Raw genomic sequence first — 115343 nt, 5'->3', positions numbered from 1 at the left:
GCCACATCGATCTCGGCCACCTTGGCCGTCTGGAGTTGAGTCTGCGCCTGAGTCACGTCAGAGAGCGGAGAGGCCCCGCCGTCATAGCGGTCCTGCGTCAGTTGCAACGCCTCCTGGTACGCCTGGACGGTATCCGACAACAGTCGCTTTTGCGCGTCCGCGCTGCGAAGCTCAAAGTAGTCGACGGCGAGCTCGGCGTGCAGGCTCAGGCGGGCGGTTTCCAAATCCGCGGCGCTTGCCTGCGCCAGTTCAGCGGCGCTGGTGATTTGCCTCCGGATCCGGCCCCAGAGATCGATTTCATAGTTCAGGTCGAAGGGCAGTGAGAACGCACCCACGCCATTGTTGGCCTGCGATCTATTGAAATACGGTTGATTCGCTGACAGGCGCTCGGCTCCTGTGGATGCGCCGACAGAGACGGTTGGAGCCATTTCCGACCTGCGCGCACGGATGGCGGCTCGGGCGCCCTGGAAGGTTGCCTCGGCCTCTTTCAATGTCTGATTCGCGCCGTCAACCTGCTCCTCCAGTTCATTGAGTTGGGCGTCATTGAACAACTCCCACCATTTGCCCCGCAGCAGCCCGTCTCCGGGTTGCGCCGTTTTCCAGCCGTCCATCTCTTTGAACGAGTCCGCGCCAGCCTCCTTGAACTGGGGTGTGGCGGGCACGTCCGGTTTTACATATCGCGGACCGACCATGCAACCCGTCAGCAGCGACAGCGCCGTGAATAACAGTGCGAATGGTGCGCGTCTCATTTCCGGGCCGCCTTTGCGATCTGCACAGGAGTGCCCGTGACGAGTGAATCGGAGGGTGACAGGATGACTTCATCGTCCGGGCGCAAACCCGAGTTGACCTCCACCCTGGCTCCGAAGTCCCGGCCGATGGAGATGGGAACCAGTTCGGCCTGGGCTCCTCGAACGACCGCGACCCGCAGCCCTTCAGCTCGGAACAGCAGCGCGCTCGACGGAATCTCCCAAGCCTTGGTCGAACCTGGCACACGCAGGTGTACAAACGCATAGGAGCCCGGCAGCAGTTCGCCCGCGGAGTTGTCGATGTCCACTTCGACGTTCAACGTGCGCGAAGCCGGATCGATCGAGTTTGAGTTCCTCACCAGCACACCCTGAAAGGTCTTGTTCGGAAACTGGTCGGAAGTCAGCTTGACCGGCGCGCCATTTCGAACGGAGCCGGCCGAGACTTCCGGCACGGCCACAAAGACGCGCAGTTTCCTGGTGGTTGCCAGGTGGAACAGTTCGCGCGGTGAGGATCCGGCATCAATCAGCGCGCCGACATCGGTCTGCCGCGCCGTGATGACACCCTCGAACGGAGCGTAGACCTTCTCGTACCCCTGCAACTCCTCCAGGCGCCTCACATTCGCCATGCTCGCGTCGACGGCGGCTTGTTTGGCCGAGAAATCGCTCACCGCCTGGTCCGTCTCCTGTTTCGACACCGCGTGCCGGGCGAGCAGTCCGTTCCAGCGGTCCGCAGTGGTGCGTGCCAGTTCGAGGTTGGCTTGCAGGCTTTTCAGATCGGCGCGAGCCTGGGCGAGTTGCTGATCCACCTCGGGTGTTTCGATCTCCGCCAACAGGTCACCTTTGCCCACGTGCGATCCGATGTCGAAGTACCAGCGCTTCAGGTAGCCATGGGTACGGGCGTAGATGGGCGTTTCCGCGTAGGCCTGGATGTTGGCCGGCAACACCAGATCCTCCTGGTCACCGGCAAGCATGGGGTGGACCACCGATACGCGCAGGGCCGCGCCATCCTGCGCTGAGCGCGCCAGGGTCTCCACCGCCGCGCTGCGTGCGCGCACGCCTGTGACGACAAGGCCTGCGAGTCCGGCCAGGACAACCAGCGAGATGACGCCTAGCGTGTGCAGAGCCGTTTTTGTGGGTCGCGCGCCGGTGGTAGGGGCGCTGTCAGTTGGAGGTGTTTCCACTTCTGAAGTCATTTGAGTTCTCCTCATTTAAGCCTCCGCGGGCTTCCGATCGATTTCCGCGGCGTTGTTTTGATCCGGGGTGTTTTCGCCGCCGTGCAGCCAGGCAAAGACCGCGGGTACGAAGGCCAGAGTGGCCAGGGTGGCCAGCAGCAAACCGCCGATGACTGCGCGGCCAAGCGGGGCGTTCTGCTCACCGCCGTCACCGGCGCCCAGGGCCATCGGCACCATGCCGATGATCATGGCGGCGGCCGTCATCAGCACAGGCCGGAAGCGTGCTGACCCGGCTTCGATCGCGGCCCGGACCGAATTCCCATGAATGGCAAGCTGATCCTTCGCGAACGACACGACCAGGATGCTGTTGGCGGTGGCCACACCCATGCACATAATGGCCCCCATCAGAGCCGGCACGCTGAGGGTTGTGTGCGTGAAGAACAGGAAGAGCACAATGCCGGCCAGGGCCGCGGGCAGTGCGGTGATGATGATGAACGGGTCGAGCCAGGACTGAAAGTTCACCACGATCAGCAGGTAGACCAGTACGATGGCGAATCCAAGACCGGCCAGCAAGCCGATGTAGGAAGCGCGCATCGTCTGCAATTGGCCCCGGACATGGATGAAGCTGCCGCGAGGCAGCAGCGGCGCGTTCTGCTGCACAATGCGCTGCACGTCGCGGCCGGTGGCGCCCAGATCGCGGTCCTGCACTGCGCCGTAGATATCCAGCACCCGGCGGATGTTGTAGTGCGAGACCACGGCCTTCTCTTTGTTGCGCGTGATCGAGGCGACATCGGCCAGGATCTCGGGTCGTGTCATCCCCGCGGCGGTGATCGGAATGCCCTTCAACGCCTGCAGTGACTGCATCTGATATTGCGGTGTCTGGGCCACCATGCTGTAGTTCACGCCGTTCTGGTAGTTGAGGAAGAACATCGGCTGCGTCTGGAAGCTGCCGCTCAGCGTATTGAGGAGGCTCACTGCGACGTCGCGCTGGGTATAGCCGCCCTGCAACGCCTTCGTGCGATCCACCGTCACGTCGAACACCGGGTAATCCTCCGGCTGCTGGATACGGAGATCCGTCAAGCCTGGTACCTGGTGCAGTTGCTGCAGGATTCGATTGGCCACCTTGCGATTGCCTGGACCATCAGCGCCTTCGATCTGAATGTCGATGGGCGCGGGTAGCCCGAAGTTCAGGATTTGTGTGACGATGTCCGCCGGCAGGAAGGAAAACGTGGCGCCGGGAAACTCGTCCCTCAGCTGGGTACGCAGCTGCCGCACGTAATCTGCCGTGGGATGGTGGTTCTCCTTCAGCGAGACCATCACATCGGCATCGCCCGCCCCGATGGTGCCCGACACCATCCGTTGCAGGTTGAGCTGACTGTAAGGCAAACCGATGTTGTCGAGGATGGTGCCCAACTCATCGGCCGGAATGACGCCGCGGATCCGATTTTCCACCAGGTCGCACAGGCGCGCCGTCTCCTCAATGCGCAGCCCGCTCTGTGCTCGCACATGCAGAATGAACTGGCCGCTGTCCGTATTGGGGAAGAAGTCCTGCCCCAGGAAGGGAATCAGCGCGAAGGCCGCCAGACACGCGGCCAGGAACGTTGGGACGAACCATTTCCGAGCCGCCACGAGTTGCGCCAGGATCGCCCCATGGAAGCTCCGCAGCCGCTCGAAGGCGCGCTCGAAGGCCCGCTGGAACTGTACCAGTGGATTGCGGGAGGCGGCGCCGTGCTGTTTCCGCTTCAGCAGATACATCGCCAGGGTCGGTACCAGGGTTCTCGAAAGGAGATAGGAAGCCAGCATCGCAAAGACGACGGCCTCAGCCAGGGGGACGAACAGATAGCGCGCCACGCCACCCAGGAAGAACATGGGTAGGAACACGATGCAGATGCACAGCGTCGCGACCAGCGCGGGCAAGGCGATTTGTCCCGCGCCTTCCCGTATTGCGGTGTTCAGGTCGTGACCGTCTTCGAGAAAATGCTCGATATTCTCGATCGTGACGGTGGCATCGTCCACCAGGATCCCGACCGCCAGGGCTAGCCCGCCCAGCGTCATGATGTTGATCGTTTCGCCAAGTAAACCCAACGCTATGACAGAGGTCAGGATCGACAGCGGAATCGAAATCGCAATGATCAATGTGCTGCGCCAACTGCCCAGGAAGAGCAGAATCATCAGGCCCGTCAGCGCTGCCGCAATGACAGCTTCCCGGATCACGCCCGTGACGGCGCCGTGCACGAAGATCGATTGGTCGTTGAGCAGTTGCGTCCGGAACTGAGGGGGTAGGGTGGTCGCCACCTGCGGCAGCATCTTCCTCACACCAGATACAACATCGAGGGTCGACGACTTGCCCGATTTCACGATGGTGACCAGCACGCCGCGCTTTCCGTCCTGGCGGACGACATTCGATTGCGGCGCGAAACCATCCGCCACGTTGGCGACATCCCTCAGATAGACAGTCGAGCCGCCCACCTGCCTGATCGGGATGGTTTCCAGTTCATGGACCTTGCGCGGACTCGTATTCAGGCGGACGTCATACTCCGTCGGGCCGATTTTCGCGGTGCCGGAGGGCAGCACCAGGTTCTGCAGGCTGACGGCGGAGAGCAGGTCCTGCGGCGACAGGCCCTTCGACTGCAGCAGCCCGGCATTCATGTTGATCATCACCTGGCGCTGCTTGCCGCCGAAGGGGTAGGGGACCACCGCGCCCGGAATTGTCACCAGTTGGGTGCGCAGCAGGTTCATGCTCAGGTCGTTGAGCTGATCCTCGGAAAGACCCTCCCCGGAGACGCCCAATTGGAGGATGGGGACACTCGATGCATTGAGGTCGAGGATCATCGGCGGCTGGGTGCCGGGCGGCAACTGGCGCAGCAGGAACTGGGACGCAGACGATACCTGTGAGTTTGCAGTGTCCAGGCTGGCATGGGGCTGCAAGAACAGCTTGACCACCACGATGCCGTTGTAGGTGGTCGATTCCAGGTGTTCTACGTTGTCGACCAGCGCGGTCAGCGCCTTCTCATAGGGAGAGGTCAGGCGTCCTTCCAGTTCTTCGGGATTCAGTCCCGTATAGGTCCAGGCCACCGAGATGACGGGTATATCGATACTCGGGAAGATGTCCGTCGGTGTACGAAGCAGCACCACCGGAGCAATGATCAGAATCAGCAAAGCGAGCACGATAAAGGTGTACGGGCGATTCAGAGCAACATTGATGATCCACACGGGTTCAGTCTTTCCTTCCTGCGAAACTGGCGGATTTCCGGCCTGCGGGCGGGCCGCGCGGAAACCAGCCTCACTTCAGTTCCCTTTTGAGCGCGGAGAGAATGGACTTCATGTATGCGCGGCGGGCCAGCATGCGCGCTCCTTCGGCGGCCATGCGGCGCAGGACATTCTCACCCTCTGCATCCACCGAGATGACGTCTTCCAGGTCCACCACACAGACGCGCCCCGCGCGCGTCGGGCGAGCCTGTTCCCAGCGCCTTCTCAGATCGGCGGCCCACACGCCGCAGAGCCGCCCCTGAAGTGTCCACTTCTGTTGAAGCCGCGCATCCAAGACGATTGTTCGTAGCATCGGGCACTCACTCTGCCCATGCTTAATGCACAGCCGGGGCCAAAGCGGGGCTCTTGCGGGGTGCTGCTAAATAGTGGGGAAGATGGAGGTTTGCCGCATGGGGCAGGCGCCGTGACACGAAATGACAGTGTCACGGGCTGTCATGACACTGTCAGAAATGGTTGATGACAGTTCTCGGCGTGATATCCAGGCGCCGCATATAGGCAATCAGCGTGGTGCGCTTCATCCCGAGACGAGCGGCTGCTCCGTTGGCTCCGCCCACCTGTCCGCGGGCCTCTTTGAGAGCCTGCACTATCTGGTCGCGGTCCGGAGCCGTGGTGCCGTCGCGGGGAGATGGGGATGAGGCGGCCGCGCCGCCTGGTTTGCGCGGCTTGCGCGTTCGCCCGCCGTCGTCGAGGTCCGTCAGCGGAACTCGCAGCACCCCGCCGTTCGACAGGATGACTGCGCGCTCGATCACGTTCTGCAGTTCACGCACATTGCCCGGCCACTGATAACGAACCAGGGCCGCCATCGTTTCGGCGGGAATCGTCCGGATCGGCTTGTTCATTCGACGGCTGAACAACTCGGCAAAATGGCGGACCAGCAGCGGCACGTCCTCCGGCCGCTCCCTCAGCGCAGGCACGCGGATCGGAATCACGTTCAATCGGTAATAGAGATCAGGTCGGAATCGCTGCTCTCCCACCATAATGGCCAGGTCGCGATTCGTGGCCGCTATCAACCGCACGTCCGTGCGCAGCGTGCGCGAACTGCCCAGGCGCTCGAATTCCCGTTCCTGAAGAACCCGCAGCAGCTTCGGTTGCAGCTCGAGCGGGATCTCGCCCACCTCATCCAGGAAGATCGTGCCGCGGTTCGCGAGTTCGAAGCGTCCGATCCTTTGCGCAATCGCCCCGGTAAACGCACCCTTCTCGTGACCGAAGAGTTCGCTCTCCAGCAAGCCCGTCGGAATCGAGGCGCAGTTCAGCTTCGCGAACGCATTGGGGCGACGGGCGCTCAGGTTGTGGATGGCGCGGGCGATCAGTTCCTTGCCCGTGCCGGTCTCTCCCTGGATGAGCACGGTGGAGTCCGTCGGGGCGATGGCCTCTATCTGCCGCAGGACGCTGCGCAGCGCTTCGCTCTTGCCGACGATCTCTTCGAACATGGCGGTCTCGTCGATTTCCCGCCGTAAGGCCACGTTCTCTTCGTAGAGCTGGTCCCGCAGTTCCTTGATCTCTTCCAGTGCCTTTTCCAGGGCAGCTCTCGAGCGGCACTGTTCGGTCACGTCCATGTGGGTTCCGACAAACTCGACAACTTCTCCAGCGGCATTGACCACTGGATGGCCGGTCGCCTGAACTTGCCGGATCGACCCGTCATCGAGAACAATCCGGTACCCGCATTCGAAGTCGCTGCGGCTTTCGAGTGAACGGTGCACTGTGTGCCGCATCAAGTCCTGATCCTCTGGGTGGAGGCGGTTGAGAATGTCTTCCAGGCGGGATCCGCTCCCATTAGGATCGAGGCCGAAGATCCGGATACTCTCCTGGCTGAGAAAGACCTCGCCGGTTGCCACATTCCGTGCCCAACTGCCGGTGTGGCTCAGCCGCTGTCCTTCGGCCAGGTAAGCCTCACTGCGCCGCAGGGCGGCTTCCGCGCGTTTGCGTTCGCTGATATCGCGGTAGATGGCGTAGATGGCTGCCACCTCATCGCCCACCGACACTGGCGCGGCGATCAGCGAAACGTCCAGCAGGGTGCCGTCTTTCCGCTGACGCACCAGTTCCGCGTGTACTCGTTCGCCACGCTTCAGCGACGCGCGCATGGCTTCGGACTCAGCCCACCGGTCTGCCGGTACGATCAGCTCCATGATGCTTCGCCCAATCGCTTCTTCCGGTGCGAATCCGAAGAGCGTAGAGAACTCTTTGTTCACGCGCAGGATCCGATTCTCGATATCGCGCAGCACGATGGCTTCCGGCGCCAGTTCGAACAGCCGCTCGAGATGCGCCTTTTGCTTGCGCAGCTCCGTCTCGGACTGGCGCTGTTCCTCGTCCCGCAGCGCATTGTCCACGGCCAGCGCCACATGATCGGCAACCAGGGACAGGTAACGAACCTCGTCTTCGGAGTATCCGTTCTCCTCCTCAACCGCAAACAGAAGCGCGCCCAGCCTGCGGTGGGCGGTGGCCAGCGGAAGCAGGCAGGCGGACTGGACCCCATAGGTCCGATAGACCTCCATCATTCGGGGGAAGCGTGTCTCCCGATCCCGGGATGGAATCACCACTGGTTCGCCGCACCGGTAGACGTGCCGGGTAATAGTTTCCTCAGCCGGGAAGTCAGGAGGGAGGGCGAAGCCAGGTCCCCGCAGCGTCTCGAGCACCGGATTGTGGACCCGGTTACTCAGCTCGTCGTAAAGGTACAGCCCGAAAATGCTGAAATTGACGGCCGTTCTGAGTTCGTCCGCAAGAACGCGGAATAACTCCTTTGGGTCGCGATAGAAGTGGATGGCTCGCGACACTCTGGCAAGAGCCTCCAGCCGCTGCTGGAATGCCTGCTCAGGTCTTTGTCCAGGTTCCATTCTCGTGAGCCCTGCTTTCTCCCTCCCGCCGTCTTACTCGACGGGACGACGCCCTGGGGTAGAAATCATCCCGCAATTTCTTCCGCGACCGCCGATTGCGCGGACTGCGTTCCTTCCCTGGGGTAAGCCAGCACGGCGCCGGCCACAGCCATGGCCGCGCCGCCCAGGAAGATGGCCGCGTAGCCCGCGTGTGTCGCAACGATGCCCATGATTGGGCCGGTGACGGCGTACGAGACGTCCTGGAACGCAGCGAATGCACCCAGTGCCGCGCCGCGGCTTTCCTCCTTCGCCATGCGGACCACCTCCGTCCCCAGCGCCGGGAACATCAGCGAGCAGCCAAGCCCCGTCACCGCTGCGCCCGTAAGTGCCATCAGGGGTCCCTGCGCCTGCCATAGCAACAACTGCCCGACGGTTTCCACCGCCAGCGACACCCACGCCACGCGGTAGCCGCCCAAGCGGTCCGGCAGATGCCCGAACAACAGACGCACCAGGACAAAGGCGCCGCCAAATGCGCTCAATGCCAGCCCGGCGCCCCACCAGTTCCGCGAAATGAAGTAGAGCGAAATGAAGGCTCCAATGGATCCAAAACCAGCGCCCTGCAGCGCCAGAATGCCGCCGGGACGCAGGACGCTCACCACCACCTGCCGGAAGGGCACGGGTTGCCGCACCGCTCGGGTGGGAGCACGTTCGACATTGCGGATCACCGCCATCGCCAGCAGCGGCAGCAGGGTGACCGTGCAGGCCACCGCGCCAAATCCGAAGCGCGAATGAACAGCTAGGCCGATAGGGGAGCCGAGGGCCAGCGCTCCGTAAACCGCCATGCCGGTCCAAGACATTACGCGTCCTGCTCGCGACTGTCCCGCCAGGCCAATGCCCCATGTCAGGGTGCCAGTGATCATCAGGCTCTCGCCGGCGCCCAGAATGAGCCGGCCCGCGATGAGTACGAGCAGTTTCGTCCAGTTGGAGCCCGGCACGATGACCGCGGCCAGGTAGCATACGCCAGCTAAGCTGGAGATCGCCAACCCGCGCATGACTGCGCCACGCGCACCGTGTAGATCCGATCGCGTCCCGGCGTACTTGCGCGTCAGTACCGTCGCGGCGAACTGAATCCCCACCACCGTGCCGACGGCGAAATCGCCAAACCCCAGCGTGTCGTGCACGTACAAGGACAGCACAGGCAGCGGTATGCCGACAGTGAGGTAACACAGGAAAGCCGATAATGCGAGCCTCGCAAGGAAGGGTGGCAGGACGGCGGATGTGCTTGAATTGACAGGCTCGGCCTTGGTATCAGCGCCGATCAATGGCCCGCTCACCGGGCGCGCTGCCCCTGATTCCTCGATAAACGAATACATCCCATGCTTGGTTAGATGCATCGACCCGCCCGAACGTTGTTCCGAAGGTGGCTGAACTGCCCAGCACGCGCAATTCACCGTCCGGATGGCTCACAGGGGCCATTCGTTTACACACTGTGATCGGACCTGAGGCATACGCGACTCGTGTCCACCTGGATTCCAATTGCATTTCTCTCGATACGTGGCGACTTTGCCAGTCCCGTTGCTCAATCGGACTTATTTCTTGACTTTACCAAAGCGTAAAGTATACTTCGTCTGTTCTCTGCCAATGCCTGACGATCATAAAGAAGAGACGCGTCTCCGCGCGGTTGTCGACACTGCCGTCGATGGGGTGATTCTCATCGGCGCCCGCGGCGACGTCCTCATGTTCAACCCCGCCTGCGAGCGATTGTTTGGATACAGCAGGGATGAGGTGATTGGGCAGAACGTGAAGGTGTTAATGCCCTCACCGTTTCACGAGGAGCACGACGCCTACCTGGAGAACTACAACCGTACCGGCGAGCGCAAGATCATCGGTATCGGACGCAAAGTCGTGGGGCGCCGTAAGGATGGCTCCACCTTTCCGATGGACCTTTCCGTGGGTGAAGCAATCCAGGAAGGGGCTTCGATTTTCGTTGGAATCATTCACGACCTGACTGAGCGGGAGCGCAATGAACGTAAGGTGGCTGAGGCTGCGGCGCGCCTGCGGGCAGTGGTCGACACTGCCGTGGATGGTGTAATCCTCATCGGGTCCAGGGGCGACATCCAGATGTTCAACCCCGCGTGCGAGCGTCTGTTCGGCTACAGCCGCGAGGAGGTCATCGGCCAGAACGTTAAGATCCTGATGCCGGCACCATTCCACGACGAGCACGATCACTACCTCGAAAACTATCACCGCACTCGCGATCCTAAGATCATCGGCATCGGCCGCGAGGTGGTGGGCCGCCGCAAGGACGGTACCACCTTCCCCATGGACCTTTCCGTTGGCGAGGCGGAGCAGCACGGGGAACCCATCTTCGTCGGGATCATTCACGACCTCACAGACCGCAAGCGCACTGAGGAACAACTGGTGCAGGCTCAGAAGATGGAGACCGTCGGCCAGCTATCCGGCGGCATCGCGCACGATTTCAACAACCTGCTCACTGTGATGATCGGCAATGCGGAACTGCTGGCCGAGAAGCTCCGTGCCCGGCCTGATTTGCGCCAGTTCTGTGAGACCGTCATCAATGCCGGGGAGCGCGGTGCCGAACTGACGCGCCGCCTGCTTGCCTTCAGCCGCCGCCAGGCGCTGCAGCCCGTCACCATCGAGTGCGGGAAACTCGTCGAGGGGATGCGCGTCATCCTGCGCCGTACCCTCCGCGAAGACATCGAGATCGAGACCACCATCGACCGCCAATTGGCGCAGGCTTTCGCCGACCCGGCTCAACTGGAATCCGCGATCCTGAATCTGGCGCTCAACGCGCAGGATGCCATGCCGGACGGAGGCACCCTCACCATTTCAGCCACGAATGCCACCCTCGACCCGCGCTACCAGGATGAGCATCCTGAGGTGTTGCCAGGCGGTTACGTGCTGATTCAGGTCACCGACGATGGCACCGGCATGCCGCGCGAGGTCCGCGAGCGGGTCTTCGAGCCGTTCTTCACCACCAAGGAGGTTGGGAAGGGCAGCGGATTGGGGCTCAGCATGGTCTACGGCTTCATCAAGCAGTCCAACGGCCATGTGGCCATCTATAGCGAACCGTCGTTGGGAACGAACGTCAAGCTCTACCTGCCCATCGCAAAGCTCCAATCCCCCGCCGTGGCGCCCGAAGAAACGGAACAGGAAACCCCGCGCGGCTCCGGTACCGTCCTGGTGGTGGAAGACGACCCGTTCGTTCGTGGCTATGCCGTCGGCAGCCTCGAGAGCCTTGGCTTCCGGGTCGTGGTTGCTTCTGATGGCCGCGAGGCCTTGGTCAAGCTCGCCAGCCACGGCGCGGAGATCGACATCCTCTTTTCCGATGTGGTGATGCCCGGCGGCATTAGCGGCTGGGAACTGGCTGAGCGGGCGCAGGAATTGAAACCGGGCCTCCGCATCCTGCTCACGTCGGGCTATCCGTTGGAAACAATGAACAGCCGGGTACCGCACATGACCCGCTGGTCGATCCTCAATAAGCCCTATCGCAAGACCGACTTGGGCCGCCGGTTGAGCCAGATTCTGGAATCCAGCTAGCGCAACTGGGCCATAAAATATCAATCGCACTAGATTCACCGAGAGAGCATTTCCTGATAATGCATGACTCTCCGCCGACTATGGGGCAATCTGTGCGCCATTTTCAGCGGACCACTCTTGAGGCTGGGATCGCGTGCGGGATTCAGGCAAACGCATCCAACGCGATTGCGGCCAGGGCAGCCACAAATATCACCTGAAGTGCCGTGCGCAGCCACAAAGCTGTTGCCGCTTGGCCGCCAATGCTCAAGTGCTCCCGAGCCGCCCGGATGTTGGCCGGGAACATCGCCAGCAGGAGAACGGCCAGGCAGGCGGCCGACAAACGCGCGGTCGTTGGGAGCAGGAGTCCGACAGCCCCCAGAATCTCCAGGTAGCCCGTCAAGGTCACGATCACGTCCGGTCTCGGGAACGCCGGGGGGACCATGCGGATGAGGTCCGGCCTCCGCCTGCCCCAATGCGCCGAAGCCGTCAACAGGAACATTGCTGCCAGTCCTCCCCGCAGGCAAAGGCCCCAATTGGCCAATGCGTCCACGCCTAGAGCGCCCAAACCCCTCAGTAGAAGTGTCACGGAGAGTAAAACGATAAAAATGGTCATGTCGCCCTCCAATGTATCCAGTGGAAACATTACTACAAAGCTGGAATGTTGCGTTTCCCGCGATGCTGGTCCAGCGGTTCACCCGGCAGCCAAAGCCGCGGCCGATCAGGCGTTTCGCCATTTGCTCGCTTTAGCGGAGGATCTGAACCGGGCAGGACTGCTCGCCCTCCGTCAGACGGGGTATACAGGATTTCCCGTCATCTTCTACTCCCTACCCTGTATTCCCGCCACCGGCCCCAACCCCAAAACTGGAGATAGACCAGTTGGGCTCGTGTCCTTGCTTCGCGAGGATGCCTGGGCCTCGTGCTGGTCGAAACGAAGCCATGGCCAAAATCGTAATACCCGATTCCGCGCAGGCCGCGTTGAAGGAGCTCAAAAGCGCCGACATCGTCGTGGGCATCCCCAGTTACAACAACGCGCGCACCATCGGCCATGTTGTGCAGGCGGCCCACGCCGGGTTGCTCAAGTATTTCCCACAATATACGGCTGTCATTGTGAATTCCGACGGTGGTTCCAGCGATGGCACCAGGGACGTGGTTCTCTCCGCCTCCATGCAGGATGCCCGCCTGCTGATGCTCTCCACCCCGGTGAAACCTGTGAACCGCCTCTCCTTGCCGTATCACGGCATTCCGGGGAAAGGCTCTGCGTTTCGCCTGATCTTCCAGATTGCCTCCAATCTCGGCGCGAAGGCGTGTGCGGTAGTCGATTCCGACTTGCGCTCCATTACGCCGGAGTGGATCGACTTATTGCTGCGGCCTGTCGTCCATGCCGAGTACGACTTCGTCGCGCCTTACTATCACAGGCACAAGTACGACGGCACCATCACGAACAGCATCGTTTACCCGTTGACCCGCGCCTTGTATGGCCATCGCCTCCGCCAGCCCATTGGCGGCGATTTCGGGGTTTCGCTCCGGCTGCTGCGCCGCTATCTCGAGCGCGACGACTGGGAGACGGATGTCGCCCGCTACGGCATTGATATCTGGATGACCACCGTGGCCGTGGCCGAGGGCTTCCGCGTCTGCCAGAGCTTCCTCGGCGCGAAGCTACACGATGCCAAGGACCCCGGCTCCGATCTCAGCGCCATGCTCCAGCAGGTGGTCGGTAGTGTCTTTACCTTGATGCAGGAGTACGAGCCCGCCTGGAGCCGCATTTCCGGCAGCCAGGACATCGACCTGTTCGGCTTCCGCTATGACGTCGGCCTGGATCCCATCGAGGTCAACCTCGACCGGATGCTGGTCAGCTTCCGCCGCGGCTGCGAGGAGCTGAAGGAAGTCTGGCAATTGGCGCTGTCCCCCGAAACCCTTGAGCAGATAGACGCGCTGGCCATGGCGACTGCGACCCCGGCTGCCTTCCATATCGAGGATGAGTTGTGGGTTCGCCTGATCTTCGAGTTCGCCTGCGCCCATCATAAGCGCCGCCTGGATCGGGGTACCCTGCTGCGGTCCCTCACCCCGCTGTATCTGGGTCGAGTGGCCTCGTTTGTGATTGAAACACGCGACCTGACCGCGCCCGAGGTGGACCAGCGTGTCGAGAATCTGTGCCTGACCTTTGAAGCTTTGAAGCCGCGGCTGATCGCGCAGTGGTCCGGCGCACCGGGTCCGACGCCGAAATCCGTTCCGGAAACAGTGCTCCCGCAACACGTTGCCGCCGGCCAGAAAGAACTGGAGGTTTAACCCATGATCCGTACTCTACAGGAAGTGCTGGAAAGGGTCATCGCCCGCTTCTACACCCAGATCACCACTTATCTGCCGCCCCTCATTGTGGCCGCGGCCATCCTCGTCCTCGCGTTCCTACTAGCGAAGTTCTGTCAGTGGCTGTTGACTCGCCTGTTCAAAGGCGTCGCGTTCGACCGTTTCCTTCGCGAGACGGGCATCAGTTCGGTGGTCGACGACTCCGGCCATCTCCATGGGGTGTCTATTGCGGCCGAATGCATATTCTGGCTTGTCTTCGCCGGAGGAGTGCTCTCCGCGCTGAGTGTCTTTGACACCAAGCTCACCACTCAATTCGTCGAGACCGCGGTCTTCCTCTTCCCCAAGGTGGTCACCGCCGGGGTGATCGTCCTCGCCGGTATCTGGCTGGGCCGCTACTTCGGCCGGGCCATCCTGGTTTGGGCTCACAACGAGTCACTACCGCACGCGCGCCGGATTGCGGCCGGTGTCCGGGCCCTCGTGGTCTGTATTGCCATCGTGGCAGCCTCAGACACCCTGGGCTTCGCTCCCAACGTGTTCCTGGCCGCTTTCATTATTGTGGTCGGTGGAGCAGCGCTGGCGGCCAGCCTGGCCGTTGGGCTGGGTGGGCGCCAGACGGTGCAGCGCTTCATGGAAGAAGACACGCGCCATGCGGCCGAACCGGAGGAGCCGCTGTGGCGTCATCTCTAACTGCGGTCCGCGAATAGCCCCAGAATGGCCTCGTTCCAGCCGGCCGGTCCGCTCTTTGCGGTCACCTGGCCTGCTGGTACGGCGGCCCGCAGCGTTTCCACGCGGGGTGAGCGAATCAGTACCGGGTGATCGACCATCTTCAGGAACTCCACGTCGTTGAGGCCGTCGCCCAGCCCGATGGTTTCCACGGGGCCGGTTTGAGCCTGGTAGAGCTCCAGCAGGCGGCGTACGGCAGCAGCCTTGTCATTCTCGCCGAGGATATGGTGGAACCGGCCTCCGCGCGTCGTCCGGTAACCTTGCGCGCCGATCGCCTGGATGAGCTGCCGTTCGCGCGACGCATCCCGCAGTATAAAAGGCTCGTCATATTGCCGCTGCTTCGCCAAGGCGGCCCTTTCGACGGGCATCTCACAGATCTCCGCGATCCTCTCGACGCTCCAGTCGGCGAAGCCTTCCACCCGGCAGCCGCTCTCCACACTCGCCGCGCGTAGAGCCGCGACCAGGTCCGGGTATGGTGTCCCGAGAATCATCTCCCGGCCGCCTCCCTGGGTGCCCAATTGACCGGGGGGGATGATGACGGCTCCTCCATTCTCTACGACATAAGGGTGAGGCAGCCCCATCTGTTGCCGCCATTCGTCCGTTTCCGCCGCCGTCTTGCTGGTGCAGAGAATAAGGGGAATGCCCTTTCTTTTCAACAGCTCCAGCGCCTGCTCCGCTTCACTCCAGGCGTAAGTGTCGTGGTCCAGCAGCGTCCCATCCAGGTCGCTGATCACAATCCTCATCTCTTTACAGTAGGAGCCGGAGCCGTCCATTGTCGAATCCCCAGGTGGATTAAGCTTGCGAATCTGCTCCACATTTAGCTATGCTCAGCATGTCCAGAGGATAGGTCCTTTCGATGGATACGGCAAACGGAACTCCAGAGCCCAACCGTGAAGCGCTGCGTCAGCGGCTGCAGGCGGCATTCCCGCGCATCCACCTGGAGTTTAATCTGGAAACGCAGAAGTGGTTTCCAAAGAGCGGTTTGCACGGATCCCGGTTTCTTGGCCACGCGGGATTGAGCGACAGCCAGGCCGTCTGGCTGCTGGAGAACCGCAGCAAGGTGTCGGAAGTGGATGTGCTTCTGGAGCGCTATCCCGAGACCGTCGACGGGCACTCGGCGGATCGTCGTTCAGCTTGAAGCGGCACTACCGTTTCGGCGCCCAACTCTTCAGGAAATCGTTAAACCGTTGTAGGTTGTAACCTTTCCCCTCTTCCAAGACATCCGTCTCCTGGGACCGAAGCAGCTTCCCGTTACAATCCAGAACAATCAAGTGGGGATAGCCCTCGATCTTCGGGTACTGGGCGAGGAACTCCTTGTTCTCGTTCTCGGGGCTGAAGTTCACCTTCAGGAATACGAAACGGCTCTCCCGGAACGCGAGCAACTCGGCATTTGCGGCGAAGAAGCGATCCAGACGATGGCACCAGCTGCACCATTCGCCGCCGACATCCAGCAACACGTGCTTATTCTCCTGGCGGGCCCGCTCCATCGCTCGTTTCAGGTCTGTCGCCGGATTCGCCTTCGGATCATAAGGACCTTCGGCTCCGAACAGACAAGCGGCCAGGAAGATCAGGACTAATCTGCGCTGCATACCCGGCAGTCTATCACCGCCGCTTACGTTGCTTCTTCTGCGTATGGCCCACCTGCTTGGGCCCGGCTTCCGATGTGTCCTTTGTCGTCTCGGAGCTTGCACTGCCGGATGGCGCGGGATTCAGCTTGCTCATTACTCGGTCTTTAATCCAGTGGGCGTCCCACCACTCAATGGGATTCACCTGTACGCCGTCGATTTGCATTGAGAAGTGCAGATGGTCACCGCCCGCGAGACCCGTGGCGCCGCTGCGCCCCAGTTCTCCACCACGCTCCACCATCTGGCCTTTGGTGACCTCGATCTTGCTCAAATGCCCATAAATGGACTGCAGGCCGTACCCGTGGTCCACCACCACGCAATTGCCGTAAATGCCCAACCGGTCGGCCCAAACCACTTTGCCGGAGTTCGAAGCGACCACGGGCGCCTGCTTCACCTTCGACAGATCAAAGCCCAGGTGAACCTGCTCGTCCACCTTCTTCCCGTTGTACTTGTACGTCCGCACGTCGGCGAAGAAAGCCTCGACCTTGGAGTTCGACAACTGCTGGAAGGGCGGGGTCCAGAGCATGCGTTTTTCCGACTGGTTGCGCAGATCGGCGAGTGTTTTGTTGTTCTGTTTACGAAGCTCGCCGTTGATACGCAGGAAGCGGTCCAGCATGCTGCCTGTCCCGCTGGGATCGATCTCGCTGACCGCCTTCTGCAGGAACTCATCGGACAGGTCCAACTCCCTCTTTCTAAACTTCTTCGCGTGCATTTTCACCCGGAACGGCGCGGTCACCTGCTGCCCGCCCGGGTTGCTGGCATACACCAGCGGCCGCGTATCCGCGGGCACATCCCAGGGGAAGCCGAACAGGCAGAACCTGTCGTTTTCGCTCTTGGCACCCGGCATGGGGAAGCTGTGGAACCGGTAGTTCCCCACCATGACACCGGACTCTGTGTAGTAGCCGGAGACCGTGAAGGTTACCAGTTCGGCACCGCCCTGATTGATGATGTGCTCCAGGTCGTCCACGCTGAGCCTGGGCGGTTCCATGCTGATGAAGACGTCGTAGCTTTTCGTGTCACTGGACGATCGCAGGTCGTTGGCGGCCGCCTCCACCACGAGCTTCGCCGGCCCACCCTGGAAGCCCTGCTCCTTCTTCGCGGTCAGGTGCAGTGTCTGTGTCGAGGGAGCCAGGTGCTTCTTCCAGAACATCCAGCGGTCGGCCGGCTGTTCCTGTGTGGCCACGCTGCGCGCCTGGCCCTGTGTGAGGACCATCGTCACAAAACGAACCCCGTGCGGACTCGTCACTTTTACTGCTATCTGGTTGTCTACCCCCAGGCCTTTGGGCGCCGGAGTGAGCTCCAGCGTGGGGGCCGTCGAGAGGAAGAACAACGTCGCTGGCGCGGCCAGCAGCAGAACCACAAGAACAATCAGCAGGACGTATTTCACACTTCCAGCTTACTCATGGCTTGGGGCGCAAGAAATGCGAAGAGATGCGGGGGTGTGCTAGCAGGGCGAAAGATAAGGCGGGAGCGGGCGGTGGAGCCCTTCGCAGACTGGGCGGGAGCTCCACCGGTTGGCGGCCGTCTAGCTGTACAGGCGGTCCCAGCTCCGTTCGTTGTTCCAGTTCTCAGTGGGCTCGAAGTAGCCCGTCCCCGGCGCGAGGTGCTTCTTTACCTCATCCGGATTGGGTTCGACACCCAGCCCAGGCTTGTCCGGCACCACGGCCCAGCCCTTGTCGTAGATAGGCTGTTCGTTGCCGGTGACCAGATTCTTCCACCACGGCACATCCACCGAGTGGTTCTCCAGGGCGATGAAGTTCTCGGTCGCGGCCGCGCAATGGATGTTGGCCATGAAGGAGATGGGCGTGCCCGCGAAGTGCATTGCCATGCCATGACCCAGCTCCATCGCCACGTCGCCGATCTTCTTCGTCTCCAGCAGGCCTCCGGAGGTCGCCAGATCGGGCTGGATCAGATCCACTGCGTGATTCCGGCAGAGTTCGATGAACGGCTCCTTCAGGTAGATGTCCTCACCGGTCAGGATCGGGATATCCACCGCATTGGTGATCTGCTTGAGCAGCTCAGTCTGCGTCCAGGGAACCATGTCTTCCAGCCAGGCCATGTTGTACTTGGTGAGGCCCTTGCCCAGGCGGATGCATGAATTCACACCAAGATGTCCGAAATGATCGGCAGCGAGAGGAATGTCCCACCCGACCATTTCACGGATCTGCCCGACGTAGTCGCACATCAGGCCGATGCCCTTCTCAGTGATCTCCATGCCGGTGAACATGTGTGGCACCAGTGTGGCAGAGCGCTGATTCGTACCCAGCGGAGCCGAGACGCAGCCGGGGATGTTCTCCACCAGATCCACGCCCAGGTCCATTTTGAGGAACGTGAACCCTTCGTCGCGGCGTTTCCTCAGGCGCTCGCCATAGACTTTGGGGTCGTGGGATTCCGTCGTGTCACAGTACAGGCGGATCTTGTCGCGGAACTTGCCGCCCAGCAACTGGTACGCGGGCACGTTGTAGGCCTTGCCCGCCAAGTCCCACAGCGCCATCTCGACGCCGCAGACGCCGCCGGCCTGCCGTGCGTGGAAGCCGAACTGTTTGATCTCGCGGAAGATCTTGTCCACATTGCAGGGATTGCGGCCCAGCAGCCGCGATTTCAGCATCAGGGCGTAGGTGACGCTTGCGCCGTCACGCACCTCGCCATAGCCGGAGATGCCCTGGTTCGTGTCGATCCGGATAATCGGCGCCCGCATGGGCGCGCCAATCACGTGGGCAAAACGGAGGTCCGTGATCTTCAGATCCGACGGCTTGCCAGCGGTTTTGACGTTATTCTGATAGGCCTCGATCGTGTCATTCGCCCAAAACGTGCCCAGGGCGGCCGTTCCGGCGGCGCTCCCCAGGAATCCGCGGCGGCTGAGGCCGCGCCGGTTCTTCCACCATTTTCGAGTCATCTCAATTCCCTCGCGGTTTCATCCGCATCTTCGAACCCTTTGACTCGGCGAATTTGTTGAATTCGTCAACCATCTTCTGCGACCACCCGGCATCCACTTCGCCTGGCGTGTACTTCTGCTCGCGCAGCATCTGGTGGCCCCAGGTGTCGCGCAGTTGGGTCAATTCGCTTTCATCCGCTACCTTCTCGGCCAGCTGCGCGGGGATGAACGTGATGCCATCGGGATCGCTCACCACGATGTCGCCGGGCAGCACCGTCACTTCGCCGATCCGGATGGGTACGTTGATGCCGGTCAACATGGCTTCGGCGATCGCACTGGGATGGAAGTCCCGCGTGTAGACCTGGAATCCCGGAATGTCCAGGATGCCGGTTGGATCGCGGACAGCGCCGTTCACGACGAGACCGGTGCCGGTCTTCGTCATGATGGAGGTGGCCAGGTTGTCGCCGATGATGGTGCCGTCCTTGATTTTGCCGTAGAGGTCGACCACCATTACGTCGTCTTTCACCAGCGTGTCGATTACCCAGGAGTTCTGTCCCCGTCCGACACGCCCTTCCTGCTTGCCGTGATCGTTGATGAAGTTATTCACGTCCGGCCGCAACGGCATGAACTGGGCCGTCACCACGCGCCCCACCAGGCGCTTGCCGGGCGTCACGTTGAGTGTCTTCCAGCCGCCCTCAAACTGCAGATGATAGCCCGCTCCCCGCATGGTGCCCCAGGCTTCTTCCGCGCTCGTCGTCTTCAGCCGCTGGACAACAGCATCCGGCACCTTGGGCCGGCCGTCGGGGAAGCGCTCCCCTTTCCATTCCCGCGTCAGGTCGACGCGTTGTTCCTTGCTGAACATGCCCAACTGCGCGAATAGCGGGCATGCGAGCATAGCCGCAAGCGCTGCGGCAAGCGGTGCGAGTCGTTTCATACTTGCCTGTCTCCTGTTTTCTATATCAGAGAATCAAGGCCGGAGTCCGGCCGATTACCAGAAATGATGATTGTGAGCGACCATGCCGGGCAGGACGTAGGCGTACAACGTCACGATGAGCCCGATTAGCGCCGCCAGGACAAGACCGTGTTTGAAGACGGCCCGGAAGAGGTCGCCCTCCCGGCCTTCGATGCCCGCGGCGACACAGGCGATGATCAGCGACTGCGCGCCCACCATTTTGCCCATCACGCCCCCGGTCGAGTTGGCGGCGGCCATCAGTACGGGGCTCAATCCCAGCTTGTTGGCCGTCACCACCTGAAGATTGCCGAAGAGCGCATTCGAGCCCGCGTCCGTACCGCTGAGCGCCACGCCCATCCAGCCGATGAGTGTCCCGAATATTGGATAGAACACGCCTGTCTTTGTCATGGCCAGTCCCATGACGGCGTCCATGCCGCAGTACCTCACGACATATGCCAGGCAGATCATGGCCATGATGGCCAGGAATCCGGTGCGCATTCGATAGCACGTCTTGCGGAAGACGCGGAACGTCACGGGGATCGACAGGCCGAGTACGGGTCCGGCCACTACGCCTGCCAGAAACGTCGCCGTCCCGACCGAGGCCAGCCAGGCGAAATCGAAGATGGCCTTCTCCTGCACGTCCGTCGTCACCACAGGCGCCGTCCGCGTCACCAGCAGGTGCAAGCCTGGGACCGGCACCTGCACGCTCGTCCCACTGATCGCTTTCTTCACGGGCGGCAGGCCCCAAAGTACAACGAATGCAGCGATGAGCAGGAAGGGCGACCACGCATGGAAGACCTGGCCTGTGGTGTACTTCTTCCAGACGGTTTTGGCTTGGTTCCGCTCCTCCGGAAAGCGGAAGACTTCCTTCGGCTTCCAGATCTTGAAGAAGACCGCGCAGATCAGCAGCGCGCCCATGCCGCTGACGATATCGACGAGGGAAGCGTCGATGAAATTGGACCAGAAGAACTGGAGCCCGGCGAAGCCCACGCCGGCGGCCAGGCAGCCCGGCCAGACCTTCCAGGTGTCTTTCCAGCTCACCTGCGTCTTCACCATCCAGAAGGGAAGGATCAGCGCAATGGGCGGCAGGATGCGGCCCATGGTCGCGCTCAGGTCGGATTCGGGGAGGCCGGTTACGGCGGCCAGGGTGCGTACCGGATTGCCCATGCCGCCCCAGGCCACGGGGGCTGTGTTCGCCATGAGGCAAACGACCGCCGTTTCGAAAGGCCGGAAACCCAGACCAATCATCATGGAGGCTGTTACCGCCACGGGAGCTCCGCCGCCGCCCGCGCCTTCCAGCACCGCACCGAACGCGAAGGCGATCAGCAGGAGTTGCAGACGCCTGTCGTCGGTGAGCCCGCCGATGGAGCCCTTGATGGTCTCGAAATGGCCGCTTTCCACGGTGAGGTCATAGACGAAGACAGCGCCCACCACCACCCAAGCGATCCAGAAAGCGGCGTAGACAGCCCCATGCGCCGTCGCGCCCAGGACCATCGTGGGCGGCATGCGGAAGACTACGAGAGCCACCAGGATCGCGGTCACCAGGCCGGAGATGGCTGCCCAGTGGCCGGCGATTTTTTTGATAGCGAGGAGATAAAAGAGCACCAGGACGGGAAGCGCCGAGACGATCGTGGAGAGCACTTCGTTATTGAGAGGATTATAATTTTGAACCCAAGTCTGCATGGTGGGAGTAGCCAGAACGAAGCGGAATCTTATCACATGCCACCCCTGGGGATAACCGGTGAGCGGCGGTTGTCGTGTTTATTGCGAGAGCACGAGGGACGGGGGGTGTGGCTGGCGGCTTCGTTTCGTCACGTTGCGGCTACGGTTGGGGCGGTGTCGGTTCCACTGAGCTCTTCTATTGAGAGAAGAGAGTCGGCCAGGGGGCCGACTGCGGACGAGGGCCTCCGCCCTCCTTCCGGAGGCCTTGGGCTTTGGGTTGGACGGCGGCTTCGTTTCGCCGGGGTGCCTGTCGCTCAGGCTACGGGTCGCGCTGCTGAACCGAGTGGGGGCTTACGGTGGGTATCCGCGCACTTACGTTTGCGGCTCCGTTTGCGCGCGTGGCCCAGGCTGCGGGTCGCGCTGCTGAACCTAGTGGGAGCTTACGGTGGGTATCCGCACACTTACGTTTGCGGCTCCGTTTGCGCGAGTGGCCCGGGCTCCGGGGCGCGCTGCTGAACCTAGTGGGAGCTTACGGTGGGTATCCGCGCACTTACGTTTGCGGCTCCGTTTGCGCCCGATGCCCGGGCTCCGGGGCGCGCTGCTGAACCTAGTGGGAGCTTACGGTGGGTATCCGCGCACTTACGTTTGCGGCTCCGTTTGCGACCGTGGCCCAGGCTCCGCCGGGGTGGCGGGGTACAGGTTTGATTGTCAAAGAGCGTGGCCGGAGGGGTTCCGGCTGGGGGTGAACGGCGGCGGCGCGCGTCAGCGGCTTCGTTTCGTCCACTTGCCGAACTTCTGTTGGCGTGGTGTTCAGAGGCCGGCAACGTCGTAGTTCATGTTGGGCAGGCCGTCCGGGCCAACCAGATTGGCTTCGTTGCGTGGAACCCGGATCGGCTGGAGGTCGGCGATGGGGTCCTGGTTGTCCGGATGGTTGGAATCGATGCCGGTGGTGAGGTGTTCGAGGGCCCGGCGAGGGCGGCCGTAACCTTCGTAGAAGAAGAGCTCCTCGGTGTTCTTGGTCAGGCGGGTGACTTCGGCCAAGGGGACGTTCTCGCGGATGCCTTTGACGACATCGGGGTGCTGCTGGCCCAAGGCGGCGCGCTCGGTTTGGAGTCTGCTCAGCTCTTTGATGGCGCGATAGAGGCCACGTTCGAGGTCTCGGCGGTAGCAGGCGTAGCGTTCGAGTTCGCCGGCGTGGGTGTTGGTTTCGGCCAATGGGTCCGTTTCGGCAAGAATGATGCATTCGAACGATTCGATGCGGCGCAGGTTCCAGGTGTGGGTGAGGATGCGGTGGAAGATCTCTTCTTCCAGGCAGTTCGCGGGCCTGGTGTCGAGGCGAAGGGCGGCTTCGAGGGTTTGGAATTGAGCACGGTCCTCGGGCGTGATGTTGAGGTGCTGGGCGGTGAAGCCGTGGCTGCGGGCGTTCTGGGATGAACGGGCCTTGCCGTCGATGGTGACGGGGCCGGTGGACCGTTTCGCATTGGCCTGATTGGCGTTGATCTGAGCTGCGGTTGCCATAACTAAAATCTCCTTGTCAATGAAAAATGCCGGCGTAGGTGCCGGCGCGATTCCACTGTAGCTGGTGGGGTCAAGGGATAGTGGCCGTTTTGGAGAGGTGGGTGTTGAATTGAAAGGAAATATAGATTTTCGGCGCCTGTGACTGAAGAAAGCTTAATCCGGGAATTGGGGGAGAAGTGAGGTCGGGGTGAGGGGATTTGCGCGGCTTGGCATCTCCTCAGAAATCTCGGGGTTGACCTTTGCCAGGGGATTCTGGTTGCAGGTGCCCAGTACGGGTGCATCTCTTGGATCTGCTGGTTTAGTAGGGAAAGCTGGGGACAGTCGCATCCGTCACAGCGGGGTTTTCCCCTTGCTGATTGCAGACTGATTCATACTTTTTGTGGGATATGGCGCAGAGTTCGGCCTTCCGGGCGGGTTGGAGGTGGCGGTCGGGGCACCGTGGCTGGCTTGGCGCCGGAAGAGGGGGCGAGAACCGGATGGTTTGGCTGAGTTCCTGGGTGAATACCCCTCAATTGGGGGCGTAGTTTTGGTGTTTCGCGGTGGGATGGGTCAGGCTGCGGGGCTCCCGGCAAAAGAGCATGGAAACGAACTGGGTCCAGCAGGTGAAGCCCTTGGCGGAGCGCCCGGCGCCGTGCTTTTGACGAGAGCGGCGAACTCGTTACGGGGGAAGTGGTGCAGCAGTTGATTGAAGAGACTAGCGGCTTGTAGGATTGTCTTGCCCTCCTTGGGTGTGGTGCGGGCGCGGTCCCGGTGAGAAAACGAAACTGCGCAAATACCTAGTTGTAAGAGGGCACCCCTCTCAGTCATCCAACCGAGCCGGATTCGGGGTTCGCGGACTTATCTTGGACAAGAGTGATCATGGAGGCAGGAACCTGTATGACCATTGATTCTCGATTCTCAAAAGACCAGTTTCGGATGGCGTTCGAAAGTAATCCGAGTTCGCGCCACGTTTCGGATCAGTTGCAGGCCGAGGCCCTACAGCTGCTGCAAGAAGTTGTGGCCCCTAAAGTGAATGAGATTGTTACGCGGTTGAATCAGCTAGGCCACCAGTTGAACGAATACTATCCGCCACAGCCAGGCGATATCGGGTTTCGCGATGATCGGGAAAGGGATGGTAGATATGAATGTGACCTTCGCTTAGGCGTGGATATAGTGGTGTCGGTTGGATACCACGACACAAGAGATGTGCCTGACGATTATTAATGAAGGTGAGCGCTACGCCTGGTCTTCCGACCCCTGCTGGGCCCGCTGATTTCTGAACGGAATCCCGAAACCGGCCATACCACCGCGAGCATCACCATCACGTACGGGAAAGGAGACATCCTGACCCGTTTTTTGAAAGAGGCTGCCCCCTCTCCCTAAAGCGATCCCAGGCGGGGAGCGGAAGAGGCGTTATCGAACCAGCACGACGGGTGCGTTGGCGGAGCCGCTGATGGTGTCGAGGAACTTCTTGAGTTCGGTGTACTGGGCGGAGGGCACGGTTTGGGCGGGCAGTTCCAGCGTGCGGCGGAACTGGATGACCTGGCCTTCCTGGGTCCAGGCGGCCTCGTACTTCCCGTAGGGCGAGTCGATGTGGACGGGCGAAGGAAGTTCGTCGACCTTGAACTCGGCCGGAATCTGGACGCGCACGGTTTCGTTGAGGGCGTCGGTATCGACGACGACGGGGTATTTGCGGGTTTTCGAGACCAGGCGCCAGTCGTCGTACTCAAGGAGGCCGGCCTTGAAGATCAGCATGCGGGGCTGGGGCCGCTGGGCGAAGTGGGGCGAAGTGAAGTGGCCGCGGACCACGAACTGGTCGGCCGTGTCCTCGATTTCGAGGCTGGAGGAGGTGGCGCCCTGGATGCTGCGGCCGATCCAGCGCTCCATGCGCTTCTCGTAGTCGGTTTTGCCGACGGCGCGGAATTCTCCGACGGCTCCGGCGAGGGCCTCACCGGTGCGTTTATCGGTGAACTTGCCGTCGATGGCGCCCTCGGCGGAGAGGACGGCCTCCACCAGGCGATGGTGGGCAGCGGCGACGGGTGGGGCGGAAGGCGCGCGGACGAGGCCGCCATCGCCGGGCGCGCCGACGAGGGCCAGGCTGTCCTGTTCGTGATCGGGCAGGAAGCCTGGTTTGACGTAGGGATTGGTGGGATCGAAGAAGAGGAGGCGGCCGAGTTTGGGGTGATCGAGCACGGCGGGTTCGCGGGTGTCGGGGGCGACGCGAATGGCGGAGATGGCGTGATTGAAGGCGCCGAGGGACGGCCACTCCTGAGTGACGTGGGTGCGATCGCCGGAGTAGATGGCGACGGGGTAGGCAGTGATGCCGACCGCCTTGAGCATGGCGCGGGTGAGGTTCGCTTTGTCCTTGCAGTCGCCGTAGAGCTTGCGGAAGACCTGCTCCGCCGCATGCGGACGGTAGCCGCCGCCCTTGGCGAGGTTGGTCTGGACGGAGACGTAGTTGACCTGCTGGGTGAAGCGGCCGATGGCGCGGATCTTGTCCATTTCGGTGGCGGCGCCCTCGACCAGGCCGCGGGCCTTGGCGGCGATGAGTTCGCCGGGGTCGGAGGAGGAGTCGTTCAACTCGGCCAGGAGTCTGGCGGCATCGGTCCAGGAGAGAACGGGATGTTTGCCGCCGGGGCCGACGAGGTTGGCGCCGACCCAGGGTGCGACGCTGAGAAAGCTGGGGGCGGCGGGTTCCGGTTCCACGGCGGGGAGATTCTCCATCTGCCAGGTGTAGGTGCCGTCGGAGAGGGTCTCGGCCGGCGCACCGTTGAAGGCTTTGGAGCGGACCTCCCAGCCCGCGGGGAGAGTGACGAGGAAGCGGGCCAGGCGGACGGGGGTGCCGTCCTGAAAGTGGAAGGCGAGCTGATTGGCGAAGGACTGGTATTCGATGACGGACTCGTAGGCGAAGATGGCGCCCGGTTCGGCGTCGCGTTTGCCGGAGACGAAGCGGCGCCGGCACTCATTGTAGATGTCGTTGCCGGCGCAGGCGACGTCGAGGATCTCCTCTTTGCCGTACTTCTTGACCTTACCGGAGGGGGGCATCATCCAGGCGCGGAAGTCACGCACCTTACCGGAAACTGAGTCGTAGGAATCGAAGAACGCGACATCGCCGCCCTGGGGGTTGAGGATCTTGATGGCGGTGCGCGTGGTGGTGGTGAGGCGGCCGGTTTCGGCCATGACGGTGTGTTCCTCATTGAGGAGCACGACATTGTTCACCTTGGCCGGATAGCTGGGGAGCGTGACGGCGCTGAGTTCCTTGAGCCAGGGTGGAGTTTCGTCGGCCGCCAGGAGCAGCCAGGGAGCGACGATCGCGAGTGCGCCAAGGCGTAGTGCCCTATTTGGCATCGGCGGCCGCCTTGAGGGCAATTGTGTAGCCATCCTGCTCCTGCACGAAATCGAAAATCTGCTTCAATTGCGGATAGGCCACGACCGGGAAGATGATGTGCTTGTTGGCACCCCATTCGAACTTGCGGTGGTAGATGAGTTTGCGGCCGTCCACGGTTTTCCTAACTTCGACGGAGTAGTTGCCGACATCGGAGATTTTGGAACTGACGGGCTTCACGGGCTGGTCGAATTCCCAGCCTTCGGGCAGGTCGATGTTGATCTCATCGTCCTCGGTCCAGCCGTAGCTGAAGTAGACATCCCATTTGCGGTTGGTCTCGTTGAAGACGGGAGTGGTGTTGCGTTGGAAGTAGGCGGGTTGGAGCAGGATGCGTTTGCCGGTGCGGATGGCGTAGGCGGGGACGGTGACTTTGTGTTCGACGACGAAGGGCGTATAGGGGTCAGACACGCCGGGCATTTTGAAGTCGGCCAGTTCCGCGGTGCTGAAACGGTCCTGAATATCCTTCTTCCAGTCCTCCTCCTGCTGCGAGGGCGTCATGTCCTCGTAGTATGACTTCTGGCCTCGGGCGGCATGACCGGTGTAGGTGTAGCGGACAGTGCCCTCGAGGGAACCGTCGGGGAGGAGTTTGAAGTCGCCGTGGCGCTGACGGAGGGAGAGGGCCGGTTCGGAGTAAGGAGTGTCGACGAAGAAGCCGCCCTTGGGGTCGGAGATGAGCGCGTGGCCGAGTTCTTCCTGCCAGCGAAGCATGCCGTGGGCGAGGTAAGGCGTAGAGGGGTCAAAGAAGGCCCATTGGTCATTGACTTTCACGGCAACGCTGAAGTTGTTGAGGAAGTAGGTGAGCGGCAAGCTCATGTTGAAGAACGTGTCGCCGCGGTCACTGAGCCGGGTGATGCGCGCGTCGAAGCCGGCGGCGTTGGCGAGGGTGGCGAAGAGCAGATTGATATCCATGCCGCTGCCGGCCTTCTGTTCCAGGGTGTCTCCGGGGCCGTTGTTGTCCTTGAGCGCTTTGCGTTCAGCGGCGGTGAGGTGGACGGTGCGGCTGTCGAGATTGCGGATCCGGGTGCGGCAGAACTTCTCGATGACGGCGATTTTCTCTTCGGGTTTCTCGACGCCGGTGACGAGTTCGGCGGCTGTGCGTTTGACCAGCCCATCGGCCTTCATACGCTGTTTGAAGCGGTTATGGTCCTCGCGGCCGACGGATTTCCAGTATTTTTCGGCATCGATCTTCTTGTCTTCCTCGTAATAGACGAGCATCCAGGCGCGGAGCTGATCTTCGGGGGGCGAGTAGCGCTCATCGCGGAAGGCGGGCATATTGCTGAGGCTGACGCCGTAGAATCCGTTTGGTTCCTGCTTAAAGGGGGGCACCTGGCAGTTCATGGGCAAGGTGCGCATGCCGTAGGGGAGCCAGGGAAGGCTCAAGGGTTTCAGGTGGTAGGTGACGCTCCACAATGGCAATTCGCGCTGAAAGTAGAGGCGCAAGTGGGAAGCGATTTCGTTGTCGCGGATCTCGCGGTAGCGGTATTCGATGATGTCGCCGACCTCGACGTTGGGCATGGTGAAGGCTTTGCCTCGGACCTTGAGGCCCTTGGTTTTGGCGAGATCGCGGTCGAAGATGGAGTCCTTTTTCAGCTCGATGATGGTTCCGTTGGCCTTGATGGTGCGGCCGGCGACATCCATGATGCGGCGTTTGCCGGACTGTTCGAGCTCGACGGTGGCGTACTTTTCCTTGCCACGATCCGTGAAGATCTTGATCCGGATGTAGTGGTTCATCGTGAGCTGGAGGTCGGAGCCAGTGAGGCTATCCTCGATTTTGATGTCCCAGAAAATGGCTTCCGCGTCGGCACCGCTCTCGACTTTGGGTGTTTTCTGGGCCAGTTCATTGGGATCAATTTGGCGCCAGTCGGCGGCAGGGAGCAAGGAGGAAAGGAAGAAAACGAGGAGAGATGTTACCGATATGCGAGCGTTCATAGGACCTCAGCGAGTCAACCTGTGTCTACTGTAACCGATCCAGTGGTCGCGCTACCGCATAAACTGGCACGGCAAGAATAATTACACGCACTTAATGGACTGTGATTTCCCGTCGGCTTGCGAGCCAGGACGCCCAGAACGATCCAGGCGCGAAGGTGGGCATGCAAGCCAACCAGTAGAAGATGAAGATAGTTTTACGACCAGGCAAACACTATGTGGCAGGGCACGTAATCTTCACAAGGTTAGTATGAATAGAGCAAGCTTAATGTTGAAATTAGGGGAGAAGTGGGGTGGGGCGAGGGGGCTGGTGAGCGGATAGGCTGTTCGGAGTCGTTGGGAGACGTTCCGGGCCGGTCGTTCGCTGGTTCGCGGTTTGGGAGTGATTGTGGCGGCCGGATTCCGATTGGGGCGGCGGTGCGGACAGTTGGGGATGTTTGGCGAGAGGGAAAGGTCGACGTCCTGGCATGTCACGCTCGTATTTGGATGACGAATAATCATCCTGTAGCGTACTGATTGAGCAGAATGCCTCGACCCGCTCGATTCATTGCGCCAGGTGTAGAGCATCACATTACCCAACGTGGTACTGACCGCCAGTCGGTGTTCCATTCCCGCCGTGACCGGTTGACCTACCTGAGCTTGTTAAGGGAACAGGCGGCCGTCAGCAACCTTCCGATTCAGGCTTATTGCCTGATGGCCAATCACAACAGCCGGATTGCGGTGCTGCTTGAGGTGCCGGTCCTGTCAGCCTGTGGCGGAAGTCGCGGCTAGCGGGACTTCCGCCACAGACTGACAGCCGAAGTGTTGCAGCGGGTGCACGGCCGGTACGCGCAGTATTTGAACGCTCGCCGGGGTCGTTGTGGGCGTCTTTGGCAGAACCGGTTCAATGCATTTCTGTTGGGTGCATCGCATCTTTGGGCGGCGTTGCGCTCTGGGGAAAGGAACCCGGTTCGGGCCGGACTGGTGACAGACCCTCGGTGCTATGAATGGTCCAGCGCTGAGGCTCACCTATCGGGGGAAGATCGGGAGCGGATTGCGGACATGTCGTTGTGGCGCGCAGCGGGTGCCGCTCCCGCTTGGGCGCGCCTGTTGAATGAGCCGGAAGTGGAAATCGGGCTTAAAGCGCTGCGCTGTGCGACACACTCGGGTCAGCCGTTTGGAGATCAGGCGTTCACGAAAGAAATGTGCGCGCAACGGGCTGAGGTTTGGGCAGAGGTGGCCGGAGAGTTGGCTCCAGCGAGAGAGGTTGAGGTACTGAGCGACAGAGGGTGAATGAGGCGGAGATAGTGTAATCGGAAGTGGTCGCACCGAGCCGAATACTGGAGTGTATGGTCTGGAAATAAATGTAGGCAAATCGACAGTGACAGACCAGGACGTCCGTGCGCCGGGATAAACCGGCATGCAGTAGGGAATGAGAGAGTCCCACAGGAAAGGAATAGCGAACCACCTGGCCTCGAGTCTTGCGGGGCGCGTCGTGAGGCGCGAGTCGAAGCGTAGACAGAGGTATCAGTGGGCTGGGTATTGAGCTTCGAGAATGAATTCTGGGATGCCGACCCTGTGGACGTTAGGGGAAGGCTACACGCCGGCAGTCGATAGCGCGAGACCTCCGGTGATCCCACGTAGTCGTAGACCCCAGGCACGCTGAGAAACTGCATGCACGAGAACCGGGAGACCTCGTCGCTGGCTGCACGGAAACGGAGCAGTCCGGCCGGTGAAGGCGGCAGCCGCAAGACCGGCATGAATGGCGATGAGGAGTCGGATTGCGCCGTAGTATCGATGAACCCCTCGAACAAAGCAACGGAGCAACAGGCCGAAGCCGCGGAGAGGGAGGAGAAAAGGGCGCGAACCAAGGAGAACACTGACCCGACCCACACACCACCGGCACAGGACGGGAGAGGGGTGTCACAGGGTTTGGCCGGTGTGCGCAAAGTAGCGAAGGAAAGGAAGCAGGAGCAGTTCACCACGCTGCTGCACCATCTGACGCATGATCTGCTACGGACGAGTTTTTACGCGTTAAAGAAGAACGCGGCGCCGGGAGTGGACGGAGTCACGTGGCAGCAGTACGAGGAAGGGCTGGAAGGTCGGCTTGCCGATCTGAAAGACCGGATTCACCGGGGAGCGTACCGGGCGCAGCCTTCAAGACGGATCTACATACCGAAGGCGGACGGGCGGAAACGCCCGATCGGAATTGCGGCGCTGGAGGACAAGATTGTTCAACAGTCCGTGGTGACCATCCTCAATGAAATATACGAGGTGGACTTTGGGGGATTCAGCTATGGGTTTCGGCCCGGGCGGAGTCCGCACCAGGCGCTGGATGCCTTGAGTGTGGGCATCCGCCGGAAGAAGGTGAACTGGGTTCTGGATGCGGACATTCGCGGGTTCTTCGACCAAATGAGCCACGAATGGACGATCAAATTCATCCAACACCGAGTCGCCGATACGCGCATTCTACGCCTGATCCAAAAATGGTTGAAGGCTGGGGTGAGCGAGGACGGCGAGTGGTCGGAAACGAAGGTAGGCACTCCGCAAGGGGCGGTGATCTCGCCGCTGCTGGCGAACGTGTACCTGCACTACGTGTTCGATCTGTGGGTGGAGGCATGGCGCAAGAAGGAGGCGGAAGGCGACGTTGTCGTTGTCCGCTACGCGGACGATCTTGTGGTGGGGTTTCAGAGTCGGGAGGAAGCCGAGCGATTTCTGGAGGACTTCCAGACAAGGCTGGCCAAATTCGGGCTGGAATTGCACCCGGAAAAGACGCGACTGATCGAGTTTGGCAGATTCGCTCAGAACAACCGGCAGCAGCGCGGTGAAGGCGAACCGGAGAGCTTCACGTTTCTGGGGTTCACGCACCAGTGCGGGAGCAACAGTCTCGGGCGATTCACTATCTGGCGGCGCACGGCGAGGAAACGCTTGGAGGCAAAGCTGCAGCAAGTTAAGCAGACGCTTCGCGAGCGGATGCACGAGCCGGTGCCGAAAGTGGGGGAGTGGCTCGGGCGTGTGCTCAACGGTTTCTACCAATACCATGCAGTGCCGGGCAACTGGGCGAGCCTGGACCGATTCCGCGAGCGCATCGGACGTTATTGGTGGCGCGTATTAAAACGGCGCAGCCAGAAAGCCCGAGTGAGCGCGGCGCGGGCAACTCGACTCTTCGAGCGCTGGCTGCCGCGCCCCCGGCTACTGCATCCACATCCAGCAGTGCGCTTTGACGCCAGATATCCAAGGTAGGAGCCGTATGCGTGAGCAGCGCCAGTACGGATCTGTGCGGGGGGCGACCAGCGATGGCCGTCCCTACCGCGACCCTTTTCCTGTTGGAGTTTTATCAAATAGAACAAAGTTATCCACAACATACCACTTAGCGATATCCTCCCGCGAACCTCTTGCTTTCTAAATCGAACCATGGTATACTAAATTGCCCTATAAGGAGGGGCATCATGAGACAGACAGGCGCAGGCCCGCCGGGCAAGACGAAATTGGATGAGATTTTGGTTGACTCTTTTATAAATTTTTCAATATTGATTCTTTATAGAAGAGAACACCATGGCGAGCCGGAAGCCCAGTCAGGCTAAAACGCCGCCTATAAAACCTAGCAGGACAAAACAGCCAGCTAGGCATAGTAAAACGATCGAAAGAAAGACAAACGCCGGTAAAGAATTTGCAGAAGATAAGTCATGGCGGGAGACTGCAAAGCGAAATCGAGTACAAATAGCGATAGGCATCTGCTCATTGGCGATATCGCTATTGAACTACTTCCATCAGGCACCTGCCAGAGCAAGTCCATCAACAGAAGTTCACATTTACATTGTTTTGCATTCGGATTCGACAATTAGCAATTATAGCTCCTGCAGCGATAAACGCTGAGGCCAATATACAGTAAGAGACAACCCCCAAGGGCAAATGACGCCCGATGGGGGTTTTATTTTTGATACCTACTTTCACCTAAGCGGAGCGAATGACCTACTACGATTTGGCCGCGCTAGACACCCCTAGACCTTTACAACCCGTCAGATTGCAGGGTAGTAGCCTACGCAAACCAGTATTTCCCGCCGCCGAGCGGGTTAGTTGCAAGCAGTCAGGGCGTGCCTATCCGTGTCCTGAATTGTTGTCTGCTCAATTGTGCCGCGTTCTCCCGGCTTAGGTGCAGATGACGGTCCCCCGTTGTCAGGTCGGGACAGAGCGGGGACTGAATCTACATCCAAGACGGTCTCAGCCGAAGTTGTTTGCCCGAATCTGCTGATAGCCAGGTGTTGGCGAACTTACAAACACAAAAGCGCATCCACTCGCACTCCGGACTTGCCGGCGCGAGTGAAGGGGCTCTTGAGTTGGTTTTGGTACTGTCTTGCGAACTGCTCCGCCTCTTGCCGCGTGCTGAAGGAAAACTTCGCACCGCATGCCATACACACACCGGCCTCGATGTCCGAGGGGGTGATGGTGTGGGCATACGCTATGCAGTTGAGATTGGAGGCTGTCATTGAGTTGGGGATTAGTTGATTTCAGGGTGACTCAGGGCTGTTATTCGCCAGAGCTGTCTCCAGCGGCGGAAGCCAACCTAATGCTTTCTGAGCCACCCACTTAACGGCGAAGCCAGCACGCTATTCAGCATGACCTGCCCATCTCGCTATGGCCACTTGCGAAATGTTCCGACGGCCAGGTACCCAATTGAGTTCATTCCCCTGCCGGGGTTTGAATGCGCCGTTCGTACGGACGGTGGCAAGTAGCACTCTCGGCCGTAGCCTGGCGCGGCGTGAATAGTTCCGTGGTAACTACCTGCACAATCGGCAACGGAAGCTACACACGAGCCAAGTGGTTAGCTTGGTCATGGGTGACACCTCCGGGCGAAGAATCGCCGTAAGCATCATAGCACGCTGGATTGGGAAGGCAAACAAAAACCGCTTATGTGGCTTGCAAAGATATCCGGCCTTTGTAAGACCGCACAAACGGTCTTCAGGCTACTGCCGGATAACAATAGCATTAGTATAATAGCAGACCCACAAAAGTTGTCAAGTAGCCTGTCCTAGTGGCGCGACACCCAAATCTCGCTTCGCACATTGTATCAGTTGCGGCCACAGCCTGTGGAGTTTGTCCCTCTCAAAATCCGCCCAGGCATCCAATTTCTCGTTCAGTATGTCAAACTCTACCCAAGAGTCTTTATAATCACTGAGAAGCTGGTTGGATTCGTCACTATTGAAGATTACTGAAAGGGAAAAGGCGTTAATGAACAAGAGTTTAGATTGAGTGGTTTTCTGAAAAGCTGTAGTGACCTTGTCAAATGCTTTGCGCTTATGCTCTGGCGTGAAGGTATTAATATTGGGGCTATTGTTCATGTAGTTTAAAGTCTGTGTGTCTGCACTTAATTCGCTCAGCGAGATTAGAAGCTCCTGGAGAGAATGGATAAGTGCTCCGTAAATTTCCTTCTTCTGATTCCAGCGCATTTGGTGGTGCCATAGATCACCGGACAATTTAGCTTCAACCGCCTTTTGGGCTGCGGTCACAGCACGGACCTCAGACAGGATTTCACTCAGATCCTCCTTGCGGGCGAAGTTTCGACCCTTCTCACCTGCATAGCCACTGCCCCAAGGCTTCCAGATTCCCAGTATGAGGGCGTTGAGCAAAGCTCCCGATGCGATATAGACGAGGTTCAAGTCCATCTTTTGCTCCTAACGACAGCCTACCACATGCCTGTGGATAACTTGCCCGAAGACCGCAGATGCTTAGGATTCCAGGCGGGTTGACGCAATTGGTGGATGTGTCAAACTAAATATATAAAGGTCGCACTTTTATAAACCAACATCCACAACAATGCAAGCTGAAGTTCAGAGGCTTGTAGAGGTTCGCCGGCAGATAGCGGAGTACGATGAGGCCTATGAGAAGGCAGTCGCTCCACTGAAGCTGGAACGGGACGCTCTACAGACCCAAATAACCGAGGAGCTGAAAGTGGCTGGTGTGTTATCCCAGCGCTTCCAGAACGCCACGGTTAGCCGGGCAGTTCGCAAAACTGTCCAGGTGCTAGACGAAACCAAGGCCGTGGCCTACCTAAAAGCAAAAGGCCTCACCGACTACGTTTCCGAAAGCATCAATAAACTCTTCTGGGATAGCGCCGCCAAGCAGATTGCAACCCGGGAGGGGAAATCCAATTAGGCTGTCCTCCTCTCCGTGTTTCCCTCCGTTGAACACCCTGGTGGACACCCTGCCCTGATTCGGCCCACTGCGCCATGGCATCCTGGGCATAGGCAATGATTCAATCTGTGTGTGTCTACTGCGGCTCCAGCGCCCGCGCTTCGGAGGCCTATTTCCACGCTGCCCGTCTCACGGGGCGTGTGCTGGCCGAGCGCGGCCACACTCTTGTCTACGGAGGCGCCCACGTCGGGCTGATGGGCGCGCTGGCCGATACCGCCCTCGCGCTCAACGGGCGGGTGGTTGGCGTGATCCCCCGGTCCCTGGTCGACAAGGAGGTCGCGCACAAGGGACTGACTGAGCAGCACGTGGTGGAATCCATGCACGTGCGGAAGGCGCTGATGAACGAACTGTCGGATGCTTTCCTCGCGCTGCCCGGCGGCTTTGGCACCCTGGACGAGCTGTTCGAGACGCTCACCTGGGCGCAACTCCAGTTCCACTCCAAGCCGGTGGGCCTGCTGAACATCGACGGCTACTTCGACGGCCTGCTCGCCTTCGCGCGCCGCGCTGTTGACGATGGCTTCATCCACCCCGCCCATGTCGAGATGATTCACGTCGGGACGGATCCGGGCGAGCTGCTCGACCGCATGGCCGGGTTCATCCCGCCGGAGGCCGGCAAGTGGTGGCGGCAGCCGTAGCGGCTAGCAGCCACAGACTGCTAGTACCGCACCCAGATGGGTGTTTTGCGGGCCCACTCGCTGTGGGCAAAGTTCAAATGAAGGAACTGAAACGCCGCCCTGGTCACCTTCCAGTCATCGTTGTCCGCACAGCCGTAGCGCGCCGCCCGCACGGTGAGAGCCAGTGCTTCGGGCACCCGCGGGTCTTCCTTGTGGCTCCGGGCCCACTCCACCGCCGTACCGCCCAGCGCCTTCAAGGCGCTGCCGGCCGCTCGCAAACGCGCGCGTTCCTCGGCCGCCTGCTGCAGGTCCGCCGCCGTCAGGAACGCCGGAGCGATCCACCTGCGCTGCACCGCGGCTTGCTGTGGTTCCGGCGCCGCATTCTCCAGGAAGCGGTCCCTTAACGTGAAACTGTCCACTCCGTAGTCCTTGGTATCCGGGCACCACCAGTTGTCGCGGTAATCATCGATCCGCCCCTCTCGCGTCGTACGCTCAGATCCAGCCCGGGCATAGGTCTTCGCCTCCGGAGCATGCAGCAGCAGAAATGCCGCCGCGAATCTCCTCTCCCCCTCATCCCGGGCGGTCTTCACGCCGGAAGCGAGAACCCCCAGGTCTGGCCGGACGGTCTCCAGAAGCGCGGCCGCGGCCTCCAGTTCCTTCCACTGCGAGGCGAACGCGGCCCTGGCGAACATTGTCAGCACCAGCCGCTTCCGCATATCCCTGGGCAGCCTCTGTCCTTGTAGGGCCGCTGCCCAATGGCGCAGAGGAACACCCTCGTTCAGTGCCAGGGCGCCGTCGGGATCGATGAGCGGTTTCCAGCGTTGCGGAGTTTCGCGCGGCCATTCCGCATCATCCATGTTGTCGGTTTCCAGTACGGGGACTCGCGGTAGGAATCGGAGGAACTCGTCCAGGGTTGGCGCCACTGTCATCCTGAGAGGTTGAAACAGGTTCCTGGCGCTGGCCGGCAGTTTCACAGGCCGTCCAGCCAGCAACTCGTCCAACTCCGACCTGCTCTGCGCCTTCCGGCCAGCCGCGACACTCAACCGCAGCCGGTGGTAGGCCACGGTGACAAACGCAGGCGATTTCGGACTCACTTCACGCGCGTCCTGCAGCAACTCGCTGATGCCTGCGTCTCGAGAGTTGGCCTTCTCCAGTGTGGCTACCAGCCACGGCAGCGATTTCCGCTCCCGCCACCGCGTCCACGCGTGCTGTGTCGCCTCCGGTGTGTCCTGTTGGAACGTATGGATCCAATCTGTCAGCTCTTCCTCTGCTGTCTCGGGCATGCCGGCCAGCGTGTCGAACATGCCGGTGTAATCCCACAGGTCTTCCCGCATGCTGCCGTCTTCATTCGGACCCGCCAACGACCGCGCCATCTCACGGAATGTTTCGGGCCGCTTCGCACCCAAATCGGCCCGGCGCAGGAGGGTACGAGTCATTCCGTGAAGCCGCGCCAGCCGCGGATCGCCCAGAATGGCGAGGCTCGCGTCACGCACCTGGGCCAGTTCGTCCTCGTTCCCGGCCCCGCGCAGCCGCGCCCGTATCGCCAGGTAAGCACTAATTTCACTCCACGGCGAAGCCGTATCGGCCGCAATCGACTTGAAGCCCTGGATTGCCTCCTGTGTGTGCCCGGCGTAGAAGTGCGCCGCGGCGATCTGGTAAGCGCGATCCTGCCTGAGTACCGGCGGCAAGTGCGCTTCCGGCTCCGCGGGCATCACGGCGGCGTTCATTTCGCAGTTCTGGAATACCTTCTGCTGCGCCACCATCCAGCTAAGGACGCCCGGATTCCGCGGCCCAAACTGTTTGCTGCGAGCTTCATAGGTATGCACCGCCGTTTTGAACGCATCCTCCGCGCAGTTGATGACCCAGGCATGCAGACGGGGTTGGTAGGCCAGCGGAGCCTCCACGGCCGTCTCCGCGGTTTTGGGCGCCGGTTGCTCGCCGTTTACTTGCGCGGCCATGCCGGTCCACTTTGCATACCAGTCGGTCTCGTCGTGGTCTGCCCGGCCGGTCGCCCGGTCCCTCCAGTAATCGCGGACGCCTTCCCGCTCGCGCTCCGTGAGGCCCACGCCCGAGATATACCGGTAGGCCACCACAAGGTAGGATTGCGCGTAAGTCGGACGGAGGACTCCCAGATCACCCTCGAGAAACCGGGTTCGCGGCAGATCGGGATGCCGTGCGTAAGAAAACACCGCCACGGGCAGAAACGGTCCGCAGTTCCACGCCACGCCCGCCGCGGCCAGCAGTCCGGCCAGTGTACAGATCGCCGCTTTCATCGCTTCTGCTCCAGCTTCTGAGTCAGTTCGTCCAGCCGGGTGTCCGGCTGCTGCCATCCCGTGAAGATGTAGATGCGCTGCCGCGGCGGGATCGCCGGCAGTTTTTCGTCCAGTGTCACGCCCAGGCTGTTTCGGCAGGCCGGGGCCGCGAAATCCCGGCCCGCCGCGAGCATGTTGCGCCACGCCGGATCCTCAGCGCCCATGCGGAACGCCATGGGCACTACCTCGTCTACCGGCAGGTCTTGCAGCCACGAATCCTGGCCGCACCACGACGCCAGCGCGGTGATCGACAGGAACACCTCCGGTCCCAAGCGGGCCCGCAAATCCCGCAGCAGTCCGCGGTAGTTCTTCAGTTCCGAAGCGGGCGCGTCGTAGTCGATTTGGACCGCCCGTGCCTTTGTCGTCTGGACGATCTTCATGACGGCCGCTGCCGCGCTGGCCATGTGACTCGCGCCCAGCCCGTAGGAGGAGAGGCGAACGACCGGCATCTCAAAGGCGCCAAACGCTGTTCGCAGGCTCTGCCGCCGCAGCTCGACACGGACGTGCCCATCCTGGCCCGGCCCCAGCATCGCCGCGTAGAAGGCCACGCCGACACGAGACTGATCCAGCCGCCGCAGGTCCATCGGCTGCTCCCACGCCCACACCATCACGGCGGGTGGCTTGGGTCCTGCCTGAGCGCAGAGTACCCACAGAACCGCGCCTAGAATCAGCGCTCCCGGTTTCTTTCTGGCCAGCATTTCACTCAAATTAGCGCAGATTATTGATCGCATGGAAAGCCGGCCACGGGGCCAAACGCGAACCGGAATCCGTTCGCCGCCACTGCCCGCAGATCCGCCTCTCCAAACCCGAACTCGTCCCGAGCAATCTCATACTCCCTAATCAGCGTCGTATGGAACATGGGCGGATCATCGGTATTCAAAATAATCGGGACCCCCGCGTCGTACAGCCGCCTGACTGGATGTTCCTTCAAGGAACTCACCGCGCCCGTGCAGACATTACTGGAGATCGAGACTTCGAGCGGTATCCGATGGTCGCGCAGATGCGCCAGCAGTACCGGATCCTCAACGGACCGGATGCCGTGTCCAATCCGTTCCGCGCCGCATTCCAGCGCCGCCCACACGCTGGCCGGTCCGACGGTCTCTCCCGCATGCGGAGCCAGATGCAGTCCGCTGGCCCGCGCATACTCGAACACTTCGCGGAACTGCTCCACCGGCCCGCCTGCCTCGTCTCCACCCACTCCGAAGCCCACGACGCCCCTGTCCTTCAACTCGACGGCGGCGCGCGCGACCGACCACACATGATCGAGTCCAAACTGCCGCACTGCGTCGAATATGAACCGGACTGGGATGGGGCCAGCCTGCGCCGCTGAGGCGATGGCGTCGAAGACCGGACCCAGTTCAATGCCGCGCCACAGCAGCACTCCGGCGCTGATGTTTATCTCGGCATAGCGTGCCCCCTGCCGTGCCAAGTCCTCCAACAGGCGCCGTGTGATCAATCCGAAGTGTTCCGGGGCTTTCAGATGCAGATTCACCCACTTGTAGCTCTGCAGGAATCCCAGGAAGTTTTCGTACTGATAGTGAGACTGGATTTCTTCCAGTGAAAGCGCGGGTTCGATCTCCTGCAAAGTCTCCGGTGTCACCGATCCTTCGAGGTGAACGTGCAGCTCGGCTTTATCCAGTGAAGAAAGGTCCATGAACTGACATAATAGCCGCATGAAGCCAGGTGAGTTGGATGCCCTCGTCGGCGGCTACCACGGTGATCCGTTCTCCGTTCTCGGTCCTCATCAGGAAGAGGACGGCTGGATTATCCGGGCTCTCCTGCCCCAGGCGGCCAGTGCTTCCGTACGCCTGCCCGACGATTCCATCATCCCGATGGAACGCATCCACGACAGTGGCCTGTATGCCGCGAGTATGAATGATGACCCGGGCGCCTACCAGATTCACGTCGAGCGGCAGCGCGGCGGTTCCGTCGAGATCGAAGACCCTTACCGGTTCGCCCCGCTGCTGAGCAGTTTCGATCTGCACCTGCATGCCGAGGGGACAAACTACCAGTCCTGGCATAGTATGGGCGCCCACCTCACCGCGGTGGACGGCATCCCCGGCGTGCGCTTCGCCGTCTGGGCGCCTAACGCCGAGATGGTCAGTGTTGCCGGCGATTTCAACCAGTGGGATACGGCCCGCCACCCGATGCGGCGGCGTGACAGCGGGATCTGGGAGCTCTTTCTGCCCAACATTGGCGAAGGGGAGGTGTACAAATACTTCGTCCGCTCGCGTATCTACGGCGTCTCCGGGCTCAAGTGCGATCCCTACGGCTTCGCCAGTGAGAAGCCGCCCAAGCAGGCTTCGATCGTCTGGAACCTGGACCGCTATCAGTGGTCTGACCAGCAGTGGATGGAGCAGCGCTCGCGCACCGATTGGCTGGAGCGCCCCATCAGCGTGTACGAATTACACCTGGAATCCTGGATGCGCAATCCCGACGGGGAGCCGCTGTCTTATAGAGAGTTGGCCGCGCACCTGATTCCTTATGTGAAGCGTATGGGCTTTACCCACCTGGAGCTGATGCCCATTGCGGAACACCCTTATTCCGGCTCCTGGGGCTATCAAGTCGTCGGTTATTTCGCTCCAACGGCCCGCTTCGGCAATCCGGATGATTTTTGCTTCTTTGTCGACCAATGCCACCAGAACGGCATTGCGATCATCGTCGACTGGGTGCCCGCCCACTTCCCCAAAGATGCCCACGGGCTCGCCCGCTTTGACGGCACCGCGTGTTACGAGCATGACGACCCGCGCCTGGGCGAACACAAGGACTGGGGCACTCTGATCTTCAACTTCGGCCGCAATGAGGTCCGAAACTTCCTCATCTCCAACGCGCTGTTCTGGCTGAAGCAGTATCACATCGATGGCCTGCGGGTGGACGCCGTTGCTTCGATGTTGTATCTCGACTACTCCCGCGAAGCCGGTGAGTGGATCCCCAATAAATACGGCGGGCGGGAGAATCTCGAGGCGATCGACTTTCTCCGCAAGTTCAACGAAGAGGCGCACACCGTACCCGGAGCCGTCACCATCGCCGAGGAGTCGACCTCCTATGCCGGCGTTTCCCATCCCGTCTACTCCGGCGGCCTGGGCTTCACGATGAAGTGGAACATGGGCTGGATGCACGACATGTTCGCTTACTTCAAGAGCGACCCGGTCTACCGCCGCTTCAACCACAATCACATCACCTTCAGCCTGCTCTACGCCTTTACGGAAAACTTCGTCCTGCCGATCTCGCACGACGAGGTCGTCCACGGGAAAGCATCGCTGATCGGCAAGATGCCCGGTGACGAATGGCAGCGCTTCGCCAATGTGCGTGTCTTCCTCGCCTACATGTTTGCCCACCCTGGCAAGAAGCTGCTCTTCATGGGCTGCGAACTGGGCCAGTATGAGGAATGGAACTGGCAGAGCCAGGTCCGTTGGGACCTGCTGCAGTACCCGTTGCACCGCGGCCTCAGCGACTTCCTGCGCGAGCTGAACTTCCTTTACCAGAATGAGCCCAGCCTGTACGAAGTCGACTACCACTGGCAGGGCTTTGAGTGGATCGACTTCAGGGACGTCGACAACAGCGTCATCAGCTTTATCCGCCGCGCGAAGAACCACGAGAACTTCCTGGTTGTCGTCTGCAATTTCACGCCGGTGGTTCGGTACAACTACAACGTGGGCGTTCCCACTGGCGGCGTGTACCAGGAAATCATGAATAGCGACTGGCAGCACTTCGGCGGCAGCGGCGTCAGCAACCCGGGTGATCTGCGGGCCAATTCCGGGAAAGTCCAGGGGCGCGAGAACTTCATCAGCCTCACGCTGCCTCCGTTATCCGTGACGATTTATCGCCGCGTTGGCTAAAACACAGCCAGCCGAATTATCTCTACCTGTCGAGGCAGGAACTTCGCGTGAGCGTCCGGCGTCTACCTTCGTGATCAAAACGGAGAGGAGGCCGCATGACTCCGCAGGGGCCGCCGATGGCCTATCGTTTCCTTCTTCGGCTGGCGAGCTTCGTGTGTCCCGACCACGCCCGCGCCGCTTGGCGTCAACAGTGGGAGTCCGGTCTGCGTGACTGGTGGATTTTGGCTGAACGTGGCGAACTTACCAATGAGGCCTCCGCCCTCGCGGCTCGTTTTTGCCGCGGAGCCTGGGCCGACGCCCTCGAACTGCGCTTTCGACGGGAACAACTGCTCCACGCACTGCGCGGACCCTGGTTCCCCATCTTGTGTGCCGTCTCTACCGTCGCCACTGCCGGGCTGCTCTCCCACGGCTTCCAGGTGATTCGCCGCGTGGCCGGCCTGATCCGGCACGCACCGCCCCTGCCGTTGAACCTGCGTCCACACATCCATTACGATCCGCGCGGCGATATTGTCGCGGCCTACCTTGCCCCGCTCGGCCTGGCGCTGCTGATCGCAGTGATGCTCCTGGTGATCAGCCGCCTGCCTGTCCGTGCGTCCGGCTGGCGCACCTGGGTGCACTTTGTCCTCAAGACCCTCGCCGTCCAGGCGGCTGTCATCGTGCTCTGGTTTGAAGGCGGTTCCGCCCTGCGTTCCGTCATCCAGTCCGAAGCGCTTCGCATCCTCGGCGGAGGCCTGGTGCTCGCCATTCTGTTCATTGCGGGATTCGGGGCGGCCACACGCTGGTGCATCAGCGACCAGCGAAGACGTTGCCCGGTGTGCCTGCGCCTGCTGGACATGCCGGTCTCCGTCGGCTCCTGGGGCAGCGTCTTCGAGCCCGCCACTACGGAATTGCTGTGCGCCGTAGGCCACGGCTCCCTCTCGCTTTCCGAACGCGACAACACAGGACCCGATCGCTGGACAGCCCTTGATGCCTCGTGGCGCGAGCTGTTCGAGAACGCGTCCTCCCCCGAAGCCCGCTAGGCCTCCCGTGAAGCCGCTTCCATGCCGCCCACCTCCCCAGCTATCGTAGGGGAGGTAACGCAGAACGGTTGTTGGCATGGTTTATTACGTACGGCATAGTCTGATTTCCTTCGCTCTATTCTTCACGACCTCGCTCGCCCTCAACGCACAGCGCGTCGTCATGGTCTCTCTCGACGGACTCGGGTACCAGGCCCTCACCAGCGACCCGGTTGCCCAGGAACTCACTGTTCTTCGCGACTCGATCGCGCGCGGGGCCTCCGCCACCGGAATGCAGGCCGCTTTCCCCTCCACGACCGCCAATTCCCACGCCGCGCTCTGGACCGGCTGCTACGGTGACGTGAACCACATCACCACAAACAATCCGCCGCTTCTGCCGCGCGCGGCGCATACGATCCTCGAAAGAGGCAACGGCTTCATGGCCACCCAGCTCGATTCTGAGGCCATCTGGGTCACGGCCGCCCGAGAGGGCCGCTCCGCCGTGGCGCATCAACCGACGCAGGGCTACCCATTCACGCCCATGAATTCGGGTCATGGAGCGATCGTCCTGAACGGCTATCAGACGCGCCTGCTGGCTCCGCACGGCCTCTTCACAGTGAAGAACACGGGTGCTCAACCGGACGGCACAATCCAAATCAAGCACGGCCCGCTCTCGCTGCGGGCCGAACGGCGCAATGGCGCGCTTCGCATCTCGGTTTCCGGATCCAAAGAGTTTGTGGACGTTCGCCCAGCTGCGGTTGAGACCGAACTGCCCCGCCAACGGCCGCTTGCCCGCTACTTCAGTGCCGGGCTTGCCATCACCCAGCCCGTCCCCGCCGTTCTCTACTTTCGCCTATTTGAGCTGACGCCTGCCTCGTTCCGCCTCTACATTTCCCCGGTGCAGGAATTGGCGATGACAGAGCCGCTGCCGGCCCTCTTCCGGCAGGCTGGTGGCTTCATCGGAAACGGCCCCGAAGCGCTGATGCAACAGGGCGCCCTGAGTGAGCCCGAATACCTGGAGGCGGTTGAACTCGTCATCCGCCAGATGACTCGCCACGCGGCCTGGCTGCATGCCCATTACCAGCCGCGGTTCTTCCAGGGTTATCTGCCTTTCCCGGATGAGTTCGAACACTCGTGGCTCGCCAATGCCCGCAACGGCCAGAAGTCGATGGAGGAGTTTCGCCGCTGGGGCTATGTGGCCGTCAATCGCGGAGCCGCCGAATTCGCCAAACTCGCCCGTAAATCCGATCACCTGCTGTGGGTCTCCGATCACGGAATGGCTCCCGTTACCCGCTATGTTTCGGTCCACGAAATCCTCCGCCGCGCCGGCCTCGGCGACAAGGCATCCTATCTCTACAATTCGATCCTGGTGAACACGACAGACTGGAAGAACGGTACCGTTTCGCCGGCTGAGCGCGCCAAAGTGGTCGAGCAGGCCCGCCAGGCGATGGCCGCGGTGCAGGAGAACGGCAAGCCCGTCTTCACGGCGTTCTTTACGCCTGAGCGTGACGGAGCGAAATACGGGATCGGCGGCCCTGCCGGAGGGGACCTCTACTTCGATCTGGCGCCCGGCTATGCTGCTTCGGGACGTCCGAATCCGGCCCTGTTCGATGCCAACACCAAACCCAGGGGCGTACATGGGTTCTTCCCCGGCCGGTCCGACATGCAAGCCATCTGTATCCTCCGAAGCCCGCGTGTCAAACCGGCCACCGCCTGGCCACAACTGCGCTCCATCCAGGTCGCTCCGCTGGTGGCCGACCTGTTGGGCATTAGCCCTCCGGTCAATGCAAAAGCGCCCTCGCCGTTGCATTGAGGGGTCCCATCGCCCCGATCGGGCGAACCGGAGATTTCAGCATCTCTATTTCGGCGCAGGGGTAGTTATCCCTTCGCCAGAGCGCACCAGCACGGCTTCGTTGGTATAGACACGAATGCCTTCCGGATGCTCCAGTTTCAGGGTTGCGCTGATGGGGATCGGGCCCTTGCTGCCTCCGGCTAACGCCGAAGTCGCGGCAATCAGCAGCAGTGAACCAAGTGCTACGAAGTCACTGCCCGCATAGAGGCGCCGCAAATGGCTGTGCAGGGCTTTCACCAGGTCCCCGCTATAGCGAGTGAGATTATGGATCGCCACTGCGGGTTTGTAGGTGTAGAGTGCTCGCAACTCGCAGGTCATATCCGCCAGGCGGACCATCTCCTCGATGAAGTAGGTGTCAGCCGCCAGCAGGGCGTTGAAATTGTGACGCTGCACCTGTACCTGGGCGATGATGCGCGCGACGTTCTTAGGGTTGTAGGTGGAAGCCAGATCCTGCATGCCCGCGGCCGCCAGAGCGTTCTGGAGTTCCGGCAAGGCTTGCCTGAGGCCCGGGATGGCCGAATTCAGGGCCTTGATGAGCATCTCCGAGCTCATGAAGTCGTAGGAGAGGCGGTGGGCCTTCACGTCCGTGTAGGGGGCGGAGTACTGGTAAGCCAGCAGCGGAAAGGCCGCGGCGGGCGTGCGGAAGCGCTGGAGGTCGGCGAAGTAGAGCGTGGGCAGCCAATAGCGGACGGCGGACTGCATGGCTCGCGAGATGCGGCACATGGTTGGGATGTACTGCTCGTCGCGGGAGTGGGGGGCCGTCGCCCAGAAGCCAGCGAAGCGTCCGGGCAATGTGAGGGTGAGCGTGGCCTGGGTGGGTTCGTTTGGGAGTTCGGGGCGGCTGATGCCATAAGCCTGAAGGACACGAAACCACGCTTCGTGATGGCCCGCGGCGCTCACCTTGCGGGTGTCCTCAAACGTCAGGTTGAAGTTGTCGTTGATGGGGCCGGAGTCGCGGGAGGAGAAGGCTGTCGCGAAGACCATGTTGCTGTGGAGTTCATTGGACAGCTGATGGAAGTCGCGGGCGGTGGAGTACCAGGTGATCAGGCGGCCGGCAGCGTCGCACAGGACCTCGCCAGTTGCCAAGGCGCTGACGCCGCTGCGCCAGGAACGGGCATCGAGGAAGGGCAGGTGAAGCTCGATGTGCCGGGTGCGCCGGACGTGGTGGGTCAGCAGTCCATGGCGCAATTGAACACCGGGTGCGGCTGTCCCGTAGAGCGCGGCCAGGTCACCGTTGAGTACCCGGTGCAGTTGTTCGAGGCCAGAGGTGGTCATTGAAAAGCTGGCGTCTACCAGGGCGGTGCCTCCGGTTGAGGATTCGAGCAGCAGTGAGAGCTCAGCCGGCAACTGCTTTTGGAGAGCCTCCTTGGCGGCCTGGTAGATGCGGTTACGAAGGGGGAGCCAGTCCACTGCGCGATCGAGCAGGGTTTGGGGGCTGAGGCCGACGCCGAGCAGTTGTTGCAGGCGCGGCAAGGCCCAGGAATCAGGGGTAAGGGGATCGAGTTCCTGCGCGGCCATCACGGGCAGGCGGCGGAGTAGTGCGAGGATGGCCGGGGCATCCCGCATGAGCTTGTCCGTGTTGGTAAGCCGGTCCAGCAGGGCAGCAGCTTTGTGGAGGCGGTCCCAGGTGTCGTCATTGGTGATCTGGACCAGGTTGCAGCCCGCAACGGACTCGATCCACTGCGCGGCTATGGAGCTGGCAAAGGCGGGGTCCCGATCGAGATATTGATGGAGGCGGTCCCGAAACGCGGCCAAGTTCGGGCAGTCGTTGGTGATGGAATAGCTCCAGGAGAGCAGTTCCGAGAGGCTGGCTGGTTCCGCGGCAGCTTTCCAGAGCACTGATTCAGCTCGGGCGCCGAACTGCTGGAATGCTTCGAAGAGGGCCTCCAGGGCGGAACCGGCAGCTCCGCACTCTTCGGCGATCCTTTTCCAGCGGACGCTGCCAATTTGGGCCAGGGTTCCGCGCAACCACTGCAGGGAATGGATGCCGAGGATGGCCTTCAGGAGTTCGTCGCTCGTTGCGGGCAGGACCGTGTCGATGTTGGCGGTAATGCTGGCTTTGGCAGAGCACTGGAGGGTGGATTCCGCGGCTTGGGCCAGGGTCAGGCGAAGCCAGGGTTCAGTGCCATGGTCGTCGCGAGTGAGTGTAGCCGTATAGGTGCCGGATAAGGTGGCGGCGAGAAGTGCGTCGCCGGTGGCGTCCAGGCAGAGTCCTGTGGTGCCCTGGAGAACGCCCCGGACCGCCTCGCGGAGCCAGTGAAAGTGGAATCCGAAGGGGCTCGGCGACTGAAGTTGCAGGTTGATACTGGACGTGGTGGTGAGGATCACGCCGGGCGGGCACTGGCCGGGGGCCGCGATCTGGTTGAGGGGCCGCAGGTAGGCGTGGGGGGCGAGCGGCGCCGGTGCCTGGACGGTGACGATCTGGCCGTTGAGGACGGCGCTGGCGAGAGTGGGGCACGCGGGGGCGGCCCCTTCAGCGCCCTGAGGCGCAAGGGTGGTATTCGGTTCCATGGGATTCTCCTGGTGGGGTTGCGCCTCGCGAGCGGGAGGCGCGTTGTGCTGAGCCGTCTTGAGTCTACGCCCTGAGACCCAAAGAAACGGGCCCTTAGGAGAGCCTGGAGCGCCGTCCGATTGGCAGCTAAAACGGCGGGATAGAAGAAGTTACGGACTTTTTCAGATTTATTTTGAAATGCTGTGACCGGCCTTGGCGGCGGGCGCGTTTTTTGAGCCAGTCGTTCATTTCGCCCAGGGAGGCGAAGAGTCCGGCGAAGCGCGGATCGTAACGATTGGGCGCCTGGCGTCGGCGGTTGAAGTCGCGAGCAGTGAACACGCAGCCGGCGGCGATGACTGCGGCGCCCATGGGCCGGTATTCGTGCGTGCCCTGGGCGACCGCCTGATTCTCTTCGATCCAGAGAGCGAATCCCATGTTAGCGGAGACCCCCAGGATCAAGCAGCCAGGCGGAGTTGTGCTGGGTGAAGCCGATGTGGGGGTAGTACTCGACGGCCTTGGGCGCGGCCAGCAGGACGATGCGGCAGGGAGCGGCCTCGTGGACCTTACGGAGCAGTTCCTTGCCGATGCCCTGGCGCTGGAGGGACTCCCGAACGCACAGGTCGCTGCAATAGGTGACGTAGGCGAAATCAGTGAAGCAGCGGGCGGCGCCCGTCAGGGTGTCTCCCTCCCAGGCGGTGACGAGGAGGTTGGCGTGGTCGAGCATCTGCCGGATGGTGTCGAGGTTGGCGACGGGACGCCGCTCGCCTAAGGTGGAGGCGTTGAGCAACTCAATGTACTCGTCGGGGGTCAGGCGGCGGTCGGTGCGGTACTCCATCCTACGTATTATCGGGCATGAATGGAGGTTCACGTCAGAGGCGGAGTCTCAGGGTGGTCCTGTTTGTAGAGATGTGTGAACAGGAGCATCCGGTCGGGGCCGGCTACTCGGGTGACTGACTCACAATCCTGACTGGGCCGAGCAGTCCGGAGGGGAGCAGCGGTGCGTCGGCGGGATAGAAAACCTGCGTGGTGTAGGTGATCTTCTGTGCGCCGGCCTGCTGGTCGCCGATGAGGCGATTGACCCACAGGTTGGCGACCTTCACTTCGAGGATGTTGGCTCCGGGTTTGAGTGCCGTGGTGATATCGACACGGAAGGGTGTCTTCCAGACGATGCCAAGCGATTTCCCGTTCAGGGTGACTTCGGCGAGATTCTGAACGTTGCCGAGGTCAAGCCAGAGGTGGGCACCCTTCTGTTGCCAGGTGTTCTGGGCCTGGAAAGTCTGGGAGTAGGTAGCCGTGCCGGAGAAGTACTTCACGCCGGGATCGGAATTCTCAGTCCAGGAGGCGAGGCGGTCCAGTGTGAGGTTGGCGGGGGCGCCGCGGCCGGGCTGGAAGGCGATGGTCCAGGGGCCCTCGATGGCGGCGAGGTTTGTTTCGGCCAGCTTGGGCAAGGTCCGGGCCGGGGTGGCCGCGGCTTTGCGGAAGACGATGAAGACGGCGTCGTTGGGCTCCAGGCGGAGGGGGACGGTGGTGCGTCCGGCGGCGATGGTGTAGGAGGCCGGGGTTATAGAGCCGGTCACGGGGTTCCAGATCTCGGCGGCCTTGCCTTCCACGCGGAAACTGGCATCCAGGGTTTCGACACGGTTGTTGCGGTTGTTTATCCAGTAGATTTCGCCGCTCGCCATCCGGCGATGGACGAACAGCAGATTCGTGTCGGCCTGGGGCTTGGTGTACTCGAAGTCGGGGGTAACCTTCAGGGCTTCCAGGGCGGCGGCGACGGACTGGCCACCGTAGACCTTGCCCTTCCCGACTGCGTGTTCTCCTGAGCCCGGCCCCCAGAGCTGTTCCACCAGGTTCTGGAACTCGGCCGCATTGTCGCTGAGGCTTGGGCTGGAGACAGGCTTGGGGCCGACGACGCTGGCTCCGGCATTGACCAGGTCACGGATTCTGCGCAGGACGGGCAGGGACATGTGGGTGCTGTTGGGGTCGAGCGCCAGAACGCGATAGCTCATTCCGCTGGCGGTGGTCAGACGACCGTTGGTGAAGGAGAGTTGGGTGAGCAAGGCATTGGGGCTGAAGTAGTCGAAGTTGAAGCCGCCGGGAATATCGGGAGCCTTGTTGCTGAACAGTGCGGTGATGTTGGAGTCCTCGCCGTAGAAGTAGGCCACGTCCGCGGCGAACTTGCCCTGCTGCAGCATATAGGAACTGCGGGCGAGATAGGTGGTCCAGGGTTTGGCCATCTCGGCCCAGGTTTCGTGACGCGTGAACCATTGGCCAAAGGGACCGAGGCCGAGGCCGGGGATCTTGTCATTGACGGGTTGATGGACGGAGGTGTGGATGACGAAGCGGTTCAAGCCGTTGGCGAGTTCCTTGTCGGCGGTGGGCTTGAGTTTCTCGGGCGACCAGGCCCAGGCGGAGCCTATGGCCGTCAGGGACTCAGCCGCAGCCAAATTCTGGCCGTAGATGTGGGCTACGGAGGCGGACTCGCGGATGTCGGCGTTGTAGCCGAAGGACTCGCCTGTCTGGCCCGGGCGGGGTGTCCACATGGCGCTCATGGGGACGTCGGCATGGCGTTTCATGTCCATGCCGTCTCCGATGAACGCGCGGCCATTTTCGTGTGCTTCCGTGTAGCGGCCCATACCGCGCGCTTTGAGGGAGGCGGTGAACTGGTCGTAGTGGTAGTCGGCCATGAGGTCGCCGATGGTCTTGCGGAAGTCCCACAGGAAGCTGTCCGAGGCGGCTGCGCTCTCCACGATGCGACCGGTGAGGACGGGGAGCCAGGGGTGCGGGTCGTAGCCGCGTCGTTTGGCGAATTCGGCAAGGATCTCGTCGGTCCAGTTCTGGGCGCCGGCTTCGTAGCTGTCAATAATGACGTACTGCAGGCCGCGCTTACCCATGAGGCCGCCGGTGGCGTCCTTGTACTGGTCGAGGTAGTTCTCGGCGTAGGCTTTGACGAAGTTGCGGTTGAGTTTGTCGACCTCGAGACCGGTGGCTTCAGGGGAGGCGGGGTGGTTGTTGACCCCGAGGAGGGAGTAGCCGAGGCGGACCACCATCCAGCGGCCGGCGGGCGGGGTCCAGGTGAGGGTGCCGTCTGCGCTCATTTTGGACGTTAGGTCGACGACATCGGTCTTGGCGATGGCATCCTGTGAGGCGACGGCGGAGGTCGCCAGTTGGTAGAGCGTCGGTACGGTGGAGAAGGCGGCCTTCTCCTGGAAGCGGTTGACGCGGGCTCCGGGGTGGAGGACGAGTTCGGCGATGCGGTGGGCGGTGGGTGCGCGCTGGGCCCGCATGCCGGGGATGTTCATGCCCTGGCCGCGGGGCGCTGGTTTCGGCGTCAGGAAGGTGACGCGGAAGAACTTCGCGGTGGCGGGCTGGAACGAGATGGTATTGGCGACGGAGCGGCTGAGCGGAATGGAGGCGACGCGGGTGAACTGGCGGCCGTCGGAACTGGATTCGAGGTTCAGGCCTGTGTCGGAGGCCATTTCGCCGAACGGGTTGCGGGCGGCGGAGTGGAGGACGAGAGTGAGGGCGCGGACGGCCTGGGGCTGTGCGAACTCGAACTGGACCCAGGCGTGTTCACCGACAGGGGCCAGCGGGAGTTCGACGTCCTTGGCGAGGTCGCCGTCAGTGAGGGTGGTGAGGTCGAACTGGCCGCCGCTGGAGGTGACCTTGGGCTGAAGTTCGGCGAGCAGCACATCGGAGGCCGGCAGGCGGAAGGCGACGACCGCGCTGTCGGCATAGTGCTCGGGCAGCTTGGGGGCTTCGGTATTCAACTGGAGGCCGCCACCTAGGGCACGGGGCATGTTCTGGTAAGGGCCGGAGACCGTCGGCGGGTGGGGGAGTTTTCCGGTAAAGGCGTGGCCGCCCTCGATGATGGTTTCGCTCCAGACGTATTTCTTCATGGCCTGGGCGGGCTGGACCCAGGGTCCGCCGCTTTCGCTCCAGCCGGGGGATCCGGCGATGGCCATTTCGAGGCCGAGTTTGTCGGCCAGGTTTGTGGTGAAGCGGAAGGCGTCCTTCCATTCCGGAGTCATGTAGACGAGGCGCTTGTCGACGATTTGAGGCGTGGAGAAGGCAGCGTCGAAGTTCTGGAAGCCGCCGATGCCACTGCGCTTCATCCACTCGAGGTCGGCCTGGATCCCTGGTTTCGTGATGTTGCCGTTCATCCAGTGCCACCAGACGCGGGGCTTGGCGGAATCGGGTGGTGTCTGGAAGCCCTGCTCCAGGGGATCGGTGATGGACGGGGCCGGACCTTGGGCGAGGCTGGCGGCGACGAGGGAGAGGAAGAGTGGGGTGAGAGCTTTAACCGCACTGGACATGGCGGATACCTCCGGTCGACACGGAACTCAATTGCGGGCTGGAGAGTATATATCACAATCGGATCAGCATGTCCTGTTCGTCCCGGGCGGGCCGCGTTCAGGGCGGATGTTATCATTGCCTGAGATGGCGCAGTCCCCCACGGCCCGGAAGGCCCACAATAACTACCTGCTGATTATTCTGGATAGCTGCCGCTACGACTCGTTCGTCCGCGCGCGGCCGAAGGTAATGCGGAGCCTTGGCAAGCTGGAGAAGCGGTGGTCGTATGCTTCCTGGACGTCGCCGTCCCACTACAACCTGTTGATGGGGTTGCTGCCACACACGAACCCGAAGCATGTGTACGCTTCGGAGTATTACAAACACGATATTCTCCGCTACAACGAGCGGCTGGGCGCCGATGACATTTCCTTTCGTTCGCTGGTGCCCCGGCTGAATCTGCCCACCTTCCTGAAGGATTCCTTAGGTTACAAGACACACGCGATGGTGTCGCTGCCGGTGCTGAATCCGAAGACCCCGCTGAATACGGGTTTCGACAGTTACCGGCTGATGGAGAAGCACAACGACATGCGCGCGATGGTGCATGAGCTGCGGTTCAGCGAAGAACAGCCCACTTTCTACATCCTGAACGTCGGGGAGACGCACTATCCTTATGCGCTGCCGCACGAACCGCCGGACGAGTGGCCGCGCATCTCGGGCGTCCATGGCGTCTTCAAGCACCTGGATGACGAAGTTGTGGGCGGCAAGCTATTGAAGAAGAAGGATAAGTTCTTCGATGACAAGAAGCTGGCGGAACTGCATGCGCGGCAGATCAAGACCGTAAAGTATATCGACAACGTCGTGGAAGAGATGTTCGACCTGCTGCCGAAGAACACCTATGTGACGATCACGGCGGATCATGGCGAGTTGTTTGGTGAGGATGGCTACTTTGGCCACGGCCCGATCTGCCATGAGAAGGTGTTCGAAGTGCCGTTTGTCGAGGGCAAGCTGAGATGAGGAGGCGGCGCGGGAAGACCCCGGCGCCGGCCAGCAGGCTCGGAAGTTCTGTCGCAACCTGGACCCTGTTGGCTGTGGCCGTGGCCGCGATGCTGGTCCCCCCGGCCGGGCGGGACGGACTGCAACTCTCCTATGTAGGGCCGGGGGCGGGCTTTGCCTTCATGGGCTCGTTGCTGGCGATGATCTCGGCCTTCTTCCTGACGGCGCTCTCGCTGGTGGCCTGGCCTGTGCGACTGGTGTGGAGCTTCATCCGCAGGAAACAGGGCTATCGCAAGGCGCAGGTCCGCAAGCTGATCTTCCTGGGTTTGGATGGGCTGGATCCAGTACTGACTGAGCGGTTTATGGCCGAGGGCAAGCTGCCGAACCTGGCGGCCTTGCGCGATAAGGGCAGCTACCGGCGGTTGCGGACCACCTTCCCTTCGCTTTCGCCTGTGGCGTGGTCGACCTTCGCGACGGGCGTGAATCCGGCGCGGCACAACATCTTCGATTTTCTGAACCGCAACCTGAAGTCTTACCTCCCGGAACTGTCGAGTTCGCGGGTGTCCGGGGCAACCAGGGTCCTGAAATTGGGCCGGTTTCGCATTCCGCTGTCCAATCCAATGGTGGAGATGCGCCGCAAGAGCCAGACCTTCTGGAAGATCCTGGGCGAGCACGGCATCGGGTCGACAATACTGCGCGTGCCCATCACGTTCCCGCCTGAGGAGTTCAACGGGCGCCTGCTGTCCGCCATGTGCACCCCGGACTTGCTGGGCACCCAAGGGAGTTTCACGCAGTTCACGACGCGGGTGGCCAGCGCCACATACGAAAGCGGCACGCGGTATCCGCTGGAGCGCGCCGGTACAGGTTGGCGCGGCATTCTGCGAGGTCCGGAGAATTCGCTGGTGGAGGGTGGAGCAGCAATGCAATTGCCCTTCGAGCTGCGACCCAGCGGCGGCGTGTTTGAGTTGGAGATCGACGGGCAGAAACATGTCCTGAAGCCGCAGGAGTATTCGCCCTGGTTGCAGTTGGCGTTTCCGGCGGCGCTGGGCGTAAAGGTTCGCGGCATTGCGCGCGTCATGATCACCGAGACCGCGCCGGAGTTCAGCCTTTACGTGACTCCAATCAACATCGATCCCGAGAATCCGGCATTGCCGATCTCGCACCCCAGCTACTACGCGACCTATCTTGCCAAGCTTCTGGGGAGCTACGCGACTGTCGGTATGGCCGAGGATACGTGGGCGCTGAATGAAGGCGTGATCGATGAGGATGCGTTTCTCTCGCAGGCGTACTCGATTCAGGAAGAGCGCGAAGCGATGTTCTTTAATGCGCTGGAGCGCACAAAGCGCGGCGTCGTCGCCTGCGTCTTCGACACGAGCGACCGAGTGCAGCACATGTTCTTCCGCCATCTGGATGGCCGGCTGCCGGCCGGGCGCCACACCGCTGTGATTGAACAGCTCTACCAGCGCATGGACGCGCTTGTGGGCCGGGCGATGCGCTATGTCGATGACAAGACCGCCATCTTCGTGTTGTCGGATCACGGGTTTCGGGCATTCCGCCGAGGGGTGAACCTGAATGCCTGGCTGCGCGACAACGGCTACCTGGCGATGCAACCGGGCTATGAGGGTGATGGCGCGTATCTGCGCGGCATTGACTGGAGCAGGACACGGGCCTATACGTTTGGGTTGGCCGGCGTGTATGTGAACCAGAAAGGGCGAGAGTCGAATGGCATCGTCGAACGCGGTTCAGAGACGGCGGAGCTATGCCGGGAATTGACGGAGAAGTTGCGCGGGCTTTGCGATCCGGCCGATGGGACGGTGGCGATCCAGCAGGTTTATACGGCGGGCAAGATCTACAAAGGGCCGTACCTGAATGCCGCTCCCGATCTGATTGTTGGCTTCAGCGACGGCTACCGCAGTTCGTGGGATGCCGCGCTGGGCAAGACCAGCGAAGCCATCTTCACGGACAATACCAAAGCATGGAGCGGGGATCACTGCATTGATCCGGTGCTGGTGCCGGGTGTGTTGTTCTCGAACAGGCCGGTGGACTCGATGGATCCCGGGATCGAGGACATGGCTCCAACGGCGCTGCATCTTTTCGGGGTGGCGAAGCCGGCCTGGATGGAAGGCTCGGCGGTATTTGGTGCGGTGCCCGAGGCGCAGGGATGAAGCTGGGCTGGCTGCTGTTGTTGGTGTTGTGCCTTTGGGGCTGTGGCCGGACCGAGGTGCGCGCGAAGCATCCGCGGATGATTGTGCTGGGTGTCGACGGCATGGATCCCGTGTTCGTCGAGAAGCACTGGGCCATGCTGCCGAACCTGGACCGGTTACGCCGGCAGGGCGGATTCCAGCGCCTGGCGACGACGAATCCTCCGCAGAGCCCGGTGGCGTGGTCGGCTGTCATTACGGGCCTGGATCCGGGCGGACACGGAATCTTCGACTTTGTGCACCGTGACGCGGCGACGATCACGCCCTACTCTTCGATGGCGGAAGTGGTGGAGGCGCGGCGGACATTCTCCCTGGGTCCGTGGATCCTGCCCCTGGAATCGGGGCAGGTGCGCAGCCTGCGGCAGGGTGCGGCGTTCTGGACCCTGTTGAGCGCGCAGGGCGTGCCGGCGCGGATCCTGCGCATGCCGGTGAATTTTCCGCCGGTGGAGTTTCCCGGCGAGAGCCTGGCTGGCATGGGTACGCCGGACTTGCAGGGTGGCTACGGGACGTTTACGACGTTTACGGCCGAGCCCGGGGCGATGGAACGAATAGTGCCGGGCGGCCGGATTGTGCCCCTGCGGATGCAGGGCCGGCACACGGTGTTGACGGTGGAAGGGCCAGTCAACGGCTTCCGGCGAGGTCATCCAATGTCTGCCGCGCAGTTCACCGCGGATGTCGATGAGGGTACGGATACGGCGTTGATTTCCGTGGGCGGCCAGAGGTTCGCGCTGCGCGCGGGCGAGTGGTCGCCGTGGTTCCGGTTGGAGTTCCCCCTGCTGGGGCCGGCTGCCAAGGCGCGCGGCATCGCAAGGCTCCTGCTGCGACGAGTGAAGCCCTCGTTGGAGGTGTACCTGAGTCCGGTGAATATGGATCCCAGAGAGCCTGCCCTGCCCATCTCGACGCCGAAGCAATTCAGCGCAACCCTGGCCCAGTCAGTAGGGCCTTTCTACACACAGGGGATTGCCGAAGATACTTCCGCGCTACGAGCCCATTCTTTGAGCCACGCGGAGTTCCTGCAGCAGGCCGGCCAGGTGATGGAGGATAGCATGACGCTGTTTCGCCACGAACTGGATCGCTATGAAGACGGGCTCATGTTCTACTACTTCTCGAGCGTCGACCAGCATGCGCACGTGCTGTGGGGCCGGTATGACGAAGAACTGGCGCGCATTTACCGGCGAGTCGATGAGGCAGTCGGGCTGGCGATGGCGAAGTTGGGCAGCGAGGGGACGCTGGTGGTGATGTCGGACCATGGCTTCTCGACGTTCGATCGCGCGGTTCACCTCAATTCCTGGCTCGCGCGGGAAGGCTTGCTGCAGTTGATCGAAGGAAGCCCTCGCGGAGACGATGAGTTGTTCGCGAACGTGGACTGGTCGAGGACGCAGGCCTACGCATTGGGGCTGAACGAGATTTACCTGAACCTGGCGGGGCGTGAGCCGAATGGCGCCGTTGCTCCTGGGGCGCACAGCGAGGCGGTGCTGGGAAAGATCCGCGAGAAACTGCTGGCGCTGCGGGATCCGCTAGACGGGCACCAGGTGGTGCGCGCGGTGTATACGGCCGCACAGGTGGCCACGGGCAAGCTGCCGGGCTACGCGCCGGACCTGGTAGTGGGTTACGAGCCGGGCTACCGCGCAAGCTGGCAGACCGCGCTGGGTGCGGTGCCGGAGCAGATCATCGTGCCGAATGAAGAGGCCTGGCTGGCGGATCATTGCATCGATCCGGAGTTTGTGCCGGGCGTTCTGTTCACCAATCGCAAACCGGTGCTGGAAAAGCCGCATTTGCGTGACGTCCCGGTGACGATCCTGAAGCAGTTCGGAGTAGCCGTGCCGGCGGCAATGACGGGCCATCCGGTGTTCTGAGACACTGAGGAAATTGTTATGTTTTCAACCTCGATCAAGCTGAAGAAGGACCTGGCGGAGCGGGTGAAGCGCTGCGCCGAGGCGGGCGGTTACTCGTCGGTGCAGGAGTTTGTGGAGCACGTGCTGGAGCGCGAACTGGCTCGCATCGAGGCCTCGGACTCCGACGAGGAGATCGCGAAAAAGCTGAAGGGCCTGGGTTACCTGGATTAACAAGGCGGCATGGCGGTGGAGTGGATCAATCTCGGCTTGAGCCGCCTCTTCGATGCCTATGTGGCATGGACGGGCGTGCTGCCGCTATGGGCGAGCATGACGCCGCTAGCCCTGCTGGCCGCGCTGGTGATGCTGTTCGTCTTCCGGCATACGTCGAGTCCTAAGCGGATCGAACGCTCCAAGAAGCTGCTGCGCGCCTACCTGATGGAGATGCGGCTGTTTTCGGACGAGCCCGCGCTGGTGTTTGGAGCGCAGGGGCGGCTTTTGCTGGCGAATGCGCGGTATCTGTTCTGGATGGCAGTGCCCATCGCCTGTGCGAGTGTGGCGTTGTGGCCGTTGCTGGCGCAGATGGAGCGGTATTACGGGCAAGGTCCGTTGCGGGTCGGCGAACCGGCTCTGTTCACGGTGCATTTGAATGGTCCGGTGAATTCCGGAACCGGCGTGCCGCGGTTGATGGCTCCAGCGGGGATTGAGGTGGAAACGCCGGCAGTCCGAGTGGAGTCGGAACAAAGCGTGGTGTGGCGGATCCGTGCGTCCGGCGAGAGTGCAGGAGTCTTGCGCGCGGAGTTCCCCTGGGGCCGGGTGGAAAAGCGGATTGAAGCGGGCGGACGGCGGAGACCCGTGGATGCTCGCCGGGTCGCCGAGGCGATGAGTCTCTGGCTGCATCCTGGCGAGAGCAGGCTGGTGGATTCGAGGGCGGCCTGGGCAGAGATTGCGTACCCGGCGGCTGAGGTTCAGGTGTTCGGCTGGTCGCTTCACTGGCTCTGGGCGCTGATGCTGCTCTCGATGCCTGCGGCTTTGCTGCTGAAGCGCCGCTTCGGAGTGGTTTTCTAGCATGGAACAGGCGGTGAATCCACGGGTGTTCGACTGGCGCAAAGCGTGGTGGTGGGGCGTGGTGTATTGGGCGTTCTATGGCGCCGTAGAGTATGCGCTCGCCGATACAGTGGCTGAGTGGCTGCGGCCGGAAGGCACTGTGCCCTTCACGGAGTACTGGCTGGTGGGTGTGGCGGCGCTGGCGTTCTGGCTGCTGTGCGGTCCGCCTATGGCTGCGCTATGCGCTCGAATCTGGTTTTTCGTAGTGCCGCCCAGGAACACGGAAGAGGCGGATGCGCGAATGACGGGCAGTGCCGTGATCACGGTACTGGCGGCGTTCGGGTTAGTGCTGGCGCGACGGTCGCAAGGGTTGGTGCCCACCGTGTTGGCCTTGGCCGTGCCTGTGGCTCTGGCAGCCGTGGCACTCATAGCCGGCTGGAACGCCCGCTGGGCGCGCTGGACATGGTTCGTGATGAATCCGGTGACACTGACCGTGGCCGTGCTGCTGCGGCCGTGGATGTATTTCTACGTTTTGCCGAAGGGCGATGCGGTGGTGCAGATCTCGTTCTCATCACTGGCGTTTCTGTCTGTGCTCGCCTTGTCCTGGCTTTTCTTTCGGGGGAAACCCGCGGGCTGGGGCGACCGGTTTCCCCTGGCCGCGGCGGGGTGCATTGTCACGGCTGCGCTCATACTCGGATTCGGGTCGCGCGCACGCATACCGTTGCCGGGTACGCCCGCGGACGGTGCGCGGCCGCACCACCCAAACGTCATCCTTATTACCCTGGACACGGTCCGGGCGGATCACTTGCACCTGTACGGATACCCGCGGCAGACCACCCCACAATTGGAGGAGTTTGCGAGGCAGGCGACGGTGTTCCGGGCCGCGGTTTCGGCTGCTGATTGGACAGCGCCGAGCCACGCGACGATGATGACCGGATTGTACGCGTTGCGGCACGGGGTTCGGTATGACTATCCGGATGTGCGCCTGGGGCACATCCCGCGATCGGCTCCGACTCTGGCCGAGACCCTGCAACATTATGGTTACCGGACGGCCGCCCTCGTGGCGAACCGGGCGTATCTGGCTCCTGAGATCGGGTTCGGGCGCGGGTTCGATTTATACCGGGTCCCGGCGACTCCGGTGGCTCTGGAGAATAGCCGGATGCCCTCCGTGCTGCGCTCCACCCGGTTGCGGTTGATGGGGATTACAGGCGCGGATCTCCCGTATGTGTCTGGCACGAAGATGGTGGACGAGGCCGCGACACTGCTCGGCAAGTGGAAGTTGGGGCAGCCGGCGTTTCTCTTCATGAACCTGATGGACGCGCACTGGCCGTACAACCCGCCGCCGCCTTTCAGAAACCGGTTTGTGAGTCCGAAGAAGGCGTGGACCAGTACCGAATTCTACGAGATGGTCAAACTGGTGGACGAAGAGAAACGGACGGTGACACCCGAGGAACGGCGGGAACTGGTGGCTGCTTACGATTCGGGCATTGCGTATGCGGACCACGAACTGGGCCGCCTGTTCGGCATGCTGCGCGAAAACGGGCTCTTCGACAACTCGCTCATCATCGTCACGGCGGATCACGGCGAGGTCTTCGGCGAACGGTCGCTGATGGAGCACGGGGTCTCGGTGTACCAGGACCAGGTGCACGTGCCACTGATTGTGAAGTATCCGGGGCAGCACACACGCAAGGACGTGGATGTGACAGTGAGCCTGGTGGACCTGTTCCCGACCGTTCTCGACGTGATTGGTGCGCCGGCGCCGCGGCGCCTGGCGGGCATCACGTTGCGCAAGGCTGATCAGTTGGGAGCGCGGCCGGTGTATTCGGAGTCGTATGCGCTGTGGCAGAAGTGGGGCGTGGAGGAGCGGTTTGCCGACGTAGAGCGGGCCGTTTACCTGGGCGGGCTCAAGATGGTGCTGACGACGAGAGGCCGGCGGGAGTTGTACGACCTGGCCGCCGATCCCAACGAGACGCGGGACTTGATCGCCAGCAAGCCGGAGCAGGCGGCACAGTTGGAGAGGTTGCTCAGGACGTGGCAGCAGAACTACGTCAAGCCAGGCGACCAGGAGTTGGGGATGGGCCAGGAAGCGGTCGACCGGTTGAAATCGCTGGGGTACGTCCAGTAGACGCGGTCAGGCGTAGTGGCCGCCCAGACGGTTGACGGCGTAGCGGAACACCTGACTGACGCAGGACTCCACAGAATTGAGGTCGGTGCGGCACTCCACCTCAGGATCGGCCGGCGGCTCGTAGGGGTCGTCGATCCCGGTCATGCCTTTGAGTTCTCCCGTGCGGGCCCTGCGGTAGAGTCCTTTGACGTCCCGCTGCTCGCACACATCAAGCGGCGCATTCACATAGATCTCGACGAAGTTTGAGATGCGGGCGCGCACCTCGTTGCGGATGGCGCGATAGGGCGAGATGGCCGAGACAATAGCGACGATGCCGTTGCGGGCCAGCAGTTCCGCAACAAAGCCGATGCGGCGGATATTCTCGTCGCGGTCTTCTTTGCTGAAGCCGAGGCCTTTGGAAAGGTGCTTCCGGACGATATCGCCGTCGAGCATCTCGACGCGGTACCCGAGGTCCTTCAGGCGCTGGTGTATGACGACAGCAAGGGTACTCTTGCCGGACGAACTCAGGCCGGTCAGCCACAGCACGCCACCCTCGTGATCGCCGGGGCGGCTGAGTGAGGACGGGCCGGCGGGCTGTTCGGCCGCCTCGATGATGCCGGCAGCGATGGTGCCGTTGCTGACTGGATCGACCAGGATGAAACTGCCGGTGGCGCGGTTGGCGGCGTACGGGTCGCAGAAGAGCGGGCGTTGAGTTTCTATCTTGACTCGCGCGATGTCGTTCAACCCAAGCACGGAGCTCGGCTCAAAGCGCAGAGTGGCCACGTCCAGGGAGGCCTCCACGGCTGCAATTTCGGCGCAGACGGTCTGCGTCGTGTGCTTCAGCAGGTATGCCTTGCCCGTGTCTAGCGGGTCTGAACTCATCCAGAACAGGATCGCCTTGAGGTGGCGGGTGGAGGTTGGCGGGTGCAGCGGGTCGACGATCATATCGCCGCGAGCCAGGTCGACGTGGCCGTCGAGTGAGACGGAGATCGACATCGGCGTGGCGGCGGTGGAGAGCGCCTCATCACGCAGCCTCACTGCGGCGATGCGTCCCGATTTGCCGGAGGGTAACAGTAGGACCTGGTCGCCAGGTTGGACGGCCCCACCTGAAAGCTGGCCGGCATAGAAGCGATCACTATCGGCGCCGCGCAGGACAGTTTGCAGGGGCAAGCGCAGGCCGGAGAGGATGGCCGGGGCAGGCTGGACGGTTTCGAGATATTCCAGAAGCGTTGGCCCCTCGAACCATGGCATGCTGGCGCCGCGACGAACGACATTGTCGCCCTGCAGCGCGGAGACCGGCAGAAAAACGAGTTCGACCAAAGGAAGTTCGGCGGCCTTTTCGAGCAGGGCGGCACGAATGGCTTCGAAGACTTCCTGCTGGAAATCGACCGCATCCATCTTGTTGACGGCCACACAGATGCGGCGGATGCCGAGCAGCCAGGACAGGTAGGTGTGGCGGAGGGTCTGGGGCAGAACACCCAACCGGGCGTCGATCAGGACGACCGCGACGTCCGCAGTGCTGGAGCCCGTAACCATGTTGCGGGTGTACTGTTCGTGCCCCGGGGTATCGGCAATGATGAAGCGGCGGCGCGGCGTGGAGAAGTAGCGGTAGGCGACGTCGATGGTGATGCCCTGCTCACGCTCCGCGCGCAGCCCATCCGTGATGAGCGACAGGTCGAGGCCTTCACGGGATACGCGCCGTATGGAGTCGAGCTGGTCGTCGTAGACAGCGCTCTGGTCGTGCAGCAGGCGGCCAATCAGCGTGGACTTGCCATCGTCGACGCTGCCGATGGCCGTGAAACGGAGCAGTGTGGATTCCATGGCTAGAAGTAGCCCTCGCGCTTCTTCAATTCCATGGAGCCTTCCTGGTCATGATCGATAGCGCGGTTCTGGCGCTCGGAGTGGCGGGTGGCGCGAAGTTCTGCAATGATCTCGCCGACGGTCGTCGCCGCGGATTCCACAGCGCCGGTGCAAAAGGTGCACCCGAGAGATCGCATGCGGCACTGCCGATACTCCACCTGCTCGCCGGGGAGCAGTTCGAGGTCATGCTCCGACGGGATCAGCGCGCCGCTTCGCACGACGACGGGCCGGGGTTTGGCGAAGTAGAGGGGGACGACGGGAATCTGCTCGGCTTCAATGTATTCCCAGACGTCGATTTCGGTCCAGTTGGAGAGCGGGAACACGCGCATGCTCTGGCCTTTATCCACACGGCCGTTGAAGAGGTTCCAGAGCTCGGGACGCTGGTTGCGCGGATCCCATTGCCCGGCGGCATCGCGGTGGGAGAAGATGCGCTCCTTGGCGCGGGATTTCTCCTCTTCGCGCCGCGCGCCTCCTATGGCCGCATCCGCATCGAGCGCTCGCAGCGCTTCGAGCAAAGCGCGCGTTTTGAGCTGGGCACAACAGCGGGATGTTCCCAGGCGGAACGGATCGACTGGTGCGTCAATGTGCTCCTGGGCGCGGTGCACGCGAAGATCCAGGCCCTGCTCGCGGCAGAACCGGTCGCGGAATTCGATCATCTCGCCAAACTTGTAGCCGGTGTCTACATGCAGCAGGGGGAAGGGGACGGGTGCGGGGTGAAAGGCCTTCTGGGCGAGGCGGACGAGCACCGACGAATCTTTGCCGATGGAGTAGAGCAGGATGGGCCGCTGGAACTCAGCGGCCGTTTCCCTCAGGATGTGTATACTCTCGGCTTCCAGCCAGCGCAGGTGCGACAACCGCGTCATGAACGAACCGCCTTCGTATTGCTGAGGGGCTTAGTGGCCTTCGGCTTCCAGGAATCGCTCAGCTTCGATAGCCGCTTTGCAGCCTGCACCGGAGGCGGTGATGGCCTGGCGGTAAGTGCGGTCTTCCACATCGCCGGCATGGAAGACGCCGGTGATGTTGGTGCGGGCGCCGCCATGGCTGATAATGTAGCCGTCCTCGTCAAGATCGAGCTGGCCGACGAAGGGCTGGGTGTTCGGGATATGGCCGATGGCGAGGAAGAAGCCGTCGACCTCCTGAGTCCAGGATTCGCCGGTTTTGGTGTTCTTCAGCTTGACTGCGTCGACGTAGCCCTTCTCGGCGTCGAGCACATCCTCGACGATGGTGTTGGTCAGCCACTTGATCTTTGGGTTGGCCTTGCAGCGGTCGAGCATGATCTTCGAGGCGCGGAACTCCTCGCGGCGGTGGATGAGCGTGACTTCGTCGCCGAACCGGGTGAGGAAGTTGGCCTCCTCCATGGCGGAATCGCCACCGCCGATCACAATGATCTTCTTGCCCTTATAGAAGAAACCGTCGCAGGTCGCGCAGGAGCTGACACCGTGTCCGATCAGTTTCTGCTCATTGGGCAGGCCCAGCCAGCGGGCTGAAGCGCCCGAGGCGACGATCAGCGTGCGGCACTCGTGCCACTCCTCGTCGATCTTGAGGCGGAAGGGGCGTTGGGAGAGGTCGGCTTCTTCGACTTTGCCGGAAATGTACTCGGCGCCGAAGCGGATGGCCTGCTGCTTCATGTTTTCAACGAGCTGCGGGCCCATGATGCCTTCCGGAAAGCCCGGGAAGTTCTCCACCTCGGTGGTAATGGAAAGCTGGCCGCCGGGCTCATGGCCGGAGATCACCAGGGGCGTCAAGCCCGCTCTGGCGGTGTAGATAGCCGCGGTGTTGCCCGCGCAGCCTGAGCCGATGATAATGACGTTCCGCATGCAATGTACCTGGAAATTCCATGCTATCGCAGTGGGCGATAGAATACCTTCCAGCATGAAGATTGCCTCCACCGCCGCCCTCACCCTTCTGGCCGCCACCCTGGTGTCCTTCGCCCAACCTTCCCAGCCGCCGCTTTCGGCGGAAGAACGCACGCGCTGGTTCCGCGAAGCCAAGTTCGGGATGTTCATTCACTGGGGGGCCTACTCGGTGATCGGCCGCCACGAGTGGATCCGGACGATGGCGCAGATCCCGCAGGCGGAGTACGACGTATATGCCAGGCAATTCAATCCGGTGAAGTTCAACGCGGACACCTGGGTGGACCTGGCCAAAAACGCCGGGGCGAAGTACATGGTGATTACCTCGAAGCATCACGACGGTTTCAGCATCTTCCGCAGCCAGGTGAGCGGCTATGACGTGGAGATGACTCCTTATGCGGGCGATCCGCTGAAGCAACTGGCGGCGGCGGCGAAGAAAAAGGACATGCGGCTGGGCTTCTACCACTCCATCATGGATTGGCACCATCCTGACTACCGGCCGCGCCGTTCCTGGGAGTACCCGAAGAACTACAAGGAGGGTGGCGACAACAACCGATACATCGACTTCATGAAGGCCCAGATCAAGGAACTGCTGACAGGCTACGGCGACGTCGCGATGATCTGGTTCGACGGCGAGTGGGAGCATACACTGGCCGAGGCGAAGCGTGATGACGAGGTGTACGACTTCATCCGCGGCCTGCAGCCGAATACGCTCATCAACGACCGCCTGTACGAGCGCAAGCCTGGCAATAAGGCCGACTTCGGTACGCCGGAGCAGTATGTCCCGGCCACTGGTTTCAAAGACCCCAGCGGGAAGCCGATCCTGTGGGAAGCGTGCGTCACCATCAACAACGACTCATGGGGCTACAACAAGTACGAGACCGAGTTCAAAACCGATCGCGACCTGATCCGCATGCTTGTGGAGGTGGTCAGCAAGGGCGGCAACTTGCTGCTCAATGTGGGACCGAAGCCGGATGGCACGATTCAGGACGAGTTCGTCACTCGGCTGAATGCCATGGGCCGCTGGATGAAGGTGAACCAGGAGTCGATCTACGACACCACGGCGAGCCCGTTCGAGCGGATGTCGTTTTTCGGGCGTGCGACCACCAAGGGCAACAAGCTGTATCTACACATCTTCGACTGGCCCAAGGACGGGTTGCTGCGGGTGGCGGGTTTGCGGAATCTGGTGCACTCGGCAAGGATGTTGGCCGATCCGTCGCGCAAAGTCCTGTCGAAGCGCGACGGGGATGATATCCTGCTGACTTTACCGGCCACGGCTCCGGATGAGATTGCGAGTGTGGTGGAGTTGACGCTCGATGGGGCTCCGGTGACGGTGCCGTTCGCCAACCGGCCAGATGCGAAGGGGCTGATCAGCCTGGGTGTGGAGTCGTGCGAAATCGAGACTGAGTTCGAGCAGAGGGCGAAAAAGGAGAATGCGCTGGGGCATGTGTATTTGACCCGGTGGACGCGCGACAAGGACGTGCCGTATTGGAAGTTGGAAGCGCCCAAGGCGGGCCGTTACCGCGTGGAAGCGTTCTATGCGTCGAGGAAGGCAGGGACGCCGTTCACTGTGGAAGCCGGCGCGGCGAAGCTTGTGGGCGCCTCGATCAACTCAGGCGGCGACTGGGTTTTCAAATCACAGACGCTGGGCGAGATGGAGCTGAAGCAGGGCGCGACGGAAGTGCGTGTGAAGCTGGATACCAAGGCCGGCGGCACCATCAATCTGGAGCGCCTGGTGCTGCATCCGGTGCAGTGAATAACGGAACTACCGTAAGTTGATTTTCGTATCCGATTGGCAGTGGAGGGATTCCATGACATTGCCCGCATACCGGGTAGGCCTGTTCGCCGCTGTCCTGGCGTCGGCAGGCTGTTCCATCGACATTAACAGCAAGGGTACCGGAGAGACGGTCCGCGACACGAAGATCATCGAACGGTCCCGCGCGGCGAAGGCCGAAATCGTGGTGGCCGATCTCAACATCGGCGCCGGAGAGCTCAACCTGAGCGGCGGCTCCCGGGAGCTTTTCGACGGCGAGTTTACTTACAACGTCCCATCCTGGAAGCCGGAAGTGGTGTATGACGATTCGGGCTTCCGCGGCAGGCTGACCGTGCGGCAGGGCGGCGGCAAAGGCACTTTCGGAGACATCAAGAACATCTGGGACCTGAAGCTGGCGAACGATGTGCCACTCGACCTCCGCATACACTGCGGGGCTGGCGAGAACAAGCTCAACCTCCGCGACCTGACGCTGCGCAGCGTAGAAGTGCAAATGGGCGCGGGTTCTGTCGATATGGACCTGCGCGGCAAGCCGCTGCGGGACTATGAGGTCCGCATTGAAGGCGGGGTCGGCGAGGCGACCGTACATCTGCCGCCGGATGTGGGCGTCGTGGCCGAGGCGCACGGTGGCATCGGCTCCATCAATGTGCGCGGCCTCCACAAAGACGGCGACCGTTGGGTGAGCGAGTCGAATGGGAAGTCGAAGGCCACCATCCGCTTGAGCGTCAAGGGCGGAATTGGCGAGATCAACATCCTGGCCGAATAGGCCGCCCGTCTACAATTGCTCGGCGTCCAGCAGCAGTATGGGCGCCGAGGGCGCCAGTTTGCGCAGGCTGGGCACGACGCTTCGCAGATTTGCTTCCAAATCGGCGGAAACGATCATGACCGGCCGGTCGTCGGAGACTCCGAAGAGCCGGCCGCGGTGGACGTGATGGTCTTTGCCGAAGCCCATCACGCCGCGCAGGACACTGGCGCCCTGAATCCCCTTCTGGTTGAGTTTGCGCACCAGCGCTTCATAGAGCGGAATATCACCGTACGTTTCGGTCTCCGCTAGGAAGATGACCAGCAGCTTCATTCAGCCTCCACGACTTCCTTTGGTTTGTCGGATCCCGACACGAGCAGATACAGACTGGGCAGAGCCAACAAGGTGAGTAGCAGGGTGGATAGCAAACCACCCACAACCACCGTGGCCAACGGCCTTTGGATGTCGCTTCCAATGCCGGTGGCGCGAGCGGCGGGGACCATGCCCAGCAAGGCTACCACGATCATCATGAGCACCGGCCGCATCTGCGCCAGCGCGCCCTGGACGACGGCATCGCGCACGCCCAGTTCCGGATCGGACCGGCGCCGGCGGTTGATCTCCGCCACTACCAGCACGCCGCTCATCACGGCCACGCCGAACAGGCTGATAAACCCAACGGCGCTGGAGACGCTGAGGTTGATGCCGCGCATGTACAAAAAGATGATGCCGCCCACCAGCGAGAAGGGTACATTCATCAGGACCAGCCCCGCGTAGACGGGCGATCCGAAGGTCCAGAACAGCAGCGCGAAGATGACGGCCACGGTCACCGGCATGATGAACGTGAGCCGGCGCTTGGCGCGGGTGAGATTTTCAAACTGCCCGCCCCAGTCGACATCGTAGCCGGGGGGCAGGTGGATCGCCTTATTGAAGCGGGCCTGGGCGTCGGCCACAAAGCTGCCCTGGTCCCGGCCCCGGATGTTGGTGCGGACCGTGATCTGGCGGCGGTTCTCGCGGCGGGCGATGATGCTGGCGCCGTTGACGACATCGATGCGGGCCAGTTGCGAAAGCGGTACCCGTCCGCCGTCGCGCGTGGGGATGAGGATTTCGCCGATCACATGGGCGTCCTTGCGCGCCTCCGGGATGAAGCGCACGGTGACGTCGAAGACCCGCTCGCCTTCAAAAACCGTGCTCACGGCGCGGCCCCCAATCGCCATTTCGATCATGTCCTGGATGTCGCGCACATTGATGCCATAACGCGCCACAGCCTGGCGATCGATCTGAATACGGAGTTGTGGCTGATCTTCTTCCTGTTCAATGGCGGAATCGGCCGCACCCGGCACTTTGCGGATGACGGCCAGGGTTTCGCCGGCCAGTGAACGCAGTTCCGCGAGGTCGGTGCCGGTGAAGATGACGGCGAGGTCGGCGGCGGAGCCGGTGACGGCCTCGGTCACGTTGTCGATGATGGGCTGGGTGAAGCTGAAAGACGCACCTGGGACCTCGTTGCGCAGGCGTTGCGACATGGCGTCGATGAGCGACGCTTTGTTGCGGCCGGTGGTCCAGGAGTCGTAGGGCTGGAGAGCGACGAAGACCTCGTTGCGATTGGCGCCATAGGGGTCCGTGCCCGAATCGTTGCGTCCGCTCTGTGAGCTAACGGTCTTCACCTCGGGGAAACTGTGAAGGATCGTACGCAACTGTCCTGCCACCTGGGCCGATTTCTCGATCGAGATGCCGGGCGCCAGTGTGGCGCGGACCCAGATGACGCCTTCGTCGAGCTGCGGCAGGAACTCCGAGCCAAGTGCCAGGGAGAGGACAAACGAGGCCGCCACCACCAGGACCGACAGTCCGACGGTAGCCTTCGGGCGGGCCATCGTGGCTTCGAGGGCGCGGCGGTACACCTTGCCCAGCCAGGTAAGCACCGGGTTCTCCCAGTCTTTTGCGCCGTTCTTGAACAGATAGGTGGCCAGCACCGGGATGAGCGTCAACGCGATGAGCATGGAGCCGAACAGCGCATAGCAGATGGTGAACGCCATCGGTGTGAACAGGCGGCGTTCCACGCGCTCGAGCGTGAACAGGGGGATGTAGGCGGAGATGATGATGAGCAGCGAGAAGAAGATGGGGCGCTCCATCTCCAGGGCCGCGTCGCGGATCGCTCCAACGACCCCGTCGCGTTCGCCCAGCAGGCCGGCGCGCTTGCGTTCGCCCAGCATGTGGACGACGTGCTCCACCATGACCAGGGTGCCGTCCACGATGATGCCGAAGTCGAGCGCGCCGAGAGAAAGCAGGTTGGCGGGGATGCCCGAGAACTGCATGCACACGAACGCGAACATCAGCGACAGCGGGATGGTGATGGCGGTCAACAGGGCGGCGCGCACGCTGCCCAGGAACAGGAACAGCACCGTGACGACGATGACGAGGCCTTCAAGCAGCGTGTGGGTGACGGTGCCGAGCGTATTGTTGACGAGGTCCGTGCGATCGTAGATGGGCTTGATGCTGACGCCCTGTGGCAGCCGCGTGGAGTTCAGCTCGTCCACGGCATCGCCAATGCCTTTCAGCACGTCGCTTGGATTCTCACCGCGGCGCATGAGCACAATGCCTTCGACGCCGTTGGTCTTATCGTTCACGCCGAAGATGCCGGTGGGCAAGGGGGCGCCGAACTGGACATGGCCCACGTCGCGGACGAAGATGGGCACGCCTTTGGAGGCGCTGATTACAATGCTCTCCACGTCGGAGAGGGCCTTGACCTGGCCGACACCGCGGATCACCATCGCCTGCTGATGGTTGTCGAGCAGGGCTCCGCCGGCGTTTTGGTTGTTGGCGTCGATGGCCTGGGCCACCTGGGCGACGGTGAGGCCGTATTTAGCCAGGGCCAGCGGGTCGATCTCAACCTGGTATTGACGGATCAGGCCGCCGAAGGGGGTGACGTCGGCCACGCCCTGCACCTGCAGGAAGCGGGGCGTAATCACCCAGTCCTGCAGTTCGCGCAACTGCATGGCGTCATAGCCGGGGCCTTCGAGCGAGTAACGGTAGAGCTCTCCAATCGGCGTGGAGAGAGGCCCGAGAGAGGGCGAGACATTGGGCGGAAGGTTGGCGTCGCGAAGTTTTTCGAGCACTACCTGGCGGGCGAAATAGTCGTTCACACCGTAGGCGAATGTAAGTTCGACTACAGACAGGCCGAAGATGGTGCGGGAACGGCGCGCGATGACGTTGGGCACGCTGTTGAGCGCCCGTTCCAGGGGTACGGTGACCTGCTGCTCCACCTCCTCGGCCGCGCGGCCGGGATAGAGGGAGATGACGACGACCTGCGTGTCGGAAATATCCGGATAGGCCTCGATCTTGAGCTGCTGGTAGGCCCAGATGCCGGCGGCCACCAGGATCAGGCCCAGCACGAGGGTGATGAAGCGTTGCTTCAGGGCGAAACGGAGAAGTTTTGCGATCAAAGCGGCGTCTCCTCTAGTTGCCTTTGAGCAACATCACACCGTCGGTGACAATGCGGTCGCCGATCTTGAGGCCTGTGGGTACGCCAATGAGGTCGCCGGCGCGACTGCCGGTCTGGATGGGGGTCTGCTGGAAGCGTCCGGGCGCCGTCTCACGATACACGAAGCTTCCGTTCTGCCCCTGCAGGATGGCTGGAGCCGGGATGGCCGCCATGGAAGACATGGTCTCGACATGGCGCACGCGGCCGAACATCTCGGGCAGCAGGCGGCCGGACGGATTCTGCAGTTCGGCGCGAACCTTGACGGTGCGCGTGGTGGGGTCGACGCTATCGGCGATACGGCGGACCGCGGCGCGGAAATGCTCGTTCGGATAGGCGCTGAGCTCAATATCCAGCATCTCGCCCACCTTGATGAAGCGGATGGCGGTTTCCGGCACATCGGACGCGACCCAGACCGTACTGAGATCAGCCACAGTCAGCAGCGGCTGATTCGTGTCGTTGCGGAATTCACCCTGCACGACATTCATCTCCAGTACTTTGCCGGACACCGGTGCGCGCAGCGTGATCTTCTGGCCGAACTCGCCGGCCTTCAGTCCCAGGATGTCGAGGCGGCGGAGGGACTGTTCCCGGCCGGCGACGGCCTGCTCCACCTGCGACTTGGCTTGAGCAAGGGCATTCTCGGCGTTCAGCAGTTCCTTGCGGGCGACGGCCTGGTGTTCCAGGAGGTCGCGATTGCGTTCGAAATCGGCCTGCGCTTTCAGCAGGTTGGCCTTCATCTGGCCGAGGTTCGAATCGGCCTGCAGGTAGGCGGAGATGGCGACGTCGGCGTCGGGGCTCTCGATGGCGGCTACGGGCTGGCCTTCTTTCACGGCGTCACCCAGTTTCACGAAGACCTGGGTGATGCGGCCGGCCACGGGCGTGACGACGCGTGAGACGCGGTTGGGATTGACTTCCAACTTACCTGGCGCGTCCACCTCGTCCAGCGGGACCTGGGCTGTCTGGACAGATTCGACTTTGATCTGTTTCAGCTTCGGGGAGTCGGCGGGCAGTGTTACTTCGCCTGGTCTGATCTGGGGTGCTGGAGCCGCGGCCTGGGCCTCTTCCTGCTTCTTGGAGCAGGCGGCCAACAGTCCGGCCATCAGGAGTGCTGCGATGATTCTCATGGATTTACCGACTTCCCGGTGACAGCGTCGATGAGGAACAGACTGCGTGTGTAGTCGGCCCTTGCGTCGTTGTAGCTTTGCATTGTGTCGTTATAGGTGCGCTCGGCATCGAGGAATTCCAGCAGCGAGGCTTCACCCCGGCGGTAACTGAATTCGGTGATGTCGCGAACCTGCCTGGCCTGGTTCAAGAGCTCGCCGCGGATGCGATCGAGCAGTCCCTTGGCCGTGTTGTACTGCTGCCAGGTGTTTTCCACCTCGGTCGAGATGGCGCTTTCCAGGGCTTTGGCCCGGTACTGGGTCTGGGTCATCTCCCGTTGTGCCCGGGCCACCTCGCCCTGGTTCCGGTCATAAATGGGTAGGGGCATGCTCAGGAACACCCCGAAGGTGCGCCCGTTCGAGTAGCCGTACTGGTTGTGATACAGCAGCCCCGTGGTGAGGTCTGGTTTGCCCATCGCGTGCTGCAGGTTGGCGTCGGCTTTCGCACGGTCGGTGTCTTTGCGGGTGGCCAGCAGGTCGGGCCGCTGTGCCAGCGCCTGCTTTTTCATCTCCTCGAGGGCCATGACAATGTCGTCGCTGCGCAGCGCGCCCGTGACTTCGAAACCAACCCGGTTGGCATTGCGCCCCAGCAGTTGCTGGATCGTGTTGCGGGCTGTCTGGAGTTTGAGGTTGGCCTGGGCGACCGAGTTCTCCAGCTGTTGTTGTGCGACACGGGTCCGAATCAGTTCGACGCCAGCCAGGTCCCCGGCGTTGACCTTGGCCTCGTTCACACGGACTATGTCGTTGAAAACCTTTAGATTCTGCTGGGCGAGGTCGACGTTCTCGCGGGCCAGCAGGAAGTCGACACAGGCGAGGCGTACGGCCAGGCCCAGTTGACGCATGGTGTCGAGCAGGCGGAGCTCGGCCACAGAGGTCACCGCCGTAGCCAGATCCACGCGACGCTCGCGCTTGCCTCCGCGTTCCCAGATGTAATTGAATTGCGGGCTGAATTCAGAAGGACCGGCACTGTTCTGCGGCGTGAGTCCGCGGCGCAGCCAGTCCAGGTAATCCCAGGTGAAGGAAACTGTGGGATTAGGGCGCAGGGCTGCCGTGATCTCGCGCGCCTTGGCCACCGGTACATTCTGTTTCTCGGCCATCAGGTCGAGGTTGTTCCGCAGGGCCTCATCCACTGCCTGATCAATTGTCAGCGCCGCGGGTACCGGTTGGCCGGGCGCAGCAGGAGCTTGTTCCTGTGCCAGAGCGGTTAATCCCAGAAAGGCGCCGCAGCACACAATGCCTATGGTTGCTTTCACTTTTCCCCAGTATCCCGTGGCTGGCATACCGCCTCCTATCCCGAAGTCTCGGGATTTTTAACCCCAAATCGAAGCGTGACCGGAAGATATACCGAACGGGCGGTATCGGTCTGCACCGGATGAATGCAATTCAGTGCCCCTTCGATCCGTTGCGAGATATAGCCCGTACAGGGGATATATCCTGAGCGTGGAATCGCGCATGCTTAATGTGAGGGGGGCAACTAAAATCTTGGCGCGCGCATCGGAGCCGGACAACATCTCGTCCGCCCTCGTGCGTCCGGTCACCCAGAAGGCCATCAGCCGGGTGGTCCTGGCCGGATTTGCTCTGGTGATCCTGCTGCTGCTTGCGGCGGGGCTGCTGGGTGTCCGCAGCATTAGTAGTATCCGGTCCACCACGGCCGAACTGCTGGAAGAACAGGTTCGCATCCAGGATCTGTTGGATGCCGTGCTGCGCGAACAGCGAGCAATCAATGCCATCTTCGCGGGCTTCGCCAAGCAGCCTGAGAACTTGGACCGCCAGCAACTCCTCAGCCAGTTGGAAGCCTCAGACCGTGACATCGAGAGCATCGCCGCCGATGCCGCGGACGAGCCGGCCCAGGCCCTTTGGCAGGACCTTTACAAGGCGGTTACTCACTACTCGACGGAGGCGCGCGGCATCCTCAGTGACGAATCGGGCAAGGCGCGTCCCCTGCGCCAATTGATGGCCGCCCATCAGAATGTACTGGCGCTGGTCGATAAGCTCGTCGAGGTCCAGTCCCGGCGCTCAGTTGAACTGAAACAGCAGTTGGAGAGCATCTCCGAACGGCTGCTGAGGGAATCGTCGATTCTCCTCGGCGCCGGTCTCCTGCTGGCTTTGGCCTGCGCCATCTATACGGTGAAACTGACGGTGAACCTCATCCGGCAGTTGGAGTGGCAGACCGGCGAGTTGAGCCGGGTGTCCTGGAATCTCCTGGAGAAGCAGGAGACGACGGCAAGACGCTTCTCGCATGAGTTGCACGACGAACTTGGGCAGTCGCTGACGGCCGTTAAGGCAAATCTCGTTACGATCCTCGACCACGCCAACGGCGGGCGCGCGCAAGTGGACGACTGTCTGCATTTGGTCGATGCCGCCATCGTGAATGTCCGCGAATTGTCACAGCTCCTCAGGCCGACCATCCTGGACGACTTCGGACTGGATGCGGGGCTGCGTTGGCTCTGCGACCGTTTCCAGCAGCGCACCGGAGTCAATGTGGAATACAGCTCCACCTTTGATGGGCGCGTGGCCGACGAAACCGAAACCCACATCTTCCGCATCGCGCAGGAGGCATTGACCAATGTGGCGCGGCACTCCAAGGCCACCAAGGTCGAGGTCTCGCTGGCGAACCCGGGGGGGCAGATCGAACTCCGCATCGCGGATAACGGCCGCGGCGTGGTTTCGGATGGCGAAAAGCACAGCCGGGGATTGGGACTGGTGGGCATGCGAGCGCGGGCACGCAGCGCTGGGGGAGAATTGAAGGTGGAGACCGCACCCAATCAGGGCGTCGCGATCCTGGCCAGCTTCCCGTTTGCTGAACGGTTGGAGTAGCCTGCGGCGTTCCTGGGTGTACCTATGACCTCGAAAAAGATCAGTATTCTCCTGGCCGACGACCACAGTGTGGTCCGGCAAGGCTTTCGCCGCATCCTGGAATCCCAGGCCGACATGGAAATTGTGGGCGAAGCCTCCAACGGCCGGGAAGCGATTGAGCGGGCCACGACTCTTTCTCCTGACGTCGTCGTCATGGACGTCGCCATGCCGGAACTGAACGGGATCGAAGCCACCCGGCGTCTCATGGAGAGTTCTCCCAGGACGCGTGTGCTGGCACTCTCCATGCACAAGGACGCAGTTTATGTCCGCGAGATCCTGAGGGCCGGCGCACGCGGCTATCTACTGAAGGATGCCATTGATGCCGATTTGCTGGCAGCCGTCAGGGCCATCGCCCGCGGGGAAGGTTACCTGTCGCCGGCCATCGCCGATGCCGTGCTGACCGATTACCGACAGCACGTGACGGATCCGATCGACTTGCTCACCTCGCGCGAGCGGGAAGTGCTGCAGTTGATCGCCGAGGGCAAGACCAACAAGGAGATCGCGACCGTTCTCAAGCTCAGTGTCTATACAGTCGACGCTCACCGTGGCCGCATCATGGAGAAGCTCAACCTCCATTCCACCGGTGAACTGGTACGCTTCGCGGTCCGCAAAGGGCTCATCGATTAGTTTCAGGCATAAGGTGGTCCGTTGGGACCCCTGCGTGCGCTATGATCTCCACTGGTGTCCCAGGTAGTCTCACAGCAAGAATCGCCAGCCCGGCCGAAAGTCTCCGTCGTCATCGTTGCTTACGAGTGCGAGGCGGCCCTGCGTCGCTGCCTGACTGCGTTGGATGCGTCACAAGATCGTGCAAACATTGAAGTTCTGGTAGTGGATGCTGGCAGCCGGGATGGCTGTCCGCGCATCGACGCCGACTTCCCGGGCATCCAGATGCTGCGTCTGCCGCGCAATTTTGGCCGTACCCGCGCCCGCAATATCGGAATGCGGACCGCACAATCGGACCTCATTTTCTTTCTTGACCCGAATGTCGAAGTGCAGCCCGAAACGGTGAGTATCCTGGCCGCTGCCCTTGAGGCGACCGATGCCGTCACCGCCGCCGCGCCACAGCTCCGCGATGCCTCCGGTACCACGATCGTGAATTCGTTCAGCCTGCCCACTCCGGAAGCCTTGGCCGAGGCCAGCCTGCGAGGCACGCCTTTGCCTCGTGTCGTTCCACAGAATGGCGTGGCCGAAGCGGTGGATGAAGAGGCCATGATCGTCCGCAAATCGTTCCTCGCCGGGATGAACTATCTGGACGAAAAGCGGTTCTCCGAGCACTGGAGCCTGCTGGAGGTCTGCTGGCAGATCCGCAACGCCGGCAAGCAGATTCTAGTCTCGCAACAGACCTTCGTCGTGCTGAATCCCTCGTCGAGACCGGTCGAAGATGAGCAGCTCTATACGGCCGATCGCGTGTCAGGGGCTTCTGCCTTCATCGCTAAGCACAGCGGCTTTGGGGCCGGTATCTCTTTCAAATTAAAGTGCTTCTTCTCCGCCTTGGGTTCCCTGAAGCTGGGCTTGGCCTTCTCGATTCTCTCCGGTTCGAAACTCGACCCAACGCAGTAAGGCAAATAACTTAGATTGCGGCTATAAAGCCTGGGCGCGGCGCGTCCGATACATTGCAAGAGAGTCACTATGACCGCCATGCTTTGGATCCTCCTTCCGCTCTTCATCGCCGCCGGCAGCGCGCTGTTGAGCTTCTACATCATGCAGGCCAAACTCGAGGTAGCCGTTTCCAAGGAACGGGAAAGCCTCGCCGAAGCCCGTGCAGTGATCAAGAATCAGGAAAAGCTCATCGAAGAAAAGGTGAAAACGGCTGAGGAGTCCACCATGCGCAAGGCGTTCGACCAGTTTCTGGCCGACTTCCGCGTGGAAGAGCGCCATTACATGCGCGAGAACAAGTCCATGTTCGTCAACCGTAAGGCCCTCGTGTTGCAGGAGCGGTTGTTCTTCAGGAACATCCCCCTCAGCAACTGGGTTGAGCACGAGATGGTGGTGGAAGAGGGCAGCGATATGAAGAGTCTGGCCAAGCAATGCTCGATCTTCAGCACGCGCTCTATCTCCGGTGACGAGCGGTCGCAAAACTCGCGCCTGCTGAAGTCCAAAGAAGCTCGCACGGCCTAGAACTACTTATCCGTCAATAACATCTGGGCGGCGACCAGAACCAGGAATACCGCGTAGCCGCGGCGCGCAATTACCGGCGAAAGGCCCAGGGTAATGCGGGCGCCGAAGTAGAAGCCCACAAACAGTCCGGCCGCGATCAGTGCCGCATACTTCATGTTCATGTGTCCCTGGCGGTAATACTCGTACGCGCCCAGGAACCCGACTGGTGGGATCAGCGCGGCCAGGCAGGTGCCCAGCGCATCAAACTGTTCCATCTTCAACAGGAAGATCAAGCCTGGGATAATCACCAAGCCCCCACCAATGCCGAACATCCCTCCCAGGACACCGGCCACCAGCCCAATGGCCAAAAGCAGCAAGTAGTTCATCGATCAGGAGTCTAGCAAAACGCCGTCGCGCCTGACCATGCCAGCCCCCATCTCCAGCCCAGTCGCCGAAGGAATCTGAAGGAATTCATTGAAGATGTAAACCTTCCGCAAGAAACCCTCGTCTTTCGGGTTAGGATGGGCTCGATGGCAGACCAACTCGTCGCCTCAGCCGGCGCCACGCAAGCAGGCTCCGACTTTGCTGGATGGATGCTGTCCGAGCAACGTCGCGTGTTCCTGCTGTGCCAGCGCATGCTTGGTGAGGCGGACGAAGCGGATTCGGCCACCCAGGACGTCTTCTTCAAAGCTTACAAAGCCCTGCAGAAACAGGAAGTTCCCATCGACGACTCAGCCAAGTGGCTGACCCGGATCGCGGTGAATACCTGCCTCGACAAGCTCCGCTCACGCCGTTGGCAGTTCTGGCGGAAGCGCCCGAACCAGGAAGACGAAGAGTTGATCCTGAACATGGCGGCCTCGTCATCCCCGGATGCCGAAGCTCAGCTATTCGCCGGAGAGATTGGAGTGCGTTTGCAGGCCGCTCTAGGGAATTTGTCTGACCGGCAGCGGGCCGTCTTCACTTTGCGTCACTATGAAGACAGAGGGTTGGACGAGATTGCGGAGATTCTGGACTTGGATGTAGGGACCGTAAAGGCGCATATGGCCCGGGCGCTGGCCAAACTGCGGCTGGAACTGCAGGATCTCTACTCGGCTCGCAGGAAGCAGTGAATGGGAGTGAGGAAAATGAACTCGGACAGATACAACTCGCCCCACTGGACGGAAAGTGATCTCATCAGCCGCCTCTACGGCTTGGATCCGGAGCAGGGCCGCTCGGCCGCCCATCTGGAGGAGTGCCGGGAGTGTGGTGCCCTGTGGTTGTCGGTGCAGGCGCGCAGGGGTTCGGTTGTGAACGTGGCGCCCGTGCCGGACGAAGCACTCGAAGAACGGTTGCGCGCGCAACGCCAGGCCGTCTGGGCCCGCATCGAAAAGCCGCGGCGCCCCTTCCTCTGGCGGATGCTCCCAGCCGCGGCAACCGCGCTGATGATCTTCGCCGGTGTGGCGATGCACCAGGTGAAACCGCCGGTGCCACCCGTCCAGACCGCTTCGACGGTCTCGGACGCCCAGTTTTTCAACGAGATTGCGAGTGTAGTCAATCAGGAGACGCCCCGCGCGGCCGATCCCCTGCAGGGTCTCTTCGACAGCAATGCGGCGCCGGCCGCGATCGAGGCGCAATAGTTCCATGAAGCGGTTGATGTTGCTGTTGCTTTGCCTGGGTCTGCCCCTATTGGCGCAGATGCCCCGTGGCTTCTACCCCTGGTGGGATTCTCCCGTCGCCAAAGACCTGAACCTGTCCGAGGATCAGAACCGGCAGATCCGCGACATCGTGAAAGAGTACCGCACGAAGATGATCGATCAGCGTGCCGCGGTGGAGAAGGCCGAAGTCGAACTCCAGGACATCTTCAACGAAGACAGTTTCGATCAGCGGCGCGGGAATGAAGCGATTGAGCGCCTGATCTCTGCCCGTGGCGACATCACGCGCAGCTTTTCGCAGATGAGCCTGCGCTTGCGGGCCATATTGACGAATGATCAATACCACGAGTTGATGCGCCGCCGGCCGAACATGCAGCCTGGCAACCTGATGCGCGAACTCCAGAAGCGGAACCAGAACGGCCCGCGGCAGAATGGCCAGGGTGGCGGGCGGCAGCCTATGCCCCAGCGCCCCCCGCAGCAATAGCGCGGATCGCAGCCACATCCAGGATCCTCGGATTCCCGGCACTGTTCGGGGGCGGGTTCTCTACGGCCCATCCTAGCGCGCTCAGCATCTGCGCATGCGTCACAAGCCCTAGTCGGAGAGCCCCGGCGCGTGTCGGTCCAAATCTCTCGGCCAGCCAGTAAAAGGGGACCAGCGCCAGCGGCCAGCGATGGCCCTCGCCCAACACGTACCACGGGCGCAGGATCGTGGCTGTCAGGCTGGCCTCACCGAGGCGGCGTTCACATTCCATGCGGATCCCAATGTAGCCATGCATGGTGGGCGCCGGATGGGCCACGCTGACATAGACAAAGTGCCTGATGCCGCTCCACTGGGCCGCTTCCACACTCGCAAACAGGGATCCTCGATCCACCCGCTCAAACTCCGCCTGCTTCCACGAGGCAGGATGCGGCGTGCCCACCAGATGGACCAGGGTGTCGCAGCCTTCGCAGGCGGCCGCCACGCTCACCGGGTTCAGGGCATCACCCTGGCATACCTCCACGCCCCGCGCTGCGCGCTGCGCACCACCTGGCCGTACCAGCGCCCGGACCGATGCGCCTCGAGCAACCAGTACTTCGCAGAGGGCACGCCCGAGATAGCCGGTACCGCCGGTGATCAGGATTATTCGCCGGATCCTTTCAACCAGATGTTCTTTGCAACACTGCACACGCCGTCGACGCTCTCCGAGATCTGCGCACAGACCATGGTGTCCGATTGCATCGTGGGCAAATCCGCCGGAATAGTGACTCTGAGGAGCTCCACGCCCACCTGGAGCGTCGACTCCGGGGTTGCATCCATCCAGCGGTCGTGAATCCGCACCTTCACCGGGTGCATTGCGCTCCCCAAGCCGGTGATGAAGAGCTGCAGTGTCTTTCCAGTTTCAGCCGGTCTGTCGACGCTGTTCATTTCATCGTCGTTGTTGAGGATGAACAGCAGGTCTGGCGAGATCGCCACGATCTCGATTCCATAGGCCGCGCTGGCGCTGCCGGAATTGGTGGCAATTACCGGAGCCGGGCCCGGTGTGAGGTCCACTGGGACCTGCGCGGTAAGCTCCGTCGCCGAAATCAGGACAATCGACGCTGGACGGCCCTGGATCGAGACAGTTGTCTGGTCTGTGAAGTTGGTGCCAATCAGCACGACCAGGCCGCCCGGAGCAAACGGCATGCCCCAGCGGGATCCCGGCGTCACGACGTTGCTGATCGTCGGAGCGGGCGCCGGCGGCGGTGGCTCCGGCAGCGGAGCGGTCACTGTCAGTTTGACGTGGACGAATTGCTCCTCCACGCTTCCTGAGTAGGGGTTCACATTCTGGAAGACCAGATCGGCCTCGTAGAGACCTTCTGGCAGCGATTTGGGTAGCACGTCGAAACGCACCGTGGCGTTGTTACTGCCGCTGGGATTCGAGATCGCCAGCCAGCCCGCGCCATTGACAAAGCGGGCCAGCACGCGCCATTGCAGCAGGCCTCCGCCGATATTGTGAACCAGCACGTAGCCCGATTGGGCGGCCGAACCGGAGGGGGCAGTAAACTCCTCAGGCGTCCTCGTGGGCGTGATTTCCATCTTGGGGAAATAGTTCGCATTGCAGTCGCCCAGCAGGTGGCAGTCGTTCGTAACGGCCGTGGGTCTGTAACGGGGGATCGGCGCGCCGGCCACCGAACCGGTGAGCGTGGAGACCGGTCCCAGGCTGACAGTCTGCGTAATCACACCTTCCGTAACGAACTGGTCGGTGGGCAGGAATAGCCACAGCGGAATCTGCGCGGATTCCAGGGTCGTTGAACTCGCGTCCAGGACTTCGTAGACAACATAAGGTGACGTGCCCTGGTAGTCGATCTCGCCTACACCAAAAAGCGTCTGCGGGCCGGTGCTGGGCGTCCATACGACAAAGCCGCCGCTGCCGTCCGTCTGCGCGCCGCGCACCCGCACCAGCAGCAGTGTGTTGCCCGCCAGCGGATTATACAGACCGCTTGTGGGATTGGTGCCGAATTGGCCGCTGGACGTGGGGATCGCTGCCGAACTGCCTGCAATGGCGTCTGGTGCGATGATCTTCGCTCCGTTGGGTACGCCTGCGAGCCGGATCAGCACCCGCATCCCGTTGGTTGTGTCGGCGGTGACTCTGCGCACAAATGCCGATCCAAAACCCTCCGTGACGCGCGTGGTGGCCATCCCTGCGCCGCTGGCGATCATGTTGTCGAAGTCCATGTACTGTGGCAGCGCTGGGCCCGTTCCGTAAACCGAGGCCGCCAGCGTCGTCGCATAGAGCGACGTCTGCGACGTGCCAACCGTGGTAATGGGAGAAGGAATCGGCAACTGCTCGTTCGTCAGCCACTGCACATAGGCCTGCGTAGTCCCGCCGGCTTCGGTCCGGATGCCGCTCACTTTGACCAGGAACGTCCCCTGCACCGTCATATTGAACTGGAAGTTCTCGATGAGGATCGAGGTGTCGAGCGGGCGCACCGTAATCGGCAGGTTTGTATACCCACCGGGTGTCTGCAGCGCGAACGTAACACCCTGCACATAGCCGGAATCGTCGATAGCATTCGAGATTCGGCGGCTCACGGAAATCTGCAGTGAACCCTTAATCGTGCCCAGTGGCACGCCGCCATAACAACTGAGCAGAATGTCGCCAATCTGTTCAGTCAAACCTTCCGACGCCACAAGCAAGGGCGTCGCGGTCAGCGCGCACTGCGTGGCTGCCTGGACCGGAAGCATGAGTAGACACAAAAAGACCAATAGACACAGAGACCGAGGCCGCATAACAATATCCTCTCGTCCTCTAGACTACAACCATAAGCGATTACGTTTCAGGCCTTGTCACTGGATGCATATTCCGGAGGCCACTTTCGGCGCCCTGCGCGGCGAGCTGAAACCGCACGCTACAATAAGAAATTCATGTCTCAGTTGCTCAAAGACAAGACTACGCTCGTCCTGGGTCTGGCCAACCGCTGGTCCATCGCCTACGCTATCGCGCGCGCCTACCGCCGGGAAGGCGCCGGGCTCCTCCTCACTTACCAGGGGGAAAGGCAGAGGGATGTCGTGGAAGAGCTGGCCCGCGATCTGGATGCTCAAAAACTGCTGTGCTGCGATGTCACCCGCGAAGACGACATTCTGCATCTGACCGAAATGCTGAAGTCGGATGGCATCAAACTCGATGCCGTTGTTCACTCCATCGCCTTTGCCAATAAGGAAGATCTCGCGCGGCCGTTCTACGAAACGTCTCGGGACGGCTTCCTGCTGGCCCAGGAAGTCTCCTGCTACTCCCTGGTGGCCATCTCCCGGGCGGTAGCGCCGGTAATGACGGAAGGCGGGTCGATCATGACGCTCTCCTATCTGGGCAGCCAGCGAGTCATGACCAACTACAACGTGATGGGTGTGGCCAAAGCGGCGCTGGAGGCCAGTGTGCGGTACCTGGCCAGCGAATTGGGCCCGCGCAACATCCGGGTGAATGCGATCTCGGCCGGCCCCATCAAGACAGCCTCGGCCCGAGGAATCAAGGATTTCTCCAAAATCCTGGACCACGTAACGGAGACTGCCCCGCTGCGGCGCACGACGGATCCGGCGGAAGTGGCCGATGCGGCGGTCTTTCTGGCGTCTGATCTAGGCCGCGGCGTAACGGGCAACATCATGTACGTCGACTCCGGCTATCAGATCATGGGCATCTAGGCTCGCCTGGCGATCCGGTTTTGGCCCCGTAAAAAGAAGAAGGGCGGCCCCGCTGCGATAGCGAGGCCGCCCTTCTTAGTTGATACCCCGAACTAGAACGTGAAGCGTGCAGTCAACTGCAGGCGCCGTGCGTAATTGTCCTGGGTGGAGGCGTTGATCTGGCCGAAACCGGTGGCGCCGGCGCTCTGGGCCGTGGTCACCGTCATATTCGGCGAGGGGAAGTAGGGGTGATTGAAGGCGTTCAGGGCTTCCGCGCGGAACTGGAAGTTCATGCCTTCCCGGATGCGCGTGTCCTTGATCAGGGCCAGATCCACGTTGTTCTGGCGCTGACGGCGGAGTTGCGCGAACCGCAGCGGCCAGGTGCGGACCTGGTTGCCGAGCAACTGCTTGGCAGTGGCCGTCTCAAAGCCATCCACGTTGAACCAGCTGTTCGGCGTACGCTGGTCGGCCGGCTTCAGGATGTTGGCTGGGTCGTTGTAGTAGATGTAATTGCCCCAGGCCAGCGGGAAGCCGCTCTGCAGCGACCAGATGCCGGAAGCCTGCCAGCCGCCCACCAGCCGCGAGATGAACCCGTTGGAATTCGACAGCCAGGGCTTGCCCTTGCCGAAAGGCAGTTCCCAGATGCCGCTGATGTTGATGCGGTGCGGGGCGTCGGCGTCCGAGATTTCCCGGACCGGTAGGGCGTCCGCGGGATTGAGCAGGTTCGTGGCCTGCATCCATTTGGACAACGTATAGCTGCCCATGATCGTGTAGCCCTTCGAGAAGCGCTTCTGGGCCGTGATCTGCATGCTGTGGTACCACGAGTAGCCGCCGTTGTCGCTGGTGTAGATCGCATTCGACCCAAAGGCCGGATATGGTGACAGCAGGGTCTGCCGGGATATCTGGGCGCTGGTGAAGGTGCCCTGCGTATTGCCGGGCACCAGCCCTTGCAGAGGGTTCGAGATATTGGCGCTCAGATAGTTGTTGTTGGTGTCATCGCGCAACCGCGATGTGCTCAGGTATTGGTAAGGCAGCGTGTTGATGTTCCGGCCCAAAGTCGTGGACGAGCCGCTGGTGACCGTCGAGAGCTCGACGTGGTTGGTCTTGCTGCCTATATAACTGGCCTCAAGGGAGAAGCCCTTCAGTTCACGCTGGACGCTGAGTTCCCAGCGCGAGGTCATGGGGAGTTTCGGATTCTGGTTGAAGAACGAGAAACCCTGACCCAGGTAAGTGGCGTAGCCGTCGGCGTTGCCCTTCGGTTCGCTGATGCCGTCCGGGAACGGGTTGGCTAATGTCGTGGCCCAAGTAAGTCCGCTGTCCCTGGTCAGAACCATATTCGTGTTCTGGCTGAAGCCGTTCTGAATCACATCACCGCGGCGCTCGCCAAGAAAACCGCCGAACATACCGAAGCCCGACCTGATCACTGTCTTGCTGTCGAGTTGGTAGGCCAGGCCAATGCGCGGAAGGAAAACATTTTTCGGCGTGTTATACAGACTCCCGTCGTTGCCATTGACACCGGCGAAGGTCATACCACCCTTGAGTGCGAAGGCGCTGGGTGGTAGTTGAGCGAAGCCGCCAGAGATACTTGGGTAAATCGTGGAGTAGCTGGCCTGGGCCGCTGCAGAAATGCTCTGGGTGTAGGTGGGATCGAAGCCGAGGGTGCTACGGTTATACCGCTCCTTCAAGGGCGTCTCAAACTCATAGCGAAGTCCAATATTCATAGTCAGCTTGCGGCTGATCTTGAAGTCGTCCTGAATGAAGAAGCCCCAACTCTTGGAGGCTTCGATGTAGTCGGCTGACCGGGCGATGCTGCCCGAACCGGGCAGACCGAGCAACAGGGCGGCCACCGACTGGCCAATGCTTCCAGGTGACGTGGCGGAGTTGTCCAGCGGGCCCTTGGTCCATGTGGCGTCGAAGGAGAACTGGCCGGTCTGGGCGTTGCTGAAGAATTTGTCCGCTTCCTGGTACACGCGGAATTCGAAGCCAGTGCGGATGTTGTGCTTGCCGGCGGACTTGGTGAGGGTTGCCGAGGCTGTGTGGTTGTTCACGGGGCGCAGTTCGCCCGTAAAGCCGTTGCTGATGTAGCCGGTCAGGTTGATGCGCGGGAACCGCGCGATGTCCTTCGGAACCTGGCTGACATACTGCGGAGAGAAGCCAAGTTTGGAGATGTCGAAGCCTTCGCCCGAAGCCGGCCCGTCGGAGCCGCGGATGAATCGGTTGTAGCTGTAGCGGGTGTTCAACACCATCGTCGGCGAGAGAGTGATGACATGGTCGATCATCGCCGCTTTGGAGTCGAAGAGGAACTGGGTTCCGGTGAACGCCGTGCCGAAGTAGTCATTGTAGAGGCTGTCACGGCGGTACTGGCTGGCGCGCACGAAGAAGCGCTGGCGGTCGCCAACATTCTGGTCAACCCTGAAGGTATTGTTGTAGTAATCGGCGGTTTCCGCCAGGCTGGCATCACGGAAGTTGCCGATTCCCACCGCATCACCGGCCGACTTCGGAGTTGTCGGATACCAGTCGAGGATCGACTTTCCTACGGGACTGAATCGGGTCTTTGGAATGAGGTTGCCCGCGAATGGCGTCTGCTGGTAACGCCCGCTGGAGAGCTTCACGCGAGTTGCAGGGTCGTAGATCGTGTAAGTGGAGCCGCTGGCAAGCAGAGCCGAGAAATCACCATCGTGCATGGCTGCCGTGGGCACCGTGTTGGTAGTGTCGTCATGCCGGGGGCGCGAATCGGTAATACCTTCATACCCCCACAGGAAGAATGTCTTGTTGTGGCCGTTGTAGATTTTCGGGATCACAACCGGGCCGCTGATGGAGCCGCCCCAGCGGTTGAACTTGAAGTTTGGCACGGGCAGGCCGGACTTGTTGTTGAAAAAGTCGTTGGCCAGCAGGCTGGGACGGTAGAAGGAGTACCCTGCGCTGCCGTGAAGATCGTTCGTGCCCGACTTGATGCTGATGTTCGTTACGCCGCCCTGGGTCTGGCCGAACTGGGCGTCGAACGTGGCGGTCTGCACCTTGAATTCCTGCACGATATCCGTCGGCGGAACATAGGATGCCGTGACTTCGTTGGCGTTGGCGGTAGCCGTCGAAGGCGCGCCGTCAATGGTCAGATCGTTGAGGTTGCCGCGCGTTCCACCCATTGAATAGTTGACGATGTGCGTAGGTTCGAACGGGCGGTCCAGACGGACGCTGCCGTTGAACGTAACGCCGGCCGTCAGGCCGATCAGAAGGAATGGGTTGCCGTAAGACAACGGAAGATTTGCGACTCGCTTGGAGTCGATAACCGTGCCTGTCGATGCGGACTCCGCGTTCAATAGCGGCAGATCCGATGTGATGGTGACCGATTGGTCCTGCGTGCCGATCTCGAGCGCGATGCTGATGTCGAGGCGGTCCGCGATGCGGACTTCGACCGCATTGCGGGTGGCCTTCTTGAAGCCCGCCGCGGTGACTTCCACCTGGTAGACGCCCGGCGAAAGCAGGGGAGCCGTGTACAGGCCGTCCGAGTTCGTGGTCAGCGTCAACTTGTAACCCATCGCCGGGTTGGCCACAACCACAGTGGCGCCCGGCAGTATGGCGCCGCTCGGATCTGTGATCTTGCCGAGTATTGTGCCTCTGGCATCCTGCGACCAGGCCGGTAGGCCCGTCAACAGGATGAATATCGCAATAAGCGAGAAAATGCGACTCTTCATTTCCATTCCTTTCTGATTCTCTGCGCCGGCCCGGACAACCACGGTTCCCAGCCGTGGGATCCTGACCCGCTGAAACTAACCCAACTCACCGCGCGTTGACTGGCGCGCGATGCCTGAATACCCAAACCCGTGGCGGCCGGCACAACTGAGGGGAGACTCCTCATTCCGCCACCAGGCGGATATGGCCCAGCAGCCCGGAAAGCTCCGGCTTCATGTTGCGCATATCCTGCATTTGGAACCGTTCGCCGTACTTGGCCGCGACTGCCCTGTAGTCCGGCTCACCCTCGCGGGCCATGCGGTTGATCGCCGTATTGGCCACCACCACCCGCAACTCATTCCGGCCTTCCTTCAACAGGCCCGTTACATCCACCCGATAGGGCGGCGCCCATGCCGATCCGGCCCGTTGTCCATTCACATAGACCACTGCGGCATCCCGCACCGGCGCCTGCAGCCAGGCCCGCATGCCGTTCGCGCTTGGTGACTCCGGAATCGGCGCGGACGCCCCGAAATCCATCACCACGCGGCCGCCGCTCAGCTCTTTCGAAACCGTGACCGCCTTCTCGTATACCGCTGTGCCGGAGAAATTCCGCGTCGCCGCGTCCTCCGTCCACGACTTCAACTGGTCCATCGAAACGGACTTGTCGAGCCCTTCGAAACTCACGTTCCATCCCGTGCTCAAATCCAACTGCTGGCCAGCCGCCGGTTTCGCCGGCACGGCCGGCTTTGCGCCCTTTGAAAACACTGCGACCAGCGAGGAATAGGGGGGGAGCGTGATTTCGTCGCCGAGGGCGACGGGCCTGCCCGAAAGCGGATCCAGCCACTCAGGTTGGAGACCCTCTACCCGGAACCGGACTTTGCCCTGATAGCTCTGGTTGCTCGTGTTCGCCACGAAGTAAATGTTGGTGTCGTTCAGCTTGCGATGCGCGAAGCCCAGTTGCGGGTTGGCTGGCGCCCACACAACATCCGGAGTCCTCGCCGCAGCCAGCGCCGCCCCCAGTGTCTTGTCATCTGCAACAAAACGGCCCGGAGCGCCAGGCGCGTCGAACAACCGGGCCGAGATCTCCCGAATCTGCCTGGCTTCGTTCTCCGCATCCAGCAACCCCGGGCCTAGCGAAGGCTTGCGCCTTACTGCCACTAAGAGTCCGCCACCCGCCGCAAACCGTTCCAACCGGCGGTAGCTTGACAGAGGGATCCGTTCCACGTTCGGCAGCACCACGATGCGGTAGCCGCCGTCGGCCAGCGCCTGCTCCAACAGGCCGTCGTCAACGCCGTCAAACCCGAAGCCGGCGTCCAGAATCTGGGGAATTACTTCCGTTCCGGTCACTTCACTCATCTGGCGGTCGATAGAAACCCGGCCCGAACCTGCCATGAAGCGCGCCCGCGTGTCGCCCACCGGCACATACAAGGCAACGTCATTGACCGCCTTGCCTTGCCTCATCAGCCAGCTCAGGCGCTGCAGGTATGCGGCTACGTCCGGCATCACAATCCACCACGGGTTGTTGTCGCTAAACGAGGCGGCGGCGTAAAACCCCCAACCCGGCTTGCCGGCGCTCTCCGGCGAATAGGGCCAGCCATGGCCGATCAGTTGGTTCACGCCCTGCAGGAAATGACGGTCCGCCTCCGCCTTGATATCCAAAGGAGTAGCCGCAAAGGTGGGCGAGTGCAGCCACGTCCAGGTTTCTGTCGCCGTCACCGGCCTTCCCAGGATGTGGTTGGCCGAAGCGGCCCATCTCGTGGCGCTGAATTGCCGCCAGTGGGGCTGCTCGCCATCGGCCAGGTCTACCAGTCGCTGGCTAGACAGCGTGACGGGCGGGGTCCCGTAGGTCTGCGACCGGAAAAGCGTTCCGTGAGCTTTGGCCCACTGCTGGGCCGGCGCGAGAAACCTTTCTTCCACCAGTTCAGTGAGCGTCAGGGCCCAGTCGTTCCGAATGGCGCCCTTCTCCTCCGTCAGCTCACCAACCAGGGCCGGCAGCTTCGGCTTCAGATCGTAGCCGCGCCGCCTCTGGAACTCCGCCAGAAAGTCCGTGGTCCAGTCCGATCCGAAAACCTCCAGGCTGTCATTGAAGATGGCATACGGTGGATGCCCGCCGAACGCCTTCAATAATGGTTCCCCCACTACCTGCAGGTGTTTGTCCAGGGCCGCCCGGCTGTAGTGGTCGAGGACGTAACCTTCCGCGCCGGCTGACGCCCGCTTTACCTTCATGCCCGTATGCCCGGCTACAAAGTACAGTTTCTGGTCGGCGAATGCCGCTACCAGTGATTCGCCTTCTTTCAGCACCGGAACCGTGGCGGAGCGCTCCACGCGCAGTCGGCCCGCCGCCATGCTCAAAGGAATGTGCGGACCACCATATGGCCAGCCGCTGCCCAGCGTCAAATCGACCCGCAGGCCCAATCGACGCCCGGTTTCCGCCGCGAATTTCAACGAATCCAGGAAGTCCGCCGACAGGAAGGGCAGATTGCGGATCTTTTTCTCGGGATCGTCCAGGGCCAGGGGATAGACCGGTTGGATCTCGACGCCGCCAATGCCGCCCGCCTTCATGACCTCCAGCTCGCGCTGCAACTCATGCTGCGTCACCGCCGGTCCAAACCACCACCACCGCATCATGATCCTGCTGTCCGGTGGCGGCGCGGCGAACGAAGCTCGAATTTGATCAATCGGCGAGGCGGATAGCGCGAGACTGGCGGACGCGGCCAAGGCGAGAAGACGGGCTGCTTGGCCCAGGCGGCAATGGTACATTCAATGTCCTCTGAACCGCACGTGAGGATGACTTCGTTTCGAGCGTCCCTACAGATATATCAGTCGAATCCGCGCCCAAAACGGTTGCGCTACACTACTGTTCGTGATCAGGTTCTGCTATTGACGGTGTGGGTTCAACGATCCGAAGCTAAGAAGATTCTAAGAAGATCCTGAATTTGAGCGGTAACGTGTTGGAGAGACGGCTGATCTATAAGTTCGGTGCATTCGGCCTCGACGCCTCGGCGAAGGTACTTCTCCGCGAAGGCGAGCCGCTCCATCTCACGAGAAAAGCCGCCGAAACGCTACTGATTTTGGTAGAGCAGTCGCCCCAGGTAGTTACTAAGGAAGAGTTAATAGCCGCCATCTGGCCGGATCGGGTTGTAGACGAAGCAAATCTTGCCCAAAACATAGCGGTGGTCCGGAAAGCCCTGAATGTGGAGAAGGGCGCCGCCGGATACATCGAGACGTTTCCAGGCCGGGGTTACCGGATTATCGGTCCGGTTACCTGCCTGAAAGAGGCGGCGCGCTCGTTCGACCATCGCGCTGCTTCGCCCGTGGAACCTGAATCGGCACCGGGCCCCCCCGCTCCTCAGGCTCCATCGAAAGATCGGCGTCTGCTCTGGTGGACCCTCGGGCCCGCACTGGTCGGTGTCGTCATCTTGGCGGGGATCCTCCTCTGGCCCGAGACACCGCCTGCACCCCCGCACATCACTCCGGTAACGCGGTTAGCTGGTAAAGAGTACCAGCCCGCCTTCTCGCCAGACGGGTCTGCGGTTGCGTTCCTCTGGGAACAGGGCGTCGGTCAACCGGCTCAGGTCTGGATCCAATCCGGCGGTGGTTCTCCTCGGCTGCTCAGCGACGCACCCGGCTCCTATTCGAGCCCGGCCTGGGCGCCCGATGGCCGCTCCATCGCCTGCCTTCGCTTCCGCGAGTCGGCTGGTGAACTGGTGGTTCTGCCGGTAAACGGCGGCCCGGAACGCGTTGTGACGCAAGTTCTGGCCACCCGCTACGGGCTGTCGAATCCTCATCTTGCTTGGTCGCCGCGAGGCGATATCATCGCCATGGACGACGCCGTCAACCAGAGCCAGCCGCTCGGTATCTTCCTGGTCAGCGTCGGCACCGGGCAGAAGTCGCGTCTTACCAAACCAGAAGATCTGATTATCGGCGACATCGACCCGCGCTTCTCGCCCGACGGTTCCACCGTATCCTTCGTCCGCGCCTACCACCGTACCTACCAGGAGCTTTTCGCCGTGCCGACCTCCGGCGGCGAACCCCGCAAGCTGACCTCCGACATCCGCGAGATCTCGGCACAGGGCTGGTCGTCCGACAGCCGCTCCATTTTCTTTGCCTCCAATCGCGGCGGCGAGTTCCGCATCTGGCGCTTCGAACCCGGTCATGCCCCTGCACCTACCGGGGTCTACGCCGAGTTCCCAATCCAATTCACCTTCTCCCCAAGAACGCACTCGCTCATCTATACAGTGGTCCAGTCCGATCCCAATATCTGGAGGCTGAACGTCAACGCACCGCGCACCTGGACCCGGCTCATCGCCTCTACCGGCCAGGATGCGTCGCCACAGTACTCTCCCGATGGCAGCCGCGTTGCGTTCCGCACAGACCGCACTGGAGATGAGCAGATTTGGGTGGCACTCGCCGGGGGTAGTTCGGCCGTCGAAGTGACCCAAGGCAAGCTGAGGCCCTCCGTCGCGCGCTGGTCGCCAGACGGCAAGTCGTTGGTTTTCAATAACTCCAAGACGAAGGATTTGTACATTGCCACCGAGGCCGGCGATGCCTGGCACGTTCGGCCCTTTGGCGGAATCGGTGTCCATCCCGTCTACTCACCCGATGGTCAATGGATCTACGCCGGCCTGGACGATTCCATCGTCAAATTCCCCTCCGCCGGGGGCAAAGGCCAGACCGTTCTCCAAACCCGTGGATTGTCTCTCGATATCGCCCCTGATGGCAAAGCGCTCTACTTCGTCCGGGAACCCACCGATACGCAGTTGTGGACCGGTGATCTGCAATCGGGCAAAGTCAGCCGGGTGTTGGAAGGTCTCGTCCCGTACTGCACCAGTTGCTGGGCTGTCGAGCCCGGCGGCATCTATTTCCTGGGTGTTCGGACCAACAACTCGAGCCTCCAGTCCATCTATTTCCTGGACTTCAAGACCCACGCAACACGGCTGGTTGCCGACTACCCCGAACCGATCCTGCCCATCGGGATCGGCCCGTTTTCGCTCTCCCGGGATGGCAAATCGCTGCTGACCGTCCGGCTGGACCCCTCCAACAGCGACCTGCTCCGCGCCGACGTTTTTCCTTAGGCGCCTGCTTCCAGGAAGAGTCCGAATTCCGACAAGGCCGGACTCACCGGCGACTTCGTCACCCTCAACCGCACCTTCGTGGTCATTACCTTTTCCGCAGTTTTGATCAGCCTGCACGATCCGACGCTGCCCGCCTCCGCAATCGTCACCCAGGCCCCGTTCTTCCATTGATCCACGGCCACACCTTCCACCCGCTGGCCCAGTTTGAGATTCTCCCGGAGACGGATCACGTTGAACGTGGCTTCCTGGCCCAGGTCCAGGACCACTTCGGCGGTGGTCACTGCGTCATCCGTGCTCCAGCAGCTGAACCTGTCGCCGTCCAGCAGTCGCTCCGGCCCGAACGTCTTACTCTTGCCGCGTACGTTCGATGCCGTCACCTTGGCCTTCGCCGCCAGGTTCGTGGCAAAAGTCGCGCGCAGCATGTCGCCGAAGCCCTTGATCGATGCTGCGTCCGTCTCGTGCAGCAGGCCCCTACGGTCCGGCGGGATGTTCAGCAGGAAGCTCCCGCCGCGACCCACTGATTTGTAATAGAGCTCCATCAGGTCCCGCGACGTCTTGACCTTCGCGTTTTCCTTCTCGTGCCAGAACCAGCCCGGCCGGATCGACACATCACACTCCGCCGGCAGCCACTTCGAACCACCGCGGGTTCCGCCCATCGAATCCTTGGTCTTTACATCGCCTGGCGATGCTGGGCCGCCATCTTCACCCACCGGCTCGAACGTAGCCCAGCTTGTTTCGGCGGCGTAGCCCTTCTCGTTGCCCACCCACCGGATGTCCGGGCCGACGTCGCTGAAGATCACTGCGTTCGGTTGGAGTTTGCGCACCAGCGCCCAGGTCGTCGGCCAGTCATAGTAGGTCTTCTTGTCGATGCGCCGTTTTTCGCGCGCGCCGCCATAGAAGCCGTCGCCGCCATTGGCCCCGTCGTGCCAGACCTCGTAGATCGGGCCGTACTGCGTGAGCAATTCCGTCAGCTGAGCCCGGTACATCGCGATGTATTCCGGCGACGCGTACTTCGGTGTATTCCGGTCCCAGGGCGACAGATAAACCCCAAACTTCAGGCCGTGCTTTGCCGCCGCCTGCGAAATCTCCTTCACGACATCACCCTTGCCGTCACGCCAGTGACTGGCCTTCACGGAATGCTCGGTCGTCTTCGTCGGCCAGAGGCAGAATCCGTCGTGGTGCTTGCAGGTGAGAATTACGCCTTTCATGCCGCCTGCCTTCAGCGCCGCAACAATGGCATCGGCATCGAAGGCGGTTGGATTGAAAATCGTCGGGCTCTCATCGCCGAACCCCCACTCCTTGTCGGTGAAGGTGTTCGTCGTGAAGTGCAGGAAGCTGTACACCTCCATCTCGTGCCACAACAACTGCCGGGCCGATGGCAAAACGCCAAACGGAGCGGGGGCGGAGGGCGCGGCGCGCAAAATGTGGGTCAGTCCGGCGGCAGCCGGCAGCGACAGGAGAAAAGAACGGCGGTCAGGCATATCGGATGGTCTCTCCCTAGCACTATAGCGCTACAGCCAGAGTGATCCCGCGCAACACCGCCTTGCTGACCACTCCAGACGTGTAATACAATCCCCCACGATGGCGGCCACGTCGCAAAATGGTGCTTCCACGCACGAAGCCCACGCCGGTGAACTGTTTGCAGGTATTCTGCAAAGCGCCGCATTCGTGAAGGCCCCGTCACTCCGCCAACTGCTCACCTTCCTTTGGGAACATCGCGACGGCACGATCAGCGAATACACCTTGGGTACCGAAGCCCTCGGACGTCCAGCCTCTTTTGACCCGCGTGTCGATGCCACAGTCCGGGTCGTTGTCGCACGTTTGCGCCAGAGGCTGAAGGACTACTATCTGTCCGAAGGCACACACTGCCCGCTCCGCCTCAGCGTCCCCCTGGGTGGGCACCAGCTCGTTGTTGAGTTCCTTGCACCAGAGACCGTACTGGAAGCGCCTGCGCCGGAAGCGCCTTCCCCTTCGCCTCGGCGGCCCTTCCCTTGGATCCCCTCTGCTGTTGTGTTCACTGCGGCGGCAGCCGGGCTGTTCATCGGGATCCTGGTGCCACGCCCAGGAGAGCCGCGTCCAGTCCTGCCCCGATTCTGGTCCGCATTCCTTCAGGGCGGGAACCCTACCTCCCTCTACGTGCCCACGCCCGTTTTCATCTCCTGGCCTGGCAGCCCGGTCAGGATGCGCGATGTGCGGATCAACGACGCCCGCCAGATGCTGGAGTCGGCCGAGATCGCGGAACTGGCGAAACGACTGGGTCCGCCGCGGATCACCCGCAACTACGCCGTAGGCCGGGACACCTTCGCCGCCGTGAAACTGGTTCAGTTCCTCGAGAAACGCGGCATCCACGTCCAGATGGCCGGGACGGATTCAATTGCCTCCGGTGAACCACCCGCCCGCAATGCCGTTTTGACCGGCACTTCCTGGAACAACCCTGGCGTAAAGGCCCTGGTTGGCGGCGCGAATTTCCAGATCGCCGCGGAAAGCACCGACGTGATCCTGAACCACGCACCCCGTCCCGGGGAACGGCCAGAGTATCGCCCACGCGACATCGCCGGAGGGCGCTCCGCCCAGTATGGCGTCATTCTGCAGCGGACCAGCCAGACTGGAACCAGGCAATTAGCGTTGGCCGGCTTCCACCCGGAAGCTCTGGTAAGTTTCCTCACTGAGCCTGGTCCGCTTGCTGAGCTGGAGAGTGCGTGGCAGAGTTCTGGATCGCCTTCAGATTTCGAGGCGCTGGTCGAAGTGGAAACCGAAGGCGAGCGGATTGCAGCCACCAAGCTGGAATCTTTCCGGATTCTGACTGTAACTCACTAAACACTGTTCGGGCGTGTTGGCTGGCTGGCCTCGACTGTGGCCTCGCTTACTTTCGCCTCGGTCTTGGTCTAGATATCCTGCCGCCTCAGCGAGTTGCGAACCTGCGTGCTGAATCTAATTGACAGGTTCCAGAATATTGGGCTAGTCTGATTGCCAATCTAATCATCCTATCTTGGGATTCGGAGGAGTGTGCGGTCAGCAGTACTGTTTTTGCTGTGGGCCGGAGTGTGTCTTGCGGGATCGGGGGATGCCGTCCGAGTTCAATTCGAGAACGCGCGTCCAGGGTCTCGTGTCACATTCCTGGACGGCGCCTCGGTATTGGGGGTGGGCACCGTCGGGCCTGACGGAATCGCCGCAATACCCGCCAAACTCGCGCCTGGTCGCCACGAAGTCCGAGCCGTCATCTGGTCGTCCGGTAACAGCCTGGGCCCGGTCCAGCGGCTGGCCGTGCCTACTTCGGGCCGCCCTGAATTCCAAGCCCGACACCCACTACAGCTCGCTGACCCGGCTCAGGCGCTCGCCGTCGCGGATCTGAATCGCGATGGATTGGCCGATGCCGTCGTGGCCACCTCCACCGGCGTCTACCTGCTGGCCGGCCGCGGAAATGGTGACTTTGACAGTGGCTCAAATGTATTCGGCCGGGCAGCGTCCGCCGTGGCTATTTGCGATTTTGATGGAGACGGATCGCTCGATCTGGCTGTGGCGGCAGCCGCCGGCATCGCGGTTCTGCGAGGTGACGGACAGGGCGGCTTCCAGGCCGGAGACGTTCTCGCATCATCGCTGCCTCAAGCGCTTGTCGTCGCCGACTTCACCGGGGATGGCATCCCCGACTTGGCGGACGCAGGTGTAGGCCTCCGTGTCTATCCCGGGAAAGGCAACCTCACCTTCGGCAGCCCCGTCATTGTCGATTCCGTAACGCATTTCACTTCATTGGCCGCGGCGGATTTTGACCGCGATGGAATCCTCGATCTCGCGGCGTCTGCCGCCCGTGCGCCCCGGGTTGCTGTCTTCCGCGGCCGGCCGGGCCTTGGATTTGCGCTGGCCGCCGAACTCAATGCTGGCGGTCCTGTGGCCGAACTGGGTGTCTTCTCAGCGTCCGGCGGCTCCGGTCCGCACCTCCTGCTCCGAATCAGCGGCAGCGACAAGGCCAGCCTCATGGCCAACGAGGGTGGTATGGCCTTTCGCACTCCAGTTTCCGTGGAAGGCTTGGTTCTCAACAGCGGAACGGTGCAGTCCGCCGACCTCAATGGCGATGGTGCCTTGGATCAGATTCGTGTGCTCGATGCCACGGGCCGCGCAGCCAGTGACATCCGGGCCGCCGGCCGCTGGAGCATCGTCAAGACCCATCAGGGGCAGTTCTATCGCGGCCTGCCCTACGCCACCTTCCAGATCATTGTGAACGGTCCGCGGCAGGCACCCGAGGTCTTCGACACATTGCCCGCGGGACTGACGCTTTTGAACGCCTATGGTCCCGCTTGGGAATGCATCACCGATAGCGGCCCCCTGCACTGCTGGGGCTATGGCGAGTTGGACCAGAACGGGAACTTCCCCCCGCTCACGGTAGAGGTCAGCGTTGACCAGAATGCTCCACTGACGATGACGAACACCGCCACGGTCACCGATGGTGCTACTTCCAGCGACACCATCGTCCTGCCATCATTTGGCGTTGCAGATCTCACAATATCGAAAACACATACAGACCCCTTCACGCCAGGCCAAGTGAATGCTCAATATGAGATCACCGTCTCAAATGTCGGCAATAGCGCCACCAACGGTTCCGCGGTCGGAGTCCAGGACACACTCCCGGCCGGACTGACCGCCACTTCCCTCACCGGCAACGGTTGGAATTGTACTCTCGCGACCCTGAGCTGCGTCCGGGGCGACGTCCTGGCCGCAGGCGCCAGTTATCCGAAAATCGTCCTCCTGGTCACGGTCGCCTCGAATGCTTCCACCTTCGTCACCAACGAGGCGACCGTGTCCGGCGGTGGCGACTACAACCCCGCGAACAACATCGCCCTCGACTACACCAGCGTCCTGCAACCCGACCTCAGCGTCTTCAAGACCCACTCCGGCCAGTTCCAGCGCGGCCAGCAAGGCGTCCAATACACCATCTTCGTCACAAACACAGGCGGGTTGGATGTCACCGGCACCACGACCCTCACTGAGCAGCCGCCCGCCGGGCTGACGATCACTGGCCTTGCGGGTGCCGGGTGGAACTGCAGCCTCGCGCTTCTCACCTGCACCATCGCTTCCACCTTGGCACCCGGCTCGTCGTACAACCAGGTGAACGTCACCGCGGACGTCTCCGCCAACGCGCCGCCCCTGCTTGCAAACGCCGTCTCCGTTTCAAATGCCAGCGACGCCGACCCCTCCAACAACACATACTCCGACCCCACCTCCATTGACGTATTGGGCCCGGATCTCACCCTCGACAAGTCGCACACCGGCTCCTTCACCGCGGGACAGGGCGGCCAGTACCTGCTGACCGTCTCCAACCTGTCCGCCTATCCCATCACCAGCATCGTGACCGTGACAGAGACGCCGCCGGCGGGTATGACTGTGACTGGCATGTCGGGCAGCGGGTGGAACTGCAATACGGCCACCCTGCTCTGCACGGCGCCGGTGAATGGGGGAGTGCTCCCCGCCAGTCCCATCACCGTCACCGTCCTGGTCGACGCCAACGCCTCCGGTACGCTGACCAACCAGGCTGCAGTGAGCGGCGGCGGAGACGTTTACGCCGGCAACAATTCGGACTCCGACCCCACCAGCGTTCAATCGCAACCCGCCGGTGTAGATCTACGCATCAGCAAGTCGCACACCGGCAACTTCCGGCAGGGCCAGTTGGATGGGCACTACACGCTTCACGTCAGCAACCTCGGTTCAGCCGAGCCCACAGGCAACGTTACGGTGACTGAAAACCCGCCCGCCGGGATGGTTGTGACGTCCATGAGCTCCATGCTCTGGACCTGCAACACGGGATCCTGCACAGCGCCTCCGGCCACCTACACCACGCCAATCAACGTGACCGTGCATGTTGATCCGAATGCGCCCGCCCTCCTCACCAACCAGGCGAGCGTCAGCACCAGCGGCGATGTTGATCTCTCCAACAACACCGCCCAGGACGACACCGTCATCGAGCCGGCATCGCCGGACTTGACCATCACCAAGTCGCACACCGGGGACTTCGCCCGTGGCCAGAATGGGGTCACCTACACACTGCTGGTTTCCAATGTGGGCAACGCGCCATCGTATGGAACCATCACGGTCACCGAGGCGCCGCCCGCTGGACTCACCATTACGGCGATCTCGGGCCAGAACTGGAGCTGCAGCCTCGCCACGCTCTCGTGTACCAATCTGCAGCAGTTCATCATTCCTCCGGGATCCCCGGCGCAACCTATCACTGTGACAGCGAACGTCAGCACCACGGCCGACGATCTCATCAACCAGGCAACGGTTAGCGGCGGGGGCGATGCGACGCCGGGCAACAATACGGCTTCCGATCCAACCCACATCACCGGACCGAACCTGCGCATCACCAAGACGCACAATGGCAACTTCTATCAGGGGCAGCTCAACGCGGTTTACACCATCGGCGTCACAAACGTGGGAGACAGTGAACCCACGGGCTCGATCACGGTACAGGACATCGCGCCGCAGGGCATGACGGTCACAAGCATGAGTTCACTCGTTTGGACCTGCAATGCGGGCAGTTGTACCGCTCCACCCTCTACCTACACAGCGCCCATCACCGTCACCGCCCGCATCGATCCCAATGCGCCGGCCCAATTGACCAATCGCGCGACCGTCAGCACGTCGGGTGACATCGACCCTTCAAACAATACCGCGGATGATCCGGCTACCATCGACCCGGCATCGCCGGACTTGACCATCACCAAGACCCACACCGGGAACTTCGCCCGTGGCCAGAATGGGGTCACCTACACCCTGCTGGTTTCCAATGTGGGCAATGCGCCATCGTATGGAACTATCACGGTGACCGAGGCGCCGCCGGCCGGACTCACCATTACGGCGATCTCGGGCCAGAACTGGAGTTGCAGCCTCGCCACGCTCTCGTGTACGAATTTGCAGCAGTTCATCATCCCTCCCGGATCCTCAGCTCAGCCGATTGCGGTTACTGCGAATGTGGACCTGAACGCCGCGGTCGACCTGGTGAACCAGGCAAGCGTAAGCGGAGGCGGGGATGCCACTCCGGGGAACAATGGGGCCTCCGACCCAACCCACACCACGGGTCCGAACCTGCGAATCACCAAGACGCACAACGGCAACTTCTATCAGGGGCAGCTCAACGCGGTTTACACCATCGGCGTCACCAACGTGGGCGAGAGCGAACCCGCGGGCTCGATTACAGTGCAGGACATCGCGCCACAGGGCATGACAGTCTCGAGCATGAGTTCGCTGGTTTGGACGTGCAATGCGGGCAGTTGTACCGCTCCTCCTGCTACCTACACAGCACCCATCACGGTCACGGTCCACATCGACCCCAACGCACCGGCCCAGTTAACCAATACGGCAACCGTCAGCACGGCGGGAGACAGCGACACCTCGAACAATACGGCACAGGATCCCACCACCATCGATCCCGCCTCACCAAACCTCACCCTCGCCAAGACCCACGTCGGCAATTTCGCAAGGGGCCAGAACAACGTCACCTATAGCCTGACAGTGTCGAATACCGGCAATGCGCCTTCCTACGGAACCATCACGGTCACAGAAGCTCCGCCTGCTGGACTGACCATCACGTCGATTTCGGGCCAGAACTGGAGCTGCAGCCTTGCGACACTCTCGTGTACCAATCTGCAGCAGTTCGTCATTCCTCCCGGATCCCCGGCGCAACCTATCACAGTGACAGCGAACGTCAGCACCACGGCCGCCGCCGATCTCATCAACCAGGCAACGGTTAGCGGCGGAGGCGATGCGACGCCGGGCAACAATACGGCCGCCGATCCAACCCACATCACCGGACCGAACCTGCGCATCACCAAGACGCACAACGGCAACTTCCATCAGGGGCAGCTCAACGCGGTTTACACCATCGGCGTCACAAACGTGGGAGACAGTGAACCCACGGGCTCGATCACGGTACAGGACATCGCGCCGCAGGGCATGACGGTCACGAGCATGAGTTCGCTGGTGTGGACGTGCAATGCGGGCAGTTGTACCGCTCCACCCTCTACCTACACAGCGCCCATCACCGTCACCGCCCGCATCGATCCCAACGCGCCGGCCCAATTGACCAATCGCGCGACCGTCAGCACGTCGGGTGACATCGACCCTTCAAACAACACCGCGGATGATCCGGCCACCATCGACCCGGCATCGCCGGACTTGACCATCACCAAGACCCACACCGGGAACTTCGCCCGTGGCCAGAATGGGGTCACCTACACCCTGCTGGTTTCCAATGTGGGCAATGCGCCATCGTATGGAACTATCACGGTTACCGAGGCGCCTCCGGCCGGACTCACCATTACGGCGATCTCGGGCCAGAACTGGAGTTGCAGCCTCGCCACGCTCTCGTGTACCAATTTGCAGCAGTTCATCATCCCTCCCGGATCCTCGGCACAACCCATCATCGTGACGGCGAACGTCAACACCTCGGCCCCTGCTGATTTCATCAATCAGGCGGTCGTCAGCGGGGGAGGAGACACTTCGCTGGGGAACAATACGGGCTCCGACCCAACCCACACCACGGGTCCGAATCTCCGCATCACCAAGACGCACAACGGCAACTTCTCTCAGGGGCAGCTCAACGCGGTTTACACCATCGCCGTCACGAATGTGGGCGAGAGCGAACCCACGGGCTCGATCACGGTGCAGGACATCGCGCCGCAGGGCATGACGGTCACAAGCATGAGTTCGCTGGTGTGGACGTGCAATGCGGGCAGTTGTACCGCTCCTCCTGCTACCTACACAGCACCCATCACGGTCACGGTCCGCATCGACCCCAACGCACCGGCCCAGTTAACCAACACGGCAACCGTCAGCACCGTGGGAGACAGCGACACCTCGAACAATACGGCACAGGATCCCACCACCATCGATCCCGCCTCACCAAACCTCACTCTCGCCAAGACCCACACCGGCAATTTTGCAAGGGGCCAGAACAACGTCACCTATAGCCTGACAGTGTCGAATACCGGCAATGCGCCTTCCTACGGAACCATCACGGTCACCGAGGCGCCGCCCGCTGGACTGACCATCACGTCGATTTCGGGCCAGAACTGGAGCTGCAGCCTTGCGACACTCTCGTGTACCAATCTGCAGCAGTTCGTCATTCCTCCCGGATCCCCGGCGCAATCTATCACAGTGACAGCGAACGTCAGCACCACGGCCGCCTCCGATCTCATCAACCAGGCAACGGTTAGCGGCGGGGGCGATGCGACGCCGGGCAACAATACGGCCGCCGATCCAACCCACATCACCGGACCGAACCTGCGCATCACCAAGACGCACAACGGCAACTTCCATCAGGGGCAGCTCAACGCGGTTTACACCATCGGCGTCACAAACGTGGGAGACAGTGAACCCACCGGCTCGATTACAGTGCAGGACATCGCGCCGCAGGGCATGACGGTCACGAGCATGAGTTCGCTGGTGTGGACGTGCAATGCGGGTAGTTGTACCGCTCCACCCTCTACCTACACAGCGCCCATCACCGTCACCGCCCGCATCGATCCCAATGCGCCGGCCCAATTGACCAATCGCGCGACCGTCAGCACGTCGGGTGACATCGACCCTTCAAACAACACAGCGGATGATCCGGCCACCATCGACCCGGCATCGCCGGACTTGACCATCACCAAGACCCACACCGGGAACTTCGCCCGTGGCCAGAATGGGGTCACCTACACCCTGCTGGTTTCCAATGTGGGCAACGCGCCATCGTATGGAACTATCACGGTGACCGAGGCGCCTCCGGCCGGACTCACCATTACGGCGATCTCGGGCCAGAACTGGAGTTGCAGCCTCGCCACGCTCTCGTGTACCAATCTGCAACAGTTCATCATCCCTCCCGGGTCCCCGGCGCAACCCATCATCGTGACGGCGAACGTCAACACCTCGGCCCCTGCTGATTTCATCAACCAGGCGGTCGTCAGCGGGGGAGGAGACACTTCGCTGGGGAACAATACGGGCTCCGACCCAACCCACACCACGGGTCCGAATCTCCGCATCACCAAGACGCACACCGGCAACTTCTCTCAGGGGCAACTCAACGCGGTTTACACTCTCAGCGTCACGAATGTGGGCGAGAGCGAACCCACGGGCTCGATCACGGTGCGGGACATCGCTCCGCAGGGCATGACAGTCGCGAGCATGAGTTCTCTGGTGTGGACATGCAATGCGGGCAGTTGTACCGCTCCGCCCTCTACCTATACAGCACCCATCACCGTCACGGTCCGCATCGATCCCACTGCGCCGGCCCAGTTGACCAACACGGCGACAGTGAGCACACCCGGCGATGTGGATACGTCAAACAACACCGCACAGGACCCAACGTCCATCGACCCGGCCGCCCCGGACCTGACCGTGACGAAATCGCATGCGGGCACCTTCGCGCGAGGACAGGCCGGCGTGACTTATACCCTGCTGGTCTCCAATGTGGGCAACGCACCGTCCTATGGAACCATTACGGTAACCGAGGCGCCTCCAGCCGGTCTCACCATCACTGCGATCTCGGGCCAGAACTGGTCGTGCAGTGTCGCCACGCGCTCCTGCACCAACCTGCAGCAATTCATCCTCGCGCCCGGCTCTTCGGCCCAACCCATCACCGTGACGGCGAACGTCGACTATAGCGCACCGGTCGAGTTCCTGAATCAGGCTGCGGTCAGCGGCGGCGGCGACACAACGCCAGGCAACAACACCGCTTCCGACCCGACGCGCACGACGGGCCCCGATCTCCGCATCACCAAGACGCACACCGGCAACTTCCGCCAGGGGCAACTGGCAGCTCACTATACAATCCAGGTAGTGAACGATGGTGACGGGCCGCCCACGGGAACCATCCGGGTGACCGAAATCGCGCCGCCTGGAATGACCGTGGCGAGTATGAGCTCCCCCGCCTGGGTCTGTGCCAATCTCACCTGTTCGACCACCGCAGCCACCCTCGCCACGCCCATCGACGTCACGGTGCGCATCGACAGCACCGCCGCGGGAGTTTTGACCAACACCGCCACCGTCGCCACCGACGGCGATCCCAACACCTCGAACAACACCGCCCAGGATCTCACCATCATTGAGCCGGCCGTGCCCGATCTCATCGTCAACAAGAGCCACGCCGCTAACTTCACGCAAGGGCAGCTCGGCGCTTCGTACACGATCTCGGTAATCAACGTCGGCACCGGTCCCACGGCAGGCACGGTAACCGTAGCTGACGTGCTGCCGCCATCAGGCCTCGCCGCGACCTCCATCGGTGGAGCCGGTTGGGCCTGCGTCCTCGCCACCCTCACCTGCACCCGAAACGACTCGCTGCCCTCAGGCAGTGTCTATCCGCCGGTAACCGTATTGGTGGACGTGGCCACCAACGCGCCTGCCAACCTCACGAATCAGGCCCAGGTCTCCGGCGGCGGAGAAGTCGTCACGCTCAACAACACCTCAATTGACGCCACTTCCATCGTGCAGACGACGCTTAACGTGACTGTGACTCCAGGCCTTCCGGTGCTCGACCGTGTCACGGGCCGCCTCGTCCAGTCCGTCTCCATTCAGAACAACGGGCCTAATCTCACTGCTTCTGCCCTGGTGCTCGACAGCCTGGGCGCCGGCCTCACCCTCTTCGCGCCCTCAGGGTTCACGGCCGCCACTCTGCCCGCCGGCAGTCCCTTCGTCGAGGCCGGCCCCATCACCTCCGGCGCGGCTGTTGTGGTGAGGTTGGAATTCACCAGGATCGGGGCAGTTCCCATCACTTACACGCCAAGAGTGCTCGGACCGGGGCCCAGATAGTCGAGCGGAGGATACTGAATTGAGAACCCCAGGACTTCAGTTGCTGCTGGCCTTGGCGATTGGCGGAATCACGGCCCACGCCGCCACCGTCTACTCCAACCCAGCCGTCGGTAGCCCCGAAACGGCCTTCTTCAGCGTCGGCCCCTATATCGAAATCGGCGACCAGATCCAGTTGGCGGGGACGGCCCGCTCCGCGACCCAAGCCACCGTACAGCTATACAACCCTGGCGCCGCTGGCACGTTCGACGCCATCCTCCGCTTCTATGCGGTGGGTGCGCCGGTGGGCGCCCCCATCAGTCCGGACTACACTCTGCTCGGCCAGACCGCGCCTGCCTCCTCAGACTTCCTCCTCGTCTTCCCCTTGGCGGCATTCGTAGCGCCCGACAACCTGATCTTCACCTTGGAGATTCAGAACACCTCTGCGGCCCTGGATTTGGGCCTCGACCTCTACAATCCGCCCTCCATCGGCTCCAGCGACGCCTCGTTCCTAGTCGTCCGTCCGGCCTCCTTCTCCCAGCTATCGGGCCTCCAGACGGCCAATCTTTACTTCCAATTGGAGGCGGATCCACTCGGTGGTGCGCCGGTGCCGGAGCCCGGGACCCTGGCCCTGTCGGCACTTGCCCTGTCCGCGCTGCTCCTCCTCGCCAAACCGTCCCAGTCCTGAACCGTCCAGTTGCCACGGGCCCAGTTGATACAATCAAGGTCCGCATGAACACGCAAACTAAGGCCGCTCAACTCAAGGAACGCCTGCTGGCCGGTGAGACCGTGTTGGGCTGCTTTCTGAGTCTCGGCTCTCCCCTGACGGCTGAATTGATGGGCCTCGCCGGCTACGACTGGTCGCTCATCGACCTCGAGCACGGCGCGGGCGGGGAAGTCGAAGCCCTGGCCCAGATGCAGGCCCTCTCCGCCACTTCATCAGCTGCCATTGTTCGCGTGGAATCGAATGCCCGGCAGCGCGCCCACCGCGTGCTGGATTGCGGCGCCCACGGCGTCATGTTCCCTCGCATTGATACCGAAGAGGATGCCCGCGCCGCCGCCGCCGCCATGCGCTATCCGCCGCTCGGCGTGCGCGGAGTCGCATTCTCCAATCGTGTTTGCGAATACGGGGCGAACTTCCGGCCCTATCTGGAAGCGTCCGCCACCGCCCTGCTCACCATTGTCCAGATTGAGACCCGCACGGCCGTCGAGAATGTCGATGCCATCGCCGCCGTTGATGGAGTCGACGTGCTGTTCATCGGCCCCTCGGATCTATCTCATTCCTATGGGGTTCTGGGCCAGTTCGACCACCCGGAATTCAGCGCCGCCATTGCGAAAACCGTCGAGGCTGCCCGCCGCCACGGCAAAGCACTCGGCATCCTGCTCCCGAAGCCCGACGATCTGGAACACTACCGGTCCCTGGGCTTCCATTTCATCGCCTCCGGCTCCGACGCCGTCCTCCTGAACAATGCCGCCCGCTCGCTGGTGCACAATCTGCGCACCCAACTGGCGTGACCACCACCGTTCTTGGACGTTGTCAATCCCTTTGCTGCAGCATTGACAGTACCTTAAGCTCTTTTTTATCCTCATATTCGTCAAGCTCACGAGATGAGGACGAAGACCGTCTATTTCTCCTGGGACGGAACTCGTCCCACATCCCCGTTAAGGATGAATAAATGATCAAGGTCGAAGGACTGACCAAGCGTTACGGCCGCAATGTCGCCGTGCAGGGCATCAGCTTCGAAGTGGAAAAGGGCCAGATTGTGGGTTTCCTGGGGCCGAACGGCGCCGGTAAGACCACCACCATGCGCATCCTTACCTGCTTCATGCCGCCCACCCAAGGCACAGCTCATGTAGCGGGCTTCGACGTGCTCGAAGAGCCCATGCAGGTCAAGAAGCGGATTGGCTATCTGCCTGAAAACCCACCAGTTTACCCGGAAATGGAAGTTGAGGAGTATCTTCACTTCGTTGGACGGTTGAAGGGTATTCCCGGCGCTGAACTGGCCAAACGCGTCGACGAAGTGGCCGAACGCTGCGCCGTCGCCGATGTCCGCAAGAAGCTCATCGGCAAGCTTTCCAAAGGTTACCGGCAGCGCGTCGGCCTGGCTCAGGCCATCATTCACAATCCCGACGTGCTGATCCTCGACGAACCCACCGCCGGCCTCGATCCCAAACAGATCCACGAGACCCGCGACCTCATCCGCTCCCTCGCCGGCGAGCACACCATCATCCTGTCCACCCACATCCTGCCCGAAGTCGAACAGACCTGCGACCACGTCGTGATCATCACCCGCGGCCGCATCGTCGCAACCGACTCTGTGCAGAACCTCACTTCCCGCCTGCGCGGCCAGGAAGCTGTCGCCGTCCAGGTCTCCGGTGGCGACGAACCCGTCATCCGCCAGCGCCTGGAGCAGGTGGCCGGCGTCAGCCGCGTCGTAGCCCGCGATACCCACAACGGGCTCCACTCCTTCGAGGTCGAATCCCTGCCCGGCAAGAATGTTCGCGCTGAAGTGGCCCGCGCCGTGGTGGAATCCGGCTGGAACCTCAGTGAACTGCGCGCCGTGGCCCTGAGCCTGGAAGACGTCTTCCTGGAACTCACCGCCACCGAGAAGCCCGGCGAAGGAGCAAAATAATGACCAACGTCATCACCATCTGCCAGAAGGAACTGAAGAGCTACTTCTCCTCGCCCATCGCATACCTCCTCATGGCGATGTTTGCCATCGTCTTCGGCTTCTTCTTCTGGAACGCCGTCGGCTACTTCGTCAACATCAGCTTCCAGTCGCAGGCCATGGGCCGCAGCTTTCCAATGGATGTGAACGAGATGATCATCCGCCCCCTGCTGATGAACGTTTCCGTCATCGGGCTGTTTCTCATCCCGCTCATCTCCATGCGCCTGTTCTCGGAAGAGAAGCGCTCCGGCACCATCGAACTGCTGCTCACCTCGCCCATCCACGACGCCGAGATCATCATCGGCAAGTGGCTGGCCGCGGTCGCCCTCTATGGCTGCATCCTGCTCATCAGCGGACTCAACTTCTTCTTCCTGTTCGCTTACGGCAAGCCCGACTGGAAACCCCTGGTCATCGGCTACCTCGGCCTCATCCTCCAGGCCGGCGCGCTGCTGGCCATCGGAGCGTTCGTCTCCACCCTCACCCGCAATCAGATCATCGCCGGCGCCGTCACCTTCTCCGTCTGCCTGCTGCTCTGGGTCTTTGAATGGGTCGCCGGCTACGAGACCTCTACCTGGGCCTCCGTCATGGGCTACATGTCGGTCGTCCGCCACTTCGAGCCCTTCTCCAAGGGCGTAATGGATACACGCGACGCGGTCTACTTCGCGTCCATGATCTTCCTGGGACTGTTCCTCACGGCGCGCAGCCTGGAATCGCTCCGCTGGAGAGCGTAAACGCGAGGAGACACCACAATGAGCAACACCTGGATGAAAAGCCGCCAGACCAAGTACACCGCCTATGCCGGCGTCTACATCGTCGTCATCATCGCGGTCCTCGCCACCGTCAACTTCCTGGCCAACCGCTACAACAAATCCTTCGACGCGACCTCCAACAAGCGCTACTCCCTCTCCGACCAGACCATTAAACTCGTCTCCGGCCTGAAGCAGGACGTCACCATCTCCTACTTCGACGAAACCACCGGCTTCGCCAAGGCAAAAGACCTGCTCGACCGTTACGACAACCTCTCCACTAAGCTCTCCGTCGCCTACATCGACCCCTTCAAGAAGCCGCAGCTCGCCAAGCAGTACGGCATTACCCAGACCGGAACCATCGTCCTGCAGTCCGGCGACAAGCGCCAGGAAGCCCGCTCCGTCAGCGAGGAAGAGCTCACCTCGGCCATCATCCGCCTGCAGAAGACTGGCGAACGCACGGCTTGCTTCACCACCGGCGCGGGAGAGCACTCCCTCGAAGACACCACCAACAGTTCCTATGGCGGCGTGAAGGACTTGGTCGCCAAGAACAACTACAAAACCCAGGTCATCAACCTGATGGAAAAGCCGGAAGTGCCCGCGACCTGCTCTCTCGTCGTGGTCGGCGGACCCAAAGTTGACTATCCGCAGCCGGTCGTCGACGCTTTGAAGAAGTACATCGAGGATGGCGGCCGCGGCCTCTTCCTCTCCGATCCTCCGCTCAAAACCGGCAAGGAAACCGTCGCCGAGAACAAGGCGCTGCTCGATTTGTTGGGCAGTTGGGGCGTCACGCTTCAGGCCAACCTCGTCCTCGATACATCCGGCCTCGGCAGCCTCTATGGCATGGGCCCCGAAGTGGCCCTAGCGACCCGTTACGAAACCCATCCCATCGTCCGTGAAATGAAGCGCACTGCCACCGCCTTCCCGCTGGTCCGCTCCCTTGAGGTGAAACCCACCGACAAGACCACGGCTGAGAAACTGGTGTCCACCTCCACCAACTCCATCGCCGCCACCAACCTCAACGCGGCCGGTGGCGCCATCACCATGCCCAAGGGCGACACCCAGTCCTATGCAGTCGCCGCCGCCGGCACCTACCGTACCGGCAAACAGAAGGACAACAACAACGTCGAAGGCCGCTTCGTCGTCGTCGGCTCTTCCGATTGGATCTCGAATTATGCGCTCGGCTTCGCCGGCAATCGTGATCTCGTCATGAACATGCTCAACTGGCTCACTAATGACGAAGACCTCATCTCCATCCGTCCCAAGGATCCGGAAGACCGCCGCATCCAGCTCACCGGATCGCAGATGCTCATGGTCCGCATGGTCAGCCAGTTCCTCATCCCGATTTTTGTCATCATCTTCGGGATCATGGTCTGGTGGCGCAGGAGGTAACCGGCCCATGAAAGCGAGAGGATTACTCGTCGCCGTCGTCCTGCTGGCGGCCCTCGGCGGAGCTGTCTACTGGTCCAACAAACAGCAGAAGGAGGACGCGGCTAAACCGCCCGCCGACGCGCCTCCCAAGATCCTGACCCTCAACGAAGGGGACATCACCGCCGTCGACATCAAACGGCGCGAAGGGGAGACCACCTCCCTCAAACGCGGCTCGTCCAATGTCTGGACCGTCACCGCGCCGCAGGCTTTCGACACCGATCGCGACGCCATCAACAACCTGCTCACCGGGCTCACCTCCCTCAGTTCCGAGAAGGTGATCGAAGAGAAACCCACCGACCTCTCTGGTTTCGGCCTGAAGGCGCCCACCGTCCAGGTTGTCGTCTCCCTAAAAAACGGCAAGACCCGTACCGTCAGCATCGGCGACGAAGCACCCGTCGGCGGAGCCACGTTTGTCCAGGTGGACGGCGATGCTCGCGTCTTCACCATCGCTTCCGCCACGCGCGCCACCCTCGACAAGCTCGCCGTCGACTTCCGCGATAAACGCCTGCTCAAGTTCGATGTGACGAAGCTCGCACGCCTGCAACTCACCGTGAAGGGCGTCGTTCTCGAATTCTCCAAGAATGGCCAGAACGAGTGGACCATCGTCAGCCCCAAACCGATGCGAGCCGATGGCTGGCAGGTGGAAGAGCTGGCGCGTAAACTCACCGACGCCAAGCTCGATCCGCTGCTGACGTCCGATCAGCAGGCCGAAATCGCAAAACAGTTCGCCGCTTCGGCGCCGGTCGCCGCCATCGCTATCACCGACGCCGCCAACACCCAGAAACTAGAAGTGCGCAAAAACAAGGAGAACAAGTTCTACGCCAAGTCCAGCGTGGTGGACGGCTTCCATCTCATCACCGATGAGATCGGCAAGGCCCTCGACAAGACGCCCGAGGACTTCCGCAATAAGAAGCTCTTCTCCTTCGGCTTCAACGACCCCACTCGCGTCGATTATAAGGACGCCGCCAAACAGCTCAATGCCAGTAAGGCTGGCGACCGTTGGGTGGCAAACACGAAGACCATGGATTCCGTCGGCATCCAGTCGCTCATCGACCGCCTGCGCGACCTCTCCGCCGTTAAGTTCCCTGATTCCGGTTTCACCACGCCCGAGATCGAAATCGGCGTCACTTCGCAGGACGGCAAGGTCACCGAGAAGGTGTCCATCTCCAAGGCCGGCGATCACTACATTGCGCGCCGCGAGGGAGAACCGTCACTCTATGAGTTGGAGGCCAAAGCCGTGTCCGATCTACAAAAAGCAGCCAGCGACGTGAAGGAGCGGCCACCGGCGAAGGGCGCCGGAAAGTGAGCGCCCTACTCACCGACCTTTACCAACTCACCATGGCCGCCGGTTACTGGTGTGCCGGCAAAACCAGTGAAGTAGCCACCTTCGAACTCTTCGTCCGGCGCCTGCCGCCGAATCGCAACTTCATCCTGGCCGCCGGCCTCGACCAGGCGCTCGAGTATCTCCTCAACGTCCGCTTCACTGAGGAGGAGATCCTCTACCTCAAAGGGTTGCCGCAGTTCCACCGCGTGCCGGAGGGCTTCTTCGATGCCCTCCGCGCCTTCCGCTTCACCGGCGATGTCTTCGCCGCTCGCGAAGGCACGCCTCTGTTCCCCGGTGAGCCCATCCTCACCCTGCGCGCACCGCTGCTCGAAGCCCAGATCCCCGAAACCTTCCTGCTCGCCACCATCGGCTTCCAGACCCTCATCGCCACCAAGGCCGCGCGCATCGTCGACGCTGCAGGAGGCCGCTCCGTCGTCGAATTCGGCACCCGGCGCGCCCATTCGCCCGATGCCGGGGTCTATGCCGGACGTGCCGCCTTCATCGGAGGCTGCACCGGTACCTCGAATACCCTCACCGGCATGCGCTACGGCATCCCTGTGTTCGGCACCGCCGCCCACTCCTGGGTCCAGAGCTTCCCCACGGAGTTGGAGGCTTACCAGCGCCTGCAGGACCTGCTGGGCCCCGCCACCACGTATCTCATCGATACCTACGACACGCTGGAAGGCGCGCGCCGCGCCGTCTCCCTCGGCAAGCCCATGTGGGGCGTCCGCCTCGACAGCGGCAACCTCGTCGAACTCGCCCGCGCCGTCCGCACAATCCTCGACGACGCCGGCCATAACGACGCCAAAATCATGGCCACCGGCGACCTGAACGAATACAAGATCCTCGAACTCGTCGCCACCGGCGCGCCCATCGACGTCTATGGCGTCGGCACCGAACTGGCGACCTCCTCCGATGCGCCCAGCCACGGCGCAGTCTACAAACTGGTGGAACTCGACGCCAACGGCTCACGCCGCTTCACCGCCAAGATCAGCCCGGATAAGTCCACCGTGCCCGGCGCCAAGCAGATCTTCCGCTACCCAGGCCACGACATCGTCGGCCGCGCTTCCGAGTGCTTCCTGCAGGGCTGCGAAGCCATGCTGCGCCCCGTCATGCTAGGCGGCGAGATCGTCGGACATCGGCCCAGCGCCAGCGAGGCCCGCCAGTACGCCCGCGAAAGCCTCGACCGCCTGCCGAAGAAATACCGCAGCCTCTTCGAGTGCGACCCGCCCTACCGCATCGAACACAGCGCCGAACTCATCCAACTCACTGAAGAGTTCCGCCGGAGCGAACGATGAAGACCGTCTTTTTCGACATCGATACGCAGTTCGATTTCGTCAACCCCGCCGGAGCCCTCTACGTCCCCGGCTCCGAGCACATCATTCCCAATGTCGCGCGTCTCAATCGCTACGCCGCGGACCATGCGATCCCGCTCATCTCTACCGCCGACGCACACACCGAAACCGACCCCGAGTTCGCCTCATGGCCGCACCACTGCGTCACCGGCACACTCGGCCAGCGCAAACCGGCGCCCACACTCGTCGGCCAGATCGTTTTAACCAAGCAGTCTGTGGATTGTTTTACGATACCCGGCCTGCCCGCCCTGCTCGACGAACTGGGCGCGCAGCGCTGCGTCGTCTATGGCGTAGTCACCGAAATCTGCGTGAAACACGCAGTCTTCGGGCTTCTGAGGACAGGCAGGTACGTGGAACTCGTCACCGATGCGGTGAAGAGCCTGAATGAGGACGCCGCGGCGCAAATGCTTCGCGACCTCGCCGCCCAGGGCGGCGTGGCGACCACCGTCGACGCCGTCTGCCGCTGATCGGCCTGCTTAGGCCGCGGCTTCCGGAGGAATCGGCACGTCCTTGGCATCACGCCACAGACGCTCCAGTTGATAGTACTCCCGCTTCTCTTCCGAGAAGATGTGCACAATCAGGTCGCCGAAGTCCCCGAGAATCCATTCGCCATTCTCGAAGCCTTCCACGTTGATCGGCGCCTCGCCGGCCTCTTTCTTCATGCGCAGGGCAATCTCGTCCCAGATCGCCTGGTTCTGGCGCTGGTTCGTACCTGTGCAAATGAGGAAATAATCGGCGAAGGAGGTGACCTCGCGGAGGTCCAAAATGCGGATGCCATCTGCCTTTTTGGCTTCGGCTGCCCGCAATGCAAGCTGCCACGTGGGGCTTTCCGTGACGACCGCAGTAGCTACTGCCCCATTTTCTTTAGGTTTCCGCAAGCGTTCTGAGTGGAACTACTCCTTATGCCGTATCGTACTACAATAAGAACAGTGCGCAAGTGTTTTGTTAGTTTGGCGTTCCTTCTCATAGGAAGCTTGCAGGCGCAGAACCTCTACTCGCGTCATCAGCTCCTCGACCGCGCTCTCACCAGCGCTGCCGATATCGGTGACGATATGATCCTCAAACGCACGCTCTACGGCACCTTGCGCCCCGACGAGATCAGCATCGAACAGGCCGACGAGATGGTCGCCGCCTCCCAGCGCCGCTTCGACCGCATCAAGGACCTCGTCGAGCAGGTCAAACCCCTCATCGAACAGGGGATTTACGCCCGCAACGAACTCACGCCCATCCTCGAGGAACTCGACTACCGCCGCCGCACCCTCACTCTCGCCGAGTCCCGCGCCCGCTTCCTGCGCGAAATCGCCGATATGGCCAAAGCCGAACAGGCACTCGAGGCCAATCGCGAAGAGGAAGGCCCCAAGCCTGTGCAGGAGCGTTACGACGGCAACGGCCTGTTCACCCCCAGCCTGATGCGCGACGTCGTCCTCTCCTACGAAAAGCAGTTCGCCAAGGCCCTCCCCATCAGCGCCAATGGCGAAACCGCCATCCACAAGGCCATGGGCTACGACCACCGCGGCCGCATCGATGTCGGCCTCAGCCCCGATACGCCCGAGGGCATCTGGCTCCGCCAATATCTCGAGTCGAAGAAGATTCCTTACTACGCTTTCCGGACAGCGATCCCCGGTCGCGCCACCGCTGCCCATATCCACATCGGCCCGCCCAGCAATCGCCTGCGCGCCGCTGACTAGACTACCCCACAGTCCGTCTCTCCTCCCGGCGCCCCGTTATGCCAGACTGATCGCATGGCGTCTCCTAAAATCGAAGTCCTCATCTCCCACGACGAAATCCAGACCCGCATCGCTGCCCTCGGCGCACAGATTACCGCCGATTACGAGGGCCGCTCCATTGTTCTAGTGGGCGTTCTGAAGGGCTCGTTCATGTTTCTGGCCGACCTCGTACGCCACATCAACCTCCCCCTGCGCATCGAATTCATTGGCACCAAAAGTTACGAAGGCACCACCACCTCCGGCCAGGTGCAGTTGACCAAAGACCTCGACAAACCAATTCAGGATGAGGATGTGCTGCTCGTCGAGGACATCATCGACACCGGCCTCACCCTCAACTACCTCCAGCAGGTCATGACCCAACGTGCGCCACGTTCCCTCAAGATTGCCTCGTTCCTCGACAAGCCCTCCCGTCGCCGCATCGCCGTCGAGGGCGACTACATCGGCTTCACCATCGAGGACAAATTCGTCATCGGCTACGGCCTCGACTTCAATCAGCGCTATCGCAATCTCAGGGATCTCTGCATCCTCGTCCCCTAACTCCCGCCCAATCTTCTCAGCCTGACATCTGAAATTTTATATAGTTAACTGTATGAAGCGCCGCGACCTCTTTACCGCCTTCCCCTTCACGGGCTACTCCCTGGCCGTGCTCGCGCAGGACCTCCACGCCCAGTCCCTGCCCCCCGCCAAGCCCGACTTCGACATCGTCGCGCCGCCTAAAAATCGTCCCAAGTCCGTCCAGCACGAGCCCAATATGACGCTCGTCGAACTCAAAGCTGACATCTTCATTGCCGGTGGCGGGCTCGCCGGAGTCTGCGCCGCCCTCAGCGCTGCCCGCAACGGAGCCAAGGTGGTCCTCGTCCAGGACCGCTCCCGCCTCGGTGGCAACTCCTCCAGCGAAGTCAAAATGCACGTCGTCGGCGCCAATTCCCACCGCAGCCGCCCCGGTTGGCGCGAAGGCGGCCTCGTGGAAGAACTCCGACTCGACGATGCCGCCGGCAACCCGCAGCGCAGTTGGGAGATGTGGGACCTCCTCCTCTACGACAAGGTCGTCAGCGAGAAGAACATCACCGTCCTACTGGAGACCACCCTCTACAGCGTGGTCAAAAAAGGCGACGCCATCGACCACGTCATGGCTCGCTGCGACAAGAGCGAACACCTCTACCGCGTCCACGCCCCCATCTTCCTCGACTGCACGGGCGACTCCCGCCTCGGCCTCGAGTCCGGAGCCCTCATGCGCACCGGCCGTGAGGCCCGTTCCGAGTTCAACGAGTCCCTGGCGCCCGAGAAGCCCGACGAAGAGACGCTCGGCTCCAGCATCCTCTTCACGTCCCGCGATTTCGGCCGCCCCATGCCGTTCACCCCGCCCAGTTGGGCCCGTAAAGTCACCAAGGAGCAATTGCGCTTCCGGCCCACCAAGACCTGGGAGTACGGCTACTGGTGGATCGAGTGGGGCGGCAACCTGAACACCATCTGGGACAACGAACGCATCCGCTACGAATTGCTCGCCATCGCCCTCGGCGTCTGGGATTACATCAAGAACAGCGACAACCACCCCGATTCCGCCAATTGGGCCCTCGACTGGCTCGGCATGATGCCCGGCAAACGCGGCAGCCGCCGCCTGGTCGGCGACCACCTCCTCACCCAGCACGACCTTCTCAAAGGCGAGTTCGACGATGCTGTCGCCATCGGAGGCTGGCCCATGGACGATCACCCGCCCGGAGGCTTCGACCGCTCCGAACTGCCGCCCAACACGGTGCTCCGCACACCGGAGGTCTACAACATCCCCCTCCGCTCCCTATATAGCAAAAACGTGCCAAACCTCATGATGGCCGGCCGCAACATCAGCGCCACCCACGCGGCCTTCACCTCCACCCGAGTCATGGCCACCTGCGCCTGCGTTGGCCAGGCGGCCGGTACCGCCGCCGCCCAATGCGTCTCCGCCGGAATCCTCCCGCGTCAGCTAGCCCAGGACCGCACCCGCGTCCAGGCCCTCCAGCAACTCCTCCTCCGCCAGGATCAGTCTCTCCGCGGCGTCAGGAACGAGGACGCGCTCGACTTCGCGAAACAGGCGAAAGTGCAGGCCTCCGGCAGCGAGGAACACTATCCAGCGCAGAACATCCTCGACGGCTGGGTTCGCGACATCCCCGGCAAAGAGGTTCATCAGTGGGCCGGCCGGCTCGCCTCCGATGGCGCCTGGATCGAACTCCAGTGGCCGCGCCCGGTGAAACTCTCGAGTATCCAACTCACGTTCGACACCGGCTTCCAGCGCGAATTGACGCTGTCTTCCTCCGATGGCGTGACCAAAGGCATCGTGCGAGCTCCTCAGCCTGAGACAGTGAGGGACTACCGCATCCTGGCGGGCGGCAAGGAGTTGGCCGTAGTCACAGGAAATCATCAGCGCCTGCGCCGTCACCAGTTCGAAGCAGTCACAACAGACAAACTGCGCATCCACATCACGGCCACCAACGGCAGCGAGCTGGCGCGCCTCTTCGAAATCCGGGCCTACGCCTGACACATCAGCAAACCGAGCCGCGACAAATTGAGCCGCGACCGTAAGGGAGCGGAGGAATCACACAGCGCCCCAAGGGCCTCCCTACTTCGGTCGGGCTATCCTTGCACGCCTAGAAATGCCGCGGCAAATGCAGCACCTTGAACAGAGGCTCCCCTGCGCCCCAAACCAGCAGGAACAGGAACGCACTCCCCAGCGCTACGTCATAGTTGCGCCCGGCCTCCTGGGCCAGCGGCGGCATCAGGCCCAGGCCCAAGGCCACAGCCACAGCCAACGCATGCCAATACCAGCGGATGTGGCTGAACCGCCACAATAGGAAAACAGCAACAACCATCGAGACCAGGTAGGAAATCACGACCACGGAATTGTTCACGGTTACCTCCCAGCCGTACCGGAGGAACCGGATGCCCGCCTCCTGCCGGCCGCGGCTTGACTGCGCCTTCAATATAGCGCCGGTAACCGTGGTGTCAATGGGTCGTTTCCGCCGGATCCCCTTCCATCACCCACTCCAGACTAAAATGCGCATGACGAATCGTCTTGTGCGGCTCCGTCTGTGCAAGATGATTCAGGAACACGCTATAACTCGCGTGGATCGTCCCATCCGGAGCCTGCACAATCGCCGGATAATGGAACGAACCCGGCTTCTCCGCCCGCTTGTCCAACTCAATATGCCGGTTCCATTTCCAGGTCTTCCCCTCGTCATTTGAGATCGACAGGCACAACGAATTCCGCCCCCGCTCCGTGTCATTGTTGATCATCAGCCAGCGGCCGTCCTTCAACGTCAACACCTCCACGCCCGTCCCGGAGTTCGGAATATCCGTATCCTCCGCGAACGTCCACGTCTCGCCGTTGTCCTTCGATTCACTCCTCATCAGGCGCTTCGGCGGCGGACCGTTATCCCGCATATACGCCACCAGCCCCCCGTCCTTCTTGATCGCGAACGACGGTTGGATATTGCCGTTGCCCACAATCGGGTCCGACGCGTGCCACGTCAGCCCGTTGTCGTCGCTGATCGCCGCCAGGCTGATGCTGTAACCGTCTGAATACAACCCCACCACAATCCGGCCCGAGGCCAGTTGCACCGGATGCGGCCGGTTCATCCAGCCCATCCGCGAAAAGTACTTGTCCTTGGCCTTCTCCAACTCGCGCTTCCAGTAATCGCCCTCGCGGCCCGACGTGTAGCGCGACCCGAACTCCTGCACCCGCTCCACAAGGTGGTTCGGCTTCAGCAGCATGATGTCGCCCCGGTCCCACTTCGGAACCCCGTCGCCGTTATAGTTCGACGACACCCGGTAGCTCGTAATCGCCGACTCCCACGTGTTCGCCACAATCGTCTGCCAGAACAGCCACAACCGCTTATCCCGGTCCAGGAACAGCGTCGGATTCGTATCCGGGAACTCCGGCACATCCGCCAGCACAAACGGAGCCGACCAACCCTTCGCCCCTTTCCGCTTGCGCGCCCCCATCACCTGCACGTCATCCGCCTGGCGCTCTCCGGAGCCCCGGTACCAGCAGACGAAGAGATCCCCATTGGGCAGATACAGAATGCTCGAGGCGTGATTGTGTTTCGCCTCCAGCGGAAAGACGTCCTCTTTTTCGACAAACGGTTTCTCAGCCAGGGCGGTGCCGGCGAACAACAGGGCCGGAAGTAGCAAACGGGACAACGTGGTTTTCATTGCGATTTCAGCCATTCTCTCTCATTGCACGGCGCGGAAGGAATGCGCCCCGTTACACTACGAAGAAGAACAATGAGAGTAGCAACGCTTCTGGTGGGTTCGATTCTCTGCGGCGCCGCCATCCACGCCCAATCCTGGACCCCGCAAAACAGCCCCACCACCGCCTCCCTGCGCGGCGTCCGAGCCGTCAGCGATCGTGTCGTCTGGGCCAGCGGCTCCCATGGCACCTTCCTCCGCACTGTCGACGGCGGCGACCATTGGATCGCGGCTCAGGTCCCCGGCGCCGAAAAGCTCGACTTCCGCGGCATCTGGCCCGTCGACGAACGCATCGCTTACCTCATGAGCGCCGGACCCGGTGATCTCTCCCGCATCTACAAAACCGAAGACGCTGGAGCCCACTGGACCCTCCAATACACCCAATCCAATGCCAAGGGCTTCTTCGACACCATCGCCTTCTGGGACGGCCATACCGGCCTCGTCCTCGGCGACCCGCTCGACGGTAGCGCCGAACTCCTCTCCACCACCGACGGCGGAGCCCATTGGTCGCGTCTCCAGACACCCCCGGCCCTGCCCGGGGAGGGCGCCTTCGCCGCCAGCAACCCC

General features: G+C 61.8%; 82 protein-coding genes and 1 pseudogene (1 of these 83 running past the window's edge). 42 read left to right on the top strand and 41 right to left on the bottom strand.

Translation table 11 applies throughout. The features are described 5' to 3' along the window. The 6 genes from ACR9Y2_RS37240 to ACR9Y2_RS37215 form a co-directional block, all read right to left on the bottom strand. Positions 1 to 749, bottom strand: the 5' portion of a protein-coding gene (locus ACR9Y2_RS37240; RefSeq protein WP_435046990.1) for an efflux transporter outer membrane subunit. The gene continues 724 nt to the left of window position 1, outside the view; 749 of the gene's 1473 nt are visible here — the first part of the coding sequence; it begins with the start codon at positions 747 to 749; its stop codon lies beyond the left edge, outside the window. Further along, positions 746 to 1939: an efflux RND transporter periplasmic adaptor subunit gene (locus tag ACR9Y2_RS37235; protein WP_435046989.1), complete on the bottom strand. Its 1194-nt coding sequence runs from the start codon at positions 1937 to 1939 to the stop codon at positions 746 to 748. Before ACR9Y2_RS37235 ends, ACR9Y2_RS37240 begins: the two co-directional genes overlap by 4 nt. A 15-nt stretch (positions 1940 to 1954) precedes the next feature. Then, complete coding sequence (locus ACR9Y2_RS37230) at positions 1955 to 5131, bottom strand: efflux RND transporter permease subunit (RefSeq protein WP_435046988.1); 3177 nt, start codon at positions 5129 to 5131, stop codon at positions 1955 to 1957. 70 nt (positions 5132 to 5201) lie between these two features. Further along, positions 5202 to 5480: a hypothetical protein gene (locus ACR9Y2_RS37225; RefSeq protein ID WP_435046987.1), complete on the bottom strand. Its 279-nt coding sequence runs from the start codon at positions 5478 to 5480 to the stop codon at positions 5202 to 5204. Between the two features lie 151 nt (positions 5481 to 5631). After that, positions 5632 to 7959: a sigma 54-interacting transcriptional regulator gene (locus tag ACR9Y2_RS37220; RefSeq protein ID WP_435046986.1), complete on the bottom strand. Its 2328-nt coding sequence runs from the start codon at positions 7957 to 7959 to the stop codon at positions 5632 to 5634. Positions 7960 to 8084: 125 nt separating this feature from the next. Continuing rightward, a complete protein-coding gene (locus tag ACR9Y2_RS37215; RefSeq protein ID WP_435047246.1) occupies positions 8085 to 9359 on the bottom strand; it encodes an arabinose transporter in 1275 nt (424 codons plus the stop codon). 280 nt (positions 9360 to 9639) lie between these two features. Between ACR9Y2_RS37215 and ACR9Y2_RS37210 the strand changes: the two genes are divergently transcribed. Beyond that, the gene (locus ACR9Y2_RS37210) at positions 9640 to 11559 is read left to right on the top strand and encodes a PAS domain S-box protein (RefSeq protein ID WP_435046985.1); all 1920 of its coding nucleotides are present in this window, start codon (positions 9640 to 9642) and stop codon (positions 11557 to 11559) included. Between the two features lie 142 nt (positions 11560 to 11701). Here ACR9Y2_RS37210 and ACR9Y2_RS37205 read toward each other — a convergent pair whose 3' ends face one another. Then, complete coding sequence (locus tag ACR9Y2_RS37205) at positions 11702 to 12151, bottom strand: DoxX family protein (RefSeq protein WP_435046984.1); 450 nt, start codon at positions 12149 to 12151, stop codon at positions 11702 to 11704. Positions 12152 to 12474: 323 nt separating this feature from the next. Here ACR9Y2_RS37205 and ACR9Y2_RS37200 point away from each other — a divergent pair, with 323 nt between their 5' ends. Together ACR9Y2_RS37200 and ACR9Y2_RS37195 are read left to right on the top strand one after the other, a co-directional pair. Further along, positions 12475 to 13824, top strand: coding sequence for a glycosyltransferase (locus tag ACR9Y2_RS37200; protein WP_435046983.1), 1350 nt, complete (start codon positions 12475 to 12477; stop codon positions 13822 to 13824). 3 nt (positions 13825 to 13827) lie between these two features. Next, positions 13828 to 14529: a mechanosensitive ion channel family protein gene (locus ACR9Y2_RS37195; RefSeq protein WP_435046982.1), complete on the top strand. Its 702-nt coding sequence runs from the start codon at positions 13828 to 13830 to the stop codon at positions 14527 to 14529. Here the strand turns inward: ACR9Y2_RS37195 and ACR9Y2_RS37190 are convergent. After that, positions 14526 to 15308: an HAD-IIB family hydrolase gene (locus ACR9Y2_RS37190; protein WP_435046981.1), complete on the bottom strand. Its 783-nt coding sequence runs from the start codon at positions 15306 to 15308 to the stop codon at positions 14526 to 14528. The genes ACR9Y2_RS37195 and ACR9Y2_RS37190 overlap by 4 nt on opposite strands. Positions 15309 to 15421: 113 nt before the next feature. On the opposite strand from ACR9Y2_RS37190, the gene ACR9Y2_RS37185 reads away from it, so the two are divergent. After that, the gene (locus ACR9Y2_RS37185; protein WP_435046980.1) at positions 15422 to 15703 is read left to right on the top strand and encodes a hypothetical protein; all 282 of its coding nucleotides are present in this window, start codon (positions 15422 to 15424) and stop codon (positions 15701 to 15703) included. 7 nt (positions 15704 to 15710) lie between these two features. Here the strand turns inward: ACR9Y2_RS37185 and ACR9Y2_RS37180 are convergent, their stop codons facing one another. The 7 genes and pseudogenes from ACR9Y2_RS37180 to ACR9Y2_RS37150 form a co-directional block, all read right to left on the bottom strand. Beyond that, positions 15711 to 16154, bottom strand: a complete 444-nt coding sequence (locus tag ACR9Y2_RS37180) for a thioredoxin family protein (RefSeq protein WP_435046979.1) — start codon at positions 16152 to 16154, stop codon at positions 15711 to 15713. Between the two features lie 13 nt (positions 16155 to 16167). Then, positions 16168 to 17577: a M23 family metallopeptidase gene (locus ACR9Y2_RS37175; RefSeq protein ID WP_435046978.1), complete on the bottom strand. Its 1410-nt coding sequence runs from the start codon at positions 17575 to 17577 to the stop codon at positions 16168 to 16170. 138 nt (positions 17578 to 17715) lie between these two features. After that, complete coding sequence (locus tag ACR9Y2_RS37170; protein WP_435046977.1) at positions 17716 to 19086, bottom strand: mandelate racemase/muconate lactonizing enzyme family protein; 1371 nt, start codon at positions 19084 to 19086, stop codon at positions 17716 to 17718. Between the two features lies 1 nt (position 19087). Next, a complete protein-coding gene (locus tag ACR9Y2_RS37165; protein ID WP_435046976.1) occupies positions 19088 to 19999 on the bottom strand; it encodes an RraA family protein in 912 nt (303 codons plus the stop codon). Positions 20000 to 20053: 54 nt separating this feature from the next. Next, positions 20054 to 21700, bottom strand: a complete 1647-nt coding sequence (locus ACR9Y2_RS37160) for an L-lactate permease (RefSeq protein ID WP_435046975.1) — start codon at positions 21698 to 21700, stop codon at positions 20054 to 20056. A 789-nt stretch (positions 21701 to 22489) separates the two neighbouring features. Continuing rightward, the gene (locus ACR9Y2_RS37155; protein ID WP_435046974.1) at positions 22490 to 23197 is read right to left on the bottom strand and encodes a hypothetical protein; all 708 of its coding nucleotides are present in this window, start codon (positions 23195 to 23197) and stop codon (positions 22490 to 22492) included. Between the two features lie 508 nt (positions 23198 to 23705). Beyond that, positions 23706 to 23837, bottom strand: a pseudogene (locus ACR9Y2_RS37150) (DUF4372 domain-containing protein); the annotation flags it as partial. Positions 23838 to 24073: 236 nt separating this feature from the next. Here ACR9Y2_RS37150 and ACR9Y2_RS37145 point away from each other — a divergent pair. After that, positions 24074 to 24400 (top strand): hypothetical protein, encoded by a 327-nt coding sequence (locus ACR9Y2_RS37145; protein ID WP_435046973.1) that lies wholly within the window; start codon positions 24074 to 24076, stop codon positions 24398 to 24400. A gap of 189 nt (positions 24401 to 24589) precedes the next feature. On the opposite strand, the gene ACR9Y2_RS37140 is transcribed toward ACR9Y2_RS37145, so the two are convergent. Together ACR9Y2_RS37140 and ACR9Y2_RS37135 are read right to left on the bottom strand one after the other, a co-directional pair. After that, positions 24590 to 26524 (bottom strand): DUF3857 domain-containing protein, encoded by a 1935-nt coding sequence (locus ACR9Y2_RS37140; RefSeq protein ID WP_435046972.1) that lies wholly within the window; start codon positions 26522 to 26524, stop codon positions 24590 to 24592. Next, positions 26514 to 28490 (bottom strand): DUF3857 domain-containing protein, encoded by a 1977-nt coding sequence (locus ACR9Y2_RS37135; protein WP_435046971.1) that lies wholly within the window; start codon positions 28488 to 28490, stop codon positions 26514 to 26516. Before ACR9Y2_RS37135 ends, ACR9Y2_RS37140 begins: the two co-directional genes overlap by 11 nt. A 1734-nt stretch (positions 28491 to 30224) precedes the next feature. Between ACR9Y2_RS37135 and ltrA the strand changes: the two genes are divergently transcribed. Next, positions 30225 to 31709, top strand: coding sequence for a group II intron reverse transcriptase/maturase (gene ltrA / locus ACR9Y2_RS37130; RefSeq protein ID WP_435044871.1), 1485 nt, complete (start codon positions 30225 to 30227; stop codon positions 31707 to 31709). Between the two features lie 1772 nt (positions 31710 to 33481). Here ltrA and ACR9Y2_RS37125 read toward each other — a convergent pair. Continuing rightward, positions 33482 to 34129 carry a hypothetical protein gene (locus ACR9Y2_RS37125; RefSeq protein WP_435046970.1) on the bottom strand — a complete coding sequence of 216 codons (648 nt, stop codon included), beginning with the start codon at positions 34127 to 34129 and terminating at the stop codon, positions 33482 to 33484. 151 nt (positions 34130 to 34280) lie between these two features. On the opposite strand from ACR9Y2_RS37125, the gene ACR9Y2_RS37120 reads away from it, so the two are divergent. Both ACR9Y2_RS37120 and ACR9Y2_RS37115 read left to right on the top strand, forming a co-directional pair. After that, positions 34281 to 34619, top strand: coding sequence for a hypothetical protein (locus ACR9Y2_RS37120; RefSeq protein ID WP_435046969.1), 339 nt, complete (start codon positions 34281 to 34283; stop codon positions 34617 to 34619). A gap of 95 nt (positions 34620 to 34714) precedes the next feature. Further along, positions 34715 to 35293, top strand: coding sequence for a TIGR00730 family Rossman fold protein (locus ACR9Y2_RS37115; protein WP_435046968.1), 579 nt, complete (start codon positions 34715 to 34717; stop codon positions 35291 to 35293). 20 nt (positions 35294 to 35313) lie between these two features. On the opposite strand, the gene ACR9Y2_RS37110 is transcribed toward ACR9Y2_RS37115, so the two are convergent. From ACR9Y2_RS37110 to add, 3 genes are read right to left on the bottom strand one after another with little or no spacing between them, the layout of a single operon-like run. Then, positions 35314 to 37545, bottom strand: a complete 2232-nt coding sequence (locus ACR9Y2_RS37110) for a hypothetical protein (protein WP_435046967.1) — start codon at positions 37543 to 37545, stop codon at positions 35314 to 35316. Then, positions 37542 to 38282 (bottom strand): DUF3142 domain-containing protein, encoded by a 741-nt coding sequence (locus tag ACR9Y2_RS37105; protein WP_435046966.1) that lies wholly within the window; start codon positions 38280 to 38282, stop codon positions 37542 to 37544. Before ACR9Y2_RS37105 ends, ACR9Y2_RS37110 begins: the two co-directional genes overlap by 4 nt. A 20-nt stretch (positions 38283 to 38302) precedes the next feature. Then, positions 38303 to 39238 carry an adenosine deaminase gene (gene add, locus ACR9Y2_RS37100; protein ID WP_435046965.1) on the bottom strand — a complete coding sequence of 312 codons (936 nt, stop codon included), beginning with the start codon at positions 39236 to 39238 and terminating at the stop codon, positions 38303 to 38305. A gap of 19 nt (positions 39239 to 39257) precedes the next feature. Between add and glgB the strand changes: the two genes are divergently transcribed. The 3 genes from glgB to ACR9Y2_RS37085 all read left to right on the top strand — a co-directional run bounded on the left by glgB (position 39258) and on the right by ACR9Y2_RS37085 (position 44231). Beyond that, positions 39258 to 41423, top strand: coding sequence for a 1,4-alpha-glucan branching protein GlgB (gene glgB, locus ACR9Y2_RS37095; RefSeq protein WP_435046964.1), 2166 nt, complete (start codon positions 39258 to 39260; stop codon positions 41421 to 41423). A gap of 95 nt (positions 41424 to 41518) precedes the next feature. Further along, complete coding sequence (locus tag ACR9Y2_RS37090; protein ID WP_435046963.1) at positions 41519 to 42442, top strand: hypothetical protein; 924 nt, start codon at positions 41519 to 41521, stop codon at positions 42440 to 42442. 76 nt (positions 42443 to 42518) lie between these two features. Then, positions 42519 to 44231 (top strand): alkaline phosphatase family protein, encoded by a 1713-nt coding sequence (locus tag ACR9Y2_RS37085; protein ID WP_435046962.1) that lies wholly within the window; start codon positions 42519 to 42521, stop codon positions 44229 to 44231. A gap of 45 nt (positions 44232 to 44276) precedes the next feature. Here the strand turns inward: ACR9Y2_RS37085 and ACR9Y2_RS37080 are convergent, their stop codons facing one another. The 4 genes from ACR9Y2_RS37080 to ACR9Y2_RS37065 form a co-directional block, all read right to left on the bottom strand. Continuing rightward, positions 44277 to 46781 (bottom strand): hypothetical protein, encoded by a 2505-nt coding sequence (locus ACR9Y2_RS37080; protein ID WP_435046961.1) that lies wholly within the window; start codon positions 46779 to 46781, stop codon positions 44277 to 44279. 127 nt (positions 46782 to 46908) lie between these two features. Next, on the bottom strand, positions 46909 to 47196 hold the full coding sequence (locus ACR9Y2_RS37075; RefSeq protein WP_435046960.1) for a hypothetical protein: 288 nt from the start codon (positions 47194 to 47196) through the stop codon (positions 46909 to 46911). A 1-nt stretch (position 47197) separates the two neighbouring features. Then, a complete protein-coding gene (locus tag ACR9Y2_RS37070; protein ID WP_435046959.1) occupies positions 47198 to 47596 on the bottom strand; it encodes a GNAT family N-acetyltransferase in 399 nt (132 codons plus the stop codon). Between the two features lie 103 nt (positions 47597 to 47699). Beyond that, positions 47700 to 51077, bottom strand: coding sequence for a glycosyl hydrolase (locus ACR9Y2_RS37065; protein WP_435046958.1), 3378 nt, complete (start codon positions 51075 to 51077; stop codon positions 47700 to 47702). Between the two features lie 124 nt (positions 51078 to 51201). Between ACR9Y2_RS37065 and ACR9Y2_RS37060 the strand changes: the two genes are divergently transcribed. The 6 genes from ACR9Y2_RS37060 to ACR9Y2_RS37035 are packed head-to-tail and all read left to right on the top strand — an operon-like array spanning position 51202 to position 59252. Continuing rightward, positions 51202 to 52068 (top strand): sulfatase-like hydrolase/transferase, encoded by an 867-nt coding sequence (locus ACR9Y2_RS37060; RefSeq protein ID WP_435046957.1) that lies wholly within the window; start codon positions 51202 to 51204, stop codon positions 52066 to 52068. Beyond that, the gene (locus ACR9Y2_RS37055) at positions 52065 to 54212 is read left to right on the top strand and encodes an alkaline phosphatase family protein (protein WP_435046956.1); all 2148 of its coding nucleotides are present in this window, start codon (positions 52065 to 52067) and stop codon (positions 54210 to 54212) included. The genes ACR9Y2_RS37060 and ACR9Y2_RS37055 overlap by 4 nt, the downstream gene beginning before the upstream one ends. Continuing rightward, positions 54209 to 56104: an alkaline phosphatase family protein gene (locus tag ACR9Y2_RS37050; RefSeq protein ID WP_435046955.1), complete on the top strand. Its 1896-nt coding sequence runs from the start codon at positions 54209 to 54211 to the stop codon at positions 56102 to 56104. The genes ACR9Y2_RS37055 and ACR9Y2_RS37050 overlap by 4 nt, the downstream gene beginning before the upstream one ends. Before the next feature lie 18 nt (positions 56105 to 56122). Then, positions 56123 to 56314 (top strand): ribbon-helix-helix protein, CopG family, encoded by a 192-nt coding sequence (locus ACR9Y2_RS37045; RefSeq protein ID WP_435046954.1) that lies wholly within the window; start codon positions 56123 to 56125, stop codon positions 56312 to 56314. Positions 56315 to 56323: 9 nt separating this feature from the next. Beyond that, positions 56324 to 57148: a hypothetical protein gene (locus tag ACR9Y2_RS37040; protein WP_435046953.1), complete on the top strand. Its 825-nt coding sequence runs from the start codon at positions 56324 to 56326 to the stop codon at positions 57146 to 57148. Position 57149: 1 nt separating this feature from the next. Next, positions 57150 to 59252 (top strand): sulfatase, encoded by a 2103-nt coding sequence (locus ACR9Y2_RS37035; RefSeq protein WP_435046952.1) that lies wholly within the window; start codon positions 57150 to 57152, stop codon positions 59250 to 59252. Between the two features lie 6 nt (positions 59253 to 59258). On the opposite strand, the gene cysC is transcribed toward ACR9Y2_RS37035, so the two are convergent. Genes cysC through trxB form a run of 3 tightly spaced genes read right to left on the bottom strand, consistent with a single transcriptional unit; the run spans position 59259 to position 62908 of the window. Beyond that, the gene (gene cysC, locus ACR9Y2_RS37030) at positions 59259 to 61052 is read right to left on the bottom strand and encodes an adenylyl-sulfate kinase (protein WP_435046951.1); all 1794 of its coding nucleotides are present in this window, start codon (positions 61050 to 61052) and stop codon (positions 59259 to 59261) included. A 2-nt stretch (positions 61053 to 61054) separates the two neighbouring features. After that, positions 61055 to 61954, bottom strand: coding sequence for a sulfate adenylyltransferase subunit CysD (gene cysD, locus ACR9Y2_RS37025; protein WP_435046950.1), 900 nt, complete (start codon positions 61952 to 61954; stop codon positions 61055 to 61057). A 30-nt stretch (positions 61955 to 61984) separates the two neighbouring features. Next, complete coding sequence (gene trxB, locus ACR9Y2_RS37020; protein ID WP_435046949.1) at positions 61985 to 62908, bottom strand: thioredoxin-disulfide reductase; 924 nt, start codon at positions 62906 to 62908, stop codon at positions 61985 to 61987. Between the two features lie 55 nt (positions 62909 to 62963). Between trxB and ACR9Y2_RS37015 the strand changes: the two genes are divergently transcribed. Together ACR9Y2_RS37015 and ACR9Y2_RS37010 are read left to right on the top strand one after the other, a co-directional pair. After that, positions 62964 to 64700, top strand: a complete 1737-nt coding sequence (locus tag ACR9Y2_RS37015; protein WP_435046948.1) for an alpha-L-fucosidase — start codon at positions 62964 to 62966, stop codon at positions 64698 to 64700. Between the two features lie 55 nt (positions 64701 to 64755). Beyond that, complete coding sequence (locus tag ACR9Y2_RS37010) at positions 64756 to 65481, top strand: toast rack family protein (RefSeq protein ID WP_435046947.1); 726 nt, start codon at positions 64756 to 64758, stop codon at positions 65479 to 65481. Between the two features lie 9 nt (positions 65482 to 65490). Here the strand turns inward: ACR9Y2_RS37010 and ACR9Y2_RS37005 are convergent, their stop codons facing one another. Genes ACR9Y2_RS37005 through ACR9Y2_RS36990 form a run of 4 tightly spaced genes read right to left on the bottom strand, consistent with a single transcriptional unit; the run spans position 65491 to position 71342 of the window. Next, positions 65491 to 65790 carry a DUF190 domain-containing protein gene (locus tag ACR9Y2_RS37005; RefSeq protein ID WP_435046946.1) on the bottom strand — a complete coding sequence of 100 codons (300 nt, stop codon included), beginning with the start codon at positions 65788 to 65790 and terminating at the stop codon, positions 65491 to 65493. Next, positions 65787 to 68894 (bottom strand): efflux RND transporter permease subunit, encoded by a 3108-nt coding sequence (locus tag ACR9Y2_RS37000; protein WP_435046945.1) that lies wholly within the window; start codon positions 68892 to 68894, stop codon positions 65787 to 65789. The genes ACR9Y2_RS37005 and ACR9Y2_RS37000 overlap by 4 nt, the downstream gene beginning before the upstream one ends. Positions 68895 to 68907: 13 nt before the next feature. Continuing rightward, positions 68908 to 70053 carry an efflux RND transporter periplasmic adaptor subunit gene (locus tag ACR9Y2_RS36995; protein WP_435046944.1) on the bottom strand — a complete coding sequence of 382 codons (1146 nt, stop codon included), beginning with the start codon at positions 70051 to 70053 and terminating at the stop codon, positions 68908 to 68910. After that, a complete protein-coding gene (locus ACR9Y2_RS36990) occupies positions 70050 to 71342 on the bottom strand; it encodes a TolC family protein (RefSeq protein WP_435046943.1) in 1293 nt (430 codons plus the stop codon). Before ACR9Y2_RS36990 ends, ACR9Y2_RS36995 begins: the two co-directional genes overlap by 4 nt. A gap of 229 nt (positions 71343 to 71571) precedes the next feature. On the opposite strand from ACR9Y2_RS36990, the gene ACR9Y2_RS36985 reads away from it, so the two are divergent. The 4 genes from ACR9Y2_RS36985 (at position 71572) to ACR9Y2_RS36970 (ending at position 75063) form a co-directional block, all read left to right on the top strand. Then, positions 71572 to 72906, top strand: coding sequence for a sensor histidine kinase (locus ACR9Y2_RS36985; RefSeq protein WP_435046942.1), 1335 nt, complete (start codon positions 71572 to 71574; stop codon positions 72904 to 72906). A gap of 24 nt (positions 72907 to 72930) precedes the next feature. Further along, complete coding sequence (locus tag ACR9Y2_RS36980; RefSeq protein WP_435046941.1) at positions 72931 to 73572, top strand: response regulator; 642 nt, start codon at positions 72931 to 72933, stop codon at positions 73570 to 73572. Between the two features lie 54 nt (positions 73573 to 73626). Then, entirely contained in the window at positions 73627 to 74505 is an 879-nt protein-coding gene (locus ACR9Y2_RS36975; RefSeq protein WP_435046940.1) for a glycosyltransferase family 2 protein, read from the top strand. A gap of 69 nt (positions 74506 to 74574) precedes the next feature. After that, entirely contained in the window at positions 74575 to 75063 is a 489-nt protein-coding gene (locus ACR9Y2_RS36970) for a hypothetical protein (RefSeq protein WP_194446644.1), read from the top strand. A gap of 2 nt (positions 75064 to 75065) precedes the next feature. Here ACR9Y2_RS36970 and ACR9Y2_RS36965 read toward each other — a convergent pair whose 3' ends face one another. Continuing rightward, positions 75066 to 75428, bottom strand: coding sequence for a TSUP family transporter (locus ACR9Y2_RS36965; protein ID WP_435046939.1), 363 nt, complete (start codon positions 75426 to 75428; stop codon positions 75066 to 75068). A 144-nt stretch (positions 75429 to 75572) separates the two neighbouring features. On the opposite strand from ACR9Y2_RS36965, the gene ACR9Y2_RS36960 reads away from it, so the two are divergent. From ACR9Y2_RS36960 to ACR9Y2_RS36950, 3 genes are read left to right on the top strand one after another with little or no spacing between them, the layout of a single operon-like run. Further along, the gene (locus ACR9Y2_RS36960; protein WP_435046938.1) at positions 75573 to 76151 is read left to right on the top strand and encodes an RNA polymerase sigma factor; all 579 of its coding nucleotides are present in this window, start codon (positions 75573 to 75575) and stop codon (positions 76149 to 76151) included. 15 nt (positions 76152 to 76166) lie between these two features. Further along, positions 76167 to 76658, top strand: coding sequence for a hypothetical protein (locus ACR9Y2_RS36955; protein ID WP_435046937.1), 492 nt, complete (start codon positions 76167 to 76169; stop codon positions 76656 to 76658). Between the two features lie 16 nt (positions 76659 to 76674). Further along, on the top strand, positions 76675 to 77157 hold the full coding sequence (locus ACR9Y2_RS36950) for a Spy/CpxP family protein refolding chaperone (protein WP_435046936.1): 483 nt from the start codon (positions 76675 to 76677) through the stop codon (positions 77155 to 77157). On the opposite strand, the gene ACR9Y2_RS36945 is transcribed toward ACR9Y2_RS36950, so the two are convergent. Continuing rightward, on the bottom strand, positions 77129 to 77839 hold the full coding sequence (locus ACR9Y2_RS36945; RefSeq protein ID WP_435046935.1) for an SDR family oxidoreductase: 711 nt from the start codon (positions 77837 to 77839) through the stop codon (positions 77129 to 77131). The two genes, ACR9Y2_RS36950 and ACR9Y2_RS36945, sit on opposite strands and share 29 nt — an antisense overlap. Further along, positions 77794 to 79923: an IPT/TIG domain-containing protein gene (locus ACR9Y2_RS36940; protein ID WP_435046934.1), complete on the bottom strand. Its 2130-nt coding sequence runs from the start codon at positions 79921 to 79923 to the stop codon at positions 77794 to 77796. The genes ACR9Y2_RS36945 and ACR9Y2_RS36940 overlap by 46 nt, the downstream gene beginning before the upstream one ends. 135 nt (positions 79924 to 80058) lie before the next feature. On the opposite strand from ACR9Y2_RS36940, the gene ACR9Y2_RS36935 reads away from it, so the two are divergent. Next, positions 80059 to 80829: an enoyl-ACP reductase FabI gene (locus ACR9Y2_RS36935; protein ID WP_435046933.1), complete on the top strand. Its 771-nt coding sequence runs from the start codon at positions 80059 to 80061 to the stop codon at positions 80827 to 80829. A 92-nt stretch (positions 80830 to 80921) separates the two neighbouring features. Here ACR9Y2_RS36935 and ACR9Y2_RS36930 read toward each other — a convergent pair whose 3' ends face one another. Further along, positions 80922 to 84500 (bottom strand): carboxypeptidase regulatory-like domain-containing protein, encoded by a 3579-nt coding sequence (locus ACR9Y2_RS36930; RefSeq protein WP_435046932.1) that lies wholly within the window; start codon positions 84498 to 84500, stop codon positions 80922 to 80924. Positions 84501 to 84660: 160 nt separating this feature from the next. Then, a complete protein-coding gene (locus tag ACR9Y2_RS36925) occupies positions 84661 to 87237 on the bottom strand; it encodes a glycosyl hydrolase (RefSeq protein ID WP_435046931.1) in 2577 nt (858 codons plus the stop codon). A gap of 176 nt (positions 87238 to 87413) precedes the next feature. Between ACR9Y2_RS36925 and ACR9Y2_RS36920 the strand changes: the two genes are divergently transcribed. Continuing rightward, the gene (locus tag ACR9Y2_RS36920; RefSeq protein WP_435046930.1) at positions 87414 to 89552 is read left to right on the top strand and encodes a winged helix-turn-helix domain-containing protein; all 2139 of its coding nucleotides are present in this window, start codon (positions 87414 to 87416) and stop codon (positions 89550 to 89552) included. On the opposite strand, the gene ACR9Y2_RS36915 is transcribed toward ACR9Y2_RS36920, so the two are convergent. Continuing rightward, positions 89549 to 91033: an alpha-L-fucosidase gene (locus ACR9Y2_RS36915; RefSeq protein ID WP_435046929.1), complete on the bottom strand. Its 1485-nt coding sequence runs from the start codon at positions 91031 to 91033 to the stop codon at positions 89549 to 89551. The genes ACR9Y2_RS36920 and ACR9Y2_RS36915 overlap by 4 nt on opposite strands. A 100-nt stretch (positions 91034 to 91133) precedes the next feature. Between ACR9Y2_RS36915 and ACR9Y2_RS36910 the strand changes: the two genes are divergently transcribed. The 10 genes from ACR9Y2_RS36910 to ACR9Y2_RS36865 all read left to right on the top strand — a co-directional run bounded on the left by ACR9Y2_RS36910 (position 91134) and on the right by ACR9Y2_RS36865 (position 109295). After that, positions 91134 to 92369, top strand: a complete 1236-nt coding sequence (locus ACR9Y2_RS36910) for a hypothetical protein (protein WP_435046928.1) — start codon at positions 91134 to 91136, stop codon at positions 92367 to 92369. A 189-nt stretch (positions 92370 to 92558) separates the two neighbouring features. Continuing rightward, the gene (locus ACR9Y2_RS36905) at positions 92559 to 101327 is read left to right on the top strand and encodes an FG-GAP-like repeat-containing protein (RefSeq protein WP_435046927.1); all 8769 of its coding nucleotides are present in this window, start codon (positions 92559 to 92561) and stop codon (positions 101325 to 101327) included. 19 nt (positions 101328 to 101346) lie between these two features. Then, positions 101347 to 101991 (top strand): hypothetical protein, encoded by a 645-nt coding sequence (locus ACR9Y2_RS36900; RefSeq protein ID WP_435046926.1) that lies wholly within the window; start codon positions 101347 to 101349, stop codon positions 101989 to 101991. Between the two features lie 44 nt (positions 101992 to 102035). After that, positions 102036 to 102818 carry an HpcH/HpaI aldolase family protein gene (locus ACR9Y2_RS36895; RefSeq protein WP_435046925.1) on the top strand — a complete coding sequence of 261 codons (783 nt, stop codon included), beginning with the start codon at positions 102036 to 102038 and terminating at the stop codon, positions 102816 to 102818. Between the two features lie 161 nt (positions 102819 to 102979). Next, positions 102980 to 103936, top strand: a complete 957-nt coding sequence (locus ACR9Y2_RS36890) for an ABC transporter ATP-binding protein (protein WP_435046924.1) — start codon at positions 102980 to 102982, stop codon at positions 103934 to 103936. After that, positions 103936 to 104703, top strand: coding sequence for an ABC transporter permease (locus ACR9Y2_RS36885; protein ID WP_435046923.1), 768 nt, complete (start codon positions 103936 to 103938; stop codon positions 104701 to 104703). The genes ACR9Y2_RS36890 and ACR9Y2_RS36885 overlap by 1 nt, the downstream gene beginning before the upstream one ends. Before the next feature lie 18 nt (positions 104704 to 104721). Continuing rightward, positions 104722 to 106110, top strand: coding sequence for a GldG family protein (locus tag ACR9Y2_RS36880; RefSeq protein ID WP_435046922.1), 1389 nt, complete (start codon positions 104722 to 104724; stop codon positions 106108 to 106110). A 7-nt stretch (positions 106111 to 106117) separates the two neighbouring features. After that, complete coding sequence (locus ACR9Y2_RS36875) at positions 106118 to 107455, top strand: DUF4340 domain-containing protein (RefSeq protein ID WP_435046921.1); 1338 nt, start codon at positions 106118 to 106120, stop codon at positions 107453 to 107455. Then, positions 107452 to 108771, top strand: a complete 1320-nt coding sequence (locus ACR9Y2_RS36870; RefSeq protein WP_435046920.1) for a nicotinate phosphoribosyltransferase — start codon at positions 107452 to 107454, stop codon at positions 108769 to 108771. Before ACR9Y2_RS36875 ends, ACR9Y2_RS36870 begins: the two co-directional genes overlap by 4 nt. Further along, positions 108768 to 109295 (top strand): cysteine hydrolase family protein, encoded by a 528-nt coding sequence (locus ACR9Y2_RS36865; protein WP_435046919.1) that lies wholly within the window; start codon positions 108768 to 108770, stop codon positions 109293 to 109295. Before ACR9Y2_RS36870 ends, ACR9Y2_RS36865 begins: the two co-directional genes overlap by 4 nt. Positions 109296 to 109304: 9 nt before the next feature. Here ACR9Y2_RS36865 and rsfS read toward each other — a convergent pair whose 3' ends face one another. Continuing rightward, positions 109305 to 109706, bottom strand: coding sequence for a ribosome silencing factor (gene rsfS / locus ACR9Y2_RS36860; RefSeq protein WP_435046918.1), 402 nt, complete (start codon positions 109704 to 109706; stop codon positions 109305 to 109307). A 96-nt stretch (positions 109707 to 109802) separates the two neighbouring features. On the opposite strand from rsfS, the gene ACR9Y2_RS36855 reads away from it, so the two are divergent. From ACR9Y2_RS36855 to ACR9Y2_RS36845, 3 genes are read left to right on the top strand one after another with little or no spacing between them, the layout of a single operon-like run. Further along, positions 109803 to 110516 (top strand): hypothetical protein, encoded by a 714-nt coding sequence (locus ACR9Y2_RS36855; protein ID WP_435046917.1) that lies wholly within the window; start codon positions 109803 to 109805, stop codon positions 110514 to 110516. 54 nt (positions 110517 to 110570) lie between these two features. Continuing rightward, positions 110571 to 111092 carry a hypoxanthine phosphoribosyltransferase gene (gene hpt, locus ACR9Y2_RS36850; RefSeq protein WP_435046916.1) on the top strand — a complete coding sequence of 174 codons (522 nt, stop codon included), beginning with the start codon at positions 110571 to 110573 and terminating at the stop codon, positions 111090 to 111092. A 52-nt stretch (positions 111093 to 111144) separates the two neighbouring features. After that, the gene (locus tag ACR9Y2_RS36845; protein ID WP_435046915.1) at positions 111145 to 113067 is read left to right on the top strand and encodes an FAD-dependent oxidoreductase; all 1923 of its coding nucleotides are present in this window, start codon (positions 111145 to 111147) and stop codon (positions 113065 to 113067) included. A 109-nt stretch (positions 113068 to 113176) separates the two neighbouring features. On the opposite strand, the gene ACR9Y2_RS36840 is transcribed toward ACR9Y2_RS36845, so the two are convergent. Then, positions 113177 to 113437: a hypothetical protein gene (locus ACR9Y2_RS36840; RefSeq protein WP_435046914.1), complete on the bottom strand. Its 261-nt coding sequence runs from the start codon at positions 113435 to 113437 to the stop codon at positions 113177 to 113179. A 94-nt stretch (positions 113438 to 113531) separates the two neighbouring features. Further along, on the bottom strand, positions 113532 to 114755 hold the full coding sequence (locus ACR9Y2_RS36835) for a sialidase family protein (RefSeq protein WP_435046913.1): 1224 nt from the start codon (positions 114753 to 114755) through the stop codon (positions 113532 to 113534). A gap of 57 nt (positions 114756 to 114812) precedes the next feature. Here ACR9Y2_RS36835 and ACR9Y2_RS36830 point away from each other — a divergent pair. Continuing rightward, positions 114813 to 115343 (top strand): WD40/YVTN/BNR-like repeat-containing protein (locus ACR9Y2_RS36830; RefSeq protein ID WP_435046912.1); only part of this gene is annotated, 531 nt, incomplete at its 3' end.

The sequence above is a fragment of the Paludibaculum fermentans genome (assembly GCF_051172195.1).
Classification (GTDB): domain Bacteria; phylum Acidobacteriota; class Terriglobia; order Bryobacterales; family Bryobacteraceae; genus Paludibaculum; species Paludibaculum fermentans_A.
The sequence above is the reverse complement of the archived record's forward strand: the minus strand, read 5'-3'. Positions and strand labels throughout refer to the sequence as shown.

Excerpts from the sequence above, each read along its gene's own strand:
- ACR9Y2_RS37235 (WP_435046989.1), bottom strand. The coding sequence starts at position 1,939 with ATGACTTCAGAAGTGGAAACACCTCCAACTGACAGCGCCCCTACCACC.
- ACR9Y2_RS37225 (WP_435046987.1), bottom strand. The coding sequence starts at position 5,480 with ATGCTACGAACAATCGTCTTGGATGCGCGGCTTCAACAGAAGTGGACA.
- ACR9Y2_RS37210 (WP_435046985.1), top strand. The coding sequence starts at position 9,640 with ATGCCTGACGATCATAAAGAAGAGACGCGTCTCCGCGCGGTTGTCGAC.
- ACR9Y2_RS37205 (WP_435046984.1), bottom strand. The coding sequence starts at position 12,151 with ATGACCATTTTTATCGTTTTACTCTCCGTGACACTTCTACTGAGGGGT.
- ACR9Y2_RS37200 (WP_435046983.1), top strand. The coding sequence starts at position 12,475 with ATGGCCAAAATCGTAATACCCGATTCCGCGCAGGCCGCGTTGAAGGAG.
- ACR9Y2_RS37195 (WP_435046982.1), top strand. The coding sequence starts at position 13,828 with ATGATCCGTACTCTACAGGAAGTGCTGGAAAGGGTCATCGCCCGCTTC.
- ACR9Y2_RS37190 (WP_435046981.1), bottom strand. The coding sequence starts at position 15,308 with ATGAGGATTGTGATCAGCGACCTGGATGGGACGCTGCTGGACCACGAC.
- ACR9Y2_RS37185 (WP_435046980.1), top strand. The coding sequence starts at position 15,422 with ATGGATACGGCAAACGGAACTCCAGAGCCCAACCGTGAAGCGCTGCGT.
- ACR9Y2_RS37180 (WP_435046979.1), bottom strand. The coding sequence starts at position 16,154 with ATGCAGCGCAGATTAGTCCTGATCTTCCTGGCCGCTTGTCTGTTCGGA.
- ACR9Y2_RS37170 (WP_435046977.1), bottom strand. The coding sequence starts at position 19,086 with ATGACTCGAAAATGGTGGAAGAACCGGCGCGGCCTCAGCCGCCGCGGA.
- ACR9Y2_RS37165 (WP_435046976.1), bottom strand. The coding sequence starts at position 19,999 with ATGAAACGACTCGCACCGCTTGCCGCAGCGCTTGCGGCTATGCTCGCA.
- ACR9Y2_RS37160 (WP_435046975.1), bottom strand. The coding sequence starts at position 21,700 with ATGCAGACTTGGGTTCAAAATTATAATCCTCTCAATAACGAAGTGCTC.
- ACR9Y2_RS37155 (WP_435046974.1), bottom strand. The coding sequence starts at position 23,197 with ATGGCAACCGCAGCTCAGATCAACGCCAATCAGGCCAATGCGAAACGG.
- ACR9Y2_RS37145 (WP_435046973.1), top strand. The coding sequence starts at position 24,074 with ATGACCATTGATTCTCGATTCTCAAAAGACCAGTTTCGGATGGCGTTC.
- ACR9Y2_RS37140 (WP_435046972.1), bottom strand. The coding sequence starts at position 26,524 with ATGCCAAATAGGGCACTACGCCTTGGCGCACTCGCGATCGTCGCTCCC.
- ACR9Y2_RS37135 (WP_435046971.1), bottom strand. The coding sequence starts at position 28,490 with ATGAACGCTCGCATATCGGTAACATCTCTCCTCGTTTTCTTCCTTTCC.
- ltrA (WP_435044871.1), top strand. The coding sequence starts at position 30,225 with ATGAATGGCGATGAGGAGTCGGATTGCGCCGTAGTATCGATGAACCCC.
- ACR9Y2_RS37125 (WP_435046970.1), bottom strand. The coding sequence starts at position 34,129 with ATGGACTTGAACCTCGTCTATATCGCATCGGGAGCTTTGCTCAACGCC.
- ACR9Y2_RS37120 (WP_435046969.1), top strand. The coding sequence starts at position 34,281 with ATGCAAGCTGAAGTTCAGAGGCTTGTAGAGGTTCGCCGGCAGATAGCG.
- ACR9Y2_RS37115 (WP_435046968.1), top strand. The coding sequence starts at position 34,715 with ATGATTCAATCTGTGTGTGTCTACTGCGGCTCCAGCGCCCGCGCTTCG.
- ACR9Y2_RS37110 (WP_435046967.1), bottom strand. The coding sequence starts at position 37,545 with ATGAAAGCGGCGATCTGTACACTGGCCGGACTGCTGGCCGCGGCGGGC.
- ACR9Y2_RS37105 (WP_435046966.1), bottom strand. The coding sequence starts at position 38,282 with ATGCTGGCCAGAAAGAAACCGGGAGCGCTGATTCTAGGCGCGGTTCTG.
- add (WP_435046965.1), bottom strand. The coding sequence starts at position 39,238 with ATGGACCTTTCTTCACTGGATAAAGCCGAGCTGCACGTTCACCTCGAA.
- glgB (WP_435046964.1), top strand. The coding sequence starts at position 39,258 with ATGAAGCCAGGTGAGTTGGATGCCCTCGTCGGCGGCTACCACGGTGAT.
- ACR9Y2_RS37090 (WP_435046963.1), top strand. The coding sequence starts at position 41,519 with ATGACTCCGCAGGGGCCGCCGATGGCCTATCGTTTCCTTCTTCGGCTG.
- ACR9Y2_RS37085 (WP_435046962.1), top strand. The coding sequence starts at position 42,519 with ATGGTTTATTACGTACGGCATAGTCTGATTTCCTTCGCTCTATTCTTC.
- ACR9Y2_RS37080 (WP_435046961.1), bottom strand. The coding sequence starts at position 46,781 with ATGGAACCGAATACCACCCTTGCGCCTCAGGGCGCTGAAGGGGCCGCC.
- ACR9Y2_RS37075 (WP_435046960.1), bottom strand. The coding sequence starts at position 47,196 with ATGGGATTCGCTCTCTGGATCGAAGAGAATCAGGCGGTCGCCCAGGGC.
- ACR9Y2_RS37070 (WP_435046959.1), bottom strand. The coding sequence starts at position 47,596 with ATGGAGTACCGCACCGACCGCCGCCTGACCCCCGACGAGTACATTGAG.
- ACR9Y2_RS37065 (WP_435046958.1), bottom strand. The coding sequence starts at position 51,077 with ATGTCCAGTGCGGTTAAAGCTCTCACCCCACTCTTCCTCTCCCTCGTC.
- ACR9Y2_RS37060 (WP_435046957.1), top strand. The coding sequence starts at position 51,202 with ATGGCGCAGTCCCCCACGGCCCGGAAGGCCCACAATAACTACCTGCTG.
- ACR9Y2_RS37055 (WP_435046956.1), top strand. The coding sequence starts at position 52,065 with ATGAGGAGGCGGCGCGGGAAGACCCCGGCGCCGGCCAGCAGGCTCGGA.
- ACR9Y2_RS37050 (WP_435046955.1), top strand. The coding sequence starts at position 54,209 with ATGAAGCTGGGCTGGCTGCTGTTGTTGGTGTTGTGCCTTTGGGGCTGT.
- ACR9Y2_RS37045 (WP_435046954.1), top strand. The coding sequence starts at position 56,123 with ATGTTTTCAACCTCGATCAAGCTGAAGAAGGACCTGGCGGAGCGGGTG.
- ACR9Y2_RS37040 (WP_435046953.1), top strand. The coding sequence starts at position 56,324 with ATGGCGGTGGAGTGGATCAATCTCGGCTTGAGCCGCCTCTTCGATGCC.
- ACR9Y2_RS37035 (WP_435046952.1), top strand. The coding sequence starts at position 57,150 with ATGGAACAGGCGGTGAATCCACGGGTGTTCGACTGGCGCAAAGCGTGG.
- cysC (WP_435046951.1), bottom strand. The coding sequence starts at position 61,052 with ATGGAATCCACACTGCTCCGTTTCACGGCCATCGGCAGCGTCGACGAT.
- cysD (WP_435046950.1), bottom strand. The coding sequence starts at position 61,954 with ATGACGCGGTTGTCGCACCTGCGCTGGCTGGAAGCCGAGAGTATACAC.
- trxB (WP_435046949.1), bottom strand. The coding sequence starts at position 62,908 with ATGCGGAACGTCATTATCATCGGCTCAGGCTGCGCGGGCAACACCGCG.
- ACR9Y2_RS37015 (WP_435046948.1), top strand. The coding sequence starts at position 62,964 with ATGAAGATTGCCTCCACCGCCGCCCTCACCCTTCTGGCCGCCACCCTG.
- ACR9Y2_RS37010 (WP_435046947.1), top strand. The coding sequence starts at position 64,756 with ATGACATTGCCCGCATACCGGGTAGGCCTGTTCGCCGCTGTCCTGGCG.
- ACR9Y2_RS37005 (WP_435046946.1), bottom strand. The coding sequence starts at position 65,790 with ATGAAGCTGCTGGTCATCTTCCTAGCGGAGACCGAAACGTACGGTGAT.
- ACR9Y2_RS36995 (WP_435046944.1), bottom strand. The coding sequence starts at position 70,053 with ATGAGAATCATCGCAGCACTCCTGATGGCCGGACTGTTGGCCGCCTGC.
- ACR9Y2_RS36980 (WP_435046941.1), top strand. The coding sequence starts at position 72,931 with ATGACCTCGAAAAAGATCAGTATTCTCCTGGCCGACGACCACAGTGTG.
- ACR9Y2_RS36970 (WP_194446644.1), top strand. The coding sequence starts at position 74,575 with ATGACCGCCATGCTTTGGATCCTCCTTCCGCTCTTCATCGCCGCCGGC.
- ACR9Y2_RS36965 (WP_435046939.1), bottom strand. The coding sequence starts at position 75,428 with ATGAACTACTTGCTGCTTTTGGCCATTGGGCTGGTGGCCGGTGTCCTG.
- ACR9Y2_RS36960 (WP_435046938.1), top strand. The coding sequence starts at position 75,573 with ATGGCAGACCAACTCGTCGCCTCAGCCGGCGCCACGCAAGCAGGCTCC.
- ACR9Y2_RS36955 (WP_435046937.1), top strand. The coding sequence starts at position 76,167 with ATGAACTCGGACAGATACAACTCGCCCCACTGGACGGAAAGTGATCTC.
- ACR9Y2_RS36950 (WP_435046936.1), top strand. The coding sequence starts at position 76,675 with ATGTTGCTGTTGCTTTGCCTGGGTCTGCCCCTATTGGCGCAGATGCCC.
- ACR9Y2_RS36940 (WP_435046934.1), bottom strand. The coding sequence starts at position 79,923 with ATGCGGCCTCGGTCTCTGTGTCTATTGGTCTTTTTGTGTCTACTCATG.
- ACR9Y2_RS36935 (WP_435046933.1), top strand. The coding sequence starts at position 80,059 with ATGTCTCAGTTGCTCAAAGACAAGACTACGCTCGTCCTGGGTCTGGCC.
- ACR9Y2_RS36930 (WP_435046932.1), bottom strand. The coding sequence starts at position 84,500 with ATGAAGAGTCGCATTTTCTCGCTTATTGCGATATTCATCCTGTTGACG.
- ACR9Y2_RS36925 (WP_435046931.1), bottom strand. The coding sequence starts at position 87,237 with ATGTACCATTGCCGCCTGGGCCAAGCAGCCCGTCTTCTCGCCTTGGCC.
- ACR9Y2_RS36915 (WP_435046929.1), bottom strand. The coding sequence starts at position 91,033 with ATGCCTGACCGCCGTTCTTTTCTCCTGTCGCTGCCGGCTGCCGCCGGA.
- ACR9Y2_RS36910 (WP_435046928.1), top strand. The coding sequence starts at position 91,134 with ATGGCGGCCACGTCGCAAAATGGTGCTTCCACGCACGAAGCCCACGCC.
- ACR9Y2_RS36895 (WP_435046925.1), top strand. The coding sequence starts at position 102,036 with ATGAACACGCAAACTAAGGCCGCTCAACTCAAGGAACGCCTGCTGGCC.
- ACR9Y2_RS36890 (WP_435046924.1), top strand. The coding sequence starts at position 102,980 with ATGATCAAGGTCGAAGGACTGACCAAGCGTTACGGCCGCAATGTCGCC.
- ACR9Y2_RS36885 (WP_435046923.1), top strand. The coding sequence starts at position 103,936 with ATGACCAACGTCATCACCATCTGCCAGAAGGAACTGAAGAGCTACTTC.
- ACR9Y2_RS36880 (WP_435046922.1), top strand. The coding sequence starts at position 104,722 with ATGAGCAACACCTGGATGAAAAGCCGCCAGACCAAGTACACCGCCTAT.
- ACR9Y2_RS36875 (WP_435046921.1), top strand. The coding sequence starts at position 106,118 with ATGAAAGCGAGAGGATTACTCGTCGCCGTCGTCCTGCTGGCGGCCCTC.
- ACR9Y2_RS36865 (WP_435046919.1), top strand. The coding sequence starts at position 108,768 with ATGAAGACCGTCTTTTTCGACATCGATACGCAGTTCGATTTCGTCAAC.
- hpt (WP_435046916.1), top strand. The coding sequence starts at position 110,571 with ATGGCGTCTCCTAAAATCGAAGTCCTCATCTCCCACGACGAAATCCAG.
- ACR9Y2_RS36845 (WP_435046915.1), top strand. The coding sequence starts at position 111,145 with ATGAAGCGCCGCGACCTCTTTACCGCCTTCCCCTTCACGGGCTACTCC.
- ACR9Y2_RS36835 (WP_435046913.1), bottom strand. The coding sequence starts at position 114,755 with ATGGCTGAAATCGCAATGAAAACCACGTTGTCCCGTTTGCTACTTCCG.